At 72.4% G+C, this 81,221-nt stretch carries 61 protein-coding genes, 11 tRNA genes, 1 other RNA gene, 1 pseudogene and 1 riboswitch; of the genes and pseudogenes, 39 read left to right on the plus strand and 35 right to left on the minus strand.

Annotation, left to right across the window (positions count from 1 at the left end; translation table 11 throughout):
* From ABZ484_RS12800 to ABZ484_RS12815, 4 genes are all read left to right on the plus strand, one after another.
* Positions 1 to 333: hypothetical protein (locus ABZ484_RS12800; RefSeq protein ID WP_358865910.1), on the plus strand; the 333-nt coding region annotated here is incomplete at its 5' end.
* Positions 330 to 1,475 carry a DUF3631 domain-containing protein gene (locus ABZ484_RS12805; RefSeq protein WP_358865911.1) on the plus strand — a complete coding sequence of 382 codons (1,146 nt, stop codon included), beginning with the start codon at positions 330 to 332 and terminating at the stop codon, positions 1,473 to 1,475. The genes ABZ484_RS12800 and ABZ484_RS12805, both read left to right, overlap by 4 nt.
* 194 nt (positions 1,476 to 1,669) lie before the next feature.
* A complete protein-coding gene (locus tag ABZ484_RS12810) occupies positions 1,670 to 1,915 on the plus strand; it encodes a helix-turn-helix domain-containing protein (protein ID WP_358865912.1) in 246 nt (81 codons plus the stop codon).
* A 9-nt stretch (positions 1,916 to 1,924) separates the two neighbouring features.
* Positions 1,925 to 3,211, plus strand: a complete 1,287-nt coding sequence (locus tag ABZ484_RS12815) for a site-specific integrase (protein ID WP_358865913.1) — start codon at positions 1,925 to 1,927, stop codon at positions 3,209 to 3,211.
* A gap of 65 nt (positions 3,212 to 3,276) precedes the next feature.
* Here ABZ484_RS12815 and ABZ484_RS12820 read toward each other — a convergent pair.
* The 3 genes from ABZ484_RS12820 to ABZ484_RS12830 form a co-directional block, all read right to left on the minus strand.
* Positions 3,277 to 3,361, minus strand: a tRNA-Ser gene (locus ABZ484_RS12820).
* A gap of 77 nt (positions 3,362 to 3,438) precedes the next feature.
* Positions 3,439 to 3,870 carry a tRNA adenosine(34) deaminase TadA gene (gene tadA, locus ABZ484_RS12825; RefSeq protein ID WP_358865960.1) on the minus strand — a complete coding sequence of 144 codons (432 nt, stop codon included), beginning with the start codon at positions 3,868 to 3,870 and terminating at the stop codon, positions 3,439 to 3,441.
* A gap of 206 nt (positions 3,871 to 4,076) precedes the next feature.
* Entirely contained in the window at positions 4,077 to 4,613 is a 537-nt protein-coding gene (locus ABZ484_RS12830) for a hypothetical protein (RefSeq protein ID WP_358865961.1), read from the minus strand.
* Between the two features lie 651 nt (positions 4,614 to 5,264).
* On the opposite strand from ABZ484_RS12830, the gene upp reads away from it, so the two are divergent.
* On the plus strand, positions 5,265 to 5,900 hold the full coding sequence (gene upp, locus ABZ484_RS12835) for a uracil phosphoribosyltransferase (RefSeq protein ID WP_358865914.1): 636 nt from the start codon (positions 5,265 to 5,267) through the stop codon (positions 5,898 to 5,900).
* Between the two features lie 151 nt (positions 5,901 to 6,051).
* On the opposite strand, the gene ABZ484_RS12840 is transcribed toward upp, so the two are convergent.
* The 6 genes from ABZ484_RS12840 to ABZ484_RS12865 form a co-directional block, all read right to left on the minus strand.
* Positions 6,052 to 6,675 (minus strand): LytR C-terminal domain-containing protein, encoded by a 624-nt coding sequence (locus tag ABZ484_RS12840; RefSeq protein ID WP_358865962.1) that lies wholly within the window; start codon positions 6,673 to 6,675, stop codon positions 6,052 to 6,054.
* Positions 6,676 to 6,840: 165 nt separating this feature from the next.
* A complete protein-coding gene (locus tag ABZ484_RS12845; protein ID WP_004943146.1) occupies positions 6,841 to 7,137 on the minus strand; it encodes a type II toxin-antitoxin system VapB family antitoxin in 297 nt (98 codons plus the stop codon).
* Between the two features lie 176 nt (positions 7,138 to 7,313).
* Positions 7,314 to 7,499, minus strand: a complete 186-nt coding sequence (locus ABZ484_RS12850) for a hypothetical protein (RefSeq protein ID WP_358865915.1) — start codon at positions 7,497 to 7,499, stop codon at positions 7,314 to 7,316.
* Positions 7,500 to 7,592: 93 nt separating this feature from the next.
* On the minus strand, positions 7,593 to 8,129 hold the full coding sequence (locus tag ABZ484_RS12855; protein ID WP_358865916.1) for a hypothetical protein: 537 nt from the start codon (positions 8,127 to 8,129) through the stop codon (positions 7,593 to 7,595).
* A gap of 84 nt (positions 8,130 to 8,213) precedes the next feature.
* On the minus strand, positions 8,214 to 8,930 hold the full coding sequence (locus ABZ484_RS12860; protein ID WP_358865917.1) for an HdeD family acid-resistance protein: 717 nt from the start codon (positions 8,928 to 8,930) through the stop codon (positions 8,214 to 8,216).
* A gap of 145 nt (positions 8,931 to 9,075) precedes the next feature.
* Entirely contained in the window at positions 9,076 to 9,699 is a 624-nt protein-coding gene (locus tag ABZ484_RS12865; RefSeq protein ID WP_358865918.1) for an HhH-GPD-type base excision DNA repair protein, read from the minus strand.
* A gap of 178 nt (positions 9,700 to 9,877) precedes the next feature.
* Here ABZ484_RS12865 and ABZ484_RS12870 point away from each other — a divergent pair, with 178 nt between their 5' ends.
* From ABZ484_RS12870 to ABZ484_RS12890, 5 genes are all read left to right on the plus strand, one after another.
* A complete protein-coding gene (locus tag ABZ484_RS12870) occupies positions 9,878 to 12,130 on the plus strand; it encodes a penicillin acylase family protein (protein WP_358865919.1) in 2,253 nt (750 codons plus the stop codon).
* Positions 12,127 to 12,780 carry a GNAT family N-acetyltransferase gene (locus ABZ484_RS12875; protein WP_358865920.1) on the plus strand — a complete coding sequence of 218 codons (654 nt, stop codon included), beginning with the start codon at positions 12,127 to 12,129 and terminating at the stop codon, positions 12,778 to 12,780. The genes ABZ484_RS12870 and ABZ484_RS12875 overlap by 4 nt, the downstream gene beginning before the upstream one ends.
* A 126-nt stretch (positions 12,781 to 12,906) precedes the next feature.
* The gene (locus tag ABZ484_RS12880) at positions 12,907 to 14,898 is read left to right on the plus strand and encodes a copper resistance protein CopC (protein ID WP_358865963.1); all 1,992 of its coding nucleotides are present in this window, start codon (positions 12,907 to 12,909) and stop codon (positions 14,896 to 14,898) included.
* Between the two features lie 167 nt (positions 14,899 to 15,065).
* Entirely contained in the window at positions 15,066 to 15,449 is a 384-nt protein-coding gene (locus tag ABZ484_RS12885) for a hypothetical protein (protein WP_358865921.1), read from the plus strand.
* Between the two features lie 12 nt (positions 15,450 to 15,461).
* A complete protein-coding gene (locus ABZ484_RS12890; RefSeq protein WP_358865922.1) occupies positions 15,462 to 16,412 on the plus strand; it encodes a DUF2637 domain-containing protein in 951 nt (316 codons plus the stop codon).
* A 252-nt stretch (positions 16,413 to 16,664) separates the two neighbouring features.
* Here ABZ484_RS12890 and ABZ484_RS12895 read toward each other — a convergent pair.
* Positions 16,665 to 16,749: transfer RNA gene (locus ABZ484_RS12895), tRNA-Ser, on the minus strand.
* 72 nt (positions 16,750 to 16,821) lie between these two features.
* Between ABZ484_RS12895 and ffs the strand changes: the two genes are divergently transcribed.
* The 6 genes from ffs (at position 16,822) to ABZ484_RS12925 (ending at position 26,180) form a co-directional block, all read left to right on the plus strand.
* Positions 16,822 to 16,920, plus strand: an RNA gene (gene ffs / locus ABZ484_RS12900) — signal recognition particle sRNA small type.
* Positions 16,921 to 17,026: 106 nt separating this feature from the next.
* Positions 17,027 to 19,486, plus strand: a complete 2,460-nt coding sequence (locus ABZ484_RS12905) for a DNA polymerase III subunit gamma and tau (RefSeq protein WP_358865923.1) — start codon at positions 17,027 to 17,029, stop codon at positions 19,484 to 19,486.
* A 210-nt stretch (positions 19,487 to 19,696) separates the two neighbouring features.
* Entirely contained in the window at positions 19,697 to 20,950 is a 1,254-nt protein-coding gene (gene purD, locus ABZ484_RS12910) for a phosphoribosylamine--glycine ligase (RefSeq protein WP_358865924.1), read from the plus strand.
* A 342-nt stretch (positions 20,951 to 21,292) separates the two neighbouring features.
* On the plus strand, positions 21,293 to 23,428 hold the full coding sequence (locus tag ABZ484_RS12915; protein WP_358865964.1) for a hypothetical protein: 2,136 nt from the start codon (positions 21,293 to 21,295) through the stop codon (positions 23,426 to 23,428).
* A 198-nt stretch (positions 23,429 to 23,626) separates the two neighbouring features.
* Positions 23,627 to 25,189: a N,N-dimethylformamidase beta subunit family domain-containing protein gene (locus tag ABZ484_RS12920; protein WP_358865925.1), complete on the plus strand. Its 1,563-nt coding sequence runs from the start codon at positions 23,627 to 23,629 to the stop codon at positions 25,187 to 25,189.
* Between the two features lie 91 nt (positions 25,190 to 25,280).
* The gene (locus tag ABZ484_RS12925; RefSeq protein WP_358865926.1) at positions 25,281 to 26,180 is read left to right on the plus strand and encodes a phosphoribosylaminoimidazolesuccinocarboxamide synthase; all 900 of its coding nucleotides are present in this window, start codon (positions 25,281 to 25,283) and stop codon (positions 26,178 to 26,180) included.
* 51 nt (positions 26,181 to 26,231) lie between these two features.
* On the opposite strand, the gene ABZ484_RS12930 is transcribed toward ABZ484_RS12925, so the two are convergent.
* The 6 genes and pseudogenes from ABZ484_RS12930 to ABZ484_RS12955 form a co-directional block, all read right to left on the minus strand.
* Positions 26,232 to 26,307 (minus strand) — tRNA-Gly (locus ABZ484_RS12930).
* A gap of 23 nt (positions 26,308 to 26,330) precedes the next feature.
* Positions 26,331 to 26,933, minus strand: a pseudogene (locus tag ABZ484_RS12935) (response regulator).
* Positions 26,852 to 27,154, minus strand: coding sequence for a hypothetical protein (locus ABZ484_RS12940; RefSeq protein ID WP_358865927.1), 303 nt, complete (start codon positions 27,152 to 27,154; stop codon positions 26,852 to 26,854). The pseudogene ABZ484_RS12935 and the gene ABZ484_RS12940 overlap by 82 nt, the downstream one beginning before the upstream one ends.
* A gap of 113 nt (positions 27,155 to 27,267) precedes the next feature.
* Positions 27,268 to 27,340, minus strand: a tRNA-Gly gene (locus ABZ484_RS12945).
* Between the two features lie 81 nt (positions 27,341 to 27,421).
* A tRNA-Gly gene (locus tag ABZ484_RS12950) sits at positions 27,422 to 27,493 on the minus strand.
* A gap of 187 nt (positions 27,494 to 27,680) precedes the next feature.
* Positions 27,681 to 27,998 carry an Lsr2 family protein gene (locus tag ABZ484_RS12955; RefSeq protein ID WP_358865928.1) on the minus strand — a complete coding sequence of 106 codons (318 nt, stop codon included), beginning with the start codon at positions 27,996 to 27,998 and terminating at the stop codon, positions 27,681 to 27,683.
* A 362-nt stretch (positions 27,999 to 28,360) separates the two neighbouring features.
* Between ABZ484_RS12955 and purS the strand changes: the two genes are divergently transcribed.
* Genes purS through purL form a run of 3 tightly spaced genes read left to right on the plus strand, consistent with a single transcriptional unit; the run spans position 28,361 to position 31,565 of the window.
* Positions 28,361 to 28,633, plus strand: coding sequence for a phosphoribosylformylglycinamidine synthase subunit PurS (purS, locus tag ABZ484_RS12960; protein ID WP_358865929.1), 273 nt, complete (start codon positions 28,361 to 28,363; stop codon positions 28,631 to 28,633).
* Positions 28,630 to 29,310 (plus strand): phosphoribosylformylglycinamidine synthase subunit PurQ, encoded by a 681-nt coding sequence (gene purQ, locus ABZ484_RS12965; protein ID WP_358865930.1) that lies wholly within the window; start codon positions 28,630 to 28,632, stop codon positions 29,308 to 29,310. The genes purS and purQ overlap by 4 nt, the downstream gene beginning before the upstream one ends.
* Entirely contained in the window at positions 29,307 to 31,565 is a 2,259-nt protein-coding gene (gene purL / locus ABZ484_RS12970; RefSeq protein ID WP_358865931.1) for a phosphoribosylformylglycinamidine synthase subunit PurL, read from the plus strand. Before purQ ends, purL begins: the two co-directional genes overlap by 4 nt.
* A 139-nt stretch (positions 31,566 to 31,704) precedes the next feature.
* Here the strand turns inward: purL and ABZ484_RS12975 are convergent, their stop codons facing one another.
* Positions 31,705 to 31,923, minus strand: coding sequence for a prevent-host-death family protein (locus ABZ484_RS12975; protein ID WP_358865932.1), 219 nt, complete (start codon positions 31,921 to 31,923; stop codon positions 31,705 to 31,707).
* A gap of 29 nt (positions 31,924 to 31,952) precedes the next feature.
* Positions 31,953 to 33,431: an MFS transporter gene (locus ABZ484_RS12980; protein ID WP_358865933.1), complete on the minus strand. Its 1,479-nt coding sequence runs from the start codon at positions 33,429 to 33,431 to the stop codon at positions 31,953 to 31,955.
* Positions 33,432 to 33,527: 96 nt separating this feature from the next.
* Here ABZ484_RS12980 and ABZ484_RS12985 point away from each other — a divergent pair, with 96 nt between their 5' ends.
* The 4 genes from ABZ484_RS12985 to purM all read left to right on the plus strand — a co-directional run bounded on the left by ABZ484_RS12985 (position 33,528) and on the right by purM (position 37,913).
* A complete protein-coding gene (locus ABZ484_RS12985) occupies positions 33,528 to 34,166 on the plus strand; it encodes a helix-turn-helix domain-containing protein (protein ID WP_358865934.1) in 639 nt (212 codons plus the stop codon).
* 10 nt (positions 34,167 to 34,176) lie between these two features.
* Positions 34,177 to 34,974 carry a sterol carrier family protein gene (locus ABZ484_RS12990; RefSeq protein ID WP_358865935.1) on the plus strand — a complete coding sequence of 266 codons (798 nt, stop codon included), beginning with the start codon at positions 34,177 to 34,179 and terminating at the stop codon, positions 34,972 to 34,974.
* A gap of 277 nt (positions 34,975 to 35,251) precedes the next feature.
* Positions 35,252 to 36,781: an amidophosphoribosyltransferase gene (gene purF, locus ABZ484_RS12995; RefSeq protein WP_358865936.1), complete on the plus strand. Its 1,530-nt coding sequence runs from the start codon at positions 35,252 to 35,254 to the stop codon at positions 36,779 to 36,781.
* Between the two features lie 34 nt (positions 36,782 to 36,815).
* Positions 36,816 to 37,913 carry a phosphoribosylformylglycinamidine cyclo-ligase gene (purM, locus tag ABZ484_RS13000; RefSeq protein ID WP_358865937.1) on the plus strand — a complete coding sequence of 366 codons (1,098 nt, stop codon included), beginning with the start codon at positions 36,816 to 36,818 and terminating at the stop codon, positions 37,911 to 37,913.
* Between the two features lie 125 nt (positions 37,914 to 38,038).
* On the opposite strand, the gene ABZ484_RS13005 is transcribed toward purM, so the two are convergent.
* Both ABZ484_RS13005 and ABZ484_RS13010 read right to left on the minus strand, forming a co-directional pair.
* Positions 38,039 to 38,290: a DUF3073 domain-containing protein gene (locus ABZ484_RS13005; RefSeq protein ID WP_358865938.1), complete on the minus strand. Its 252-nt coding sequence runs from the start codon at positions 38,288 to 38,290 to the stop codon at positions 38,039 to 38,041.
* Between the two features lie 318 nt (positions 38,291 to 38,608).
* The gene (locus ABZ484_RS13010; RefSeq protein ID WP_358865939.1) at positions 38,609 to 39,709 is read right to left on the minus strand and encodes a Glu/Leu/Phe/Val dehydrogenase dimerization domain-containing protein; all 1,101 of its coding nucleotides are present in this window, start codon (positions 39,707 to 39,709) and stop codon (positions 38,609 to 38,611) included.
* A 232-nt stretch (positions 39,710 to 39,941) separates the two neighbouring features.
* Here ABZ484_RS13010 and ABZ484_RS13015 point away from each other — a divergent pair, with 232 nt between their 5' ends.
* On the plus strand, positions 39,942 to 40,811 hold the full coding sequence (locus ABZ484_RS13015; RefSeq protein WP_358865940.1) for a hypothetical protein: 870 nt from the start codon (positions 39,942 to 39,944) through the stop codon (positions 40,809 to 40,811).
* A gap of 542 nt (positions 40,812 to 41,353) precedes the next feature.
* Positions 41,354 to 41,560 (plus strand): developmental transcriptional regulator BldC, encoded by a 207-nt coding sequence (gene bldC, locus ABZ484_RS13020; RefSeq protein WP_003949541.1) that lies wholly within the window; start codon positions 41,354 to 41,356, stop codon positions 41,558 to 41,560.
* Positions 41,561 to 42,091: 531 nt separating this feature from the next.
* Here bldC and ABZ484_RS13025 read toward each other — a convergent pair.
* The 8 genes from ABZ484_RS13025 to ABZ484_RS13060 all read right to left on the minus strand — a co-directional run bounded on the left by ABZ484_RS13025 (position 42,092) and on the right by ABZ484_RS13060 (position 50,053).
* Positions 42,092 to 42,343, minus strand: a complete 252-nt coding sequence (locus tag ABZ484_RS13025) for a DUF6274 family protein (protein WP_358865941.1) — start codon at positions 42,341 to 42,343, stop codon at positions 42,092 to 42,094.
* A gap of 650 nt (positions 42,344 to 42,993) precedes the next feature.
* Positions 42,994 to 43,068, minus strand: a tRNA-Asp gene (locus tag ABZ484_RS13030).
* Positions 43,069 to 43,169: 101 nt separating this feature from the next.
* Entirely contained in the window at positions 43,170 to 47,165 is a 3,996-nt protein-coding gene (gene hrpA / locus ABZ484_RS13035) for an ATP-dependent RNA helicase HrpA (RefSeq protein ID WP_358865942.1), read from the minus strand.
* A 103-nt stretch (positions 47,166 to 47,268) separates the two neighbouring features.
* Positions 47,269 to 47,946 carry a histone deacetylase gene (locus tag ABZ484_RS13040; protein ID WP_358865943.1) on the minus strand — a complete coding sequence of 226 codons (678 nt, stop codon included), beginning with the start codon at positions 47,944 to 47,946 and terminating at the stop codon, positions 47,269 to 47,271.
* A gap of 111 nt (positions 47,947 to 48,057) precedes the next feature.
* A tRNA-Phe gene (locus ABZ484_RS13045) sits at positions 48,058 to 48,131 on the minus strand.
* A 24-nt stretch (positions 48,132 to 48,155) separates the two neighbouring features.
* Positions 48,156 to 48,230, minus strand: a tRNA-Asp gene (locus tag ABZ484_RS13050).
* A gap of 50 nt (positions 48,231 to 48,280) precedes the next feature.
* A tRNA-Glu gene (locus ABZ484_RS13055) sits at positions 48,281 to 48,353 on the minus strand.
* 80 nt (positions 48,354 to 48,433) lie between these two features.
* The gene (locus tag ABZ484_RS13060; protein WP_358865944.1) at positions 48,434 to 50,053 is read right to left on the minus strand and encodes a metallophosphoesterase; all 1,620 of its coding nucleotides are present in this window, start codon (positions 50,051 to 50,053) and stop codon (positions 48,434 to 48,436) included.
* A gap of 165 nt (positions 50,054 to 50,218) precedes the next feature.
* Here ABZ484_RS13060 and ABZ484_RS13065 point away from each other — a divergent pair, with 165 nt between their 5' ends.
* The 9 genes from ABZ484_RS13065 to ABZ484_RS13105 all read left to right on the plus strand — a co-directional run bounded on the left by ABZ484_RS13065 (position 50,219) and on the right by ABZ484_RS13105 (position 59,856).
* A complete protein-coding gene (locus ABZ484_RS13065) occupies positions 50,219 to 50,569 on the plus strand; it encodes a metallopeptidase family protein (protein ID WP_358865945.1) in 351 nt (116 codons plus the stop codon).
* Between the two features lie 180 nt (positions 50,570 to 50,749).
* A complete protein-coding gene (locus tag ABZ484_RS13070; protein WP_358865946.1) occupies positions 50,750 to 51,304 on the plus strand; it encodes a hypothetical protein in 555 nt (184 codons plus the stop codon).
* Positions 51,305 to 51,513: 209 nt separating this feature from the next.
* On the plus strand, positions 51,514 to 53,685 hold the full coding sequence (locus ABZ484_RS13075; RefSeq protein ID WP_358865947.1) for a DEAD/DEAH box helicase: 2,172 nt from the start codon (positions 51,514 to 51,516) through the stop codon (positions 53,683 to 53,685).
* Between the two features lie 131 nt (positions 53,686 to 53,816).
* Entirely contained in the window at positions 53,817 to 55,373 is a 1,557-nt protein-coding gene (locus ABZ484_RS13080) for an amino acid permease (RefSeq protein ID WP_358865948.1), read from the plus strand.
* 158 nt (positions 55,374 to 55,531) lie between these two features.
* Positions 55,532 to 55,604: transfer RNA gene (locus ABZ484_RS13085), tRNA-Lys, on the plus strand.
* 304 nt (positions 55,605 to 55,908) lie between these two features.
* Positions 55,909 to 57,087: a dihydrofolate reductase family protein gene (locus ABZ484_RS13090; protein ID WP_358865949.1), complete on the plus strand. Its 1,179-nt coding sequence runs from the start codon at positions 55,909 to 55,911 to the stop codon at positions 57,085 to 57,087.
* Positions 57,088 to 57,162: 75 nt separating this feature from the next.
* Positions 57,163 to 57,236 (plus strand) — tRNA-Met (locus tag ABZ484_RS13095).
* 357 nt (positions 57,237 to 57,593) lie between these two features.
* Positions 57,594 to 57,751, plus strand: a riboswitch (cyclic di-AMP (ydaO/yuaA leader).
* 11 nt (positions 57,752 to 57,762) lie between these two features.
* Positions 57,763 to 58,815, plus strand: a complete 1,053-nt coding sequence (locus ABZ484_RS13100) for a M23 family metallopeptidase (protein WP_358865950.1) — start codon at positions 57,763 to 57,765, stop codon at positions 58,813 to 58,815.
* 96 nt (positions 58,816 to 58,911) lie between these two features.
* Positions 58,912 to 59,856 (plus strand): aldo/keto reductase, encoded by a 945-nt coding sequence (locus tag ABZ484_RS13105; protein WP_358865951.1) that lies wholly within the window; start codon positions 58,912 to 58,914, stop codon positions 59,854 to 59,856.
* Between the two features lie 34 nt (positions 59,857 to 59,890).
* Here the strand turns inward: ABZ484_RS13105 and ABZ484_RS13110 are convergent, their stop codons facing one another.
* The 4 genes from ABZ484_RS13110 to ABZ484_RS13125 all read right to left on the minus strand — a co-directional run bounded on the left by ABZ484_RS13110 (position 59,891) and on the right by ABZ484_RS13125 (position 65,227).
* Complete coding sequence (locus tag ABZ484_RS13110) at positions 59,891 to 61,411, minus strand: PrsW family intramembrane metalloprotease (RefSeq protein ID WP_358865952.1); 1,521 nt, start codon at positions 61,409 to 61,411, stop codon at positions 59,891 to 59,893.
* 75 nt (positions 61,412 to 61,486) lie between these two features.
* Positions 61,487 to 62,293, minus strand: a complete 807-nt coding sequence (gene trmB / locus ABZ484_RS13115; RefSeq protein ID WP_358865965.1) for a tRNA (guanosine(46)-N7)-methyltransferase TrmB — start codon at positions 62,291 to 62,293, stop codon at positions 61,487 to 61,489.
* A 120-nt stretch (positions 62,294 to 62,413) separates the two neighbouring features.
* A complete protein-coding gene (gene lhgO / locus ABZ484_RS13120) occupies positions 62,414 to 63,658 on the minus strand; it encodes an L-2-hydroxyglutarate oxidase (RefSeq protein WP_358865953.1) in 1,245 nt (414 codons plus the stop codon).
* 144 nt (positions 63,659 to 63,802) lie between these two features.
* Positions 63,803 to 65,227 (minus strand): MFS transporter, encoded by a 1,425-nt coding sequence (locus ABZ484_RS13125; protein WP_358865954.1) that lies wholly within the window; start codon positions 65,225 to 65,227, stop codon positions 63,803 to 63,805.
* 683 nt (positions 65,228 to 65,910) lie between these two features.
* Between ABZ484_RS13125 and ABZ484_RS13130 the strand changes: the two genes are divergently transcribed.
* Positions 65,911 to 67,989: an asparagine synthase-related protein gene (locus ABZ484_RS13130; protein ID WP_358865955.1), complete on the plus strand. Its 2,079-nt coding sequence runs from the start codon at positions 65,911 to 65,913 to the stop codon at positions 67,987 to 67,989.
* Between the two features lie 305 nt (positions 67,990 to 68,294).
* Positions 68,295 to 71,861 (plus strand): BTAD domain-containing putative transcriptional regulator, encoded by a 3,567-nt coding sequence (locus ABZ484_RS13135; RefSeq protein WP_358865966.1) that lies wholly within the window; start codon positions 68,295 to 68,297, stop codon positions 71,859 to 71,861.
* On the opposite strand, the gene ABZ484_RS13140 is transcribed toward ABZ484_RS13135, so the two are convergent.
* Together ABZ484_RS13140 and ABZ484_RS13145 are read right to left on the minus strand one after the other, a co-directional pair.
* The gene (locus ABZ484_RS13140; RefSeq protein WP_358865956.1) at positions 71,841 to 73,907 is read right to left on the minus strand and encodes a sigma-70 family RNA polymerase sigma factor; all 2,067 of its coding nucleotides are present in this window, start codon (positions 73,905 to 73,907) and stop codon (positions 71,841 to 71,843) included. The two genes, ABZ484_RS13135 and ABZ484_RS13140, sit on opposite strands and share 21 nt — an antisense overlap.
* 214 nt (positions 73,908 to 74,121) lie before the next feature.
* Positions 74,122 to 74,916, minus strand: a complete 795-nt coding sequence (locus ABZ484_RS13145; RefSeq protein ID WP_358865957.1) for a helix-turn-helix domain-containing protein — start codon at positions 74,914 to 74,916, stop codon at positions 74,122 to 74,124.
* A 395-nt stretch (positions 74,917 to 75,311) separates the two neighbouring features.
* On the opposite strand from ABZ484_RS13145, the gene ABZ484_RS13150 reads away from it, so the two are divergent.
* Both ABZ484_RS13150 and ABZ484_RS13155 read left to right on the plus strand, forming a co-directional pair.
* Complete coding sequence (locus ABZ484_RS13150; RefSeq protein WP_358865958.1) at positions 75,312 to 76,688, plus strand: NAD(P)/FAD-dependent oxidoreductase; 1,377 nt, start codon at positions 75,312 to 75,314, stop codon at positions 76,686 to 76,688.
* Between the two features lie 239 nt (positions 76,689 to 76,927).
* Positions 76,928 to 78,604, plus strand: a complete 1,677-nt coding sequence (locus tag ABZ484_RS13155) for a SpoIIE family protein phosphatase (RefSeq protein ID WP_358865959.1) — start codon at positions 76,928 to 76,930, stop codon at positions 78,602 to 78,604.
* Between the two features lie 73 nt (positions 78,605 to 78,677).
* Here the strand turns inward: ABZ484_RS13155 and ABZ484_RS13160 are convergent, their stop codons facing one another.
* Complete coding sequence (locus ABZ484_RS13160) at positions 78,678 to 79,961, minus strand: MFS transporter (RefSeq protein ID WP_358865967.1); 1,284 nt, start codon at positions 79,959 to 79,961, stop codon at positions 78,678 to 78,680.
* A gap of 172 nt (positions 79,962 to 80,133) precedes the next feature.
* Here ABZ484_RS13160 and ABZ484_RS13165 point away from each other — a divergent pair, with 172 nt between their 5' ends.
* On the plus strand, positions 80,134 to 80,685 hold the full coding sequence (locus ABZ484_RS13165) for a MarR family transcriptional regulator (RefSeq protein WP_358865968.1): 552 nt from the start codon (positions 80,134 to 80,136) through the stop codon (positions 80,683 to 80,685).
* The last annotated feature ends 536 nt before the right edge of the window (positions 80,686 to 81,221 follow it).

Genomic DNA, 81,221 nt, shown 5'->3' on the forward strand with positions numbered 1-81,221 from the left:
CCGAAAGGCGCCGCCCGCAAGGGCGTCCGTACTGCTCTTCGCTCTGACCGGTTCCGGAGCAACGAGGCACGCCACGGCACCGAGGACCCGACACCGGAGCGGCCCGGTATCCGCATCTACGCCCCGCCGGTCTACCGCCACCACTGGGACGGCGCCCGCTGGACCAAACGCCACGGGGACACCCCCACCGCCGCCTACGCCTGCACCTGCGGAGAGACCCGCACGGCCACCGGTCCCCGGGCCGTGGCTGCTCTCGCTGTCGAGTACCAGGCGCACAAGTACTTCTGCGCCGGCACGCCCGATCCGCTCCCTGAACGGAGGACCGCCGCATGACCCCCACCATCGACGGGGCCGCGCTGCTCGACGAGGTGGAAGCCTTCCACCGACGGTTCAACGTCTTCCCCACCGAGGCCGCCTACGTCGCGGTCACCCTGTGGGACGCGCACGCCCACCTGCTCGACTGCTTCGACTCCACCCCACGCATCGCCTTCCTGTCCCCGGAACCGGGGTCGGGCAAGACGCGGGCGCTGGAGATCGTGGAAACCCTCGTGCCGCAGCCCATGACCGCCGTCAACGCCTCCGCCGCCGCCCTGTTCCGGTCCGTCTCCAGCGGCAACGGCAAGCCGACGATCCTGTTCGACGAGATCGACACCGTTTTCGGTCCCAAGGCGGGGGACAACGAGGAGCTGCGCGGGTTCCTCAATGCCGGACACCGCCGCACCGGGGTCACCTACCGGTGCATCGGGGACGGCGGGCAGCAGACCGTGCAAGCCTTCCCCTCGTACTGCGCGGTTGCGGTCGCCGGTCTCGGCTCGCTGCCCGACACGATCATGAGCCGCTCCGTCATCATCCGCATGCGGCGCAGGGCCAGGAACGAGAAGGTGGAGCCCTTCCGGGCCCGCGTCCACGAGGCGGAGGGGCACAAGCTCCGTGACCGGCTCGCCACCTGGGCAGAGCAGGCCCGAGGGTTCGTCATGGGGGCGTGGCCGGACATGCCGGACGGGGTGACCGACCGGCCAGCGGACGTATGGGAACCCCTGCTCGCCATCGCCGACGCCGCCGGCGGGCACTGGCCCGAGCGGGCCCGCGCCGCCTGCGTGACGCTGGTGACCGCCTCCAAGGCCAACGACAAGGGCAGCCTGGGAGTCCGGCTGCTGACCGACCTGCGCGACCACGTCCTGGTCGGCATCGACCGCCTGCCCACCATCGCGATCCTGGACCGGCTTAACGCCCTCGACGACGCCCCGTGGGCCGACCTCAGTGGCAAGCCGCTCGACAACCGGCGCCTGTCCCGGATGCTCGCGGAGTACATGACGGCCGACAACGAGCCCATCACCTCCCGCAACATCAAGACCGCCGGAAGCGTCCTCAAGGGCTACTACGCCGCCGATCTGAGGGACGCGTGGGCCCGCTACTGCCCCCCACCCCCGGAAAGTCCGCTACCTCCGCTACCCGGCACCGAAAACGCCGCCTGACCAGCAACAACGGGGTAGCGGCAAGCACCACCGCGAGCCGCTACCCCGCCGCTACCGCTACCCCTTCCCGCTACCTCCAACAGGCCGCTGACCTGTGCGGTAGCGGCGGTAGCGGAAGTAGCGGCCCTCAGAAGGGGGCCCAGTACGGCCCCGCTCCCAAATCCCCACCCGTGAGACGAAGGAGCGTCATCCGCATGGACGCGGCCCACCTCGCCGATGCCATCGACCCCACCCTCGTGCTTCTGACCGTGGAAGAGGCCGCCCGCCGTCTCCAGATCGGTCGAACCGTCTGCTACCGGCTCATCCGCTCCGGAGAGCTGGAGTCCATCACCGTCGGCCACCTTCGCCGGGTGCCCGCCGACGCCGTCCCCGAGTTCGTCACGCGCCGCCTCAAGAGGCAGCGCACCGCCGCCACCCTGACCGCCGTCCCGGCCGCCTGAGGAGCACGCATGGCAGAAGACAAGAGCGACAAGAAGCGCACCCGTCAGCCGAACGGCCGTTCGTCCATCTACCAGGGTGCGGACGGTAAGTGGCACGGCCGCGTGACCGTCGGCATCCGGGACGACGGGAAGCCGGACCGCCGCCACGTCGAACGGAAGACCCGCGCTGAGGTGACCGCCGCCGTTCGCGAGTTGGAGCGGCAGCGCGACGCCAAGAGCATCCGGAAGGCGGGCCGTCCCTGGACGGTCAAGACGTGGCTGACGCACTGGGTCGAGAACATCGCGCCGCTCGCCGTGAACGAGAACACCATGGTCGGGTACGGCGTGGCTGTGCGGAAGCACCTGATCCCCGCCCTCGGTGCCCACCGACTGGACAAGCTCAAGCCGGAGTACATCGAGAACTTCTACGGGCGCATGGTGGCCGACGGCCGTAAGGCGGGGACCATCCACCAGATTCACCGCACATTCCGTACGGCGCTGAACGAGGCGGTACGGCGCGGCCACCTCGCCCGGAACCCCGTCCAGCTCGCCAAGGCCCCCCGCGTCAGTGAAGAGGAGGTGGAGCCCTACACCGTCGAAGAGGTGCAGCGGCTATTGCGCGCGGCGGACGACCGTCGGAACTCGGCACGGTGGGCCGTCGCGCTTGCCCTCGGACTCCGGCAGGGTGAAGCGCTCGGACTCAAGTGGGCGGACGTTGACCTTGACCGGGGTGTCCTGATGGTCCGGCGGAGCCGCCGCCGGCCGCGCTACGCCCACGGGTGCGGGGACTCCTGCGGCAGGAAAGCCGGGTACTGCCCGCAGCGTCAGCGGACGAACCCAGAGACGGCCGATACGAAGTCTCGTGCCGGACGGCGGGCCGTGGGACTGCCCTCACAGCTCGTAGACCTGCTGCGCACGCACCAGGCTAAGCAGCAGGCCGAGCGCGGAGCGGCTGGCGCTGACTGGGCGGACGAAGGGTGGCTCTTCGCTACGCCGACCGGACGCGGCACATCACCTCGAACGGACTACGACGACTGGAAGGAGTTGCTTGACGACGCCAAGGTCCGAGACGGACGGCTGCACGACGCCCGCCACACCGCCGCCACGGTCCTGCTGATTCTCGGAGTCTCCGAGCGTGCCGTCATGGGGCTCATGGGTTGGTCCACGACCGCCATGGCCGCGCGGTACCAACACATGGTCGACTCCGTCCGCAGCGACGTCGCACGACAGGTCGACGGACTGATCTGGAAGCCGGACCGGGAAGGTCCTGACGACGGCGACGAAGGGGCCGCCGGGGTGCTCGTACCGGCCAACTGAGACGGGAACTGAGACGGAAGCCGAAGAGGCGCGCGGTTCGATGAACCGTGCGCCTCTTCTACCTGCGGTAGCGGAGGGATTTGAACCCTCGGTGACTTGCGCCACACTCGCTTTCGAGGCGAGCTCCTTCGGCCGCTCGGACACGCTACCGAGGGAGACCTTACAGCACAGTGGGCCTCGGGCCGAAATCCGTTTCCCGGGCGCCCGCCGCCGCGGAACGCCGCGGCTCAGCGGGTGCGGAAGAACTCGGTGAGCAGTCCGGCGCAGTCGTCGGCGAGCACACCCTCGATCACCTCGGGCCGGTGGTTGAGCCGCCGGTCCCGTACGACGTCCCAGAGCGAGCCGACGGCGCCCGCCTTCTCGTCGCGGGCGCCGTAGACCACCCGGTCCACGCGGGAGAGCACGACGGCCCCCGCGCACATCGTGCACGGCTCCAGCGTGACCACCAGGGTGCAGCCGGACAGCCGCCACTGCCCCACCCGCGCGGCGGCCCGCCGGATGGCGAGGACCTCCGCGTGGGCGGTCGGGTCTCCGGTGGCCTCCCGCTCGTTGTGCCCCGCTCCGAGCACGGTGGTGCCGTCACCGGACAGCACCACGGCACCGACCGGGACGTCCCCGCCCCGGACGGCCGCCTCGGCCTCGCGCAGGGCGAGCCGCATCGCGTCCCGCCAGGGATCGCGGACGGGGTCGGGCACGCGGGGCGACCCGGGGGCGCCGGGCACATGGGGCGCGCCGGGAGCGCCGGGCACATGGGATGTGCCCGGGGCGGCGGGCGGCACATGGGGCCTGCCGCCGGCGCCGGGCGGCCCGGATGCGCCGGCCGGCCCGGGTGGTGTGCCGGTCGTGTCCGGTGTCTCCTGCGGGGTCAGCGGACGGTCTCCAGCACCTCCGAGGCGCCCAGGGCCTCGGCGATCGCGCTCAGCGCGTCCTCCGCGGCCAGGGTGCGCAGCTCCTTCTCGCTGACGCCCAGGTCGTCGAGGATCTCACCGTCACCCAGCGGGCTGTGTGTGATGGCTTCGACGGAAACGGCCTCCTCCTCGTCGTCCTCGGCGGACGCCGGTTCGCCGTCCTCCGTGCCGTCGAGGTCGAGGGAGTCCAGATCGGGGACGTCGTCACCGGGCTCCCGGCCGAGCAGTTCGTCGGTGAGCAGGATCTCGCCGTACGAACTGCGGGCAGCGGCGGCGGCGTCCGAGACGTAGATACGAGGGTCGTCCTCGCCGTCCACGCGGACGACGCCGAACCACGCGTCCTCCTGCTCGATGAGGACGAGCACCGTGTCGTCCTCGGCCGAGGCTTCCCGGGCCAGGTCGGCCAGGTCGGACAGCGTCTCCACATCGTCGAGCTCTGTGTCGCTCGCTTCCCACCCGTCTTCGGTGCGCGCGAGCAGTGCGGCGAAGTACACCGTGACTCTCCCACTGGTCATAGGCGTGCCGGTTGGGGGTCCCCCCGGCGGAGGTTCTGGGCGGAGAGAGCTGGGCTCCGAGCCCCACCCACTCGGAATCGTGGCAGAAACAAGGCGTTCAGGGGATGTCTTCGACTCCCTGTGTCCGGCTGTTTTGTCGTCCGTCGGTAAAGCACTCACCAGCACACTCGTTGCCGCCACCTGCGGATCGTACGCGGCTTTGCCCGGCGGGCACGCGCGGCCGCCCCGGAGCGTCGGCGCTGGTGTCGGCCTTCTTCCTCGCGGTGTCGGCCTTCTTCCTTCTGTGTGCTGCCCCAGTTCTCTTCCCCGTGCCACGCGTGTTCTCCCGGGTTCCCCGCAGTGGCCTACGGGCGGAACCGGGCGGAACAGTGGCCTACGAGCACGACGCGCGGCGCCGACGGCGCTCGTCGTCCGCGGTGTTCGGCGCCGGATCCTCGCGGGACCGCCGGCCGGGCATGGGCTCACGACCTTGGGTTCCGTCCCTCCCACTTTCCCTCGGACGGCGGGTTGGACGCCACAACAGCGCGGAAGGGAGCGGGCGGACGGTGCCGCGAAGGGCGGGACCGGGCGGCGGACGGGCCCCCAGGTGGTGGCGGGCGACCCGGTTCGGGGCCCGGTTACTGTTGGCTCATGCGTCTCCACGTCGTCGACCACCCCCTGGTCGCCCACAAGCTCACCACGCTGCGCGACCGCCGCACCGACTCCGCGACCTTCCGCCGGCTCGCCGACGAACTGGTCACCCTGCTCGCCTACGAGGCGACCCGGGACGTGCGCACCGAACAGGTCGACATCAACACGCCGGTCGCCGAGACCACCGGCGTCAAGCTCTCCCACCCGCGCCCGCTGGTGGTGCCGATCCTGCGGGCCGGGCTCGGCATGCTGGACGGCATGGTGCGGCTGCTGCCGACCGCCGAGGTGGGCTTCCTGGGCATGATCCGCAACGAGGAGACTCTGCAGGCCTCCACCTACGCCACGCGCATGCCGGAGGACCTCTCCGGCCGTCAGGTGTACGTCCTCGACCCGATGCTCGCCACCGGCGGCACGCTGGTCGCGGCGATCCAGGAGCTGATCAGGCGCGGCGCCGACGACGTGACCGCGGTGGTGCTGCTGGCCGCTCCCGAGGGCGTCGCGGTGATGGAACGCGACCTGGCGGGCACCCCGGTGACGGTCGTGACGGCGTCGGTCGACGAACGCCTCAACGAGCACGGCTACATCGTGCCCGGCCTCGGCGACGCGGGCGACCGCATGTACGGGGCGGCCGAGTAGCCGAGGCGCGGCCGGACGGCCGGTCCGGCCGCCTTACGAAGACCGGGCCGACCCGCCTTACGGAGACCGGGCCGACCCGCCTTACGGAGACCGGGCCGACCGCCGTACGGAGGCCGGGCCGGCCGCCTACGCATCGGCGGCCGGCGTTCGCTCAGCAGCCCTTCTTCGCGGTGGCTGCCGGCTGCGGCGCGTTCAGGGCGGCCAGGGCCTTGTCGGCGGCCGGCTTCTGGGCCAGCTGCTTGAAACCGTCGCCGATGATCAGGTCGACGTCGGTGCCCTTGCGGGTGTCGGTGCGGCGTTCGGCGCCCGGGAGCTGGGTGGCGAGCACCGGCAGCGAGGTGTTGAGGGCCGACGCCGGGCCGAGCAGTATCCCGGAGCCCTTGATCTTCTTGTCGAACTCCTTGGTCGCGTTGCCCACCTGGCCGATGCGGAAGCCGCGCTTCTTCAGCTCGTCGGCGGTCTGCTTGGCGAGTCCGCTGCGGGCCGTGGCGTTGAGGACGTTGACGGTGATCTGGCCCGGCTTGGGCAGCGCCCGGGCGGTGCCGGCCGGCGACGGCCCGGACTTGGCCGCCGCGTCGGTCGCGCAGTGCGTCCCGCCGCCGGCCGCCGAGGCCTTCTTGCCGCCGGTGAAGACGTCGATGAGCTGAAGCGTGCCCCACCCGATCACGCCGAGCACGGCGGCGGAGGCGACGACCAGGAGCACGAGCCTGCCGTGCCGCCGGGGCCTGCGCATTCGGGGGTACTTGTTCCCCGTGATCCGGTACTGCCCGCCCATGCCGGGGGGCGTCAGCATGCTCATGGGCGCAGCGTAGTGCGCGGGAGCGGCGATTCCTACTAGATGATCATTGGATACGGCTCAGCAGAACCCGAAAGGTCCAAGCCGTCACCGAATGGCCGGTGTCCGCCGACGATGAGCACCGTGGACTCGGCCCGGTCGGAGTCAGTCCAGTTCGAGCACGCGTGCGTGCAGCACCTGGCGCTGTTGCAGCGCCGCCCGGACCGCGCGGTGCAGGCCGTCCTCCAGATACAGGTCGCCCTGCCACTTCACGACATGCGCGAAGAGGTCGCCGTAGAAGGTCGAGTCCTCCGCCAGCAGGGTCTCCAGGTCGAGCTGCTGCTTGGTGGTCACGAGCTGATCGAGGCGGACCGGGCGCGGCGCGACGTCCGCCCACTGCCGGGTGCTTTCCCGGCCGTGGTCGGGGTACGGCCGGCCGTTTCCGATGCGCTTGAAGATCACACGGAAAGCCTACCGGTCAAGACCTTCCGGGCGCAGCCTCGCCGCCGCAGTGCGGCGCTGGAATTGCCGCGGCAAACCCGGGCGAACCGGGACCATGGTCACGTCGAGCCGGGCGCCGGGTGAGCCGGGTGCCGGGACCGCCCGCCGTCCCGGCACCCGGCTCGACCGTTCGACGGTCAGCCGCGCTCGGGATCGGAGGCGGCGGGCGGCCGGGGTTCGCCCGGCTCGGGCCGAACGGCTTCCGGCCGACGGGGTTCCCGCCGGTGAGCTTCCTTCACCGGCGGCTGCGGGGGCTTGGGCGTGCTGCGGGCGGCCTCCGCGCGCACGAGGGCGCGCAGGACCGCGTACGGATCGACGGACATGGCTGTACTTCGCTTCCTGGACGTGCTCGACCGGGCGTGACGAGCCGGCCGAGCTTGCTGGTGAACCGACCGGGGGCAGGTGTGCCGGCCGGCTCAGCAGCGCAGGACCACGCAGCGCAGCGCGTGCAGGCGGTACGGGGGGTGCGAGGGCACGCGCGCATGGGCGGGGCGGTCCGCCGCGTCCGCGGGTACCGGCGCGGACGGGGGTGCGGGCCGCAGGGGCGGTCCACCGACGCGCACGGTGCCGCGCACCGAGGTGCGCGGTGCGGAGCCGGGGGTGTCGTGCTCGGCGACGGCGCAGCCCGGCACGCCGGTCCCGACCGGTGCGTCGCCGCCGGCCGCCGCCGCGAGGGGCACCGCGTACGTCCCGTACGAGCCGTACACCCCGTACGCCGCGACGGGCCCGCCGGGCATCAGAAGGGCGAGCAGCAGTACGAGCACCCGCGGGCAGGCGGTCCGGCTCCGCGCGGGGCGCACCGGACGACGGCCGGTGCGGCCCGTGCCGTCCACGCGGTCCATGCGGTCCATGCGGCCCACGTGACCCGTGCGGCCCTCGCGGCCGACGCGGCCGGTCGTGTGGGCGGTGCGTGGTGCGGCGGGTGCGGCGGGTGCGGTGCTCACGTCGGTCATGTCCCCGGCGTCCGTACGCCGTTCACCGCGCGGACCGGCCGAACCGCCCGCACGGCGTATCCCGCGGGCGGCGGTCGACGGCGTTCACAGCTGATGCGGGACGTTCTCGGCGTGGCGGCGGACGCGGAAGGCGGTGACGATCTCCATGACGCCGACCACCACCAGCCACCAGCCGCCGACCAACGTGAGCACGGCGACCGACTCCAGCGGCGAGTCGATCAGCACGATCCCGGCGACGAAGGTGACGATGCCGAGGAAGATCTGCCAGCCGCGCGCGGGAGCCGTACGGTCGTGGACGGCGGCGATGGTCTGCGTGATGCCGCGGATCAGCCAGCCGATGCCGATCCACAGGGCGAGCAGCAGGATCGACTGCATCGCGCCGCGGAAGCAGAACAGGCCCAGCAGGATCGACAGGGCGCCGCTGGCGAAGGCCAGCACGCGCAGCGAGGTCGTCCGGTGCGTGCCGAAGGCCGAGACCAGTTGGAGCACTCCGCTGACCACGAGATAGACGCCGAAGAGGACTCCGGCGGCCACCAGCGAGGCACCGGGCCACAGCAGCACGAGGATGCCCAGGATCAGGGCGGCGACGCCGGTGACGAGGACGGCCTGCCAGGCGGTGCGGGAGAGGAAGTGCAGGGGTCCTTCCAACGGCGGTTCGTGAGGTGTTTCGTGAGGCGGTGCGGAGTGCGGCGCGGACGCCTGCGACGGCGCGGACCGGGCATCCCGTGCCTCACGTGCCGCGTGGACGTGGCGGTCGTCGTACCCCGGCCCTTCCGGGCCGCCGCTCGGTGGCTCGCTCATGCTCCATGCTGGGAACGGGCTCGGCCGGGCCGCCACCGCTGACGGTCCGTTCGGCTGACTCCGGCCGCCGACTCCGGTCACTGATTCCGGCCGCTGACTCCGGTCACTGACCCGGGCCGGCGACTTCGGCGGTCGGCTCCGGTGGTCACCGGTCGGAAGGCTTCGGTGCCTTGGGTGACGTCTTGGCCTTCCCGGACGCCTTGGCGGCGGCCTTCAGCTCCTGCTTGTACGCCCGCACCCTGGCCAGCGACTCGGGCCCGGTGATGTCCGCGACGGACCGGAAGGACTCCGGCTCGCCGTACGGCCCCGCGGCCTCCCGCCAGCCCTCCGGGCGCACACCGAGCTGCTTGCCGAGCAGCGCGAGGAAGATCTGCGCCTTCTGCTTGCCGAAGCCGGGCAGTTCCTCGAGTCGGCGCAGCAGTTCGGGGCCGCTGTCCACGTCCCGCCAGACGGCCTCGGGATCGCCGTCGTAGTGCTCGACCAGGTAGTGACACAGCGCCTGGATCCGTTGGGCCATCGACCCCGGATAGCGGTGCACCGCCGGTTTGTCCGACAGGAGCCGGGCGAAGGTCTCCGGCTCGAACGCCACGATCTCGTGGGCGTCCAGGTCCACGGTGCCCATGCGCCGGACGATCGTGGCCGGTCCCTTGAACGCCCACTCCATCGGAATCTGCTGGTCCAGCAGCATCCCGACCAGCGCGGCGAGCGGACTGCGGCCGAGGAGCTCGTCGGCCTCGGGGTCCTGGGCGAGGTGCAGGGTCACGTCCATGCCCCGATGATCGCCCGTCGGACGCCGTGCCGCAGCCGGGCCGCAGTCGGGCCGCAGTCGGGCGGCAGCCGTTCCGCGGCCGGGCGGCAGCCGGGCGGCTGTCGTGACGCACCCCCGTTTCCGCCACCCTCGAGGCTCGGTTAGGTTAGCCTAACCTGATCAGATTGGGGTGGGTGGAATGCACACGACGACCGCCGAGGTCCACCGCGACGCCTGGGGCATTCCGCACCTGCGCGCCGACGGCCCCCGCGCCCTCGCCCGGGCCCAGGGCCGGGTCACCGCCCTGGACCGCGCCTGGCAGCTCGAGGTCGAGCGGCACCGGGCGCAGGGCACCTCGGCGTCCTTCCTCGGCGCCACCGCCCTCGCCTGGGACCTCTTCGCCCGGCGCGCCCGCCTCGCCGACACCGCACGGCGCTGTTTCGCGGCCCTGGAGCGACAGGACCCGGAGACGGCCGACTGGGTGCGGGCGTACACGGAAGGCGTCAACGAGGGGCTCGCCGAGGGCGCCCGGCGCGCCCCGGAGTTCGCCAGGACCGGCCTCGCCCCCGGCCACTGGGAGCCCTGGCATCCGCTCGGCGTCTGGCTCGGCACGCACATCCTCTTCGCAGGCTTCCCGGCCAAGCTGTGGCGCGAGCACGCCGTACGCCGTCTCGGGCCGGGAGCGGTCGCGCTGTTCGCCACCGACGGTCCCGGGACCTCCGGCAGCAACGGCTGGCTGGTGAGCGGAGCGCGTACGGTCACCGGGCAGGCGCTGATCGCCGGCGACCCGCACCGCTTCGTCGAGGATCCCGGGGTCTACCAGCAGATACGCCTGGCCTGCCCGGAGTTCGACGTGGTGGGCCTCGCCGTCCCGGGCGTCCCGGGCATCGCCCACTTCGGCCACACCGGCACGGTCGCCTGGGCCATCACCAACGCCATGGCCGACTACCAGGACCTCTACCGGGAGCGCCTGCGCCGCACAGGCGCCGGGATCGAGGCGCTCGGCCCCGACGGCACCTGGCGGCGCGCCACCCGTCACACGGAGACCGTCGAGATCGCGGGCGAGGCCCCGGTCGAGGTGGAGATCGTCGAGACCGGCCGCGGCCCCGTGATCGCGGGCGGCCCGGAAGGCTTGGGCGGGCTGGAGGGCTTGGGCGGGCTGGAGGGCTTGGGCGGGTTGGAGGACCTGAGCGGCTTCCAGGGACCGGCCCGACCGGACCGCCCAGCCCGACCGGACTGCCGAGCCCGACCAGGCCGCCGGGACGGCGTCCAAGAATCGGGTGACCGCCCCCGCCCGGAAGATCCCCTCGCGCACCCCGTCGCCCTCAGCCTTCGCTACCCGCCCCGCGTGACCGGTGATCTCGGGTTCGGTGCGCTGCTGCCGCTTTTGCGCGCTCGCCGCGTCGGGGACGTCGACCGGGCGTTCGACGCCTGGGCCGAGCCGGTCAACGTCGTCCTGGCCGCCGACACCGAGGGAGACGTGCTGCACCGGGTCGCGGGACGGGTACCGCTGCGCGCCCCGGACAACCGTCTGCGCCCGGTTCCGGCCTGGGAACCCGGCCACGACTGGCAGGGCTGGCACGAGCCGCCCCGCGCCGGACTGGCCGACGGCGTCGCCGTGATGGCGAACCAGCGCGGCCCCGCCGCCCCGTTGGGCGTCGAGTTCGCCCCGCCGCACCGCGCCGACCGCATCCGCGCCCTGCTCGCCGAGCGCGCCGTATGGTCCGCCGACGACATGCCGGCGATCCACACCGACACCCACCTCGCCTCCGCCGCGCCGCTGCTCGACCACCTGGCGGCCCTGGACGGTGTGTCCCCGGCGGCGGGCCGATTGCGCGACCGCCTCCTTCGCTGGGACCGGCACATGGACGCGGGCAGCGAGGACGCGGGGGCGTACGCGGCGGTGCGTACGGCCGTCGTACGGGGGCTCGCCGCCCACCCCGTCTTCGCCGCGCTCGCCGAACCGCCCGCATACCCGGAGGTGTTCCTCCCCTGGCTGGCCCTCGTCCCGCGCGTCGGACACGCCCTCGAGAACCTGCTCGGGGCGGAGGAGCTGTACGGCATCGACCGTCCGGCGATCGTCCGCGCGGCCGTGGAGGAGGTGGCGGCCCGGCCCGCCACGACGTGGGGGGAGCGGCACCGCCTCGCCGCCTGGCGGGCACTGACGGACGCCGGAGCGCCGTACGACGAACCCGGCCTGGCCGGCGACCACGACTGTGTGCTGTGCACCTCCGCCGTGCCGGGGCTGACCGATCTCGCCGCGCGCGGGCCGGTGGCCCGCTACGTCTGGGACCTCGCCGACCGCGAGAACAGCCGCTGGGTGGTGCCGCTCGGCGCCGACGGCGTGCCCGGCGCACCCCACCACCACGACCAGCTCCCCCTGTGGACCGCCGGAGACCTCGTTCCGGTCGTCACCGACTGGGCCCGCCTGACGAAGGAGACCGACCTGTGACGACCCCAGAGCCGTACGTGCCGTACGCCTCCGAGCGCGAAGCCGTCCACGAGCAGGTCGTCGACGGCTTCGGCACCGTCCGCGTCCTTCCCCTGGACCCGTACGCCGACGCCGGCACCGTCCACCGGTGGGTGAGCGAGGAACGCGCCGCCTTCTGGGGCATGACCGGCCTGACGCGAAGCCAGGCCGCGGACGTCTACGCCCACATGGACACCCTGGACACCCACCACGCCTTCCTGGTGGTCAAGGACGGCATCCCGGCCGCCCTGCTCCAGACGTACGAGCCGGAGGCCGACCGCGTGAGCGAGTGCTATCCGGTCCGCCCCGGTGACATAGGCGTCCACCTGCTGCTCGCCCCGGCCGGTGCGGACGGCCACCGCCCCGGCTGGACGGCGGCGCTGCTGCGTGCCGTCCTCACCCACCTCCTGCTGGGTCTGGACCGCAGGCGGATCGTGGTGGACCCTGACGTGCGCAACGACAAGGCCATCGCCCGCTTCCTGCGGCAGGGGTTCGAACGGGGACCGGTCGTCGTCCTGCCGGAGATCGACCTGCCCGACGTGTACCTGCCGGAGAAGCGCGCCCAACTCGCCTTCCTTTCCCGGGAGACGGCCTTCCCGGAGGCCGGAGGGAGGCCCGTCACCGACCGGTGAGCGATGCGCCGTCCGCGCCCGTACGTATCGGAAGGCCGGCAAGTCCCACAACGGAGAAGTGACGTGACCCGAGGCTCGGCGCGACGGTTGGTGCGACGGATGGTGCGACGGATGTCGCGACGGTCGGTGGTGCTCGGCGCCGTACTGCTCCTGCTCCTCCTCGGCGGTGCGGCGCCCGCCTCGGCCCACGCGGTCCTGCGCTCCAGTGACCCCGCCGACGGCACCGTCCTCAGGACCGCCCCGGCCTCCGTCACCTTGACCTTCTCGGAGTCCGTGGGCCTGCTCGACGACTCCTTCCGCCTGTTCGGCCCCGACGGCCGGCGGGTGCACACGGCCGAGGCCCGGCACGCGCCGGGCCACGCGGACACGGCCGAGGTCGCGTTCCCGGCCGGGCTGGGCCAGGGCACGTTCACCGTGGCCTGGCGGGTGGTGTCGGCGGACAGCCACCCGGTCTCCGGCGCCTTCACCTTCTCCGTGGGGAAGCCGTCCCCGACCTCGGCCGCCGTCGACACGGGCCCCGACGAGAACCCGGCGACCGGCGCTCTCTGGGACCTCGCCCGCTACGTCGCCTACGGCGCCGCCGCCCTGCTCATCGGCACGACGGCCTTCGTGCTGCTGTGCCGCCCGCCGGACCCTGGCCCGCTGCGCCGGCCGCTGGTCGCGGGCTGGTGGACGCTGCTGGCGTCCACCGTCGTCCTGCTGGCGCTGCGGGCCCCGTACGAGACCGCCGCCGGTCCGGCCTCGGCGCTCGACCCCGCGGCCCTGGCCCGCACACTGACCGGCCGCCCGGGCCTGGTGCTGCTGGCCCGCCTGGCCCTGCTCGCACCGGTGGCGGTGTTCCTCGTACGGCTGTCCCGACGCGGCCCGTCGCGCGCGACGCCGGCGACGGGCGGCGCCCTGGCGCTCGCCCTGGCCCTGACCTGGGCCGCGTCCGAACACGCCTCGGCCGGCATCCAGGTTCCGGCGGCGATGGCGTCCTCGGTGCTGCACCTGCTGGCCATGGCCGTGTGGCTGGGCGGCCTGACGGCGCTGCTGACGACCCTCCAGCGGGCGACGGCGGACCCGGCTCCCGAGAGCGGCGCCGGCGACGATCCCCGGCTCACCGGGACGGTGGCCCGCTTCTCCCGTATCGCGTTCCTCGCTGTCACCGTCCTCGTGGTCACCGGCGTCTACCAGTCCTGGCGCGGCCTCGGCTCCTGGACCGCGCTCACCGACACCACGTACGGGCGGCTGCTGCTGGCCAAACTCGCCGCCGTGGTGCTGTTGCTGGCCGCCGCGGGCGGCTCGCGCCGCTGGACCGCACGGCTGGTGACGGCGGCGGGGACGGCGGGAAGTGCGGGAAGCGCGGGAGCTGCCGGAAGTGCGGGAGGCGCGGGAACTGCCGGAAGTGCGGGAAACGTGGGCACTGCCGGAAGTGCGGGGAACGCGGGAACGGCAGCGACCGGGAGCGAGACCGTACAGGAACGGACCCCGGAGCCGGTCGGTGGCCCCTCGCACCCGACGGCGCGGACGACAGCGCCACAGACAGTCTCGTCCTCGGCCCCGCTGGCCCCGCTGGCGGTCCCACCTGCCGGCGCGCCGTTCGGCACATCCTCTCCCTGCCCGTCCCCCGCACCGGACGGCTGCCTGCGCGCACTGCGCGCACTGCGGCGCTCGGTGCTCGCCGAGGTCGCGGTGGCCGTCGCGGTGCTGGTGATCAGTACGGTGCTGAGCGGCACGCTGCCGGGCCGGGCCGCCGCCGAGGCGGCCGGAACCGCACCCGCCGCAGGGATCCCGGGCGCCTCCGTCACCATGATCCCGTTCGACACCGGCACGCCCGGTGGCCGTGGCACCGTGCAGATCACACTGGAACCGGGCCGCGTCGGCCAGAACGCCGTGGAGGCCGTGGTGTTCGGCCCCGACGGGGGCTTGTCCACCGTCCCGGAACTCCGTCTCTCGCTGTCCCTGCCGGCGCAGAAGATCGGCCCGATCGACGCCCGGCTCACCGACAAGGGGGGCTACTGGGGCACCGACTCCCTCAACCTCCCGATCCCCGGCGCCTGGACCGCGAAGGCGACGGTGCGCGTGTCGGAACTGGACCAGGCGAGCGGGTCGCGGACGGTGCGGATCCTGCGCTAGGGACGGTGCGGATCCTGCGCCAGGGGGTGTCTCGCCCGGTTGGTTGGCCCGACCGGGGACTCTCTTCTTCTCCTCCCGTAACTTTGAATATTCCAATGCGTTGGGGTCGATATCGCGAAATTGCGTTGCCGTGCTGCGGACGCGGACCTCTCCGGCCGGACGGGCGGATGAACCATTCGATCGCACATATAGGCCTGGCCGGGGAATTCCTTCACCCGTTTGCCGCGCATCCGGGGAAGTCGGGTGGCGTTAGTTGGGATATGACTAAGGCAACCAGGGAAGGGTACTTCGGTCTGTTCGCGGGCCGCGAGCGACAGAACGCGAGTGCCGGATGCGCGGTCGCGCTGGGGCCCTACACCTACCTGCCCGCGCCCGTGCATGCGCCGGGCACCGTCAATGGCACCCTGACCAGGGGAGATCTCCCGGTCGCGCTCGAGGTGACCGAACCGCTGCTGCGGGATTTCCTGGACGCGATCAGCGCGCTGCAAGCCGACCTCGCCCGCCGCTGGGTGGGCCCGGAAGGCCGGTCCGCCGTGCCGCGACCGGAATAGCCGGGTCATTTCATGTATGACGAACGTATCGACCGACGTCCCGGATATTCCACCGATTACCCGTATGCCGACGACCCACAGACCGGCGATGCGCGGAATGATTACCCGTATACCGGCGGATTTGGCGGAAGTGAAACAGGGCGCGGCACCGGCCGGCACCGGGCGCCGACGCAGTTCTTCGCCGGACCCCTGGTGCCGCCGGACTCGGCCTGGGACCCCGCCGAGGAACTGGCCTTCATGCTCCAGGACGCGATGGAGCAGCAGCAGCGGCCGACGGTTCCCACGACCCGGGACGAGCCCGAGCCCGGCGCGCCCGCCGCGAAAACCGGGAACACCCCCCTGGAGAACCTTCAGGAGATCACGGCGGAACTGCCTCCGCTGAGGGACGTCTCCCGCGGCCACCGAAAGGTCCGTGAACGCAGGCGTCCGAACATGCTGCGCACCGCCAGTCATCTCATCGCCGCCCTCGCCGCGGTGATCGCCTCCACGGTGAGCTTCTTCGGCGGCATGGTCGCCTACGATCCGCTGCGCATCGTCGCGGTGCCCCGCATGCACGAGGGCATCGCGTCCTGGTGGCCCCTGCTGGTGTACGGCCCCTGGCTGGTGGCGTCCCTCTCCGTCCTGCGCGCCGCGCTGCACCAGCGCCGCGCCGTCCACTCCTGGTGCGTGGTGCTGCTCTTCTCGTCCATCGCGATGCTGCTGTGCGTGGTGCAGGCGCCCCGGACGCTCGTCGACATGTCGGCGGCCGCCCTGCCGGGCCTGGCGTCCCTGGCCTGCTTCCAGCAGCTGGTCCGCCAGATCACCCTGACCCGCCCGCCCCGCCGCGCGACCCCCCGCCACCGCGTGAGCCGGCCCGCCCAGCCCGACCCCTCCCCCACACCACCCAGCGCAACCACCTCGACCACCCCCAAAGCGGCCAAGCCGAAGCCGGGATCCACTTCCGCGGCCACCCGGGCAAGCTGAGGAGACAGACCGCACACGACGAGGGCCCCGACCGGATTCCGGCCGGGGCCCTCGTCCGCCCCGCTGGGCGATTTCGGAGCGCGCCCGATGTCTGCATGTGACCGGAGTCATGCTCCAGCGAGGTCGCCCAGGAAGTCGGAGGCGCCCTCCGGGAGGCGCCCGGAGCCGCCCGAGAACCCGACCGAGACGGAAACCGGGCCGGACGAACGCCAGAGGGCCGGGCCACTTTCGTGACCCGGCCCTCTGAACCGGCGGAGGATACGAGATTCGAACTCGTGAGGGGTTGCCCCCAACACGCTTTCCAAGCGTGCGCCCTAGGCCTCTAGGCGAATCCTCCGCCGGAAACATTACATGACCGAGAGGAGTGCTCGCGAACTCGTTCCTCGCCGCCGGGATCGGGTACTCTTTCGGGAGCCCCTCACGCGGCGCTATCTGACTGAACTCCCCCAGGGCCGGAAGGCAGCAAGGGTAGGTCGGCTCTGGCGGGTGCGTGGGGGGCGCTTGCGTTCCCGGGGGTGCCCCGGGGGTCGTGGCGTGTGGGGTCGGGGCCGAGCCGTCCGGCCGGGTCGGTTGTCCACGGCCGGTTGTCAGTGGGCGCCTATAACCTCGTATGCGTGTCGTCTCTCGCGCTGTACCGCCGCTACCGCCCGGAGTCCTTCGCCGAGGTCATCGGGCAGGAGCATGTCACCGACCCGCTGCAGCAGGCGCTGCGGAACAACCGGGTCAATCACGCGTACCTGTTCAGCGGTCCGCGCGGGTGCGGCAAGACGACCAGTGCGCGGATCCTCGCCCGCTGTCTGAACTGCGAGAAGGGGCCGACGCCCACGCCCTGCGGCGAGTGCGAGTCCTGCCGCGACCTGGCGAGGAACGGCCCGGGGTCCATCGACGTCATCGAGATCGACGCCGCTTCGCACGGCGGTGTGGACGATGCCCGTGACCTGCGGGAGAAGGCCTTCTTCGGGCCCGCGCGCAGCCGGTACAAGATCTACATCATCGACGAGGCCCACATGGTCACGTCGGCCGGTTTCAACGCGCTGCTCAAGGTGGTCGAGGAGCCGCCGGAGCACCTGAAGTTCATCTTCGCCACCACCGAGCCCGAGAAGGTCATCGGGACCATCCGCTCCCGGACCCATCACTACCCCTTCCGGCTGGTCCCGCCGGGGACCCTGCGGGACTACCTCGGTGAGGTGTGCCACAAGGAGGACATCCCCGTCGAGGACGGGGTGCTTCCCCTGGTGGTACGGGCCGGTGCCGGCTCGGTGCGTGACTCCATGTCCGTCATGGACCAGCTGCTCGCCGGTGCCGGTGAGGACGGTGTGACCTATGCCATGGCCACCTCGCTCCTCGGGTACACCGACGGCTCACTGCTCGACTCCGTCGTCGAGTCCTTCGCCTCCGGGGACGGCTCCGCCGCCTTCGAGGTCGTCGACCGTGTGATCGAGGGTGGCAACGACCCTCGCCGGTTCGTCGCCGACCTGCTGGAGCGGCTGCGGGACCTGGTGATCCTCGCCGCCGTACCCGATGCCGCCGAGAAGGGGCTCATCGACGCCCCGGCCGACGCCGTCGAGCGGATGCAGGCCCAGGCCCGCTCCTTCGGCGCCGCCGAGCTGAGCCGCGCCGCCGACCTCGTCAACGAGGGTCTGACCGAGATGCGCGGCGCCACCTCGCCGCGCCTCCAGCTCGAGCTGATCTGCGCCCGTGTGCTGCTGCCCGCCGCCTACGGCGACGAGCGGTCCGTGATGGCCCGCCTCGACCGGCTCGAGCGCGGTGTGAGCTTCTCCGCGGGCGCGGGCGCGGGCGCGGGCGCGGGCACCGGCACCGGCACCGGCACGGGCGCGGGCGCGCCCGCCATGGGGTACGTGCCCGGTCCCGAGGCCCATCCAGGGGCTGCCGCTGTCACCGGCGGGTCCGGCGCACCGGTGCCGCCCGGCGGCGGCGCCGCCGCGGCCCGGGCGGCGGTGCGGGCTTCCGGGGCCGGGACGGGTGGTCCCGGGGCCGGTGCTGTGGGTGCTGGTGGCGCCGGGGACGGTGGTACCGGTGCGTTGCCTGCGGTGCCCCCTCCCGGGCCTGTCGCCGGGCCTCCTTCCGGACCCGACTCTGCTCCTGCTCCTGCTCCTGCTCCTGTTTCTGCCTCTGCCTCTGCCTCTGCCTCTGCTTCCGCGCCCACGCCCGTCGTCGGTGACCGCCCTCAGGGGTCGCCCGCGCCCGGTGCTCCGCCGGCCTCGGGGTCTGCCGCCTCCGCGCCCGGCGCCTGGCCCACAGCCGCACCCGCGGGCGGTGCGCGGCGTCCCGGAGGCTGGCCGACCGCTGCCGCGCCCGGGGCGGGACGGCCGGCGAGCGGTTCGCCCGCCCCTGCCCCCACTGGCGCTCCCACCGCGCCCACACCCTCCGCCCCCGGCCCTCAGGCCCCCGCCGCCGGTCCCCAGGCGTCCGGTCCGGTCTCCGGCGGGCTCGACCCGCGGCAGCTGTGGCCGAACATCCTGGAAGCGGTCAAGAACCGCCGCAAGGTCACCTGGATCATGCTGGACCAGTACGCCCACGTCGCGGGCTTCGACGGGACGACCCTGCAACTCGGCTTCGCCGGCGCCGGGCCACGGGACAGCTTCGTCAGCAACGGCAGCGAGGACGTGCTGCGGCAGGCGCTGGCCGAGCAGTTCCACGTGCAGTGGAAGATCGAGGCGATCGTCGACCCGACGGGCGGCGGGGGTTCCGCCCCGGCGGCCACCGGCGGGTACGGCGGAGGCGGCGGACACACCGCCGGCGGCTACGGCGGCGGTGCGCCTGTCGCGGCCCGGCCCGCGACGGCCACCCAGCCCGCCGCTTCGGGCGGCACCGGTTCTTCGGCACCGGGCGCGCCACAGGTCCAGCCGTCGGCGGCAGCGGGTCCGGCCGCGGGCCCACCCGCCGCGGCCCCCTCGTCACGGCCCAGCGCCCCCGAGCCGCCCCCTGTCGCCCCCGAGGACGACATCCCCGAGGACGACGACCCCGACCTCGACGAGTCCGCCCTGTCCGGACACGAGCTGATCGTGCGGGAGCTGGGCGCCACGGTGGTGGAGGAGTACACGACCGAGTAGCGCACCGCGCACCGCCCACCGTGCAGCGCAGCGCACACCGCGCACCGTGCAACGCGCCGCGCACCGCACGCCGGGCAGCCCAAGGCGCCCGGCAGGGGACGTCGCCCCGGCGGAAGGCGCCGCCCGTCAGAGGAACGTACGAACGCCTCTCCGTCCTGCCCTCGGCAACCCGCACAAACCGCTCCCGCCTCCTGCCGTTAGGCTGACCCCGTGAAGGTCCTCGTCATCGGTAGCGGCGCCCGCGAGCACGCCTTGTGCCGTTCCCTGTCCCTCGACCCCGACGTCACCGCGCTGCACTGCGCGCCCGGCAACGCCGGCATCGCCGAGGTCGCCGAGCTGCACCCGGTCGACGCCCTCGACGGCGCGGCCGTCTCCGCGCTGGCCACGGAGCTCGGTGCCGACCTCGTGGTCGTCGGCCCGGAGGCGCCGCTGGTCGCCGGGGTCGCCGACACCGTGCGCGAGGCGGGCATCCCGGTCTTCGGCCCCTCCCGGGCGGCCGCGCAGCTCGAGGGTTCCAAGGCCTTCGCCAAGGACGTGATGGCCGCGGCCGGCGTACCCACGGCACGTTCCTACGTCTGTACGACGCCGGAGGAGGTCGCCGAAGCCCTCGACGCCTTCGGCGCGCCGTACGTCGTCAAGGACGACGGTCTCGCCGCCGGCAAGGGTGTCGTCGTCACCGGCGACGTCGAGGTGGCCCGGTCGCACGCCGCGGCCTGCGACCGTGTGGTGATCGAGGAGTACCTCGACGGCCCCGAGGTCTCCCTCTTCGCCGTCACCGACGGTGAGACGGTGGTCCCGCTCCAGCCCGCCCAGGACTTCAAGCGCGCCCTGGACGGCGACCAGGGCCCGAACACGGGCGGCATGGGTGCGTACTCCCCGCTGCCCTGGGCCGACCCCGAGCTCGTGGACGACGTCCTGCGGACGGTGCTCCAGCCCACCGTCGACGAGATGCGCCGCCGGGGCACCCCGTTCTCCGGCCTTCTCTACGCCGGCCTGGCGATCACCAGCCGCGGCGTCCGGGTGATCGAGTTCAACGCCCGCTTCGGCGACCCGGAGACCCAGGTGGTCCTGGCCCGCCTCCAGACCCCGCTCGCGGGCGTCCTGATGGCCGCGGCCACCGGCGATCTCGCCCACCTGGAGCCCCTGCGCTGGAGCGACGACGCGGCCGTCACGGTGGTCGTCGCCTCGCACAACTACCCCGGCACCCCGCGCACGGGCGACCCCATCACCGGCCTCGACGAGGTGGCCGCCCAGGACGCCCCGCACGCGTACGTGCTGCACGCCGGCACCAAGCGGGACGGCGACGCCGTCGTGAGCGCGGGCGGCCGTGTGCTGTCCGTGACGGCGAGCGGCAAGGACCTGAACGAGGCCCGCGAGCGGGCGTACACGGCCGTGGACCGCATCCGCCTCGACGGCTCGCAGCACCGCACGGACATCGCCGCGAAGGCGGCGGCCGGGGCGTAGCCCACCGCGAGCACCCACAACACCCACAACACCCACAAGACCAGCATCACCAGGCGCTTCTCACCCCAGTGCACCAGGCGCCCCTCGACACTCGGGCCCCGGACTCGATCCGGGGCCCGAGTGTTGCTGTCCGTCGTCCACCTCTGACCAAAGCCATTCCATCGAGTGAGCAATGGCCCATACGGCTGACGCAGGCCGGGGCCCCAACTAGGGTGCGGCGCAAGCGTTCCGGCACTTGGCCCACCGGCATTGCGATGTCAGTGGCGGGTGCCACAGTGGGGGAGTGAGCAACACAGGGCAGTCAGGACAGTCGGGAGGGGGTGACGTCCGGTCGTGACCGGTATGGGTGTGGAGGTCGGTGTGCAGTCCGCGCGCTCCCGGGCCCTCGCCGTGCTGCATGTACGCAGCCGGGCGCTGGCCGTCGCCCTGCTGCCCGCCGCCCTCGCCGTGATCCTCCTCGCCGGGGGCTCCACCGGTCACCTCGTCGGCAGGGGCTGGGACCTCGCCCGCTGGGTGGTGGGTGCCGTCGCGGTGGTCGTCCTGCTCGCCGCCGCCGGCATCGGTCTCGTCGTCGCCCGCGCCCGTCCCGCCATGAGCCCGACGGTCCCGATCCCCGAGGAGTCCGCCCCGGACCTGTACCGCCTGGTGCGCGACCTCGCCGACCGTCTCGACGTGCCGGCGCCGTCCGCCATAGCGGTCACCCCGGACTGCGACAGCTGGCTGGAGGACCGCACCCATCCGGCCCACGGCCCTCCCCCGCACGCCCACGGGCACCATGCCGACGCCGGCCGCGACAGCCGCGACGATCGCGGCGAGCCGTACGGGCTGCGCGGCCTGGCCTCGGCCCGCACCCGGCGTACGGCGGCGGCGCCCGTGCTCGTCATAGGCTCGCCGTTCCTGTGGTGGATGCGGGTCGGAGAACTGCGGGCCGTCCTCGCCCCCGTGGTCGCCGGTACGGGACCCTCGGCGCACCCGGACATAGCCGCGGCCCGGCGTTTCGTCCGCGGTCTGGACGCGGCGGTGGCCGTCACCTCGGCTCCCGGCCGCCGTCCCCTGACCGGCGCGGTGTGCGCGGGCGTCGGCTGGGTGGCCCGGCTGCTCCTGCGCGGCTGCCGGGAGTACGCGGCCGAGATGGAGCGCGGGGTGGCGGCCGCGGCCGCCGAGCGTGCACAGGCTGTGGACTACGGCCTGAGAATCGTCGCCCAGGAACAGGTGGGCCTGGCGTACGCCGGCTGGGACCGGCTTCTGACCCGGGTCGCGCTCCCCGCCTGGCGCATGGGCCGCTGGCCCTCCCGGCTGGACGCGGGCGTCGTGGCCGCCCTCACCGAGCTGTCCCGCCGTGACCGCCTGGCCGAGGGCTTCGCCTCCCGGCTCGGCGAGCGTCCCGCCTGCGATCTGCTCGAGGAGCCCGGCGTGGTCGACGAGGCCACCTCACTGCTGGCGGCGCGGCTGTTCCACGGCGGCCCGGCGGAGCACGGTCCGGACTGGTCCCCGGTGGACTGGCACGAGTACCCGGAGGAGGTCGTCGACCGCAAGTGGCGCACCGACGCGGCCCGCCTCCACCGGGTGCTGGACACGCTCGGCGTACGCCGCTCCCCGAACCCCCCGGCATCCGATCCCCACGGTCCGACCCTGGCCCGCGTCCTGGACCACCTGTCCGCGCAGCCGCACACCCCCACCACCGCCTCCCGCCACACCGCCACCACCCTCGCCCCGCACCCGCCGACACCCCCAGTCCGGGGCCAGGCCGCTTCCACGGCCGAGGACGCCGAGAGCACACCCCCGAATGCCGAACGCACCGCGAACACCGACGGCACGAGGGACACCGAGCCCGTGAGAGGCGCCGAACCCGCAGGGAACGCCGAGCCCGGGAGGGATGTCGAGCCCGCAGGGAACGCCGAGCCCACGACAGCCGCCGAGCACGCACCCGACACCAGCCACACAGGCGGCACCGGTCACGCAGGCGGCACCGGTCACAGCGCCGACCCCGTCCACACACCCGACCCCGACCGCACACCCGACCCCGACCCAGGCGAGGACGGCGACCTGGCGAACGAGCGGAGTGCGGCGCTCGCGGCCGGGCTCAGCGCCGAGCTGGCCCGCGAGGAGGCCGCCGCGCCCGTGCCCGGGACGGCGCCCCCGGGAGCCGGAGCCGGTGCCGTCGGCCAGATCCCCGGGGCGCTCCCCCTCTGGGACGAGGGCCCGCTCCCGCTGTTCCCCCTCCAGCCGCCGCGCACCGGCCGGGATCTCCTCGCCGACCACGTCACCGCCATGGTCTGCTGCGCGGCGATGGACACCGCCGGCGCCACTCCGGGCCTCGACTGGCTCGACGGTCCCTCCCTCCTGATCAACGGGGAGAGAGCCGTCGACCTCGGCGCCAAGGTCCGCGCGCTGATCGAGGAGGGCGATCCGGTCCCGCTGCGCACCTGGCTGGTCGATTCGGGCATACGTCCGGAAAAGCCCGTACGGCTCGTCTGACCTGGGGCGATGCCCCGGCCGCGAGTGCTCTACCGGACCCCTGGCTTCCACTTTCGGTCAATTCGCAACGAGTAGTGACAGCATGCGTGCGTAATGTGATGTGCTGGGATCGTTCACGCACCTGGCAAACGCATACGACATACGACAGACCGCACTGCCGCACCACATGTCACGGGGGCACGAGGGAGGGGAACGGCCATGGGATCGGAGCGGATCCGACGCTGGGAGTCGGGAGCACTCGCGCACGCCGTGACGGACCCCTTCGGCCAGGGTCCCGTCCCCTGGCTGCGCGGCAGCGAGACGTACTTCGACGACACGGGCCAGGTCGTCCCGTGGTACGTCGACCCGCAGCCGGGGACCGGCGCGACGCCCGGCACCACCGGCGTGCCGGGAGCGGCCGGAGCGCCCGGAGCGGCCGGCGGGGGCGCGACCGCCACCGCCCCCCGGGTGCCCGCCCCCCGCTCCTCCGCCGGCGGTCCCCGTTCGGCCGACGACGTGCGCCGCCAGATCAAGGGCTTCGTCTCCAACGGTCCGGTCACGCCCGGCGAGGCCATCGACTTCCACATCACCGTCGACCCGCCCCAGCAGTTCAGCGTGGACATCTACCGCATCGGCCACTACGACGGCGACGGCGCCGCGAAGATCACCACGAGCCCGCGTCTGTCCGGCATCGTCCAGCCCCCGCCGCTCACCGCCGACCGCACGGTCTCCTGCCACCACTGGTGGCTGTCCTGGCGGTTGCAGGTCCCGTCGTACTGGAGCATCGGCGCGTACGTCGCCGTGCTGACCACCGCCGACGGCTACCGCTCCCACATCCCCTTCACGGTGCGCGACAACCACCCGGCGGATCTGCTCCTGCTCCTGCCCGACGTCACCTGGCAGGCCTACAACCTCTATCCGGAGGACGGCCGCACCGGCGCCAGCCTCTACCACGCCTGGGACGAGGACGGCCGTCTGCTCGGCGAGGCGGACGCGGCGACCACGGTCTCCTTCGACCGGCCGTACGCGGGCGCGGGCCTGCCGCTGCACGTCGGCCACGCCTACGACTTCATCCGCTGGGCCGAGCGCTACGGCTACGACGTCGCCTACGCCGACGCCCGCGACCTGCACGCCGGCCGCGTCGACCCCACCCGCTACCGCGGCCTGGTCTTCCCCGGCCACGACGAGTACTGGTCGATCCCCATGCGCCGCACCGTCGAGCTCGCCCGCGAGCACGGCACGTCCCTGGTCTTCCTCTCCGCCAACACCATGTACTGGCAGGTGGAGCTGGGCCCTTCCCCGTCCGGCGTCGCCGACCGCCTGCTGACCTGCCGCAAACGCCGGGGCCCGGGCCGGCCGGTGCTGTGGCGGGAGATCGACCGCCCCGAGCAGCAACTGGTGGGCATCCAGTACGCCGGGCGCGTCCCCGAGCCCCATCCGCTGATCGTCCGCAACGCCGACCACTGGCTGTGGGAGGCGACCGGCGCGCAGGACGGCGACGAGATCGAGGGCCTGGTCGCGGGCGAGGCCGACCGCTACTTCCCGCGCACCCCGCTCCCCGACCACCAGGACCGCATCCTGCTCGCGCACTCCCCGTACACCGACACCGAGGGCGTCCTGCGCCACCAGGAGACGTCCCTGTACCGGGCCCCGTCCGGCGCCCTGGTCTTCGCCTCGGGGACGTTCGCGTGGTCCCCGGCGCTGGACCGCCCCGGCCACGTCGACGCCCGCGTCCAGCGCGCCACGGCCAACCTTCTCGACCGCATCTGCAAACGGGACTGACCCTCCGGCCGCCCCTCCCGCCACCCGCTGTCCGAGTCCCGTGTCCGATACGGGAGAATCGAACCATTGGACAGAACCACGGGGAGGAACCGTGTCCGGATTCGTAGAAAAGCCCGAGCCGATCCAGGTTCCGGGCCTGGTGCACCTGCACACCGGAAAGGTGCGCGAGCTGTACCAGAACGAGGCGGGCGACCTCGTGATGGTCGCCAGCGACCGCATGTCCGCCTACGACTGGGTGCTGCCCACCGAGATCCCCGACAAGGGCCGCATCCTCACACAGCTGTCCCTGTGGTGGTTCGACCGCCTCACCGACCTGGTCCCGAACCACGTCATCAGCACCGAGGTCCCCGACGGGGCGCCCGCCGACTGGGCCGGCCGCACCCTCGTGTGCAGGTCGCTGAGGATGGTCCCGGTGGAGTGTGTGGCCCGCGGCTACCTCACCGGGTCCGGCCTGGCGGAGTACGACGACTCCCGCACGGTGTGCGGCCTCGCCCTGCCCGAGGGCCTCGTCGACGGCTCCGAACTGCCCGCCCCGATCTTCACCCCGGCCACCAAGGCCGAGGTCGGCGAGCACGACGAGAACGTCTCCTACGAGGAGGTGGCGCGCCAGGTCGGCGCGGAGACCGCCGCGCAGCTGCGCCAGGCGACCCTCGCCGTCTACGGCCGGGCCCGCGACATCGCCCGCGAGCGCGGGATCATCCTCGCCGACACCAAGTTCGAGTTCGGCTTCGACGGGGAGGCCCTGGTCATCGCCGACGAGGTGCTCACCCCGGACTCCTCCCGCTTCTGGCCGGCCGACCAGTGGCAGCCGGGCCGCGCGCAGCCGTCGTACGACAAGCAGTTCGTGCGGGACTGGCTGACGTCGGCCGAGTCCGGCTGGGACCGCAGGAGCGAGCAGCCCCCGCCGCCGCTGCCCGAGCAGGTGGTGGAGGCGACGCGGGCGAAGTACGTGGAGGCGTACGAGCGCCTGACGGGCACCAGCTGGTCATAGGGCGGCGCGGAACACGAAAGAGCCCCCCGGCGAAACCGGGGGGCTCTTCACTGGAGCGGACGACGAGGCTCGAACTCGCGACCTCAACCTTGGCAAGGTTGCGCTCTACCAACTGAGCTACGTCCGCATTGCGCCGTGGCGCGACGCCAACTATACCCAACCTCGCTCGTGTGCGGGACGCACCACCGCATGCCGGTTCTCCGCCCCGAGTCTCGAGGCGGCCGACGACAGGGAGCCGCGCACGGTCTCCTGCGGCAGCGCGGCCCGCTCGGCGATCTCCGCGACGGACGCCCCGTCGGCGGCCGGTTCCAGCACCTCGGCCTCCCGCACGGTCAGCGGGGAGTCCTCCGAGGAGATGGCGTCGGCGGCCAACTCGGGGTCGGCGGTGGGGGTTCCAGGCGTGCACCGTGCGGATGATCTCCGCGAGCCGCTGGGTGCTGACGGTCCCGGGGACGAAGCCCCCCGCCCCCGCCGCAGGGGCCCGCTCGAGGTCGCCGGGCCGCCCGTGGCGGGTGACGATCAGCACCTGGCAGCCCGGCAGTTCGGCCCGCAGGGATGTGGCGACCTTCACACCGTGGGCGCCCGGCATCTGAAGATCGAGCACGGCCACGTCCGGCTCGTGCGCCGTGCCATCGCCGGCGCCTCCGGCCCGCTCGCCGCCTCGGCGACGATCACCAGGTCGTCCTCCAGGGCGAGCGGCGCGGCGAGCGCGCCCCGGACGAGGTGCTCGTCATCGCCTCCCGCACCACCCATCCCAGCGCCGACCGCACCCCACCGTCCAGCCCGTCGGCCTGTCCGCGCACCTCGCAGTGGAGCCCGGCAGCACTCAACGTTCCCTGGGTGCCGACGAGTTCGGTCCCGAGGCCGGGCCCTCGGCAGTCCCTTAGGACGGCGCGGACCCGGCGCTGCGCCTCCTGCGCGATCCGCCGCACCTCGATCACCTGCTCCACCGCCTCGAACCCGCCGAAATGCAAGAAGCGGTTCGTGGGCGATCCGCACACGAGGCGCAAGGCGATCCGCAGACGACCGATAGATGATCCGCCTACGAAAAAGACCCCGGTCCCTGAGGACCGGGGTCTTACTCCCGAGCGGACGACGAGGCTCGAACTCGCGACCTCAACCTTGGCAAGGTTGCGCTCTACCAACTGAGCTACGTCCGCATTGCCTCCGACCGGCTCCCACCGATCGGTGCGAGCACCAGCCTACCTGATCCACAAGAGTGGTCGGGACCGGCGGTGCGGAGCGGGTGACAGGAATCGCACACTGCGCCTTCCCCCTGGAAGGGGGATGTTCTGCTACTGAACTACACCCGCATGCACTCCGTGGGTCTCGGCCTTTCGGCCTCGCCCCTCGGCGCGCTCCAGACATTAGCTGATCAACAGGGGGGTTGCGCAAGTCGGCTGCGTCCAGGGGTCGCTGACGGGCCCTGGGGTCTCCTTCGGGGCCCGCCTCGCCCGGCGCCCCGCCCGCCCGGGCGCTGCGCCTGCCCTGCCCTGCTCGTCACTGGGCCGCGTCGAACGCCTCGTAGACCTTCTTGGGGATACGGCCGCGCGCCGGCACGTCCATCTTGTTGGCCTGGGCCCAGGCCCGGACGGCCGCGGGGTCGGGGGCGACCTCCGTCTGCCGGTACGCCTTGCCCGACCGCGACCGCTTGCGGCCCGCCTCCACGTACGGCGCGAGCGCCTTACGCAGTTTCTTGGCATTGGCTTGGTTCAGGTCGATCTCGTAGAACTTGCCGTCGAGTCCGAAGGCGATCGTCTCCGCCGCTTCCGAGCCGTCGATGTCGTCAAAGAGAGTGACCACGACACGCTGCGCCACGAATATCGGTCCCTTCGTGCGACACCTCTGCGCCCACCTGCTCCGTCATGACCTTCGGGGCATGCGGAGATGTTCGGAGATGTCGGCTGTCCGCCTGTTATCGGAAAAGTATCGGCTGTTGCCAATTCATTTGTACAGTGCCGGGCATTGCGAAGTGAAGCCCCGACTAAATCTCTCGCGTGTCCCGGTTCAATACCGCTGTCCAGTGGGGAACGCCGAACTTTCCCAGAACTTTTCACAACACTCGCGCCCGATGGCCGGTCGTGACCGCCGTCACGTGGGTTCCTACAAGTCTACTCGCGTAGAAATTTTGTGCGGGTAGTCTGAAGGGACCTGCTCAGCACCACACACCGGGAGTGCCAGTGGCACGCGTCGTAGTCGACGTCATGCTCAAGCCGGAGATCCTCGACCCCCAGGGCCAGGCGGTGCAGCGCGCACTGCCGCGCCTGGGTTTCGACGGCATCTCCGACGTACGTCAGGGAAAGCGATTCGAACTGGAAGTGGACGGGCCCGTCGACGACGCCGCGCTCGCCCGCATTCACGATCTTGCCGAATCCTTCCTCGCCAACACCGTGATCGAGGACTTCACCGTCAAGGTCGAGTCCGATGACGTAGTCGCGGGGGCCGTGAAGTGACCGCTCGTATTGGCGTCGTCACTTTCCCGGGCAGTCTCGACGACCGGGACACCCAGCGCGCGATCCGCCTCGCGGGCGCCGAACCGGTCGCCCTGTGGCACAAGGACAAGGACCTCAAGCAGGTCGACGCCGTGGTGCTGCCCGGTGGTTTCTCCTATGGCGACTATCTGCGGGCCGGTGCCATCTCCCGCTTCTCGCCGGTGATGGAGACCGTCATCGAGCAGGCGAAGGCCGGACTGCCGGTCCTCGGCATCTGCAACGGCTTCCAGGTCCTCACCGAGGCCCACCTCCTCCCGGGCGCCATGCTCGGCAACGACCACCTGCACTTCGTCTGCCGCGACCAGAAGCTGCGGGTGGAGAACGCCTCCACTGCCTGGACCAGCGACTACAGCGAGGGCCAGGAGATCTTCATCCCCCTGAAGAACATGGACGGCCGGTACGTCGCCGACGAGTACACGCTCGACAAGCTGGAGGCGGAGGGCCGCGTCGCCTTCCGTTACCTGGACGTCAACCCCAACGGTTCGCTGCGGGACATCGCCGGCATCACCAACGAGGCCGGGAACGTCGTCGGCCTCATGCCGCACCCCGAGCACGCCACCGAGCCGCTGATCGGCACCGGCCGCACCGACGGCCTGCCGTTCTTCACGTCGATCCTGAAGAAGCTGGTCAACGCATGAGCAGGACGCCTCTGGACACGGTCGAGCACGCGGCCGCGACCCCCGACGTCGAGCTGCCCTGGGCCGAACTCGGCCTGAAGAAGGACGAGTACGAGCGGATCGTCGAGATCCTGGGCCGCCGCCCCACCGGCGCCGAGCTCGCCATGTACTCGGTGATGTGGTCCGAGCACTGCTCGTACAAGTCCTCCAAGGTCCACCTCCGCCAGTTCGGCGAGAAGGCCCCCGAGAACGACGCGCTGCTCGTCGGCATCGGTGAGAACGCCGGTGTCGTCGACGTCGGCCAGGGCTACGCCGTCACCTTCAAGGTGGAGTCGCACAACCACCCGTCGTACGTGGAGCCCTACCAGGGCGCCGCGACCGGTGTCGGCGGCATCGTGCGCGACATCATCGCGATGGGCGCGCGCCCGGTGGCGGTGGTCGACCCTCTGCGCTTCGGTGCGGCGGACCACCCCGACACCAAGCGGGTGCTGCCGGGCGTCGTCGCCGGCATCGGCGGCTACGGCAACTGCCTGGGCCTGCCCAACATCGGTGGCGAGGTCGTCTTCGACGCCTGCTACCAGGGCAACCCGCTGGTCAACGCCGGCTGTGTCGGCGTGATGCGGCACGAGGACATCCACCTCGCCAAGGCCTCCGGCGCCGGCAACAAGGTCATCCTGTACGGCGCCCGGACCGGCGGCGACGGCATCGGCGGCGCGTCGATCCTCGCCTCCGAGACCTTCGACGACGCCAAACCGTCGAAGCGCCCCGCCGTCCAGGTCGGCGACCCCTTCCAGGAGAAGCTCCTGATCGAGTGCACCCTGGAGGCGTTCGCCGAGAAGCTGGTCGTCGGCATCCAGGACCTCGGCGCGGCCGGCCTGTCCTGCGCCACGTCCGAGCTGGCCTCCAACGGCTCCGGCGGCATGCGCGTCACCCTGGACGACGTACCGCTGCGCGACTCCACGCTCTCGCCCGAGGAGATCCTCATGAGCGAGTCGCAGGAGCGCATGTGCGCGGTCGTCGAGCCGGAGAAGGTCGACCGGTTCCTGGAGATCTGCGCGAAGTGGGACGTCATCGCCACCGTCATCGGTGAGGTGACCGACGGCGACCGGCTGGAGATCTTCTGGCACGGCGGCAAGATCGTCGAGGTCGACCCGCGCACGGTCGCGCACGAGGGCCCGGTCTACGAGCGCCCGTACGCCCGCCCGGAGTGGCAGGACGCCCTCCAGGCCGACGACGCGAACAAGCTGCCGCGCCCGGAGACCGCCGAGGAGCTGAAGGCGCAGGTCCTGAAGCTGGTGGCGTCGCCGAACCAGGCGTCCAAGAAGTGGATCACCCAGCAGTACGACCACTTCGTGCAGGGCAACACCGTCCTGGCCATGCCCGAGGACTCCGGCATGATCCGGATCGACGAGAAGACCGGCCTCGGCGTCGCCCTCGCCACGGACGGCAACGGCCGCTACGCCAAGCTCGACCCCTACACGGGCGCGCAGCTGGCGCTGGCCGAGGCGTACCGCAACGTCGCCACGACCGGTGCGAAGCCGCTGGCGGTCTCCGACTGCCTGAACTTCGGCTCGCCCGAGGACCCGGCGGTGATGTGGCAGTTCGCCGAGGCCGTGCGCGGTCTGGCGGACGGCTGTCAGCAGCTGGGCACCCCGGTGACCGGCGGCAACGTCTCGCTCTACAACCAGACGGGTGAGGCCGCCATCCACCCGACCCCGGTGGTCGCCGTCCTCGGCGTCATCGACGACGTGGCCCGGCGCACCCCGGTCGCCTTCCAGGAGGAGGGCCAGCTGCTCTACCTCCTCGGCGACACGCGCGAGGAGTTCGGAGGCTCGGCCTGGTCGCAGGTGGTCCACGACCACCTGGGCGGTCTGCCCCCGAAGGTGGACCTGGAGCGGGAACGCCTGCTGGCCGAGATCCTGATCTCCGCCTCCCGCGACGGCATGATCGACTCCGCGCACGACCTGTCCGACGGCGGCCTGATCCAGGCGGTCGTGGAGTCCGCCCTGCTGGGCGGCAAGGGCGCGCGTCTGGTCGTACCGGACGGCCTGGACGCGTTCACCTTCCTGTTCTCGGAGTCGGCCGGCCGCGCGATCGTCGCGGTGCCGCGCTCGGAGGAGGTCCGCTTCAACGACATGTGCGGCGCCCGCGGCCTGCCGGTCACCCGCGTCGGTGTCGTCGACGGGGACACGGTCGAGGTCCAGGGCGAGTTCGAGCTGACGCTGGCCGAGCTGCGCGAGGCCCACGAGGCCACGATCCCCGCGCTGCTCGCCTGAGCCGACGCACCGGCCGCCGATGCCGCGTACGAAGCCGAAGGCCCCGCTCGTCGATGACGAGCGGGGCCTTCGTGTTCCGGCCTGGGGAACCTGGCGATTGCCGACGGTCAGGACCCACACGATGAGCTGACCGTCTGGGTCAGCCCTGGTGGCCGTCCTGGAGCAAGGCGGACATCTCTTCGAGGGAGACGGATCCTGCCGGCCCCTCTGACTCGGCTTCGTCGGCCAGTCGGTCGAGCCATGCCTCTTCGTCGGTTTCGGCCGTGCTCGTCAGGGTGCTCTCCCGGCGAGCGCGATCCATGACGTCGGCGGGGTGGCCGCGCAGCCCGGCCACGGATTCGATCACCGGCTCTGTCATGTGATGACTGTAGTGGTTGGGCATGTGGCTCAGGCCGGTACGGAGCCCCGGCGGACTGTGGGCGCGGCGGACGGGCGGGGCCTGGGCAGGCGGAGGGCCAGCAGGGCGGCCAGGGTCATCAGGACGGCGCCGCCCCAGAACACCACCTGGGTGGCGTCGACGAAGGCGTGGACGCCGTCGGTGCGGGCGGTGCCGGTCAGTGCCGCCAGGGCCGTGACGTCGCCGCCGGGGCCGTGGGCGGCGTACAGGCGCGTCAGGACGGTGCCGAAGACGGCCGTGCCCAGGGCGTTGCCGAGGGTCTGGAAGAAGCGGATGCCGGTGGTGGCGACGCCGAGCCGGTGGCGCGGGGCGGCGTCCTGGACCAGCAGGATCAGCTGGCCCACGAGCTGACCGAACCCGGCGCCGGCCAGCAGGAGCTCGCCGCGGACCAGCCACAGGGACGTGTGGGGGCCGGTGGTCGTGGCGAGCAGGACGAAGGCGAGCGCGGTGGTGGCGGTGCCGCTGACGGTGAAGGTGCGCGCCGACCAGCCGCGGGCGGAGAGCGGGCCGGTGAGCGAACCGGACAGGGTCAGGCCGAGCGCCATCGGGACCAGGTAGAGGCCTGCCGCGGAGCTGGTGACACCGCGCGCGACCTGCAAGTAGATGAGGACGTAGTAGATCGCGCACATCATCGCGCCGCCCGTGATCGCCTGGACCGCGAAGCCCAGGCGCAGCTCGGGGACCCGGAACAGGGAGAGCGGGAGCACCGGTTCGGGCGCGCGCAGCTGCCGCCACAGGAACAGGGCCAGTGCCAGGGCGGCCGCCAGGGCGAGGCCGAGCACGACCGGGGACGACCAGGCGTACCGCTTGCCGCCCCAGTCCGTCATCAGCAGCAGCGCGATGGAGAAGGCCGCCGCGAGCGCGGCCCCCGCGTAGTCGATCGGGCGGCGCACCGGGCGCTCGGGGAGTTGCAGGGCGAGGGCGGCGGCGGCGAGGACGGCCAGGCCGACCGGCAGGTTGACGTAGAAGATCCAGCGCCAGTTCGCGTGGTCGGCCAGCAGGCCGCCGATCCAGGGGCCGATCGCCATGGCCCCGCCGGCGACGAGCCCGCCGATGTTGGTGCCCTTGCCCTTCTCCTCCCCGGGTCCCTTGAGGTGGGCGATCACCACCATGGTCACGCTCATGAGCCCGCCCCCGCCCAGTCCTTGCAGGGCGCGGGCGGCGATCAGCTCGCCCATGGACCGCGCGGCCCCGCACAGCGCGGAGCCCACCAGGAAGGTGGCGATCGCGCCGGTGAACACCCGCTTGGGGCCGAGGACGTCGCACAGCTTCCCGTACAGCGGCAGCATCGCCGCCGATGCCAGCGCGTAGGCGCTGACCAGCCACGGGATCTTGTCGATGCCGTGGCCGGGGTCGAGGTCGCGGACGATCGGGACGGTGGCCGCGGAGACGATCTGCAGATCCAGCAGGGCCAGGACGATCGTGACGAGGCAGACGAGGAAGCCGACTTTGCGTTGGGTCTCGGTCATGCCGCCCACCATGCCCGAAGAATCTGTACTCGGTCAATCTTTCATCCGAGAAAATCATTGTGCTCGGACAAAGTATTGGCTTGGTACAGTGGCGCCATGGCCGAGGCGATGGGACTGCGCGAGCGCAAGAAGCGGCAGACGGCGATGCGCATCTACCGGGCGGCGGTCGCGCTCTTCGCCGAGCACGGCTTCGACGAGGTGTCCGTGCAGCAGATCGCGGACGCGGCCGAGGTCTCGAAGATGACCGTCTTCAACTACTTCGGCTCCAAGGAGGACCTGGTCTTCCGCCCGATGGAGGAGCACTTCGGCGACGCGGCCAGGGCGGTGCGCGAGCGCGGGCCGGGCGAGTCGGCGGTGGACGCCGTCCGCCGGCAGTTCCTCGGACTCGTCGAGACGCGGGATCCCTCCGTCGGCCTGCACGGCGAGCCGTTCACCCGCCAGGTGCGCCGGATCGTGGTGGAGACGCCGGTGCTGATGGAACGCGCCTTCGTCGCCGCCCAGAAGGGCACCCGCGAGCTGGCCGCGATCCTGGCGGAGGAGACCGGCGACATGATGCTCGCGACGGTCGCGGCCGCCATGCTCAGCGCCGCCCGCAACGCCCTCATCGAGGAGAACCACCGCCGCCTCGACTCCGGCGAGACTCCGGACGCGGTCGCCGCCGACGCCGCCGAGCGCGCCCACCAGGCCTTCGCCCTGGTGGAAAAGGGCCTGAGGGGCTATGCCGTGAGGGAATAGGCTCGCCGCCATGCCCCCGGCCAAGAAGCGCACCCGGACCTACGACCCCGCCCGGACCCGTGCGGCGGTCCTCGCCCAGCTCGGCAACGTACGGCAGGCCGTGCGCACCCTGACGCCCGAGCAGCTCGCCCTTCCCACGCGGCTGCCGGGCTGGACGGTGCGGGAGCTGGTCGCGCACATCGGCATGGCCGTCACGGCCGTCGGACGGTCCCTCGACCGTCCCGAGCCGGCCCGGCAGGACGCCGTGCTGCTCGACTGGCCGTTCGCGACCTCCGCCAACTCCTCGGCCATCGACGACTTCACGCGCCGGCTCGCCGGGGACCACCCCGACCTGGACGCCTACCTCGCGGACGTCGAGCAGGACCTGACCGGGCAGCTCGACACGCACCCCGGCACCCGGCTGCTGGCCACCAACGCCGGCGCCCTGCCGCTCGCCGACTACCTCGTCACCCGCACCGTGGAACTCGTGGTCCACACCGACGACCTCAACGCCGCCGTGCCCGGCCTGGACATCCCGTACGACCGCCAGGCCCTGGCCGCCGCCACGCGGCTCCTGGCCGACGCGCTCGCGGTCAAGGCGCCCGGCGGGTCGACCGAGGTGCGCGTCCCGCCGTTCGCCGTCGTGCAGTGCGTCGAGGGCCCCCGCCACACCCGCGGCACCCCGCCCAACGTCGTCGAGACCGACCCGCTGACCTGGATCCGCCTGGCCACCGGCCGCACGGCATGGCACGACGCCCTCCACGACGCCAGGCTCAGCGCCGGCGGCGACCGGGCCGACCTCTCGGGGCTGCTGCCGCTCATGGCGTGAGCCGGAGCCGAGGGGGCCGGGGGCGGTCCGGGTCCGGTCCGGGGGCGGTCCGGGGCGCTTCCGCCGCTGCGATGGTGTGCGACACCTCACTCATGTCCACCGGGGCAAGGGACTCCTGGGCGCGGCGGCAGCGCGGATGCTTCCCGTCGTCGCGCCGACGACTCGCCGTTGACCTGCGCAAACGCGGAAAGTGAGCCGACGGCGACGCGCGGGTGATCCACTTCCGCCGCGCATCCCCAATTCGGACCAGTGGTCGACCTCGCCTACACTCGGTGGCGTGCCACGTGGTGACGGTCGACTCAATCACGATCTGCTCCCCGGTGAGAAAGGCCCCCAGGACGCATGCGGCGTCTTCGGTGTCTGGGCTCCGGGCGAAGAGGTCGCAAAGCTCACGTACTTCGGGCTCTACGCCCTCCAGCATCGGGGTCAGGAATCCGCGGGAATCGCGGTCAGCAACGGCTCCCAGATCCTCGTTTTCAAGGACATGGGCCTGGTCTCCCAGGTCTTCGACGAGACCTCGCTCGGTTCGCTCCAGGGTCACATCGCGGTCGGACACGCCCGCTACTCGACCACCGGCGCCTCCGTGTGGGAGAACGCCCAGCCGACGTTCCGCGCCACCGCGCACGGTTCCATCGCGCTCGGCCACAACGGCAACCTGGTCAACACGGCGCAGCTCGCCGAGATGGTCGCCGCACTGCCCAAGGACACCAACGGCCGCTCCACCCGCGTCGCGGCCACCAACGACACCGACCTGCTGACGGCCCTGCTGGCCGCCCAGGTCGACGAGGACGGCAAGCCGCTGACCATCGAGCAGGCGGCCCACACCGTCCTGCCCAAGGTCAAGGGCGCCTTCAGCCTCGTCTTCATGGACGAGCACACGCTGTACGCGGCCCGCGACCCGCAGGGCATCCGCCCGCTGGTCCTCGGTCGGCTGGAGCGCGGCTGGGTCGTCGCCTCCGAGACCGCCGCCCTCGACATCGTGGGCGCCAGCTTCGTCCGCGAGATCGAGCCGGGCGAGTTCGTCGCGGTCGACGAGAACGGCCTGCGCACCTCCCGATTCGCGGAAGCGAAGCCCAAGGGCTGTGTCTTCGAGTACGTCTACCTGGCTCGACCCGACACCGACATCGCCGGCCGGAACGTCTACCTCTCCCGCGTGGAGATGGGCCGCCGCCTCGCCAAGGAGGCTCCGGTCGAGGCCGACCTGGTGATAGCCACCCCGGAGTCCGGCACCCCGGCCGCCATCGGCTACGCGGAGGCCTCCGGCATCCCCTTCGGCGCGGGCCTCGTGAAGAACGCCTACGTCGGCCGGACCTTCATCCAGCCCTCGCAGACCATCCGCCAGCTCGGGATCCGGCTGAAGCTGAACCCGCTGAAGGAAGTCATCAAGGGCAAGCGCCTGGTCGTCGTCGACGACTCGATCGTCCGCGGCAACACCCAGCGGGCCCTGGTGCGGATGCTGCGCGAGGCCGGGGCCGCCGAGGTCCACATCCGGATCTCCTCGCCGCCCGTGAAGTGGCCGTGCTTCTTCGGCATCGACTTCGCCACCCGCGCCGAGCTCATCGCCAACGGCATGACCATCGACGAGATCGGCACCTCGCTCGGCGCCGACTCGCTGGCGTACATCTCCCTGGACGGCATGATCGAGGCGACCACCATCGCCAAGCCGAACCTGTGCCGCGCCTGCTTCGACGGCGAGTACCCGATGGAGCTGCCCGACCCGGAGCTGCTCGGCAAGCAGCTGCTGGAGACCGAGCTGGCGGCCGGTCCCGCCGCCACGGCGGCCACCGACGCCATCCGTCGTCCGTAAGCCTCGTAGAAACCAACCCGAAAGATCCCAGGCAATGTCTGCTGTGCCAGATCAGTCGACTCCGTCGACGGGCCGTTCCGCCGGTGCTTCCTACGCGGCTGCCGGAGTCGACATCGAGGCGGGCGACCGCGCGGTCGAGCTGATGAAGGAGTGGGTGAAGAAGACGCAGCGCCCCGAGGTCCTCGGCGGCCTCGGCGGCTTCGCCGGCCTCTTCGACGCCTCCGCCCTCAAGCGCTACGAGCGCCCCCTGCTGGCCTCCGCCACGGACGGCGTCGGCACCAAGGTCGACATCGCCCGGCAGCTGGGCGTCTACGACACCATCGGCCACGACCTGGTCGCCATGGTGATGGACGACATCGTGGTGTGCGGTGCCGAGCCGCTGTTCATGACCGACTACATCTGCGTCGGCAAGGTCCACCCCGAGCGGGTCGCCGCCATCGTCAAGGGCATCGCCGAGGGCTGTGTGCTCGCCGGCTGCGCCCTGGTGGGCGGCGAGACCGCCGAGCACCCGGGGCTGCTCGGCGAGGACGACTTCGACGTCGCCGGCGCCGGTACGGGCGTCGTGGAGGCCGACCGGCTGCTCGGCGCCGACCGCATCCGCACGGGTGACGCGGTGATCGCCATGGCGTCCTCCGGCCTTCACTCCAACGGGTACTCCCTGGTCCGGCACGTGCTGCTGAACCAGGGCGGGCTGTCCCTGGACGCGCATGTCGAGGATTTCGGCCGCACCCTGGGCGAGGAGCTGCTGGAGCCGACCAAGATCTACTCGCTGGACTGCCTGGCGCTGATGCGCACCACCGAGGTGCACGCCTTCAGCCACGTCACCGGCGGCGGCCTCGCCGCCAATCTGGCCCGCGTGATCCCTGACACACTGCACGCCGTGGTCGACCGCGCCACCTGGAGCCCGGCCCCGGTCTTCGAGCTGGTCGGCAGGACCGGCGAGGTCGAGCGGCTGGAGCTGGAGAAGACCCTCAACATGGGCGTGGGCATGATCGCGATCGTGCCGCAGGAGTCGACGGACGCGGCCCTCGCCACCCTGGCCGACCGCGGGGTCGACGCCTGGGTGGCCGGCGAGATCACCGACCGTGGCGAGCACACCACCGGAGCCGCCCTGGTGGGCGACTACGCCTGATCAACGGGTGACGACAACACGGAACAACGGGTGACGACAGCACGAAACCCGGTCCGGCGCTGAAAGCACCGGACCGGGTGAAGTGCGGAACTACGACACGCGTTGGTACGGCAGAGCCGCGGGCGTCAGGCGCCGCGACGGTGTTGCGAGGAGTCGTCCTGCTCGTCCTCGTCGTCGTCCTCGTACAGCTCGGCGTACCGTGCGTACAGGTCGTCGTCGTCGTGCTCATCGTCCTCGAAGCGGTCGCCGTTCGGCGACTGGTTCGATGTCGATGCGCCCAGCTCCTCGGCCAGGCGTGAGAGGTCCGTCCCACCGCTGTTGTACTTCAGCTGGCGGGCGACCTTCGTCTGCTTGGCCTTGGCCCGGCCGCGCCCCATGGCTCGACCCCCTCAACGACGGGGCTCAACGGCCCCAGAGTCTGACACGCGTTCATGATCCGGAACGGGCTCTCCACAGAGAGACCGGTCCGTAGGGCTTCCACGGTACCTGAGCCCGCGCCCATACGGTACGTCGCCCGCAGGACGCGCGTGTGCGCAGAACCTTCGAGGCGCCCCGTCCTCGCTGGTCAGTGGCGATTTTAACCAGTTCCTGCCGGGCGACCCGCCGGTGGAAGTGAGAGTTCTCTCCAACTGCCCACCGGCAGGTACCGTCGAGGCCGGGGCATGCCCGGCGTCACCGCGTGGACGCGCTCCGTGTCAACGGGTCCGCGCGGCGCGCGCCTCCGACATCCGCTGCTCGGCGATCCGGTCGGCCGCGGCGGCCGGCGGAATCCCGTCCGCCTTCGCACGTGCGAATATGGCCAGCGTGGTGTCGAAGATCTTCGTGGCCTTCGCCTTGCACCGGTCGAAGTCGAAGCCGTGCAGCTCGTCGGCGACCTGGATGACACCGCCGGCGTTGACCACGTAGTCCGGGGCGTAGAGGATCCCGCGGTCGGCGAGGTCCTTCTCCACACCCGGGTGGGCGAGCTGGTTGTTGGCGGCGCCGCACACCACCTTGGCGGTCAGCACCGGCACGGAGTCGTCGTTCAGGGCGCCGCCGAGCGCGCAGGGGGCGTAGATGTCCAGGCCCTCGGTGCGGATCAGCGCGTCGGTGTCGGCGACGGCGGTGACACCGGTCGGGTACTGCTCGAGGATCGCCCGTACGGACTCCTCGCGCACGTCCGTGATCACGACCTCGGCGCCGTCCTTGCGCAGGTGCTCCACCAGATGGCGGCCCACCTTGCCGACGCCGGCGATGCCGACCTTCCGGCCGCGGAGCGTGGGGTCGCCCCACAGGTGCTGGGCCGAGGCCCGCATGCCCTGGAAGACACCGAAGGCGGTGAGCACGGAGGAGTCGCCCGCACCGCCGTTCTCCGGGGAGCGGCCGGTGGTCCAGCGGCACTCGCGCGCCACGACGTCCATGTCGGCCACGTACGTGCCGACGTCGCAGGCCGTGACGTAGCGCCCGCCGAGCGAGGCGACGAACCGGCCGTAGGCGAGCAGCAGCTCCTCGGTCTTGATCTGCTCCGGGTCGCCGATGATCACGGCCTTGCCGCCGCCGTGGTCGAGACCGGCCATGGCGTTCTTGTACGACATGCCGCGGGCGAGGTTCAGCGCGTCGGCGACGGCCTCGGCCTCGTTCGCGTACGGGTAGAAGCGGGTACCGCCGAGCGCGGGGCCCAGTGCGGTGGAGTGGATGGCGATCACGGCCTTGAGGCCGCTGGCGCGGTCCTGACAGAGCACGACTTGTTCGTGTCCCCCCTGTTCCGAGCGGAACAGGGTCTGCAGTACGTCGGACGCGCCGGTTACGTCGGTCACGGTGGTGACTCCCAGGTAAGTAGCGGCGAGTGGGGTCGGGCTCCCGTAAGGGTGGCGGGGGCCGTGGCGGAAGATTAGACCCTGATCACCTCCGCGGCGGGCCCAGTGGTCGGGATCACCCTCCCTCGGAGTAGCGTGCCACCCGCGCGTGGGACGATTTGCAGTGGTTTTCCGTCCGTCCGGGCGCGGGCCGGGCGGGTTTCGCCTCCGGTCCGCTGGGGAGGGAGCAGGCGTGCCCAAGGTGTCCTCCGTGGTCGTTCCGTACGCGACCTACTTGCGCGTCTACGAGCCGCTGGCCGCCTTCCCGGAGCCGGAGCGCAGCCACTGGGCGCGCTACGCCCGCCGCCCCGACCGCCCCTCCTGCCAGGACGAACTGCGCCGCTCGCTGGCCGATCTGCTGCCCACCCCGCCGGTGGCGGTGCCGGTGCACGAGAGCCGGGACGCGTTCGTGCTCGACGTCGACGGGGTGGTCTGCGTCTGCCCCTGGCGCACCCGGCTGCGCGGCTGGCAGGCCCTGGGCGATCTCGCCGAGGAGCTGCCCGCGGTGGTCCTGGACGCGGTACTGCCCCCGCTCGTACGGCGCCAGGCCACCCAGGACTACGAGCGCTGGCTGGCGGACAACCCGGACGCCCGGCCCTGGATCCGCACGGCGACCTGGCAGGTGCCGCTGAACTGGTTCGTGCTGGTCTCCGACGAGGAGCGGGAGTACGTCAAGGGCGCGGGCGGGACGGAAGCCGCCGGGGAGTGCCCGGGCGACGCGCCGCTGCTGCGCTACCGGACGCCGATGGTGCAGGCCCGGCGGCGGGTGGCGCGGGGGCTGCGGGCGCTTCGGGACGCCATCGACGAGAGCCCGCTGATCGACGGGCTGGTGGACGTGGGCCGCTGGCTGGAGGAGTTCCATCCGCGATCACTGGTGGAACTGGACTACGGCGGGCTGGTGCACGTGCTGCCGGCCGGTGAGCTGGAGGGCGATCACTCGGCGGCCGACGTGGCCGAGGGGATCGAGGCGCTGCGCCTGGGCGACGGGGTGGCGGCGGGCGAGGCGTACGCGCGGCTCGTGGAGCGCTGGCGGGCGGTGCGCGACCTGCGGTCGGCGAACTGATCGCGGTCCCTGCCCGCCCGGAGTGACCTGGATCACGGCTCGAACACCGTCGAACAGCGTACGGTCAGGGGCATTTGAGGGAGCTGACGGGACGTAGGTCTCGATCCGGGCGTTTGTCCCAAGGGTGACGGACAGCACTTACGCGACCCTTGCTCTAGTTGCCCCTCCTCGTGCCAAAATAGGACAAGGAGTTCGGGGAGTGCTCCATCCGCCCAACTATGCTCCGGCATGGGTGGAATCTCCGCATTGCACGCTTTGGGGGGTCTGGTGACTTCCTGATTGCCCTGTGACTGATCGTCACAGTGGTGTGACTGTCCGTTATGGCATGGTCCATCGGCTTCCGTCGGTGATGAACACCTGGGAGGGCAATTCCATCGGTTTGGCCGACGCGGCTGGACAGATGGTGTAGTTGTAGTGCCGAGGACAAGCCGTTCGTCCTATAACCGACTCGACTCGCGTCCGCCATTTCGGGCAACGCGGGTCAAGGTGCAGAATTTAGAGGAAAGAACCGAGAAGGTTCGGTTCTCCCGAGGAGGCCGCTCATGACCGCTCGCACCCCTGATGCCGAGCCGCTGCTGACCCCGGCTGAGGTCGCCACGATGTTCCGCGTCGACCCGAAGACGGTCACGCGGTGGGCGAAGGCCGGAAAGCTCACGTCGATCCGCACGCTCGGCGGGCATCGCCGCTACCGCGAGGCCGAGGTCCGCGCTCTGCTCGCGGGCATCCCGCAGCAGCGCAGCGAGGCCTGAACAACTCCATAACCGGGCAAACCGGCTGGTCCCCCAACTGGCCGTCATGTCCGGACCCATAGCTCCAAGCGACGCGGGTCCTGCCCCAACAGGGCCCACGCCCAAGCCGTCAGAGCTCTTCAGGCAATGCAACGGGTGCGTCGTCGATCGCGCTGGACTCCGCCGGGTCCAGCGCGATCTTTTTTGTGTGCTCGACGGGGGTCGGGTGCCGCACGTGCGAGCGGCCTTGTCGGAGGTTGGGGAGGGGTGTCGGATCCCTGGTGGAGTCCCCCGTCGGAGCCGCGCCGGCTCTTCCCGAGAGCCTCACAGGGCGGTGCAATTGCACATATTAAATCGACCCCTTGTAGGAGAGGTGTAAGTACCGCGCTTTCAAAAACTCATGCGGTGACACCCGTCACATGGCAGGACGCTTGTTGCGTGCCGCCTCCGTGCGCTAGAGGAGGTTCCGGTTCCACCGGCCCACGCAGGCGCGGGAGTTCGGGCGCAACCGGTCGTCCGCGCGCCGTTTCACCGAGGTGGTCCAGCAGGTCCTCACGCGGTCGAGGGCTGCTCGTCCTCCCACACCGCCTCCAGGGCCTCCAGCGCCTCCTCCGGGGCGCCTTGGGCCGTGTCGGGGGCGTCCTCGGCGGCCAGGGGGGAGCCCGGCCGGGGGGAGCTGTCCATCGCCAGCCGCAGGAGGTGGTGGCAGATGGGGCAGTGGCGGGTGAGATGGCGGTACGACGAGGCGGCCGCGAGGTGCGCACGGAGCAGCGCCCGTGTCTCGTGCCTGGCCGATGCCGCCATACGCCACCTCCAGCGGGCCGCACGACAACGGCGGCCCTGCTTTCTGGGGTACCGAGGGAATGTGACGCCGTCAAGGCCACACAGCACACGAAGGCTGGAGTCGGCCGGCCGCGATGGGACGCCCCCTTGACGGGCGGCGCGTGCGGATGCCCGTCGACCTCGACAGGCCGGAGGTGCAGCTCCCATCCGCCGGGGCGGGCGGGGCGTGCGGATGCCCGTCGGCCTCGACGGGTCGGAGGTGCAGCTCCCATCCGCCGGGGCGGGCGGGGCGTGCGGATGCCCGTCGGCCTCGACGGGTCGGAGGTGCAGCTCCCGTCCGCCGGGGCGGGTGGGGCGCGCGGCTGCTCTCCGCGCCGAGACGCCGACGCACGAAGAGGGCCCGCGTCCGGTGCTGGGTGCGGGTCTTGGCGGCGGTCCTGGCGGGATGTGCGTGTCCGATGGCGGCTTGGCCGCGGGCGTGGCCTCCGCCCGGACGGGGTGGGGCGGGAAGGGAGAAGGCCCGCGTCCGGTGCTGGGTGCGGGTCTTGGTGGCGGTCCTGGCGGGATGTGCGTGTCCGATGGCGGCTTCGCCGCCGGTGCGGCCTCCGCCTCGACGGGGTGCGGTGGGTGTGAAGAAGGCCCGCATCCAACATCGGATGCGGGCCTTGTTGCGGTCCTGACGGGATTTGAACCCGCGGCCTCCACCTTGACAGGGTGGCGAGCACTCCAAACTGCTCCACAGGACCAGGTTTCGCGGCGCCATTCGTGCGTTGCGCTGCGAGAAGAGACTGTACAGGAGGTGGGGCGCCTGGTCGAACTCACTTAGCGTGCAGGCGCCGTCACCACCTCACGACCGGGACGGGACCGCCGCGTCGATCGCCTTCACGATCCGCTTGTCCGACACCGGGTACGCCGTGCCCAGCGCGTGGGCGAAGTAGCTGACCCGCAGCTCCTCGATCATCCAGCGGATGTCCCGCACCTGCTGCGGCACCGGACGCCCCTGCGGCATCTGCTCCAGCAGCCACGCGTACTCGTCGCGCATCTCCTGGACCTTCTCCATGCGCGTGGTGTCCCGCTGGACGTTCGTCGGCATCTGCTGCAACCGCCGGTCCGCGGCCACCAGGTAGCGCATCAGGTCGGGCAGCCGCCGTATCCCCGCCTCCGTGACGAAGCCGGGCTTCACCAGGGCGTCCAGCTGCTGCCGTACGTCCGCCAGGTTCGGCAGCAGCGCGGGGCTGCGTACGGCCTTCAGCCGGCGCTCACACGCCTGCCAGGCGGCCAGCACCTGCTGCACCTGGCCCACGGTCCGGACGGTCAGGTCCACGATCTCGGCGCGCACCCTGTCGTAGAGCTTCCGGTACGACTCCTCGTCCCAGGCCGGCCCCCCGAACTCGCCGATCAGCCGGTCCGCCGCCGCCGTCGCGCAGTCGTCGAACAGGGCCTGGATCGAACCGTGCGGGTTCGCCGACAGGCCCAGCTTCTGCTGGTTGGTCAGCTTCTCGGACGCGAACTTCGCGGGGTTGACCGGGATGTTGCGCAGGATCAGCCGCCGCGTGCCCTGCCACATCGCCTCGGCCTGCTCCGCCTCGGTGTCGAAGAGCCGTACCGAGACCGTGTCCGCCCTCGGCCCGTCGTCGACGAGGGCGGGGTAGGCCTTCACCGGCTGGCCGGCCCGACGGGTCTCGAAGACCCGGGTGAGCGAGCCGATCGTCCAGTCCGTCAGCCCCGTGCGCTCCAGCGACTCGCCGCCGGTGCGTTCCGCGGTCGCCGCCGCGGCCTGGGAGAGGGCCTTGCGCGCCTTCGGCCTCAGCTTGAGCTTCAGGGCTTCGAGGTCCTTGTCCTCGGCCAGCTTGCGGCGCCGCTCGTCGACGACCCGGAAGGTGATCTGCAGGTGGTCGGGGACCTTGGACCAGTCGAAGTCATCGGCCTCGAACGGCACGCCGACCATGCGCTTCAGCTCGCGCGCCATCGTGGTGGTGAGGGGCTCCTGGAGGGGCACGGCGGTGTCCAGGAACCGCTTCGCGTAGTTCGGCGCCGGCACGTAGTTGCGGCGGATCGGCTTGGGCAGCGAGCGGATCAGCTCGGTGACGACCTCCTCGCGCAGGCCCGGGATCTGCCAGTCGAAGCCCTCGTCGGTGACCTGGTTGAGCACCTGGAGCGGGATGTGGACGGTCACACCGTCGGCGTCCGCCCCCGGCTCGAACTGGTACGTCACCCGGAACTTCAGGTTCCCCTGCCGCCAGGAGTCCGGATAGTCCGCCTTGGTGACCGCCTCCGCCGACTCCCGGATGAGCATCTCCCGCTCGAAGTCCAGGAAGTCGGGCTGCTCGTGCCGCTTGCGCTTCCACCAGGAGTCGAAGTGGGCACCGGAGACCACGTGTTCGGGCACCCGCTGGTCGTAGAAGTCGAACAGCGTCTCGTCGTCGACGACGATGTCCCGGCGCCGGGCCCGGTGCTCGAGCTCCTCGACCTCGCTCAGCAGCCTGCGGTTGTCGGCGAAGAACTTGTGGTGCGTGCGCCAGTCGCCCTCGACCAGCGCGTTGCGGATGAAAAGCTCCCGGCTGACCTCGGGATCGACCCGGCCGTAGTTCACCTTGCGCTGCGCGACGATCGGCACGCCGTACAGCGTGACCTTCTCGTACGCCATCACCGCCGCCTGGTCCTTCTCCCAGTGCGGTTCGCTGTACGTCCGCTTCAGCAGATGGCCGGCCAGCGGCTCGACCCACTCGGGCTCGATCTTCGCGTTCACCCGGGCCCACAGCCGCGAGGTCTCCACCAGCTCCGCGGACATCACGAACCGCGGCGGCTTCTTGAACAGCGCCGAGCCGGGGAAGATCGCGAACTTGGCGTTGCGGGCGCCCAGGTATTCGCCCCGGCCGCCGTCCCGGCGTCCGCCGGGACCCGAGTCCTTGGACTCCTTCACGTCCTTCATGCCGATGTGCGAGAGCAGACCGGCGAGCAGCGAGATGTGGACGCGGTCGCTCGGGGCGTCCTGGTCGTTGAGGTGGATTCCCATCTGCTTGGCGACCGTGCGCAGCTGGGTGTAGATGTCCTGCCATTCGCGGATGCGCAGGAAGTTGAGGAACTCCTGCTTGCACATGCGCCGGAAGGAACTGGACCCGCGCTCCTTCTGCTGCTCGCGGATGTAGTGCCAGAGGTTGAGGAAGGCGAGGAAGTCGCTGGTCTCGTCGCGGAACCGGGCGTGCTGCTGGTCGGCCTGGGTCTGCTTGTCGGCGGGGCGCTCGCGCGGGTCCTGGATGGACAGCGCGGCCGCGATCACCATCACCTCGCGCACGCAGCCGTTCCGGTCGGCCTCCAGGACCATCCGGGCCAGCCGCGGGTCGACGGGCAGCTGGGCGAGCTTGCGGCCGGTCTCGGTGAGCCGCTTGCGCGGGTCCTTCTGCGCCGGGTCGAGAGCGCCCAGCTCCTGGAGCAGCTGCACGCCGTCGCGGATGTTGCGGTGGTCCGGAGGGTCGATGAACGGGAACTTCTCGATGTCCCCGAGGCCGGCCGCGGTCATCTGGAGGATGACGGACGCCAGGTTGGTGCGCAGGATCTCGGCGTCGGTGAACTCCGGCCGGGCGAGGAAGTCGTCCTCGCTGTAGAGCCGGACGCAGATGCCGTCGGAGGTACGTCCGCAGCGTCCCTTGCGCTGGTTGGCGCTGGCCTGCGAGATCGCCTCGATGGGCAGCCGCTGCACCTTGGTGCGGTGGCTGTAGCGGGAGATCCGCGCGAAGCCGGGGTCGATGACGTACTTGATGCCCGGCACGGTCAGGGAGGTCTCGGCGACGTTGGTCGCCAGCACGATCCTGCGGCCGGAGTGGGGCTGGAAGACCCGGTGCTGCTCGGCATGGGAGAGCCGCGCGTACAGCGGCAGCACCTCGGTGAACCTGTACTGCTTCTTGGTGAGCGCGTCGGCGGTGTCGCGGATCTCCCGCTCCCCGGAGAGGAAGACGAGGATGTCCCCGGACCCCTCGGCCATCAGCTCCTCGACGGCATCGGTGATCGCGGTGATCTGGTCCCGGTCGGCGTCGTCGGAGTCCTCCTCCAGCAGCGGCCGGTAACGCACCTCCACGGGATACGTCCGCCCGCTGACTTCGATGATCGGTGCGTCACCGAAGTGCCGGGAGAAGCGCTCGGGGTCGATGGTGGCCGAGGTGATGACGACCTTGAGGTCCGGCCGCCTGGGCAGCAGCTGCGCCAGGTAGCCGAGCAGGAAGTCGATGTTGAGCGACCGCTCGTGCGCCTCGTCGATGATGATCGTGTCGTAGGCGCGCAGCTCGCGGTCGGTCTGGATCTCGGCGAGCAGGATGCCGTCCGTCATCAGCTTGATGAAGGTGGCGTCCGGATCGACCTGGTCGGTGAAGCGCACCTTCCAGCCGACGGCCTCGCCCAGCGGCGTGTCCAGCTCCTCGGCCACGCGCTCGGCGACGGTCCGGGCCGCGATCCGGCGGGGCTGGGTGTGCCCGATCATGCCGCGCACGCCCCGGCCCAGCTCCATGCAGATCTTCGGGATCTGCGTGGTCTTACCGGAACCGGTCTCACCGGCGACGATGACGACCTGGTGATCGCGGATGGCGTCGGCGATCGTGTCCTTCTTCTGGCTGACCGGCAGCTGCTCGGGGTAGCTGACGGCGGGCACGCGGGAGCGCCGGGCGGCCATGCGTGCCTCGGTCTTCCCGATCTCCGCCTCGATCTCGGTGAGGACGGCGGCACGGGCCTCCGGCTTGCGGATCTTGCGCGCGCCCTCGAGCCTGCGCCCGAGCCGGTGCGCGTCGCGCAGCGACAGCTCGGTCAGACGGGAGGCGAGGGCGCCCAGGGCGGGGGCGGGATGCGTAGACATACGCGATCCAGGATCTCACCCCGGGGAAATCGCGCGCGAATGATTTGACCGCGGCGCCCGATGGACCGTACACGGACCGTACTCCGGTGGCACAGGTCGTGCCTCAGAGGTCGTGCGGATCCGCTCGCAGCAGGTCCGTGACGGCCTCCTCGGACCAGTGGCCGATGGCGCCGGGGCAGGCGGCGACATAGGACGCGATCGCCTCCGTGTCCCAGGCGCCGGCCGCCAGCAGGCCCCCGGCCAGGAAACGGACGTAGGCGGCCGACGGCGGGTTCGAGCGGACGTCGTTCATGCCCCACGGCGCGGTGAAGGTGAGGACGGGCAGGCCGTCCGTCTGGCCGGCGCAGACGAGGGTCTCGTAGCGGCCGGGCCCCAGCACGGCCCGGCCATGGGTGAGCACCTCGCCCAGGTCGAGACTGGCGCCGGGCTCCCGGTACATCTCCTGAGCCGCGATGTCGCAGAACTGCTCGGTCGACAGCAGATGGGCCCGCGCCATGACCCGGCCGTCGGCCCGGGGGTCGTAGAAGGCCCTGCCGCCTCCCCACACCGGTGACTCGGTGGCGAAGTACAGGGCGCCGGTCAGTTCCACCGGGATCGACCGGGAGGGCATCCGGGGGTCGCGGCATCCCGGATACGTCCGTGCGGCCCCCGGCGGTCTGCCGCCCCGGATGTAGAGGGCGAGCCGGTCGAGGTGCATGTTCGAGCCGTAGGACGTGTACCAGACCCGCTCCGGGCACGGGTCGGTCGGTAACGTCCGATCGATGCTGTTCAGGGCCTTCACGCCTGCTGGCTCCTCGATCCGGCGATGGCGCACCCGATTGGCGTAGGCGGCACGAAAGAGCCCCTCCCCGGGTGGATCGGGGAGGGGCTCATGCCCTGGTCAGGGCGGTTGTGGCTGGGGCCGGGGTCGAACCGGCGACCTTCCGCTTTTCAGGCGGACGCTCGTACCAACTGAGCTACCCAGCCACGAGGTTTCACGTGAAACCTCAGCGGTCCTGACGGGATTTGAACCCGCGGCCTCCACCTTGACAGGGTGGCGAGCACTCCAAACTGCTCCACAGGACCATGTGGTTGTGTGCGAACCATCGAACGTAAGTGTCGCACACCGTACTGCGTGCCCCCAACGGGATTCGAACCCGTGCTACCGCCTTGAAAGGGCGGCGTCCTAGGCCGCTAGACGATGAGGGCTATCGGCCCGCCTGGGCGCTTCTCAGCGCGTCGGGGACGTGAGAAGCATATGGGATGGCGAGGGGTATCGCCAAAACCGTTTACGGCCCGGCGGGCGAGGAGACGGAGGACGGCGAGCTCGGGGCCGGAGTGGCGCCGGGAAGATTGTCCTCGGGCAGGTGGCGGCTGACCTCGGCCGTCGTCTGACCCAGACCGCCCAGCTTGATCGCGTCCCAGGCCTGGAGGCGGTGGCTGTCGCGGTCGAAGTAGAGGATCGACGCCTCGATCGGGGCCGGGTATTCGTGCTCGACCGCCCGCAGGCCGCTGCCGCCCGTCGAGCCCTCCATGCGCAGCCGGGTGCCGTACTTCATGACCTCCGTGTCCTCGTGGTGCAGATGGCCGCACAGGACCAGCGGCACCGTGCCGTCCGTCTCGCGGGCCGCCGACGGCTCGTGGGCGACGGCGACGTCGACCGGGGTGCCCCTGGCCTGCTGCTCGCGCAGCGCCGACGCCAGACGGGTGCCCGCCAACCGTTCCGCCGCGTCGCCGCCGGGCACGGCGGAGCGGTCGGGGGTGAACTGGGGGTCGCCGGTGCCCGCGAAGCGCAGGCCCGCGACCGTCTCGGCGCGGCCCTCGTCCAGGACGTGCACGTTCTTCATGCGCTCCAGGTAGCGCTGGGTGGTCATCGAGTCGTGGTTGCCGCGCACCCAGACGTACGGCACGCCCAGGTCCTTCACCGGGTCCAGGAAGCCGTTCTCCGCGGCCGTGCCGTGGTCCATCGTGTCGCCGGAGTCGACGATCACATCCACTTTGTACTGCTCCACCAGCGAGGCGATGATCTTCCAGCTCGCCGGGTTGAGGTGGATGTCGGACACGTGCAGCACGCGGATCGTCGTCGGATCCGGCTGGTAGGCGGGGAGCGTGGAGGTGACGTCGTAGAGCTTGGTCACGTTCGTCACCAGGCGCGCCAGCTCCTTCTGGTAGACGTCGAACTCGGTGACGATGCTGCGCGCGTTGCCGACGAGGGAGGGCGCGGAGGACAGCAGCCCGGAGAACTTCGGCTCCAGCACGGACTTGGGGTTCCAGGTGGCGTACGCCGTCGCCCCGGACGCGGCGAGCAGGGCCAGCGCCAGGCCGCCGGCCGCCAGGGCGCGGCGCGGGCGGCGGTAGACCGCGAGGCCGAGGGCGGTGGCGCCGGAGACCACGGCCACGCAGGACCGTACGGCCAGGTCGAGGGTGCCGTGCTCGATGTCGTGCACGACCTCGTCCTGGAGTCCGGAGATCCGCTCCGGGTGGTCGACCAGTGCCTGGGAGCGTTCCGGGTCGAGCTGGTCGACGTCGACGTCCAGTCGGACCGGGGCTGCGTGGCTGTCCAGTTCCAGGGCGCCGAGCGGGGAGACGTTGATCTTGGTGCCGCCGCTCAGGGAGGGGCGCAGGGCCATCGTCGTGTCCATGGGACCGACCGGCACCCGTACGTTGCCGACGATCAGCAGCCCCAGCCAGGCGCCGGCGAGCACCACGGTGACCAGGCCCAGGGCGCGGAGCCAGGGGTGCGGCTCGGGGGTCAGGGTCGCGGGGGTCCGCGCCCTCGGGGCCGGAACCTTGGGGATCAGGGCCCTGGGGACCAGGGCTTTGGGGGTCAGGGTGAGGGCACGCGCCGCCCTCCGTGGGCCGTGCGTGCGGTGCAGCCGCTTCAGGGCTGCGGCGGAGACGCGGGCCATTGGTCGCGTATGCCCATGGGCGGCGCCGGATATGCGCGGTGTGCGGGGATGGGGCGCGTGGGACATGTGCCGGTGTGCGGGTGGGACGTGCGACGGTGTGCGGGTGGGGACGTGCGCCGGTGTGCGGGTGGGGACGTGTCCGGTCGCGTGCCGGACAATGGGCCTGTGCTGGAGATGACGCGCGAGGAGTTCGAGGAACTGGTCGCCGAGGCCCTCGACCGGATCCCGCCGGAACTGACACGGCTGATGGACAACGTCGCGGTGTTCGTCGAGGACGAACCGCCCGCCGACGACCCCCAGTTGCTCGGGCTGTACGAGGGCACGCCGCTGACCGAGCGCGGTGAGTGGTACGCGGGCGTGCTGCCCGACCGGATCACGATCTTCCGGGGGCCGACGCTGCGGATGTGCGAGTCCCGCGAGGACGTCGTCGAGGAGACCGAGGTGACCGTGGTGCACGAGATCGCCCATCACTTCGGCATCGACGACGCCCGGCTGCACGCGCTGGGGTACGGCTGAGGCACGGGGAAGCGCACGGCCCCGTCGAGTTCCCGGGGCGGCCGTGCGCTTCCCCCGGGGCCGGCCGTGCCGGGATCCCCTGGTTGGGCCTGCCCCTCGGACGGTGGCCGCGCCCGCGTGTCTTCTTGCGGGCGCCGGGAGTTGGGCACGGAGACTTCTTCCTCCCGGAGGTGGCTTCCCGTGCGCCCCTTGCCTGTATCCGTCCGACTCGCCGCCGCGGCTCTCGCCGTCACCGCCGCCGCCGGCTGCGTGAGCGTGGGGGAGGACTCCGGCGGCGGGGCCCGGCCGTCGCACTCCGCGGACCGGCGCGGGGGTGCGGCACCGGCCGGGGGGACGGACGTGTCCGGCGGTGCGGCGGGGCGCGCCGGCGGCGCGGGCGACGCCGAGCACGGGCACGGGGAGCAGGAGAAGGGGAAGCAGGACGGGTCGCCGTCCGCGTCGGCCTCGCCGTCGGCCACGGGCAGCGCGTCCGCCGCACCGCCCGGCAAGCGCGCGGTGCCGCCGAAGCCGGGCGCCCCGACCCCGACCGAACCGGCGCCCGAGCCGCCGCAGACGTCCGCCGTGCCGGAGCCGCCCCCGGCCTCGTCGCCCCCGCCGCCGGCCTCGCCGGAACCGACGGTGGCCGAGCCGTCGTCCTCGGCGCACGAGGGCACCGGGACCCAGCTGGTGCAGCGGGAGCCGGCGCCCGCACCGATCGGCGGCTACGGCCGTCGGCCGGGCCGACTGCACCACTGACCTGCGAGAACGGCCCCCGGTTTGCCTTGAGGGGTCATGGGTGCGTATGGTGGCAGATCGTTTGATCCCATTTGCCCGGCGCCCATGCAGAGCGCGCCGTGTGGCGCGTACTCTCCCTTGCCGTGGCGGACCGCATCGAGGCGGTCGTAATGCGAAACACGGAGTTGACGGGCGCGTGCCGACGAGACTCCGGAAGGTTTCGCATTCGCATGTCCATTGCCAGTACTGATCACGTCGTCGTGCCCGAGAGCACCGAGGACGCCCTCGAGGGCCAGGAGGCCCCTCGCGAGGACCAGGCCCCCGAGATCACCTTCGCGGACCTGGGCCTGCCCGAGGGCGTCGTCCGCAAGCTCGCGCAGAACGGCGTGACCACCCCCTTCCCGATCCAGGCCGCGACCATTCCGGACGCCCTGGCCGGAAAGGACATCCTGGGCCGCGGCCGCACCGGCTCCGGCAAGACCCTCTCCTTCGGCCTGCCGACCCTGGCCACGCTGGCCGGCGGCCGTACCCAGAAGCACAAGCCGCGCGCGGTCATCCTCACCCCGACCCGCGAGCTCGCCATGCAGGTGGCGGACGCCCTCCAGCCCTACGGCGACGTCCTCGGCCTGAAGATGAAGGTCGTCTGCGGCGGCACTTCCATGGGCAACCAGATCTACGCACTGGAGCGCGGCGTCGACATCCTGGTCGCCACCCCGGGCCGGCTGCGCGACATCATCAACCGCGGTGCCTGCTCGCTCGAGGACGTGCGGATCGCCGTGCTCGACGAGGCCGACCAGATGTCCGACCTGGGCTTCCTGCCCGAGGTGACCGAGCTGCTGGACCAGGTCCCGGCGGGCGGCCAGCGGATGCTGTTCTCCGCGACGATGGAGAACGAGATCAAGACCCTCGTCGACCGCTACCTGACCGACCCGGTCAGCCACGAGGTCGACGCCGCCCAGGGCGCGGTGACGACCATGTCGCACCACATCCTGATCGTGAAGCCGAAGGACAAGGCGCCGGTCACCGCGGCCATCGCCTCCCGCAAGGGCCGCACCATCATCTTCGTGCGCACCCAGCTCGGCGCCGACCGCGTGGCCGAGCAGCTGCGCGACGCCGGAGTGAAGGCCGACGCGCTGCACGGCGGCATGACCCAGGGCGCCCGCACCCGCACCCTGGCCGACTTCAAGGACGGCTACGTCAACGTCCTGGTCGCCACGGACGTCGCCGCGCGCGGCATCCACGTCGACGGGATCGACCTGGTCCTGAACGTCGACCCGGCCGGCGACCACAAGGACTACCTGCACCGCGCCGGCCGTACGGCCCGCGCCGGCCGCACCGGCACGGTCGTCTCGCTCTCGCTGCCGCACCAGCGCCGCCAGATCTTCCGCCTGATGGAGGACGCGGGCGTCGACGCCTCGCGCCACATCATCCAGGGCGGCGCGGCCTTCGACCCGGAGGTCGCCGAGATCACCGGCGCCCGGTCGATGACCGAGGTGCAGGCCGAGTCCGCGGGCAACGCTGCTCAGCAGGCCGAACGGGAGGTGGCCCACCTCACCAAGCAGCTGGAGCGCGCGCAGCGGCGCGCGGCCGAACTGCGCGAGGAGACCGACCGGCTGCTGGTCCTGGTCGCCCGCGAGCGGGGTGAGGACCCCGCCGCCGTGGTGGCCGAGGCGCAGGCTGTGGCCGAGCGGGCGGCCGAGGTGTCGGTGCCCGAGCAGCCGGTGGCCCAGGACGTCGACCGCGCCGAGCGTACGGCGGCTTCGTCGTCGTACGACCGTCGTGAGCGGCGGGACGAGCGCGGCGGGCGGACGTTCGACCGTGAGCGTTCCTTCGACCGGGACCGGGACCGTGATCGTGGCGGCCGTTCGTTCGAGCGCCGTGACGACCGGGGCGGTTTCAACCGGGACCGCGACCGGGATCGCGACCGTGACCGGGACCGCGGTTTCGACCGCGGCGACCGCGGTGACCGGGGCGGCTTCCGCCGTGACGACCGTGCGGACCGCGGTGACCGCGGCGGCCGTTCCTTCGACCGTGACCGTGACCGCGGCTTCCGCCGTGACGACCGGGACCGGGACCGTGACCGTGGCGGCCGTTCGTTCGAGCGCCGTGACGACCGGGGCGGTTTCAACCGGGATCGCGACCGCGACCGTGACCGCGCCCCCCGCTCCTTCGACCGTCGGGACGACCGGGGCGGCTTCCGCCGCGACGACCGTCCGGCGCGCCGCGACGAGCGTGGCGGTCACCGTGGCAGCGACCGCCCGTTCAACCGCGACCGCCAGGGCGACCGCCCCGGCTTCCGCTCGGGTGGCCACGAGCGTCCGTACGGTCGCCGTGACGACCACCGTGGCGGCGGCTCCTTCGGGCGCCGCGAGGACAAGCCGCGCTGGAAGCGCAACGGCTGAGAACGCGGCGGCTGACAGCCCCAGCGGCTGACGCACAGGGAACGTGAGGGCCCGCACGACCGATGTCGTGCGGGCCCTTTTCGTTGCCCAGTGATGCATGTCACACCGTCGGCGAGGGAATTGCTGGGGGCATGACAGATGACACCGGCGCGGCGCACGGAGCGAGCGGGAAGGGCGGGCTGTCGGACGAGGAGCGGCTGGCCCAGCTCGGCTACACCCAGGTCCTGGCCCGCCGCATGTCGGCGTTCGCCAACTACGCGGTCTCCTTCACGATCATCTCGGTCCTGTCGGGCTGCCTGACCCTCTACCTCTTCGGCATGAACACCGGCGGCCCCGCCGTGATCACCTGGGGCTGGCTGGCGGTCGGTCTGATGACGCTGTTCGTCGGCCTGTCGATGGCCGAGATCTGCTCGGCGTACCCGACCTCCGCGGGCCTGTACTTCTGGGCCCACCGGCTGGCGCCCGCCCGCTCGGCCGCCGCCTGGGCCTGGTTCACGGGCTGGTTCAACGTGCTCGGCCAGGTGGCGGTGACGGCCGGCATCGACTTCGGCGCCGCCTCCTTCCTGGGCGCCTATCTGAACCTCCAGTTCGGCTTCGAGGTGACCCCGGGCCGGACGATCCTGCTCTTCGCGGCGATCCTGGTGCTGCACGGCCTGCTGAACACCTTCGGCGTGCGCATCGTGGCCTTCCTCAACAGCGTCAGCGTGTGGTGGCACGTACTGGGCGTGGCCCTGATCGTCGCCGCGCTGGCCTTCGTGCCGGACCACCACCAGCCGACGTCGTTCGTCTTCACGGAGTTCGTGAACAACACCGGCTGGGGCAGCGGGGCGTACGTCGTCCTGCTGGGCCTGCTCATGGCCCAGTACACCTTCACCGGCTACGACGCCTCCGCCCACATGACCGAGGAGACCCACGACGCCTCCACGGCCGGCCCGAAGGGCATCGTCCGCTCCATCTGGACGTCGTGGATCGCCGGCTTCGTCCTCCTGCTCGGATTCACCTACGCCATCCAGGACTACGGCCGTGAACTCGCCTCCCCGACCGGCGCCCCGCCCGCCCAGATCCTCCTGGACGCCCTCGGCGCGACGGCAGGCAAGCTGCTGCTCCTCGTGGTCGTCGGAGCGCAGTTGTTCTGCGGCATGGCCTCGGTGACGGCCAACAGCCGTATGATCTACGCCTTTTCCCGCGACGGCGCGCTGCCCTTCTCCCACGTGTGGCACACGGTGAGCCCGCGCACCCGTACGCCGGTGGCGGCGGTCTGGCTGGCCGCCCTGGGCGCCCTGGTCCTGGGCCTGCCCTACCTGATCAACGTGACCGCCTACGCCGCCGTGACCTCCATCGCGGTGATCGGCCTCTACATCGCCTATGTCATCCCGACCCTGCTGCGCGTGCGCAAGGGCGACGCCTTCGAACGCGGGCCCTGGCACCTGGGCCGCTGGTCGCGGGCGATCGGGATCGTCTCGGTGACCTGGGTCGGCGCGATCACGCTCCTCTTCATGCTCCCCCAGGTCTCCCCGGTCACCTGGGAGACCTTCAACTACGCTCCGGTCGCCGTCCTGGTCGTCCTCGGCTTCGCGGCCACCTGGTGGCTCGCCTCCGCCCGCCACTGGTTCCTCAACCCGGCCCACACCCGCACCCGGGCCCGAGAGGCCGCCCACGCCGACACCCCGGAACCGGCCGACCCCTGACCACCCCGGCCCTGGGACCTCCGGGCCACGGACTGCCGCCCCGCACACCCGCGCACGCCCCGGCCACCGCCCGAACGCCACACCCACGGCCCGGCTCCCCCGATACCCGATCGGAGACTCGGCGTCCTCCGGCTATGCTCGGGGAGGCAACATCGCCTGGGCCCTTAGCTCAATTGGCAGAGCAGTGGACTTTTAATCCATTGGTTGTGGGTTCGAGTCCCACAGGGCCTACGGTCCGCAGGCGGAGGGTATGGCCTCCGACCTGCTGCGCAGCGTCCGGGTCGGCTTCGGTCGGCTCGGACGCTGTCTCGTTCGACGCCGACTCGTCTTCGGGTGCTTGCGTGCGCGATTCGTGAGCGGTGCCTGAGCGGATGTGCCCGTGTGATCTCAGCTCTGGCAGCCGCACCCTGACGCCTTCTCGGCGACGGGTGCCGGCCGGTCGTAGGTGACTGCCCGTCCCCGAGTCGGTCGTGTGAGAGTGCCGGTCTCCGAGTCGGTCGTGTGAGACTGCCGGTCTCCGAGAGAGAGTGCGCCGATGCCCCTTCCGTACGTGCTGTTGTCCGCCGCCGTCTCCCTGGACGGCTACCTGGACGACACCGGCCCCGATCGCCTCCTGCTGTCCAGCCCCGCCGACTTCGACCGGGTCGACGAGGTACGGGCGTCGGTCGACGCGATCCTGGTCGGGGCCGGCACCCTGCGTGCCGACAACCCGCGGCTGCTGGTCAACTCGCCCGAGCGGCGTGCCGCCCGAGTCGCCGCCGGGCAGCCGGAGTACCCGCTGAAGGTCACGGTCAGCGCCTCCGGAGAGCTGGACCCGGACGCACGCTTCTGGCACACGGGCGGGGAGAAGATCGTCTACACGACCGACAAGGGCGCCCAGCGGCTGCGCGAGGCCGGCGTCGCCGCCCGAGCCGCCCATGCCGTCGACATCGTGGCCCTGGGGGACGTGCTCGACTGGCGGCTGCTGCTGGAACACCTGCACGACGTGCGCGGGGTGCGCCGGCTGATGGTCGAGGGCGGCGGGACGGTGCACACCCAGCTGCTCCAGCGGCAGCTGGCCGACGAGGTGCAGCTCGTCCTGGCCCCGCTGTTCGTCGGGGACCCGCGGGCGCCTCGGTTGTTCGGCCCCGGCGCGTACCAGGGCGGGCGGCTGCGGCTGGTGGAGACGCGGGCCATCGGGGACGTCGTCCTCATGCGCTACGAGCCGACCGCGCCCGGCACCGGGGCCGAGGCCGCTCCCGCGGACCGGCACTGGCTCAGGATCGCGTGCGAGCTGGCGGCACAGTGCCCGCCGTCGCGGACCGCGTTCAGCGTGGGCGCGGTCGTGGTCGCCGCCGACGGCACCGAGCTCGCCCGGGGTCACTCGCGGGAGGGCGGCGATCCGGTCGTGCACGCGGAGGAGGCGGCGCTGGCCAAGGTCGATCCGGTGGATCCGCGGCTGCCGGACGCCACGGTGTACAGCAGCCTGGAACCGTGCGCCCGACGCGCCTCCCGGCCGCGCCCGTGCGCCCGGCTGATTCTGGACGCGGGGGTACGACGGGTGGTCACGGCCTGGCGGGAACCGGACACGTTCGTCGAGGCCGCCAACGGGGCCGCGGTGCTCCTGGGCGCGGGGGCGGACGTCGTCGTACTGCCCGAGTTCGAGGGCCCGGCCCAGGAGCCCAACCGGCACCTGGGAGGCGAGGCCCTGACCAGGGCGGAGGAGAGGCGCTGACGAGGGCCGGACGAAGGGCCGGGCAAAGGGGTGCGCGAGCGGCCCCGTGGATGGCGTACACTGGTGTCATACCGACGCGGGGTGGAGCAGCTCGGTAGCTCGCTGGGCTCATAACCCAGAGGTCGCAGGTTCAAATCCTGTCCCCGCTACTGAAGGCTCAGGGCCGGAATCCGATCATGGATTCCGGCCCTGAGTGTTTTCACCCGCGCGCGTTTCCGGCCCCGGATTCCTCGGGGAGTCCGCGTCGATCGCGTATGCGTCGCGTCACGTCGACGACCATCACACCGAGTGAGCGGACGATGCCCCTCCGCATAACATCTGAGACACCATCAAAATCTGTGTGACTCCTGTGGCGCAGGCGACTCGCCCGTTTTTCTATGCTCCTGGGCCAAAAGTCCTGGCCAAAAAGGTTTAAGGATCAAGCCGGACGGCTTGGAATCGAGCCCTCGCGTCTATTAACGTTCGATAACGCAGCGCGGTCGTCCCAGCCGTCACAAAGGCGGCTCCGTGCGCACGCGCCGAATCCCGCGAGGGAACCGGGGAACCACCAACTTGGGGTGAATCGGGCGTCATCCACCGTGACGGCACGGCTGGTTGACGCGCGTAGGAGACCTTCCCGCTCCGAACCCGTCAGCTAACCCGGTAGGCGAGACGGAAGGAAAGGAGCACGCCCGAGTGGCGTCCAACCGGCCCGCACCAGAAGCCCCGTTCGTGCCGAACCAGCGCACCGAGACCTTCGGATACGGCGGTCGGCGGCCCGACGAGGGCCCCTGGGAGGAGTGGAACCCCACCGAGGAGTCCCTCCGCCCGGTGCGCGGTCGGCACCGCGTGGCCAAGCAGCGCGGCGGCGGGCTCGCCCGCAGCTCCACCGTGCTCGGCGTGGGCGTCATAGCCGCCGTCGGCGCGGGCGGCATGGCCAGCGCCAACACCGGCAAGCCACCGGTCTCCATCTCGCTGCCCGACCTGCCCTCCGTGGAGTCCCTGCCCGCCGTGGGCGCCCTGTTCCACGACTCGGCCCACGACGCCCCCCAGGGCTCCGCGACCGCGCTCAGCGACGTCGGCGTGAGCTCCGCCGAGACCGGACAGGGCACCTCGGACGCGGGCGAGGCCCTGCGCAACCGCATCATGGCCCAGGCCGAGCAGCAGCAGGTCCAGGTCGAGGCCAAGGCCCAGCAGGCCGCCGAGGCCGCCGCCGTCGAGCAGGCCAAGGAGGCCGCCGCCAAGGCGCAGAAGGAGGCCGAGGCCAAGGCCGCCGCCGCGAAGCAGAAGGCGGAGGAGGAGGCCAGGAAGAAGGCCGAGGCGGAGCGGCTGGCGGCGCTGGCCAAGCAGTACACGCTGCCGACCTCCTCGTACACCATCACCTCCACCTTCGGGCAGGCCGGCTCCATGTGGTCCTCCGGCTACCACACCGGCCTCGACTTCGCCGCGCCCACCGGCACCCTGATCAAGGCGATCCACAGCGGCACCGTCACCGAGGCCGGCTGGGCCGGGTCCTACGGATACCGCACGGTCCTCACCCTCGACGACGGCACCGAGCTGTGGTTCTGCCACCAGTCGTCGATCAGCGTCTCGGTCGGTCAGAAGGTGAACACGGGCGACGTCATCGGCCGCGTGGGCGCCACCGGCAACGTCACCGGCCCCCACCTGCACCTGGAGGTCCACCCCGGCGGCCAGGCCACCGGCATCGACCCGATGGCGTGGCTGCGGGAGAAGGGCCTCAACCCCTGAGAGGCCCCTGGCCCCGAACTCCGTTTACGTGATCTTTGCGGTCCGGTCCGGCGAGGCGCGGAATGAGCCTTTCCGGCCCGGCCGTTGATGATCTACATGATTTCTCAACGCAAGCTCGGCTCGTCCGACCTCGAGGTCTTCCCGCTCGCCCTCGGCGGCAACGTCTTCGGCTGGACCGCCGACCAGACGCAGTCCTTCGCCGTCCTGGACGCCTACGCGGCCGCCGGCGGCAACTTCATCGACACCGCCGACTCCTACTCGGCGTGGGTCGAGGGCAACCGGGGCGGCGAGTCCGAGACGATCATCGGCAAGTGGATCAAGGAGCGCGGCAACCGCTCCGACGTCGTCATCGCGACCAAGGTCAGCCAGCACCCGGAGTTCCAGGGCCTGTCCGCCGCGAACATCAAGGCCGCGGCCGACGCCTCCCTCAAGCGCCTGGGCACCGACCACATCGACCTGTACTACACCCACTTCGACAAGCCCGAGGTGCCGGTCGAGGAGATCATCGGCGCGCTCGACGAGCTGGTGAGGGCGGGCAAGGTGCGGTACATCGCCGCCTCCAACATCTCCGCCGAGCGGCTCCGGGCCTCCCTCGACCTCTCCGACCGCGAGGGCCTCGCCCGGTACGTGGCGCTCCAGCCGCACTACAACCTCGTCTCGCGCGACACCTACGAGGGCGCGCTGCGGGACGTCGCCGAGCAGTACGGCCTGGCCGCCGTGCCGTACTTCGCGCTGGCCTCCGGCTTCCTGACCGGCAAGTACCGGCCCGGTGCGACGGTGGACAGCGCGCGGGCGCAGGGCGCCGCCAAGCACCTCGGGACCGAGCGCGGCCGGAAGGTGCTCGCCGCCCTCGACGAGGTCGCCCGTGCCCATGACGCCGAGGTCGCCACGGTGGCCCTGGCCTGGCTCGCGGCCGAGCCGACGGTGGCCGCCCCGATCGCCTCGGCCCGGACGGTGGAACAGCTCCCGGCGCTGCTGGGGGTGGCGGAGCTGCGCCTGACGGACGACGAGATCGCCCAGCTGACCAGGGCGTCGGCCTGAGCCTCCGGCCCGGCGCCGCCGCCCCACGGCTGTTCTACGGCTGAGTCCTGTAGGGGTTGTACGGGCCGTACGCGGGGTACGGCGCCACCGGCCCGGCAGGCCCGTGCCCCGGCCCGGGCGCACCCGTACCGTGCCCCGGCCCGGGCGAACCGGCCCCCGGCAGGACCGGCCCGTGCGGGACTGGCCCGTGCGGGCCTGGCGCGTGCAGGACCGGCCCCTGCGCGCCGGGCCAGGGCGGCTGCGCGTGCGCCGCGTGCGGGTACCTCTGGGACTGCCCGTACACCCCGTACACGGGCCAGGGCGGGGCGACGACCCGCACCGGCGGGGCGGTCCTCCGGGCCGCGTGGTCGAGCGCGGGCTGGGCCACCTCGCGTCGCCGCCACATCTCGTGGAGGAGCTCACGCTCCCGTACCGCGAAGTCCGCCCCGGCCCGTCCGAGGCGCCCCCGGCGGCGCAGGAAGGCCAGCGAGGTCGCGTACGCCTCGTACTGGGCGACGGTCCGGGCCGCCGGCTTGCCGAGGTGGTGTCCGGCATAGTCGCGGGCCAGCCGGCGGGCCCGCATCGAGCCCAGGGCGAACGGTTCGGCCGGTGTGAGCCACCCGGCCGCGGCGTACGCGGGCAGCTCCTCGCGGACGGCCCGCAGCTCGCGCTGCCGGGTCCAGATGACCAGCCAGGTCAGCAGCCCGAACGCGGGCACCATGAAGGCGCCGTAGACCGCGAAGAAGCCGAACTCGCCGAAGGTGGACGAGCCGTTCCAGAACGCGTGCATGCCCATCGCGAGCAGCAGCCCGGCCGGTGGCAGCAGCAGGCGCCGCAGGCGTCGGCGCTCACCGGTGAGCGTCGCGGCGATGCCGAAGCCGATGCCGGTCAGCACGGTGAACAGGGGGTGCGCGAACGGCGACATGACCACGCGCACGAAGAAGGTCGCCGCGGTGACCGAGGCGATGCCCCGGCCGCCGGCCATCTGGTCGGCGCCGAAGGCGGTGCCCAGGTAGAGGATGTTCTCGGTGAACGCGAAGCCGGTCGCGGTCACCCCGGCTATGACCACTCCGTCGACGATCCCGGTGAAGTCGCGTCTGCGGAAGAGGAAGACCAGCAGTACGGCGGCGGCCTTCGCGGACTCCTCCACGATCGGTGCTATCACGGTCGCGCCGAGCGTGTCGGCGCTCGCCGGGTCGGCGGTCGCCGTCGCTATCCACTTGGTGGCGAAACTGTTGGCGACGATCGCTATCAGCGCCGCCGCGCAGGCGCCCCAGGCGAAGGCGAAGACCATGTTCCGCCAGGGGCCGGGATCGACCCGGTCCAGCCAGCGGAAGGCGGCCACCAGCAGCGGTACGGGCAGTACCGCCAGCCCGAGCCCCACCAGGAACCCCTCGGTGCCGGTCTGCCGGCGGACGAGGGCGAGGATGACGAGCCCGGACAGCGCGAGCAGGGCGGCGAGGGCGCCGTACCGCACCCGCCGTCGCTGCCACCAGTGCGCGTGGGGCGGCCGGCCGCCGACGGGGGCCGGGCCGCTGCCGCTGGGCTGCGTCGGGTACGGAGGACAGGTGGCCACGTGATTGACCCTAACGAGGGAGGGCGCCGCCGCGCGACGGTGCCTCGTTGCGAACGGGGAACGCGAACAGGCTCGTCAGCCGAGAACACCGTGCTGTACGCGACGGAAGAGAAGATCGTTCACCACGTGTCCTTTGTCCAGTCCCTGGCCCTCGAAACGGGTCAGCGGCCGGAAGTGGGGGCGTGGCGCGAAGCCGCCGTCGGGCTGTGTGTTCTCGAAGTCCGGGTGCGCCGTCAGCACGTCGAGCATCTGCTCCGCGTACGGCTCCCAGTCGGTCGCGCAGTGCAGCACCGCCCCGGGCCTGAGCCGGGCGGCGGCCAGCGTCAGGAACTCCGGCTGGATCAGCCGCCGCTTGTGGTGGCGCTTCTTGGGCCAGGGGTCGGGGAAGTAGACGCGCAGCCCGTCCAGGGAGTCGGGGGTGAGCATCTCGCGCAGCAGGATGATCGCGTCGCCGTTGCCGACCCGGACGTTGGTCAGCCCGTGGCGCTCGGCGAGGGCCAGCAGGTTGCCCTGGCCGGGGGTGTGCACGTCCACGGCGAGCACGTTGGTGTCCGGGTCCGCGGCGGCCATCCGGGCGGTGGCCTCGCCCATCCCGAACCCGATCTCCAGCACGACGGGGCGGGCGTTGCCGAACAGCTCGGCCAGGTCGAGCACCCGCTGCCCGTCGATGTCCAGCCCCCAGGTGGGCCACAGCCGCTGGAGGGCCTCCGCCTGTCCGGTGGTCACCCGGCTCCGCCGCGGCTGGAAGCTGCGGATCCGCCGTTCGAAGTGCGACCCGGCCGGATCGGCCTTGGGCCCGTCGGGAAACCTCGGCTCCCCCTTGGCCCGGGTACGCCGAACGGACGCACCGGGGGCGTGCGGGGTCCCGGGAGCTGGAGACAGGTTCAGGGAGTCAGACACATCAGACACAGTGAAACCGAGTTTACGGGCAGGGCGGCTCGAACCGGCCCGTCCGCTCGAACACCTCACCGACCACCGCCGTCACCTCACCCACCACTGCCATCACCTCACCGAAGCCAGCACCTCCAGCGCCCTCCTCGCCACCTCCCGCCCGATCGGCAGCGAGGCCGTCGCCGCCGGAGAAGGCGCGTTGAGGACGTGCACCGCCCGCGCCCCCTCCCGGATCAGGAAGTCGTCCACCAGCGTCCCGTCCCGGAGGACGGCCTGCGCCCGCACGCCCGCGGCCGCCGGCACGAGATCGTCCTCCGCCACGCCCGGCAGCAGCCTGCGCACCGCCTCGGTGAACGCCGCCTTGGACAGCGACCGCCGCAGTTCCCCGGCCCCGTACCGCCAGTGCCGCCGTGCCATCCGCCACGCGCCGGGCCAGCTCAGCGTCCCCGCCAGCTCCCGGGGGCGTACGACCCCCCAGCCGTAGCCCTCCCGGGCCAGCGCGGGCACCGCGTTCGGCCCGATGTGGACGCCCCCGTCGATGCCCCGGGTCAGATGCACCCCGAGGAACGGGAACGCCGGGTCCGGCACCGGATACACCAGCCCGCGCACCAGTTCCGGGCGGGCCAGCTCGTAGTACTCCCCCCGGAACGGCACGATCCGCACGCCCGGCTCGTCCCCGGTCAGCCGGGCCACCTCGTCGCACCGCAGCCCCGCGCAGTTGACCAGCACGCGCGCGCGTACGACGTCCCCGCGCGCCGTACGGACGGCCACCCCCAGCTCGGGCCGCCGGTCCACCCGCACGACCCGCGCCCCGTAGCGGATCTCCGCGCCGGACGCGTCCGCCAGCCGCCGCGCCACCGCCACGTAGTCGCAGATCCCCGTCGTCCCCACGTGGATCGCGGCCAGTCCGCGCACCTCCGGCTCGTACTCCCCGATCTGGGCCGCGCCCAGCTCGCGCACCGGGATGCCGTTCTCCCGGCCGCGCTGCACCAGCGCGTGCAGCCGCGGCAGCTCCTCCCGCTCCGTGGCGACGATCAGCTTGCCGGTGACGGCGTGCGCGATGCCGTACTCCGCGCAGAACTTGACCATCTCGGCGGCGCCCCGCACCGCGTACCGCGCCTTCAGGGAGCCCGGCCGGTAGTAGATGCCGCTGTGGATCACGCCGCTGTTGCGTCCCGTCTGGTGCCGGGCCGGGCCCGGTTCCTGCTCCAGCACGGTCACGCGGGTGCCCGGCGCGGCGCGTGTGATCGCGTACGCCGTCGCCAGGCCGACGATCCCGCCTCCGATCACCAGCACGTCACAGTCGTAAGCGATGTCCGGCCGCACCCGCTCCACCTCCCGGTTCCGATAGTGCACTGCGCCACTGACAATGCCCTCAAACCGGGAGCCGGTCCGGACGCCCCGTCCCCCCTCCGGCTCAGGCCCGGGTCATCGGCCCCCGGGCCCGGCCGGGGCCGTCCCCTTCCGGCTCATCAGGCCGGGGCCGTCCCCTGCGGCTCATCAGGCCGGGGCCATCAGCAGAGGCCGCGCCCGCTCCCGCAGCTCGGCCACGCGGGGCTCGTCGCCATACGGCTCCAGCCGGTGCAGGAGGTCCTTGACGTACTCGGTGGTGCGCGCCGAGGAGATGCGCCCGGCGACCTCCACGGCCCGTACGCCCTGCTCGCAGGCCGCGTCCAGGTTGCCCGACTCCAGTTCGGCGACCGCGGAGACGACCAGCCGCAGGCCGTGCGAGCGCACGAACTCCTCCGTCGGCTTCGACAGCGCCTGCTCGGTGAAGCGGCGGACCTGGCGGGGCGCCTTCAGGTCGCGGTAGCACTCCGCGGCGTCGGCGGCGAACCGGTCGTAGCCGTAGAAGCCGAGCCAGGTCGGGTCGTTGTCGCCCTCCCGGGACCGCTCCAGCCAGCCCTCGGCCGCCTTCAGGGCCGCGCCGGCGGCCTGGGCGTCTCCCGCGCGCGCGTGGGCGCGTGCCTCGACGAGGCGGAAGAAGCTCATGGTGCGGGCCGTGGCCAGGCCGCGGTTGCGCTCCAGGGCGGCCTGCGCCAGGTCGACGCCCTCGTCGCCGAAGCCGCGGTAGGTCGCCTGCAACGACATGGACGCCAGGACGTATCCCCCCAGCGGCACGTCGGCCGCCGCGCGGGCCAGGCGCAGCGCCTGGATGTAGTACCGCTGCGCGGCCTCCTGCTGTCCGGTGTCGAAGGCCATCCACCCGGCCAGCCGGGTCAGTTCGGCGGACGCGCCGAACAGGGCGCGGCCGACCTCGTCGGAGTACGAGCCGAGCAGCAGCGGTGCCGCCTCCACCCGTAAACACTCGGGCACCATCGACGAACGCCAGTCGCCGCCCCCGTACTTGGAGTCCCAGCGCCTGGCGTCCTCGGCGGCCTCCCGCAGCTTGCGCACATCGCTGTGGCCGACTTTGATCGGTGCGCCCGAGCCCTCCGCCCCCGCCGCCTCGCGCGCCACCGAGCTGTCGGCCGGGGTTATCAGCCACCGCGAGGCGGGTGTCGCGTACGCGGTCACCGCGAACGATCCGGCGAGCGACTGCCAGATGCCGCCGGCGCCGGCCCGGCGGCCGGCGAGGTCGAGCCGGTACAGCTCCGTGGCCGACTTCACCGCCTGGCCCACGTCCCTGGGGAAGGCGAGGCCCACTTCGGGTGCGGGATCCGCGTCCGCCAGGCCGATCTCGTGGAGCGGCACCGGGCGGCCGAGCTTCTGGCCGATGGCGGCCGCGATGAGGTGCGGCGCCGCTCCCTGCGGCACCATTCCCTTCGACACCCAGCGCGCCACCGAGGTCTTGTCGTAGCGAAGAGTCAACCCGCGTTGTGCGCCAAGGTCGTTGACGCGTCGCGCGAGTCCTGCGTTGCTGATTCCCGCGAGGGCGAGAACGGCGCCGAGCTTTTCGTTCGGCCCGCGTTGCTCCCTGGACATGCGCCACCCCTCGACACAGACGGCCGCCGCGCTGGCATAACCACGCGGCATTCGTAAACCCAGCGTAGTTCGCCGCATCCCAAGCGTTAAGGGGCATTCTTCCGGATGGCGGGATTGTGGCCCGTACGGAAGTACGGGCCCTGCACGGACGGTTGCGGCGTGCCCCCGGTGTGTGGCCGTGCGCCCGTCCGTGCGCTCTTCTCCGGCCAACGGGGGAGCGGTTCCATGGTCCTTGCGTGGGTCGGCCCGCTGTACTGGATCCAGTGGGCTGGGGGACACCGCCGCCTTCATCCCCGCGGGCGGCGGAACGGTCCGGGAGGCGAACTCCGCCTCCCGGACCGTGCGTTGTCCGTGTGCTGCGCAGAGCATGTACGGAGCGTGCGCGCGCCCGTGCCCCCGGCCAGGATTTGGCTTGAAACCGACCCCGCTTTCCGCCGCCAATTACGCCTCCTACCACGGCACTTGACGGCGCACGAGGTGTTGAGGGGAGCGCATCAGGGGGCGCATTCAGGTCGCAGCGGCCGTACCCGGTACGGGCGTTCGCCATCATCCCGGCAGGCGCGCGGGGGCGCGCACCGCGGATCGAAGGCGGCTCCGCCTCCCCTCCGGCGCGCCTCCTTCGTGGCAGCATGGTGACCCGGTTCATTCGGTGCACTGGTTGTCCACAGTCCGTGGAGGCGTCGATGCGGTGGTTGGTGGGTTGGAGCAGCACCGCCGCGGGCCCCGACCGGATCGGCTCCGCGGGTGCCACCGGATACGACGGGGAGACCGTGCACCCGGTGGGTTCCCAGCTCCTGTGGGGCGATCCCGACCCGTTGTGGGCGGTCGGCGACTGGCGTCCGGACGAGGTCCGGCTGGTGCGGGTCGACGCGCAGACCAGGATCGCCGTGCTCGGCATCTGCGGCGCCTCCGACGAGCAGCTGCGGGTCGGCCTGCTCGCCGCGCGCGGGGGCGCCCTGCGCCATCTGACCGCCTGGCCCGGCAGCTACACCGCGGTGGTCCAGGTGGGCCGCCGCATCACCGTCTGCGGCGACCTCGCGGGCGCCCGCCCGGTCTTCCACACCCCCTGGGCCGGCGGCACGGCGTACGCGACCGCCGCGCTGCCGCTGGCCGACCTCGTCGAGGCCAACCTCGACTTCGGGCATCTCGCCGCCCTGCTCGCCGCCCCCGACGTACCGGCGGCGCTGCACGACTCCACGCCGTACGAGGGCGTACGGCGCATTCCGCCGGGGCACGCGCTGATCCTGCGGGCCGGGGCGCGCGAGGTCGCCGGGTACGAGCCGGTCGCCTCGCTCGCGGTCGCGGCGCCCCCGGCCGACCCCGACAGCGCGGTCGGCGCGGTGCGCGACGCCCTGGTCGAGGCCGTGCGCGTCCGGCTGTCCGCGCCCCGTCATGTGCCCGAGATCGACCCCGGCCCGGTGCCCGGCATGGGACCCGCCGAGCGCCGCGCGGCCCGCGGCATGCCGGTGCCGGGCATCGGCGCCGACCTGTCCGGCGGCCCGGCCTCGGGGACGCTCGCGCTGCTGGCGGCGGGCCTGCCGGGCAACCCCGGCACGCTCCTGGGTCACGGCACCGGCGCCGGCGAGCGCCTGCTCGCCGTCACCTTCAACGACCTCGCCGTCGGCGGGCGGGAGGCCGAGCTGGAGCGGGCCGGGGCGCTCGCCGCCAATCCGCGGCTGCACCACGTCGTGGTGACGGGCGGCGAGGAGGCGCTCCCGTACGCCGACCTGGAGGGGCCGCTGACCGACGAACCCGGGCCGTCACTGGTCACGGCGGCGCGCCATCGCGCGCGCCTTGCCTCGGGCAGCGCGGACCATTTCACCGGCCACGGCGCCCGGCAGGTGCTCGACGCCCATCCCGCGCGCCTGGCCGACCTGCTGATGGACCGCCGCCGGCGTCACCTGGTCCGGCCCGTCGCCGCGCTCGCCAAGGCCGACGGGTCGGTGCTGGTCCCCGCGCGCGTGTACGGCGCGGCGCGGCGGCTGGCCCGGACGTCGTACCGCGCGGGCCTGGAGGCGCTCGCCGAGCGGCTGCTGCACCGCCGCTTCGACGAGCCCTCGGGCGCGGTGGGGGCCTCGCTGGCCGCCCTCACCTGGGCCAGACCCGGGCCCGCGGCACGCTGGCTGACCGGTGAGGCCCTGGCTGAAGTATCGGTTCGCCTGCACGGCGCGACGGGCCGTTCGACGGTCGGTCCGGGCCAGCGGCCGGGGGACTATCGCGCGCGTGCGGCCCTGGCCAGACATGCCGCGGACCTGCGGGTCCTGGAGCAGGCCGCGGAGATCCGCTCCCAGCGGCTGCACGCCCCGTTCCTCGACAACCAGGTGGTCCGCGCCTGCCGCGTCCTTCCGGAGGCACTGCGGGTGCGGCCGGGGGCGCGGGCGGCCATCCTCCGTACGGTCCTGAAGGGCGCCGGAGTGGGCGAGCTGCCCCCCGGCTGGGGAGCCCCTTCGCACGCCCCGTCGGCGGTCGCGGCCCGCGCGGGCCTGCGCGTGGCCGTGGACGACCTGATGGCCCTGTTCGCGACCCCCCTGCTCGCGCAGGCCGGCCTGGTGGAGGCGCGGGTGGTCCGCAAGGCCCTGCGGGCGGCCGCCGAGGGAGAGGCGCTGCCCCTGGACGGGCTGGCCGACCTGGTGTCCCTGGAGGTGTGGCTGGGGCGCCTGCTGGCCCGCCGGGGAACCTGCTGGACCGGCACACCCGCGCGCGCACGCGCGGTACCCGCGGGGATCGCACCGCAGCGGGGGGCGCTGGCGTCCGGGGGATGACGAGACGCGGCGGTCGCCGACCCCCCTCCCTGTGACTCGAGCGGCTTCCGGTGGCGGATGGCGGATGGCGGCCGTTGGTCGGTGGCCGGTGGCCGGCGTCTGAGGGCTGAGGGCGACGGGCGATGCGGCCGAGGCGCCCTGGCGACAAACTCCGTGCCCCGCTCCCCGCGCCCGGTGACAATGAGCCGGTGCGGTACAGAATCCTGGGCGTCACCCAGGCGGAGGACGACGATCAGGGCACCGGCGTGTCTCTGGCCCGGGACACGGGCATGCCCGAAGAGACCTGCATGCCCGAAGAGACCGGCATGCTCGAAGAGACCGGCATGCCCGAGGGCACCGTGGTGCCGGTCGGTGGTCCCCGCCTGCGCGCCCTGCTCACCGCCCTCGCACTGCGGCCCGGCCGGGTCACCGCCCCCGAGGCGCTGATCGACGAGGTGTGGGGCGAAGAACCGCCCCAGGACGCCCCGGCCGCCCTCCAGGCCCTCGTCGGCCGCCTGCGCCGCGCCCTCGGCAAGGACACGATCCGCTCCGAGGCGGGTGGGTACCGGCTCGCGGCCGAACGCGAGGACGTCGACCTCTTCGTCTTCGAGCGGCTCGTACGGGACGGCACCACCGCCTTGCACCACGGTGCTGCCGGCACCGCGGCCCGCACCCTGGACGCCGCCCTCGCCCTGTGGCGCGGCCCGGCCCTCGCCGACCTGCCCGACCGCGCCGCCGCCGCCCGTCCCGAGGCCCTGCGGCTGGAGGCGGTCCGCGCCCGCGCCGGCGCGAGGCTGCGGCTGGGCCGTGCCCCCGAGGTCGTACCGGAGCTGAAGGAGCTGACCGCGGCGCACCCGTACGACGAACCGCTGCACGCCCTTCTCATCCGCGCGCTGCGCGACACCGGTCGCGGTGCCGACGCCCTCGCCGCCTACGAGACCTTCCGCCGCGCCCTCGCCGACGGCCTCGGCACCGACCCCGGCCCGGAACTGCGCGCCCTGCACGCCGAACTGCTCGCCCCGAGGGCGGAGCCCGCCGACCCCGCATCCGCGGCCGGCCCCGCATCCGCGGCCGGCCCCGCAAGCGCAGCCGGAGCGGCATCCGCGGCTCGAGCCGGACTCGCCGCCGCACCGGCGCCCTCACTCTCACCCTCACCCTCGCCGGAACCGGAAGCCGCATCAGCGCTGGCACCGACGCCCGCGCCCTCGTCGGCGCCCGCACCCGCCGCAGAACCGTTTCCCGCCCGCACCGGCGCCGTCCGCCGCACACCCCAGCGCCCCGACCGCACCGGCAACATCCGTCCGCGTCTTACCTCTTTCGTGGGCCGGGAACCCGAACTCGCCGCCGTCCGTTCCGATATGCACAGGGGTCGTCTGGTCACTCTCACCGGATCGGGCGGCTCGGGGAAGACCCGCCTCGCCGAGGAAGCCGCCGCCGGGCTGCCACAGGCGTGGCTGGTCGAGCTGGCGCCGCTCGACCGGCCGGAGGCGGTGCCAGGCGCGGTGGTCAGCGCGCTCGGTCTGCGGGAGACCGTGCTCATGACCAACGAGCTGACGGCCCCCCAGGACGATCCCGTCGCCCTGCTCGTCGAGTACTGCGCCCCGCGCGAGGAACTCCTGATCCTTGACAACTGCGAACATGTCATCGGCGCCGCCGCCGGCCTCGCCGAGACCCTCCTCACCCGCTGCCCGGGGCTCACGATCCTCGCGACCAGCCGTGAACCCCTGGGGGTGCCCGGCGAGTTGGTGCGTCCGGTCGAGCCGCTGCTCCCCGACCAGGCGCACCGACTCTTCGCCGAGCGTGCCGCCGCCGTCCGCCCCGACGGTGACGCCGTGCTCGGTGACGAGGAGGCCGTCGCGGAGATCTGCCGCCGCCTCGACGGCCTGCCCCTGGCCATCGAGCTGGCCGCCGCACGACTGCGGCTGCTCACCCCCCGGCAGATCGCCGACCGGCTCGACGACCGTTTCCGGCTGCTCACCGCCGGCAGCCGCACGGTCCTGCCCCGCCAGCAGACCCTGCGGGCCGTCGTCGACTGGTCCTGGGACCTGCTCGACGAGCGGGAGCGGACGGCGCTGCGCGAGGTGTCCGTCTTCGCCGGCGGCTGGGACCTGGCCGCCGCCGAGGCCGTGTGCACCGGCCCGGTGGCGGACCTCGTCGGGGCGCTCGTCGACAAGTCCCTGATCGTGGCGACACCGGCCGACGGCGACGGCGGCATGCGCTACCGGATGCTGGAGACCATCCACGAGTACGCCGTCGAGCGCGCAGCAGAGGTCCCCGGGCTGCGCGCCGCCGCCGAACGCAGGCACCGCGCCTGGGTGCGCGCACTCGTCGAGGAGGCCGAACCGCTGCTGCGGTCGGCGGCCCAGCTGCCCTGGATCGCCCGCCTGGAGACCGAGCTGGACAACATCCGCGCGGCCCTCGACCGCACCCTCGCGGCCGGCGACGAGGAGGAGGCGGGCGCACTCGTCCTCGCCATGGGCTGGTTCTGGTGGCTGCGCAACTACCGCCGGGAGGCCGTCGAGTGGACGCAGCGCGTCCTGCGCCTGGGCGCCGCGCGCGACGCCGCCGACGCCCTCGGAGCCCGCTCGGCCGGCGCACCGGACGGACAGGCCCCGGCCGGCCCAGCCCTCGGCCCCGGGCTCCCGGCCCTCGCCGCCGGCGTCGACCCCGTGGACGCCCTCCTCGACGCCCCGGACGGGGAGACCGGCCATCCGCTGCACGCCCTGCGCATGGACCTGCGGATGCTGCACCTGTTCCTGATCGCCGAGTCCCAGTCGCCGGACGAGGTGCGCGGCGAGCGCTTCCAGCAGTACGTCGCCCGCGTACGGTCCGCCTTCGAGGCCGGCGGTCCCCGGGCGGCCCGGATGCCCGGCATCATCTGGCCGCTGACCGTCTACTACGTGAGCACCCCGGAGGACATCCGGCCCGCCCTGGACAAGGCCGTCGCCAACTGCCGTGTGCATGGCGGGGACTGGGAGACCGGTGTCACCCTCATGTTCCGCACCCACATGGTCGTCGACTCCCCGGGAAACCTGCGCGGCGTCGACGACGACCTGGCGGAGCTGCGGCGGCTCAGCCGGCGTGTGGGTGACCGCTGGATGTGGGCCCAGGTGTGCAGCGCGACCGGTGAGGCGGCCATGGCGCGCGGCAGATACGAGGAGGCGCGCGGCGAGTACGAGGAGGCGCTGCGGCTCGCCCACGAGGTGGGCGCGCACGCCGAGTCGCCGTTCCTTCTGGCACGGCTCGCCGAGATCGCCTACCGCTCGGGCGACCGGGCCGGTGCCCTGAGCACCCTGGATGAGGCCGGTGCGGCGGCCGAGCGGCACAGGGTGGCGGACTCGCGGGCGTTCGTGGCGCTGCTGCGGGCGCAGATCGCCCTGGACGACGGCGACGTGGCGGGTGCGCGCACCCTGTGGGAGGTGGCCCGGGAGGAGACCGGGCGCGGCACCCCGCCGCCGCAGTTCGAGGCGATGCTGGGTGCGGTCGGTGCCCTCGTCGCGGCCGCGGAGTCCGGCCCCGAGCGCGGGCTGCCGCTGCTGGCCGACGCGCTGCGCGCGGCCGTCGAGCAGCGGTGCTCGGAGGTGGTCACGGCGGGGCTGGTCGACATGGCGGCCGAGCCGCTGGCCCGCCTCGGTGACCTGCCGCGCGCCGTCCGTCTGCTCGCCGCCGCCGACCGCTGGCGCGGCGGTCGTACCCGTCCCGTGCAGGAGCGCGTGGTGGCGGAGCGCATCGAGGCCGAGGCCCGCGCGGCCCTCACCGCCGACCGCTGCGCCGCCGAGCGCACCCGCGGCGCCGCCCTCACCGTGGACGACGTCCTGACCGAACTGGCACAGGCGGTACGTGCCCACCCCGCGGGCGCCGGTGACCGGGGCCTATCCGCAGGTGAACCGTGACCGAGCCCAGTCCGCGAGCGTCACGGTGTCGAAGGGGCGGTGCGGCTCGACGGCCAGCCGTACGGTGCTACGGCCGACGAGGCTCACATGGACCGGGACGGCCGGTTCGCCGCCCGCGATCGTCCTGGAACTCCACAGCCGGACGCCGTCGGCGTAGACGGAGAAAGTGACCTTGCCGAGTCCGGTGGTCAGATCGTCGACGCCGACCAGGGCGTCGTAGGCGGAGCACGGGCGGTTGAGGTCGATGGTGACCGAGGAGCGGCCGTGGACGGTCACCCCCTGGGTGTACCGCTTGCCGGCGATCGACAGGCTGTGGCGCTGCCACACCCAGCTGCTGCCGGCCAGTCGCATCTCGGGGCCGGTGCCGTCACCGGTGACGTCGTAGTCCAGCTCGTTCCACTGGTAGACGGCCGGGGCGGGCGGCGGGGGAGGCGTCGGTGTCGGTGTCGGCGTGGGGGTCGGGGACGGCCGGGGCGAGGGCGGCGGCGTGGGGGTGGGCTCCGGGGACGGTGGCCGCGTGTGCGCCGGCGTCGGGGCCGGACGCACCGCGGTGGGGCGCACCGGGGGCCTGGGCCGGGGCGTCGGCGTCGGCGTCGGCTTCGGCGGGGTGGGTGTCGGCGGCTGTGTCCTGACGACCGGCGACGAGGGCGGAGCAGCCGTGGGCTTCTTGGCCGGGGCGTCCTGGCCGGCCAGCGCGAAGGCGACCGCGGCGGCGGCCACGGCGACGACACCGGCCGCGATACCGGCCTTCACCGGTGCGCCGAGCCCCTCGGAGGCCGCGGCGCCACCCCCGGCCCCACCGCTGGACCCGCTTCCGGCGCCGGCCGCTCCCGCACCCGCGCCGGCAGCCGCGCCCCCGGCCGAGCCGCCGCCCGCCGCCACGGCGGCTCCCGCCGCGCCCGCGGCACCGGCCGCACCCGCACCGCCCGCGACGAGGCCCAGCGCCTTGGCGTATCCGGCGGCGCCGAACCAGCCGATGACGGCGACCGGGACGACCGCCGGGATGCCGCTCGCCACCTCCTCGATCTGAACGGCCGCCAGCCGGCACTTGGCGCACTCCTCCAGGTGCTTGCGCAGGCCCCGTTCGGCGCGGGTGCGCAGCTTGCCGCGGGCGTAGCCGCCGAGTTGGTCGGCGTAGCGGGCGCACTCCTCGTCCTCGGTCAGGGCGGAGCTCACATGGGCCTGGAGGTAGGCCTGCTTGAGGCCCTCGCGGGCCCGGCTGGCCAGGACGCGCGTGCCGTTGGCGTCCAGCCCGAACAGGGGTGCGACCTCGCTGGGTGACTCCTCCTCGACCTCGGTGTGCCACAGCACGGCCTGCCACCGCTCGGGCAGCGACCGGAAGGCCTGCATGGCCATGGACTGCTCGGCCTCGTGCATGGCACGCACATCGGCGCCCAGCTCCAGCCCCGCTCCGAAGGAACCGACGGACGCCGCGTCGTCGGACACCTCGGAGGCGCGCGCGGCCTGCGTGGCGAACACCGCGAAGTCGTCGACCAGTTGCTCGCGCCGGGCCGACTTCGTCCAGTGCGCGGCGACCCGCCGGACCGTGGTGAGCAGATAGGCGCGTACGGCGTGCTCGGGACCGGAGCCGCCGCGCACCGCTTGCAGCATGCGGGCGAACACCTCGGCGGTGAGGTCGTCGGCGGTGTCGGCGTCCCGGCAGCAGGTGCGGGCATAGCGGCGCACGGCATCGGCGTGACGCCGGTACAGCTCCTCGTACGCGGTGTCGTCACCGCCGCGCATCCACCCGATCAGCTCGGCGTCGGACGGCGGCACCTCGCGCGGAGGCGGCAGCACCCCGTCCTCGTGCCACTCGCGCTGGGCCGGGACGGTGCCGGACGCCGGTGCGGCACCCCCGTCCGGCGGGCCGATCGGTGCGGCCGTGCCACCGCGCGGGGCACCGCCCGACCGGTCCTGCTCCGGTACGTGCGGCCGGTCCTGGTGCGGCACCTGAGGAGGATCGTGGTGCGGCACCTGCGGCGGGCGTGAACCTTCCGCGCCCGCCTCGCCGTCACCGTGTGAGGCCCCCCGCCCGTCAGTGCCCATCGCCGATAGTCCCCGCCGTCAGCCCAGCCGTCCCCGTCACCCGGTCAGACTGCCACAGGGCGATCGGGTCAGGACTCAGCAGGAAGGATCCTCCACTCGTCCGTGGGGAGTTGCCGCGACGCAGTACTGGAATTCACCCGCACGGGGAACGCTCCCCCGATCCACCGAGCCGTCCATCCACCACAGAATGGCTCCACCGCGCACCGCTCCCGGCTCACGCCGGCCGCGACCGCAACCCCTCCAGCAGGATGTCCAGCAGCCGCGCCGAGGCCGCCGCCTGCTGGTCCGCGTCCGGCAGCGACGGCGCCGCCGTCGCGATGACCAGCAGCACGTCCGAGACCGACACGTCCGGCCGCAGCTCGCCCGCCGCGCGTGCCCGCTCCACCAGCCGGCCCACGACCTCCAGCAGCGCCGCCGCCCCGGTGTCGTCGTCCGCCGCGTCCGGTGCGAGCGCCCCGGCCCCCTCGGGCACGAGCCGCAACTCCCCCGGACCCGGCTGTATCCGCTGCTGCGGCACCCGCGCCCCGTCCGGCCCGGCCGACGCCCCGTCGGCACGGTCCTCGGCGACCCCGACCCGCAGCACCTGCGGCGGCAGCAGCCGCCCGGCACCCGACGCCACCGACGTGCGCAGGAACCGCGACAGCGCCGACCACGGCTCGTCCTCCTGGCCGAGCGCGGCCCGCGCCTGGTCGGTCAGCCGGGCCGTCTCCTCCTCGGCTATCCGCCGCACCAGGACGTCCTTGCTCGGGAACCGCCGGTACACCGTCCCCACACCGACCCGCGCCCGCCGCGCCACGTCCTCCATCGGCGCGCCGTAGCCCAGCTCGCCGAAGACCTCGCGCGCCGCCCGCAGTACGTGCTCGAGATTGCGCTGTGCGTCCACGCGCAGAGGTGTCGTCCGGATCGACCGGCCGTCCTCACCGCGTCCGTTGCCCGCCGCCGCGCCCATCGCCCCGCCACCGGGTACGACGGCGGACGCTGTGGACCAATGAGTGTCCTGAGTGTGCATGAGTGATCCCCCGGTAATGACGTCTCCCCCCGGAGACTCCCCGCCGCTGAATCCGGGGTGTGCGGAACAGGGATCACGCACGACCGACCCCGCTCGCCGGGACCCGAGCAGGCCCCGCGGGCTCGTTCGACCACATCCCCCACACCCCGTCGACACACGAACATAGTTGAGAGGGGGTCAATTCAGAAGGGGCAGGTTCCGCACAGAGCGCCCCCCGATCGGAGTACGGGCCGCATACGTCCCGATTGCGTTCCCCGCCACGCCCCGCCCCATACCGTCTGACCTGCACGGCTTCCCCGTACTCCGGTGATCTCGCCGCCCCCGCGCGGCCCCGGCCCGCGGTCACACAATTCGTCGAGGCTGTGGACAAACGACAGTCACGGGTGCGTCATGGGATGGTGAAGGAACGTGCGCGCATTCTCGTTGTCGGCGGCGGCTACGTCGGGATGTACACGGCCCTGCGCCTGCAGCAGCGGATGAAACAGGAGCTCAGGCGGGGCGAGGCCGAGATCACCGTCGTCACGCCCGACCCCTATATGACGTATCAGCCGTTCCTTCCCGAGGCGGCCGCCGGCGCGATCTCCCCGCGGCACGTCGTCGTACCGCTGCGCCGCGTCCTCGACCAGTGCCGCATCGTCGCCGGCGAGGTCCAGGGCATCGACCACGCGCACCGCACCGCCACCCTCACCACCCTCGCCACCGAGGAGCGGGGCGGCACCGAGCAGCTGACGTACGACGAACTCGTCCTCGCGCCCGGTTCCGTCTCACGCACCCTGCCCATCCCCGGCCTCGTCGACTACGGCATCGGCTTCAAGACCGTCGAGGAGGCCATCGGACTGCGCAACCACGTCATCGAACAGATGGACATCGCCTCCTCCACCCGCGACCCCGCCGTCCGCGACGCCGCCCTCACCTTCGTGTTCGTCGGCGGCGGATACGCCGGCGTGGAGGCCCTCGGCGAGCTGGAGGACATGGCCCGCTACGCCGCCCGCTACTACCACAACGTCAAACCCGAGGACATGCGGTGGATCCTCGTGGAGGCCTCGGACCGCATCCTGCCCGAGGTCGGCGAGGAGATGGGCCGCTACACGGTCACCCAGCTGCGCCGCCGCAACATCCAGGTGCTGCTCGGCACCCGCCTGGAATCGTGCGCCGACCGCGTGGCCGTCCTCAGCGACGGCCAGCGCTTCCCCACCCGTACGGTCGTGTGGACCGCCGGCGTCAAACCGCACCCCCTGCTGGCCGCCACCGACCTGCCGCTGGACGCCCGCGGCAGGCTGAAGTGCACCCCGCAGCTGACCGTCGACGGCGTCGAGCACGCCTGGGCCGCGGGCGACGCAGCGGCCGTCCCCGACGTCACCGCCGCCGAACCCGGCACCGACACCGCCCCCAACGCCCAGCACGCCGTGCGCCAGGCCAAGCTCCTCGGCGACAACATCGCGCACTCCCTGCGCGGCGAACCCCTTCAGACGTACGCGCACAAGTACGTCGGCTCGGTCGCCTCCCTCGGGCTGCACAAGGGCGTCGCCCAGGTCTACGGACGCAAACTGAGGGGCTACCCCGCCTGGTTCATGCACCGCGCCTACCACCTCAGCCGGGTGCCCACCGTCAACCGCAAGGCCCGGGTGCTCGCCGAGTGGACCCTGGCAGGACTGTTCAAACGGGAGATCGTCTCGCTCGGTTCGCTGGAACATCCCCGCGCGGAGTTCGAACTGGCCGCCGGTGGAAAGCATCCTCTCGACCCGAACATCAACCCGAAAGGGTCGTCCTGACCGGACCGAGGAACTCCACCGGACGCCCGGGCGTCCCACGGATGTCGGCGCGAGGCGGCCACACTGCCAGACTGGTCCACGACCGGAGGCGGTCGACCCTCCACCCCCGATGAACCGAGGACGCCTTCCGCTGTGCCGCACCCCCCGGGGCAGCGACCACGTGCGGTCACCGCCGCGCGGCCCCACACCCCCGCCGGGCCCGGAGCCGGCCTGAGACGACAGACACGAGGCAAGGATTCGTGAACTTCACGCGCTGGAGCGCCCGGCTCCCCGGAATCCCCGGCACACAGCGCCGCGCCGCAGCGCGGACCGAACTCGCCACCACCACCGCCGACCACCGGTCCGACGGCTCCGTACCCGCCGCCCGCGTCGAACAACTGACCGACGACACAGCGTCCGTGCCCGCCGTCGACGAACTCCCCGCCCGTGAAGTCCTCGACCGCGTGCCCGCCCTCGTCGCCCTCGTCCACGGCGGCGACCACCGCATCGCCTACGTCAACGACGCCTACACCTCCGCCTTCGGTGCCCGCCCCCTCGGCGAACCCGCCCGCGACGCCCTCCCCGAACTGCGCGACCTGGGCCTGCTCCCGCTCCTGGACCAGGTCCTGCGCAGCGGCAGACCCCGCACCCTCAAGTCCCGCAAGGCACCCGACGGCCGCTCCTACACCTTCACCTGTACCCCGGTCAGCGAGGCGGAGAGCCGGTCCCGCACCGCCGGTCCGGGAGTCCTCGTCTTCGCCACCGACGTCACCGACCACGCCGAAGCCGCCGAACGCCTGCGTGCCAGCGAACGCCGCCAGCGCGAAACCGCCGTCACCCTCCAGCGCTCCCTCCTCCCCCAGGTCCTCGAACAACCCGACGACCTGCGCATCGCCGCCACCTACCAGCCCGGCGGCACCGAAGCCGCCGTCGGCGGCGACTGGTACGACGTCATCACCCTCGGCGGCGGACGCACCGCCCTCGTCATCGGCGACGTCATGGGCCGCGGAGTACGGGCCGCCGCCGTCATGGGCCAGCTGCGCACCGCGGTCCGCGCCTACGCCCGTATGGACCTGCCGCCGCACGAGGTCCTCCAGCTCCTCGACGGCCTCGCCGCCGAGATCGACCCCAACCAGATCGCGACCTGCGTCTACGCCGTCCACGACCCCAACGAGGGCCGGCTGGTGTACTCCTCCGCCGGCCACCTGCCGATCCTGGTCCGCGACGAGAACGGCACCGTGCTGCGCGCCGACGAACCCACCGGCCCCCCGCTGGGCACCGGCGGCTGGATGCACTCCTCCGGATCGGTCCCGCTCGGCCCCGGCGCCACCGCGGTGCTCTACACCGACGGCTTGGTCGAACGCCGCGACGAGGACCTCGACGAGGGCATCACCTCCCTGGAGCGAGCCCTGGCCGGAGCCACCGGCACCCCCCAGGTCGTCTGCGACCGCCTGGTCCGCTCGGCCGGTGTGCAGGCCGACCACGACGACGACGTGGCCGTCCTCGTCCTCCAGCACCCCGCCCGCACCGGCCCGGACAGCGAACTCTTCCGCAACGCCGCGCTGGAACTCCTCGGCGGAGTGGAAGCGGCCCCCCGCGCGCGTGCCTTCGCCTCCGGCGTCCTGACCAGCTGGCGCTTCGCGCCCGAACTGCACGACCTCGGCGTCCTCGCGGCCAGCGAACTCGTCGCCAACTCCCTGCAACACGGCACACCGCCCATGCGCCTGCGGCTGCGCCGCACCGACCGCCGCCTCATCGTCGAGGTGACCGACGGCGACGACCACCTGCCCAGGCGCCGCCGCGCCGAACCCGTCGACGAGTCCGGCCGGGGCATCGCCATCGTCGCGACCATCGCCTCCAACTGGGGCGCCCGCCGGACCCCGGGCGGCGGAAAGACGGTGTGGTGCGAGTTCACCCTGCCGAGAAAGCAGCCGTAGCGGCCCCCGTGCGAAGGCGACGGAGCGGCCGCCACCCGAAGGCAACGGCCGCTGCTGTGGTCGGCGCGGGAGCTCACGCCTCCGCGGTCACCGCCGGAGCGGCCGCCCCACCGCGCGCCACCACCCGGCTGCGCGCGCCCCACGGATGGTCCTGCGCGGCGGTGAGCCCCCGCCCCAGCCGCACCGCCAGGACGCTGATCCCGAGCGAGAACACCAGGAACGTCACCACATACGGTCCCGGCAGCGACGCGGCCAGCGGGCCGCCCACCGCCGGCCCGACCGCCAGCGCGAGCTGCTTCACCAGGGCGAACGCCGAGTTGTACTGCCCCGCCATGCCCGTCGGCGCCAGGTCGGCCACCAGCGGCGCGAGCGTGGGGGACAGCATCGCCTCGCCCAGACCGAACAGCGCGTACGTCGACACGAACGCGGCCGTCGCCATCGCCTGGCTGCCGTGCTCGAGCCCCGCGTACGCCGCCGCGCCCCATGCGACCGCCCAGATCACACCCACCGCCGCGATCACCCGCGACCGCCGGCGCCGCTCGACGAACCTCAGCACGGCGAACTGCGCCACCACGATCATCATCGTGTTCGCGGCCAGCGCCGTCCCCAGCGCCGACGTCGATATCCCGGCGGCCTCCACGCCGTAGGCGCTCAGACCCGACTCGAACTGGCCGTAGCAGGCGAAGAACAGCACGAAGCCCAGCACGCACAGCCGCACCATGGCACGGTTGTCGAGCAGCTCCCTCCAGCTGCTCCGGGCCGACCGCCCGGCCGCCGTCGGCGCCTCCTCGACGCGCGGCGCACGCGGCATCCGCACTGTCGCCATCACCACCACCAGCAGCAGGAACACCGCCGCCTCGATCGCGAAGAGCAGGGTGAAGGAGGAGACACGCGTGGTGTCGACGAGGTGACCGCCTATGAGGCCACCGACCCCGAGCCCCAGGTTCTGCAGGAAGAACTGCATCGCGAACGCCCGCGACCGCGTCTCCGCGGTCGAGCAGTCCACGATCATGGTCGCCAGCGCCGGCTGCATCACGGCCTGCCCGGCCCCGAGGGCGCCCGCGGACAGCAGGACGGCCCACGCATGACCCGCCAGACCCAGGCTCAGCGCACCCAGCGCGGCCATGACCAGGGCGGCGAGCAGGACCGGCAGCGGGCCGCGCCGCACGATCGCCCTGCCGGCGAACGGCAGCACGATCAGCGCGGCCACGGCGAAGACGGCGAGGACGAGCCCCGCCGTCATGGCTCCCAGGCCCCGCACCTGCGCCACATAGACGTACAGGTAGGGGACGGTGAAGCCGAGCCCGAACGCGCTGAGTGCGTTGCCCACGTGGATCCGGCGCATCGCTGCGCCCATCGCCCTGGTCACGTTCACCTCTCTCCAGTGGTGGTGCGGATGGTCGGAGTGCCTCGGTACTTAGAGGCGAAGACTTCGAAGCTAAAGTTCGACCCTAAAGACTATACACCGAAGGACTTCAATGCGAGCGGCCTCGTGCGATACTGCGGACATGGGCGAGACCTCCGGCAGCATCGGCGAGACCGACGGCATCGACACCGAGCCGACGCTCGAGGAGCAGATCGCTGCCTACCAGCGCGAGTTCCAGGACCTCGACCCCCAGGTCGAGAAGATCGTCTCGGCGCTCTCCCGCCTGAACCGCCGGATGAACGTCGCCTACGGCCGGCAGACCTCCGCCCTCGGCATCAGCAACGCCGAGTGGGAGGTCCTCAAGGCACTGGTCCTCTCGGGAGCCCCCTACCGGCTGGGCCCGAGCGAACTCGCCAAGCGCCTCGGCCTCACCCCGGCCGCGATGACCCACCGCATCGACCGCATGGTCGCCGAGGGCCTGGTCACCCGGGAGCGCGACGAGTCCAACCGTGTGCGGGTCATCGTCGAGCTGACCCCCGAGGGCCGCGAGAAGTGGCTGGAGGCCATGCGGCTGGCGACGGTGTTCGAGGGTGACCTCCTCCAGGACCTCTCCTCTGCGGAGCGCGCGGTCCTCGGCGAGGTGCTGACCAGGCTCCTGCGCCGGGTCGAGGAGGCCCAGCCGGACGCCGGCGGACGGCTCAGCGACCTCGACTAAAAGATCTTGACAAGGGGTGCTTGACAGCCCCGTCGCGGATCCGTAAAGTTCTTCGGGTTGTCGAGGAGCCGTAACGGTTCTCCGGCAGCACCTCCCGCCGCTCCAGCGGCATCCCAAACCATCAGCACGATCTCCCGAACGGGTTGTTTTCGGCGCGCCCGAATTCAATTCGAAAGGGACTCGTCGATCCGGATCGGATCCCCTCGGGACCCGATTGGGAATCGCCGAGAAGATCCGCTAAGGTTTGAAACGTCGGAACGGCCCAACGGCCGGGAAGACGAACCCCGCTGACCGGGGATCAGGCCGAAAAGGATCTGATAGAGTCGGAACCGCCGGAAAGGGAAACGCGAGAGCGGGAACCTGGAAAGCACCGAGGAAATCGGGTCGGAAAAGATCTGATAGAGTCGGAAACACCGAAGGGAAGCGCCCGGAGGAAAGCCCGAGAGGGTGAGTACGAAGGAAGCGTCCGTTCCTTGAGAACTCAACAGCGTGCCAAAAGTCAACGCCAGATATGTTGATACCCCGTCCATCGGACA

The organism is Streptomyces sp. NPDC006393 (genome assembly GCF_040628575.1).
Taxonomy (GTDB): domain Bacteria; phylum Actinomycetota; class Actinomycetes; order Streptomycetales; family Streptomycetaceae; genus Streptomyces.

What these genes read in the sequence shown, in the direction of transcription:
- ABZ484_RS13105 (WP_358865951.1), top strand. Translation starts at nt 58,912, where the DNA reads ATGATTTCTCAACGCAAGCTCGGCTCGTCCGACCTCGAGGTCTTCCCG.
- ABZ484_RS12980 (WP_358865933.1), bottom strand. Translation starts at nt 33,431, where the DNA reads ATGACCGAGACCCAACGCAAAGTCGGCTTCCTCGTCTGCCTCGTCACG.
- ABZ484_RS13060 (WP_358865944.1), bottom strand. Translation starts at nt 50,053, where the DNA reads ATGGCCCGCGTCTCCGCCGCAGCCCTGAAGCGGCTGCACCGCACGCAC.
- ABZ484_RS13025 (WP_358865941.1), bottom strand. Translation starts at nt 42,343, where the DNA reads ATGGCGGCATCGGCCAGGCACGAGACACGGGCGCTGCTCCGTGCGCAC.
- ABZ484_RS12985 (WP_358865934.1), top strand. Translation starts at nt 33,528, where the DNA reads ATGGCCGAGGCGATGGGACTGCGCGAGCGCAAGAAGCGGCAGACGGCG.
- ABZ484_RS12865 (WP_358865918.1), bottom strand. Translation starts at nt 9,699, where the DNA reads ATGGACGTGACCCTGCACCTCGCCCAGGACCCCGAGGCCGACGAGCTC.
- ABZ484_RS13135 (WP_358865966.1), top strand. Translation starts at nt 68,295, where the DNA reads ATGCTCGAAGAGACCGGCATGCCCGAGGGCACCGTGGTGCCGGTCGGT.
- ABZ484_RS13150 (WP_358865958.1), top strand. Translation starts at nt 75,312, where the DNA reads ATGGTGAAGGAACGTGCGCGCATTCTCGTTGTCGGCGGCGGCTACGTC.
- ABZ484_RS12810 (WP_358865912.1), top strand. Translation starts at nt 1,670, where the DNA reads ATGGACGCGGCCCACCTCGCCGATGCCATCGACCCCACCCTCGTGCTT.
- tadA (WP_358865960.1), bottom strand. Translation starts at nt 3,870, where the DNA reads ATGCGGCTCGCCCTGCGCGAGGCCGAGGCGGCCGTCCGGGGCGGGGAC.
- ABZ484_RS13125 (WP_358865954.1), bottom strand. Translation starts at nt 65,227, where the DNA reads ATGTCCAGGGAGCAACGCGGGCCGAACGAAAAGCTCGGCGCCGTTCTC.
- purL (WP_358865931.1), top strand. Translation starts at nt 29,307, where the DNA reads ATGAGCAGGACGCCTCTGGACACGGTCGAGCACGCGGCCGCGACCCCC.
- ABZ484_RS12920 (WP_358865925.1), top strand. Translation starts at nt 23,627, where the DNA reads ATGGGATCGGAGCGGATCCGACGCTGGGAGTCGGGAGCACTCGCGCAC.
- hrpA (WP_358865942.1), bottom strand. Translation starts at nt 47,165, where the DNA reads ATGTCTACGCATCCCGCCCCCGCCCTGGGCGCCCTCGCCTCCCGTCTG.
- upp (WP_358865914.1), top strand. Translation starts at nt 5,265, where the DNA reads ATGCGTCTCCACGTCGTCGACCACCCCCTGGTCGCCCACAAGCTCACC.
- purM (WP_358865937.1), top strand. Translation starts at nt 36,816, where the DNA reads ATGTCTGCTGTGCCAGATCAGTCGACTCCGTCGACGGGCCGTTCCGCC.
- ABZ484_RS13005 (WP_358865938.1), bottom strand. Translation starts at nt 38,290, where the DNA reads ATGGGGCGCGGCCGGGCCAAGGCCAAGCAGACGAAGGTCGCCCGCCAG.
- ABZ484_RS13160 (WP_358865967.1), bottom strand. Translation starts at nt 79,961, where the DNA reads ATGGGCGCAGCGATGCGCCGGATCCACGTGGGCAACGCACTCAGCGCG.
- ABZ484_RS12990 (WP_358865935.1), top strand. Translation starts at nt 34,177, where the DNA reads ATGCCCCCGGCCAAGAAGCGCACCCGGACCTACGACCCCGCCCGGACC.
- bldC (WP_003949541.1), top strand. Translation starts at nt 41,354, where the DNA reads ATGACCGCTCGCACCCCTGATGCCGAGCCGCTGCTGACCCCGGCTGAG.
- ABZ484_RS12815 (WP_358865913.1), top strand. Translation starts at nt 1,925, where the DNA reads ATGGCAGAAGACAAGAGCGACAAGAAGCGCACCCGTCAGCCGAACGGC.
- ABZ484_RS13130 (WP_358865955.1), top strand. Translation starts at nt 65,911, where the DNA reads ATGCGGTGGTTGGTGGGTTGGAGCAGCACCGCCGCGGGCCCCGACCGG.
- ABZ484_RS12975 (WP_358865932.1), bottom strand. Translation starts at nt 31,923, where the DNA reads ATGACAGAGCCGGTGATCGAATCCGTGGCCGGGCTGCGCGGCCACCCC.
- ABZ484_RS12860 (WP_358865917.1), bottom strand. Translation starts at nt 8,930, where the DNA reads ATGAGCGAGCCACCGAGCGGCGGCCCGGAAGGGCCGGGGTACGACGAC.
- ABZ484_RS13145 (WP_358865957.1), bottom strand. Translation starts at nt 74,916, where the DNA reads ATGCACACTCAGGACACTCATTGGTCCACAGCGTCCGCCGTCGTACCC.
- ABZ484_RS12885 (WP_358865921.1), top strand. Translation starts at nt 15,066, where the DNA reads ATGAACCATTCGATCGCACATATAGGCCTGGCCGGGGAATTCCTTCAC.
- ABZ484_RS13140 (WP_358865956.1), bottom strand. Translation starts at nt 73,907, where the DNA reads ATGGGCACTGACGGGCGGGGGGCCTCACACGGTGACGGCGAGGCGGGC.
- ABZ484_RS12855 (WP_358865916.1), bottom strand. Translation starts at nt 8,129, where the DNA reads ATGACCGACGTGAGCACCGCACCCGCCGCACCCGCCGCACCACGCACC.
- ABZ484_RS12840 (WP_358865962.1), bottom strand. Translation starts at nt 6,675, where the DNA reads ATGGGCGGGCAGTACCGGATCACGGGGAACAAGTACCCCCGAATGCGC.
- ABZ484_RS12805 (WP_358865911.1), top strand. Translation starts at nt 330, where the DNA reads ATGACCCCCACCATCGACGGGGCCGCGCTGCTCGACGAGGTGGAAGCC.
- ABZ484_RS12870 (WP_358865919.1), top strand. Translation starts at nt 9,878, where the DNA reads ATGCACACGACGACCGCCGAGGTCCACCGCGACGCCTGGGGCATTCCG.
- ABZ484_RS12890 (WP_358865922.1), top strand. Translation starts at nt 15,462, where the DNA reads ATGTATGACGAACGTATCGACCGACGTCCCGGATATTCCACCGATTAC.
- ABZ484_RS13075 (WP_358865947.1), top strand. Translation starts at nt 51,514, where the DNA reads ATGTCCATTGCCAGTACTGATCACGTCGTCGTGCCCGAGAGCACCGAG.
- ABZ484_RS12915 (WP_358865964.1), top strand. Translation starts at nt 21,293, where the DNA reads ATGGGTGTGGAGGTCGGTGTGCAGTCCGCGCGCTCCCGGGCCCTCGCC.
- ABZ484_RS12850 (WP_358865915.1), bottom strand. Translation starts at nt 7,499, where the DNA reads ATGTCCGTCGATCCGTACGCGGTCCTGCGCGCCCTCGTGCGCGCGGAG.
- ABZ484_RS13090 (WP_358865949.1), top strand. Translation starts at nt 55,909, where the DNA reads ATGCCCCTTCCGTACGTGCTGTTGTCCGCCGCCGTCTCCCTGGACGGC.
- ABZ484_RS13080 (WP_358865948.1), top strand. Translation starts at nt 53,817, where the DNA reads ATGACAGATGACACCGGCGCGGCGCACGGAGCGAGCGGGAAGGGCGGG.